Here is a 98,127-nt window from a genome sequence, read left to right as displayed (position 1 = left end):
CCACCCTGGAACGCGGAATCCGCCGAGACGACGACCTCGCCCACACCTACCGCAACTGGCTCCAAACCGCTTGACGAACAATAGGAGCATCAATGGGCCTCGGACGAGGGAGCACCGGGCGCTCCCTCGTCCGAGGCACAGGCAGGCGGCGCATGCCAACCGCCCACGTCCCGGCCCTCGTTGACTACAGCCGACTACTGCCGGCCGCTGCCGATCACCGTGCCTACTGCCCGACGCGGCCCGGCTGGAGCACCTTGGTGAACAGCACCGTGCCGCCCTGGGCCCGCAGACGGACCGTCAGTTCACCGCTGCCGCCGTCGATGTCGACCTCGCCGAAGAGCTGCGGCGCCTCCATCGGTGAGACGTTCGCCCGGTCCGGAGCCTTGACGTACACCCGGTCGGGACCGAACGTGCCGTCCAGGGCGTTGGCCTGGAACTGGCCCGCGGCGAGCGGTCCCGACACGAACTCCCAGAACGGCGCGAAGTCCTTGAACGCGGCCCGCTCCGGCTCGTAGTGCTGCGCCGAGGTGTGGTGCACATCCGCCGTCAGCCACAGCGTGCCGGTGATCCGCCGGTGCTTGATGTACCGCAGCAGTTCGGCGATCTGGAGCTCCCGGCCGAGCGGTGCGCCGGGATCGCCCTGGGCGATGGCCTCGATGTTCGCCGTACCGTCCGGTACGACCAGACCGATCGGCATATCGGCGGCGATCACCTTCCACACCGCGCGCGAACGCGACAGTTCGCGCTTGAGCCATTGGAGCTGCTCGGCGCCCAGGATGCCGGTCGTGTCGTCGGCCTGTCGGCCGGGCGAGTTGGCGTTGCGGTACGTCCTCATGTCGAGAACGAACACATCCAGCAGCGGACCATGGTTGATCACCCTGTGGACACGCCGGTCCGTACCGCGCGCGCCCGTGCCGGAGATGGGGAAGTACTCGTGGAACGCCTGCGTGGAGCGTGCGGCGAGCACATCCACGTTCTTCTCGGTGTAGCGCACGTCGTCCAGGATCTGCCCGGGATACCAGTTGTTGCGTACCTCGTGGTCGTCCCACTGGACGATGGACGGCACCTGTGCGTTGAACCGGCGGACGTTCGCGTCGAGCAGGTTGTAGCGGAAGTTGCCCCGGTACTCGGCGAGTGTCTCCGCCACCTTGGACTTCTCCTCGGTGGTGATGTTGCGGTAGACACGGCCGTCGGGCAGCGTCACGCTCGGCTCGATCACACCGTCCGCGTAGATCGTGTCGCCGCTGCACAGGAAGAAGTCCGGGTTGAGCCGACGCATGTCCTCGTACACCCGGAAGCCGCCGATGTCCGGGTTGATGCCCCAGCCCTGGCCCGCGACATCGCCGGACCAGACGAACCGCACGCCCTGCCGGCGCTTCGCGGGCGCGGTACGGAACGTGCCGTACACCGGCTCGCCGGTACGGCGCGGATCGTGCGGGTCGGCGAGCGTGACGCGGTAGTGCACCTGCTCACCGTCGGGCAGCCCGCTCAGCGGGACCGTCCCGGTGAAGTCGCTGCCTGCTCCGAGCAGAGGTCCGTGCCAGGTCCGGGCGCGGCGGAACGATTCGGTGGCCGAGGTCTCCACGGTCATCCGGGCGGGCCGGTCCGACCGTACCCACACCAGCCCGGTGGAGGTGGTGATGTCGCCGGCCTGTACGCCCCAGGCGGCACTCGGCCGTCCTGACCGGGCCTGGGCCGGGGCGGCGGTGGCGAGCGCGGCGCCGGGAAGGGCCAGCGCGGCCGAGGCGGCGAGCGAACCGCGCAGCACACTGCGGCGGGCGGGAGAGTTCGCGCCGCCGGCGGAGGCGGAAGTGTCGGTGGCCTGGGACGGATCGGGGTTGTTGCTGGGGCTGTTCGACATCGATGAGTCTCCTGGGCAGGTGGATGCCGGGCTGTCGTGCCATGCCTAGTCGCCGGCGGCAGCCACCGCGCGAACCCCGTATGAACAACCGACCGTCCCGCCGAGCCCCGCCCCCGCCCCCGCAGCGTCCCGTACTGCCGCGCGCGTCACCTGGACAGCCGACAAGCACTGGGCTGGGATGGGACGGTGGCGACCGAGACGACGAGCACCGACGAAGCTGACGGAACTGACGGAACTGACGGAACTGACGAACCCGATGAAACCGCTGTATTCGAAAGGCACCGGAGCGTACTGACCGGAGTGGCCTACCGCATGCTCGGCCGGTTCGCCGACGCCGAGGACGTCGTGCAGGAGGCATGGCTGCGCTGGAGCGGGGAAGGGCGTGCGGACGTCCGCGAGCCGCGCGCCTATCTCGTACGGATCACCACCCGGCTCGCCATCGACCGGCTGCGCCAGGCCCAGTCGCGGCGCGAGGCCTATGTGGGGCCCTGGCTGCCGGAGCCGGTCGTCACCGACTACGGTCCGGCCGCGCCCGACACGGCCGAGCGTGCCGTGCTCGCCGATTCGGTCTCGCTCGCCGTACTGGTCGTCCTGGAGTCCCTCTCGCCGCTGGAGCGCGCGGTGTTCGTTCTGCGCGAGGCATTCGGCTTTCCGTTCGCCGAGATCGCCGCCGTACTGGACCGGAGCGAGGCGGCCGTCCGTCAGCTCGCGGGCCGGGCCCGCCGCCATGTCGAGGAGCGCAGGCCCCGTTACGACGTGGATCCCGCCGAACGCCGCGATCTCACCGAGCGGTTCCTCGCGGCGGCCGGCGGTGGTGACATGGAGGCCCTCATCGGTCTGCTGGCGCCGGACGTTCGGCTCGTCGGCGACAGCGGCGGCAAGGCAAAGGCACCGCTGCGGATCATCGAGGGCGCCGACAAGGTGGCGCGGTTCTTCATCGCCGTCGCGGGCGACGCGGCCCGCTACGAACGCCGGATCGTGGAGATCAACGGCGCCGTGGCCCTGTTGGTCCTCAGCGACGGAAAGCCGGATCTCGTCCTTCAACTGGAGATCGCCGACGGCACGGTGCGGTCCGTTCACATCATGCGGAATCCGGACAAGCTCGGTGGAGTGGTTTCCGGGCGGCCCGCCCTGTAAGCCCTGCTCGCCGCTCCACGCGTTACGGAGTCCCGTGTCCATTCCGGCCGCGGGACTCCGTGTCACCTGCGCCTCACCGGTGTACGAACGTACTGTGAACACCCTGAGTCCGGGAGTGACTTCTCTCGGTGACCGAAGCAGGATTGGTCTTGACCAACTGGATGGGCGGTCCTATCGTCGCTAGTTAGTGCAGGAACCTTTAATAAACATTGCACGGAAAACCCGCCGGGGACACGGCGATTGCGGAGGATCAGGGTGGGGACCACGCAGCTTGAAACAGTGCCGGAGCCTAAGTACTGGCACCTCAAGACCGTTCTCGGTGAAGCACTCGACTCCGACTTCGCGGTGGGCGAGATCCTGCCCAACGAGCGTGAACTGGCCGCTCGTTTCGGAGTCGCGCGCGCCACGCTGAGGCAGGCGCTCGAACAGCTCGAACTGGAAGGCCGGCTCCAGCGCCGCCGCGGTGTCGGCACGACCGTCGCGCCGCCGCGGGTCGGTGTGGACGTCTCGACGGCCCAGCACGAATGGCCGGGCGCCGCCCAGGACGCCTGGCAGCCGATCGACTGCGCCATGGCGCCCGTCGGCGCGGGAGTGGCCCGGCTGCTGGAGACGGAGACCGGCGAAGAGGTCCACACGGTCCGCAGGATCCGGGTCACGCACGGTCAGTCCGTCGCGACCGAACTGCTCTACGTACCGTCCTCGTCCGTGCCCGAGCTGTCGGCGATCGACGCGCCGTCCGGCCCGGCCCGCGCCCGCAGCGTGCTGCGCGAGCTTCAGCGGCTCTGCCTCGACGGCCAGGACCGCGCGGTGGAGCTGGGCTCCGCGCGCGCGGACGACGCCAAGGCGCTGGACCGGCTGCCGGGCGCTCCGGTGCTCGTGGTCACGACGCGCTATGTGGTGGACGGCCGTACGGCCGCGGTCTCGGTGGCGACGTACCGCGCGGACACCTGTCGGCTGACCTTCGGCGCGTCGGGCGATCTGGAGATCAGCGACCACCCGCAGGAGCGCAGGGCGTCCTGAAGCCGGGCGCCCTCACCGGTCCCGGCGGGACGTCACCGTACTTTCCACCGCGAAGAGCTGCTCCTCGACATGGTCCAGGGCCAGTCGCAGCGCGCCCGTCGCCACCGCCGCCTCGCCGAGCAGCGAGAGCGTCACCCGCGGCGGGCGCAGACAGTAGCGGGAGAGTTCGCCGCGCAGCGGATCCAGTACGCCATCGAGTCCGGCCGCCCAGCCGCCGATCACCACCAGCTCCGGGTCCAGCGCCAGCACCAGCGCCGCCACATCGTGCACCAGCCGCTGGATGAACCGCTCGACGGCCGCCTGGGCGCGTATGTCGCCCTCTTTGGCATGGGCGAAGACCTTCGCCACCGCCTGCTCGTCGAGCGGATGGAGCGGCTCGTCCGTCGTCGACAGCAGCTTCTCGGGCGTCACATCGCGGCCCAGCAGATGCAGCGCGCCGATCTCGCCCGCGGCTCCGCCGAATCCGCGGTGCAGCCGGCCGCCGATCATGGCGCCCGCGCCGGGACTGAGCCCAGCCAGTACGAAGACGATGTCGTCGGAGTCGGTGGCGGCGCCCTTCCACTGTTCGGCCACCGCCGCCGCGTTGGCGTCGTTCTCCACCAGGACGGGACATCGGAACGAGCGGCGCAGCCGCTCACCGAGCGCCAGCCCGGTCCACTGAGGGAGCGCCGTGCCCAGCCGTACGGTCCCGTCGGCCTCCACGATGCCGGGACTGCCGACGCCCACCGCCCGCAGGGAGCCGCGCGGTACACCGGTGCGCCGCAGGAGGTCCGCGACGACCAGCCGTACCCGGTCAAGCCGTTCATCAGCGTCGGCCTTCTCCGAGACCTCACGCGCGCCGGCGCCGATGATCCTGCCGTCCAGTCCGGAGAGCAGCGCGGCGATCCGGTGCGGTCCGATCTCGATCCCGAGCAGATGGCCCGCCTCGGCGCGGAACCGGAACCGCCGTGCGGGACGGCCCTGTTTACGCGTCTCGCCCTCCTCAGGCGCGCACTCCACGACCAGGCCCGTCTCGATCAGCCCTTCCACCACGCCCTCGACGGTCGGGCGGGACAGATCCGTGATCCGGGTCAGATCGGTGAGGGTGAGAGGGCCGGCGCCGCGCAGGGCGTGCAGCACCACGGCCGAGTTGATCCGCCGCAGGAGAGAAGGGTCTCCGCCGGTCAGCCGCCCCACGGTATGTCCTCCCAGCTCGTGCGTGTTTGGCGGATGCTACTCGGTGGTTGACGGTGCGGCGAGTCGCGAGGACTCCGGGCTTACCGGTGAGTTGCTCGGGCTGATTAGGCTGAGGCGTGTTGGCGACGCAAGAGGCGGAGGAGCCGGGATGGCGCAGGACGAAGTTGTGGTGATCAGTCCCACGGGCTGGGTGGCCGAACAGGCCAAGACATACGAGGAGTCCAACGGCGCCCTCGGCACGGAGGTGCAGGGCGCGCCGTGTCTGCTGCTGGACTACCGCGGCCGGCGAACCGGCCAGTGGCGGCGCACCGTACTGATCTACGGCCGTGACGGCGACGGCTATCTGCTCGTGGCGTCCAAGGGCGGTGCCGACGAGCATCCGCTGTGGTTCCTCAATCTGGAGGCGAACCCGGACGTACGGCTCCGGGTCGGCGCCGAGCGCTTCGCCGCGCGGGCGGAGACCTTGTCACCGGAGGAGAAGGCCCGGGTGTGGCCGGGGCTGGTGGAGTTGTTCCCGCAGTACGACGAGTACCAGAAGAAGACGGACAGGGACATTCCGGTCGTACGGCTGACGCGCGTGGCGGACTGACGTACGTGGCGGACTGAGGCGCTGAGCCATGGCCCGTCTCCGTGGCCCCCGGGTTCTCCCTCTGTGGCGGACCGGGGGCCGCTGACGGTCCGTCAGTCGCCGGTCGTCTCCCACCACGTGACCGGCGCACCGCCCGCCGAAGCGATCCTCACCAGTCCGTGATCGAGCCGTCGCGCCGCCGGGCGACGGGCAGATAGGCGGGCTCGTACGGGAAGCGCGCGGCCAGCGCCTCGTCGACCTCGATCCCGAGACCGGGCTCGTCCCCGGGATGCAGATGGCCGTCCTCGTAACTCCACGCGTGACGGAACACCTCGTGGACGACCGGCTCGTATCCCATGTACTCCTGGATGGCGAAGTTCGGTGTCGACAGACCGACATGGAGCGACGCGCCCAGCGCCACCGGTGAGATGTCCGAAGGGCCGTGCGGGCCGAGCCGTACCTGCCAGAGCTCGGCCAGGGCCGCGATCCGCCGGAGATGGCTGATCCCGCCCGCGTGCGTCACACAGGTCCGTACGAAGTCGATGAGCTGTTCGGTGATCAGCGTCTGGCACTCCCAGACGGTGTTGAACACCTCGCCGATGGCCAGCGGCACGGTGGTGTGCCGCCGTACATGGCGCAGCACCTCCTGGTTCTCGGCCGGAGTCACATCCTCCAGCCAGAAGAGGTTCACCGCCTCCAGCGCCTTGCCGAGCCGGGCCGCCTCGCCGGGAGTGAGCCGGTGGTGCACGTCGTGCAGCAGCTTCAGCTCGGGTCCCACATGCTCACGGACCGCCGCGAGCATCTCGGGCGCGTGCCGGAGATACGCGTCGGTGTCCCAGATCTCCTCCTGCGGCCCCGGGCCGTGCGGCCCCGGGCCGCGCCCGTCCGGCTGCTCATGCCCGGAGGCCGGCTTGTGGCCGGGAGTCTGCTCGTGTGCGGGAGCGTTCTCGCTCACGCCGTACACCGTGCCGAGACCGGGCACACCGCTCTGCGCCCGCACCGCGCGGAAGCCGCGCTCGCGCTGGGCGTCGACCGCGTCGAGGAGCCGTGGTACATCCCAGCCGCTGGCGTGCGTGTAGCAGAGGATCCGGTCGCGGACCGCGCCGCCGAGCAGCTGGTAGACGGGCTGTCCGGTGGCCTTGCCCTTGATGTCCCACAGGGCGAGATCCACCGCGCCGACGGAGGTCATGGTCACCGGACCGCGCCGCCAGTAGGCGCCTCGGTAGAGGTACTGCCAGGTGTCCTCGATCCTCGCCGGATCGCGGCCGATGAGCAGCGGCGCGACATGGTCACGGAGATAGGAGGCGACGGCGAGTTCGCGGCCGTTGAGCGTGGCGTCGCCCCAGCCGACCAGTCCCTCGGCCGTGGTGATCTTGAGCGTGACGAAGTTACGGCCGGGGCTGGTGATGACGACGTCCGCGGCGACGATCGTGTCGGTCCCGCTCACCGTCACAGGATCGAGCCCGGTGCGTACGCCGCCGCCTCCGGGTGCTGCTTGGCGATCTCCTCGATCCGGGACACCACCGTCGCGATCTGGTCCTCCGCCGCGCCCGTGAAGGACAGCTTGTCCGCCATCAGCGCGTCCAGCGCCGCGCGGTCGAGCGGGATCCGCTCGTCCGCCGCCAGCCGGTCGAGCAGTTCGTTGCGCTCCGCGCCCTGCTCGCGCATCGCCAGCGCCGACGCCACCGCGTGCTCCTTGATGACCTCGTGCGCGGCTTCACGGCCGACACCGGCCCGTACGGCGGCCATCAGGACCTTCGTCGTGGCGAGGAACGGCAGATAGCGGTCCAGCTCGCGCGCCACGACCGCCGGGAACGCGCCGAACTCGTCCAGCACCGTCAGAAACGTCTCCAGCAGCCCGTCGAAGGCGAAGAACGCGTCCGGCAGCGCCACCCGTCGGACCACCGAGCAGGAGACATCGCCCTCGTTCCACTGGTCGCCCGCCAGCTCGCCGGTCATCGACGCGTAGCCGCGCAGGATCACCATCAGCCCGTTGACCCGCTCGCAGGAGCGCGTGTTCATCTTGTGCGGCATCGCGGAGGAGCCGACCTGGCCGGGCTTGAAGCCCTCGGTGACCAGCTCGTGCCCGGCCATCAGCCGGATCGTCCTCGCGACCGAGGACGGCGCGGCGGCGAGCTGCACCAGCGCGGTCACCACGTCGTAGTCGAGCGAGCGCGGATACACCTGGCCGACCGAGGTGAAGGCCTGCGCGAAGCCGAGATGGCCCGCGATCCGCCGTTCCAGCTCCGCCAGCTTCGCCGTGTCGCCGCCCAGCAGATCGAGCATGTCCTGCGCCGTACCGACCGGTCCCTTGATCCCGCGCAGCGGATAGCGGCCGAGCAGATCCTCCAGCCGTCCGTACGCCACGAGCAGCTCGTCGGCGGCCGTCGCGAAACGCTTGCCGAGCGTGGTGGCCTGCGCGGCGACATTGTGCGAGCGGCCGGCCATGACCAGCTCGCCGTACTCGCCCGCCAGCTTCCCGAGCCGGGCCAGCACCGCGACCGTACGGTCCCGCATCAGCTCCAGCGACAGCCGGATCTGGAGCTGCTCGACATTCTCGGTCAGATCACGGGAGGTCATGCCCTTGTGCACCTGCTCATGACCGGCGAGGGCGTTGAACTCCTCGATCCGCGCCTTCACATCGTGCCGGGTGACCTTCTCACGCTCGGCGATCGACGCCAGGTCGACCTGGTCGAGCACCCGCTCGTAGTCGGCGAGCGCCGCGTCGGGCACCTCGATCCCGAGGTCCCGCTGCGCCCGGAGCACCGCCAGCCAGAGCTGGCGCTCCAGCCGTACCTTCTGCTCGGGGGACCACAGCACGGCCAGCTCCGCAGAGGCGTAGCGGCCGGCAAGGACATTGGGGATGCGAGGCTTCGCAGACACGGTCACGTGAGCTGATTCTACTGGCGGTCCGCGCAGGCCGACGCCGGGCGGTCCGCGCAGGCCGGCTCCGGACCGGCCGCCGTACCGTGTCCTCGATCGCCTGTGCCCTCAGTCGCCGGACGGGCTCAGCACCGGCACCTCGTACGGGAGCAGCTCCGGGCGCTTGGCCGGTCTGCCGTCGCCGGAGGAACGGCCTGTCACGCGGCGGACGATCCATGGGCCGAGATGCCGCCGTGCGAAGCGCGCGTCCTCGGCCCGCCGTGTCAGCCACCGTACGGGCTCGGCCGGCGGCAGCTCCGCGCGCCAGTCGTCCTCCGCCGGCAGTCCCAGCGTCTGCCAGACCGCCTCGGCGACCCGGCGGTGGCCTTCCGCGGTGAGATGGAGCCGGTCCGTGTCCCACAGCCGCTGATCGCCGAGCGCCCGGGCCCCGTACAGATCCACGACCAGCGCGCCGTGCCGGGCCGCGAGCTCGTCCATACAGCTGAACAGCTCCTCCATGCGCGGCCGGAAGCGCTCCATCACCGGGCCGTCGCGGCCGGGGCTGCGCATCAGTACGAGCTGTCCGCACGACGGCGCCAGCCGTTCCACGGCCTCGGTGAGCAGTCCCCGGACGCGGCCCATGTCGCACGAGGGCCGCAGGGTGTCGTTGAGTCCGCCGACCAGCGTCACCACATCCGCCGACATCGCCGCGGCGGTGTCCACCTGCTCGTCGAGTATCTGGCCGATGAGCTTGCCGCGTACGGCGAGATTCGCGTACCGGAAGCCCGGAGCGCGGGCGGCGAGACGTCCGGCGAGCAGATCCGCCCAGCCGCGGTACGAGCCGTCGGGGAGGAGGTCGGACATGCCCTCGGTGAAGGAGTCACCGACCGCGACAAGACTGGTGTACTTGGCATTCATCTCCATGGCGGAGCCGATCGTACCGTGCGGTACGTACGGCCGTACCCCGGCCCCGAGTGGCCCTGGACCAACCCTGGACCGCCCTGGACGGCTCCCGGGCGTCCCGGCCCTCACGCGTGTCTGCCCACCAGTTGGCGCAGGACGTCCTCCATCGTCACCAGGCCCTCCAGCCGGCCGTCCTCGTCCAGGACGGCGGCGAGATGGGTACGGCTGCGGCGCATCGCGGTCAGTACGTCGTCCATCGGTGTCGCCGCCCGTACCCGCGCGACCGCGCGCATCGCGGAGACCGGGAACGGCTCGTCGATCGGCGCCACGTCTAGGGCGTCCTTCACATGGAGATAGCCGAGGATCCGCCGTGTGGTGTCCACCACCGGGAAGCGCGAGAAACCGGACCGCGCCGAGAGGCTCTCCAGCTCCTCGGGCGTGACTCCGAGCCGTACGGAGACCACCTGCTCCAGCGGCATCACCACATCGCTCACCGGCCGCCGCCCGAGCTCCAGCGCGTCGTGCAGCCGCTCGGTGGCACGGTCGTCGAGCAGTCCGGCATGGCCGGCGTCCGTGACCAGACGGGACAGTTCGTCGTCGGAGAAGGTCGCCGTCACCTCGTCCCTGGTCTCCACGCGCAGCAGCTTGAGCAGACCGTTGGCGAAGGCGTTGACGGTGAAGATCACCGGCCGCAGTGCCCGTGCCAGCGCCACCAGCGGCGGACCGAGCAGCAGCGCGGCCCGCGCGGGGCCCGCGAGGGCGACGTTCTTCGGCACCATCTCGCCGAGCAGCATATGGAGATAGGTCGCCAGGACGAGCGCGATCACGAACGAGACCGGATGCACCAGACCGTGCGGCATCCCGACGGCGTTGAAGAACGGCTCCAGCAGATGCGCGATGGCGGGCTCGGCGACGATACCGAGCACCAGCGTGCAGAGCGTGATACCGAGCTGGGCCGCCGCCAGCAGCGCCGACACATGCTCCAGACCCCAGATGACACGGCGCGCCCGCCGGTTGCCCGCCTCGGCCTCCGGCTCGATCTGGCTGCGCCGTACGGAGACGAGCGCGAACTCGGACGCGACGAAGAACGCGTTGACGACCAGAGTCAGCAGACCGACGAAGAGCTGGATCGCGATGATCATGCGGATGCCCCATCCTCTCCGTACTCCCCGTGCTCGCTGTCCGCCTCGGCCACCTTCACCGGCGCGTGGAGCAGCAGCCGGGCCGCGCGCCGGCCCGTCGCGTCCACGACCTCCAGCAGCCAGCCGTTCAGGGCGAGCCGGTCGCCCTCGGCCGGGATACGGCCCAGCTCGGTGGCGACGAGCCCGGCGAGCGTCTCGTACGGTCCCTCGGGCATCCGCAGACCGACGGTCCGCAACTGGTCGGCGCGCGCCGCGCCGTCCGCCGACCAGAGCGCCCTGCCCTCCGCGTCCTCGCCCACCGGGGCCAGATCGGCGGTCTCCTGCGGATCGTGCTCGTCGCGTACCTCGCCGACGACCTCCTCCACGATGTCCTCCAATGTCACGACCCCCGCCGTCCCGCCGTACTCGTCGATGACGACGGCCATGGTGGCGCCGCCCGACAGCCGGTCCAGCAGCCGGTCGACCGTCAGTGTCTCGGGCACCAGCAGCGGTTCGCGGAGCAGCTCGGCCACCGTGCGCCGGGGCCGGCCCGCCGCCGGAACCGCCAGTACGTCCTTGATGTGCGCGATCCCGACCACCGTGTCGAGACTGTCCCGGTAGACGGGAAAGCGCGACAGACCGCTGGCGCGGGTGGCGTTGGCGACATCCTCCGCCGTGGCGCGTTCGTCCAGGGCCATCACGCGTACCCGCGGAGTCATCACATTCTCCGCGGTCAGCCCGGCCAGGCTCAGGGTCCGTACGAACAGCTCGGCGGTGTCCTGCTCCAGCGCGCCCTCCTTCGCCGAGTGCCGGGCCAGCGCGACGAGTTCCTGCGGGCTGCGCGCGGAGGCCAGCTCCTCGATGGGCTCAAGGCCGAAGCCGCGTACGATCCGGTTCGCCGTGTTGTTGAGATGGCGGATGAACGGGCGGAAGGCCGAGGAGAAGCAGCGCTGCGGAGTGCCCACCACCTTGGCGACGGCCAGCGGTGAGGAGATCGCCCAGTTCTTCGGCACCAGCTCGCCGACGACCATCAGGAAGACCGTCGACAGGGCCGTACCGATGACCAGCGCCACCGAGGAGGCCACCGAGGGCGACAGCCCCACGGCCTCCACCGGACCACGGATCAGCTTCGCGACCGACGACTGGGCGAGCATGCCGACGACGAGATTGGTCACGGTGATACCGAGCTGCGCACCGGAGAGCTGGAACGTGAGACTCCGTACGGCCCTCAGCGCCCCGGCCGCGCCCCGTTCCCCGCGCTCGGCGGCCCGTTCCAGCTCACCGCGTTCGACGGTGGTCAGAGAGAACTCCGCGGCGACGAAGGCCCCGCAGGCGAGCGACAGCACGATCGCCACCACGAGCAGCAGCACTTCGGTCATCGGTTCACCTCCGTCCCATATTCGGTCAGCGACGGAGGGACCGCGCGGCGTCGCCCGCACCCGGCGGACTGAAGGTCACCACCTCGCCGGAGCGGGTACGGGATCTCGCCAAGCTGGTCAAGGACGGCACGGCCGATGTCCGTGCCATCGCCGACGAACTGCGCGCCTGGAGCATCTGAGCGACGAACAGCGACGGACAGCGACCGCCTCTCAGCTGTCCTCGGCGGGAAACCCCGGCCCGGCCCCAGCCTCCGCTGCGAACCGCGCCGCGTCCCATCGGCCGTCCAGTCCGGGCGCCAGCCACCTCGGCGCCCGCGCCCGGAACTCCACCGGATCCAGCGAGCCCGCGCCCTCCGGCACCGCGCCCAGCAGCGGAGCCTCCGCCGCCTCCGGCAGATCCGCCAGATTGCAGCGCTCCGCGAGACCGGGCACGGTCGGCCAGCTTCCGATCACCACGCCCGCGAGCGTCAGCGATCTCGTCCGCAGCGCCTCGGCGGTGAGCGCGGTCATATTGAGCGTGCCGAGCCCGGCCGGGACCACCATCAGCACCGGAGCGCCCAGCAGCCGGGCCGCGTCCGCGAGCGTCCCGCCTCGTTCGTCGTACCGTACGAGCAGTCCGCCCGCGCCCTCGACCAGCACCAGATCATGCTCGGCGGCCAGCTTCTCGGCCGCCTCGGCCATCTCGTCGGGACGTACCGGCGCCGCTCCGGCCCGGCGCGCCGCCGTCGCCGGGGCCAGCGGCTCGGGGAACCGGGCCAGTTCGGCCGCCGTCAGCGGGCCGGCCAGCCGTACGACCTCCGCCGCGTCACCTCGCCCGTCCTGGCCGATCCCGGTCTGTGCGGGCTTGAGGACCGCGACCGTACGTCCGCGCGCCAGCGCCGCCGCCGCGACCGCCGCCGTGACGACGGTCTTGCCGATCTCCGTCCCGGTCCCCGTCACGATCATCACGGGCATGGCTCAGCCCTCCCGCGCCGCCGCGCTCACCGCGCGGCAGATCCGTGCGACATCGTCGTCACCCGTCACATACGGCGGCATCGTGTAGACGAGATCGCGGAACGGCCGCAGCCAGACGCCCTCACGCACCGCCGCCCTGGTCGCCGCCGCCATGTCCACCTCATGGTCGAGCTGGACGACACCGATCGCGCCGAGCACCCGGACATCCCGTACTCCCGGCAGCGACGCGGCCTCGGCGAGCCCGTCGCGCAGCCCTGTCCCGATCCGCTTGACCTCGCCCTCCCAGTCCTGGCCGAGCAGCAGCTCGATCGAGGCGCGGGCGACGGCCGAGGCCAGCGGATTGCCCATGAAGGTCGGTCCATGGGCCAGTACGGGCACCTCCCCGCGCGAGATGCCTTCGGCCACCCGCGCGGTGCACAGCGTCGCCGCCATGGAGAGATAGCCGCCGGTCAGCGCCTTGCCCAGGCACATCACATCGGGCGAGACACCGGCCTGTTCGGCGGCGAAGAGCGTGCCCGTACGCCCGAATCCGGTCGCGATCTCGTCGAAGATCAGCAGCACACCGTGCGTGTCGCACGCTTCCCGGAGCACGCGCAGATATTCGGGGGAGTGGAAGCGCATTCCGCCCGCGCCCTGTACCACCGGCTCGACAATGACCGCCGCCAGCTCCTCCGCGTGCCGGGCGATCAGTGTGCGCAGCGCCTCCGCGTAGGTCTCCTCGTACTCGGTCGGCGGCGCCTGCGCGAAGATCTGCCGCGGCAGAATCCCCGACCACAGCTCGTGCATACCGCCGTCCGGGTCGCACACCGACATCGGCGTCCAGGTGTCGCCGTGGTAGCCGCCGCGCCAGGTCAGCAGCCGCCGCTTCTCCGGACGTCCCAGCGAGCGCCAGTACTGGAGGCACATCTTCGCCGCGACCTCGACCGCCACCGAGCCCGAGTCGGAGAGAAAGACATGGCGCAGCGGCTCGGGTGTGATCTCGACCAGCAGAGAAGCGAGTTGGACGGCGGGCTCATGGGTGAGGCCGCCGAACATCACATGGCTCATCCGGTCGAGCTGACCGCGCGCCGCCGCGTTGAGTTCCGGGTGGTTGTAGCCATGGATCGCCGACCACCAGGACGCCATGCCGTCGACCAACTCGCGCTGTCCCTGCGCAGGTTGGGCCAGCCGCAGCCGTACCCCGGACGCGGACTCCACGACCAGCGGCGCACTGCGGCCCGGTATGGGCCCGTACGGATGCCAGACATGGGCCCGGTCCAGGGCCAGCAGTGCGTCGGGGGACAGCTCAGGCATTGGGCGCCAGATCCGTGCCGGCGCCACGGCGGCGTACGGCGACCAGATCCCGGCGGGCCGCAGGATCGTTTCCCGTTGACGGATCTGACGGATCCTCGCCGGCCGCCACAGCCGTACGGTCCGACAGTGCCGCGTCGGCCCCGGCCTGCACGGACACGGCCTGCTCGGACTCGGCGCCGCCGCATGGCCCGCAGCCGCCCGCCCGGTGCTCGGGCAGCGTCGTGGTGCCCGCGCCCTCCACCTCGAAGCCCGCGTCCGCGATCATCTCCAGATCCGCCTTGCCCTCCTGGCCCTCGCTGGTGAGATAGTCGCCGAGGAAGATCGAGTTGACGAGATGGAGCGCGAGCGGCTGCATCGAGCGCAGATGCACCTCGCGTCCGCCCGCGAGCCGCACCTCCACGTCCGGGCAGACGAACCGGGCCATCGCCAGAATCCGCAGACAGCGCTGCGGAGTCAGATTCCACTCCTTGGCGAGCGGTGTGCCCTCGAACGGGATCAGGAAGTTGACCGGCACCGAGTCCGGGTCGAGCGCACGGAGCGAGAAGACCACATCGACCAGATCCGCGTCGCTCTCGCCCATACCGGCGATCAGACCCGAGCAGGCGGAGAGACCGGCCGCCTGCGCCTGCCGCACCGTGTCCACCCGGTCGGCGTAGGTGTGGGTGGTCGTGATGTCCCCGTACGTTCCCTCGGACGTGTTGAGGTTGTGGTTGTACGCGTCGGCTCCCGCGGCACGCAGCCGCTCCGCCTGTCCGTTCGAGAGCAGCCCGAGACAGGCGCACACCTCGACGTCCTCGTTCTGCTCCTTGATCGCCTCGATCGTCCGTGAGACCCGGTCGACATCACGGTCCGTCGGACCGCGTCCGCTCGCCACCAGACAGACCCGCTTCGCTCCGCCCGCCACACCGGCCGCCGCCGCCTTCGACGCCTCTTCGGGCTTCAGCCAGGTGTACTTGAGGATCTCCGCCGTGGAGCCGAGCCGCTGCGAGCAGTACGAGCAGTCCTCCGGGCAGAGCCCGGACTTCAGATTGACCAGATAGTTGAGCTTCACCCGCCGCCCGAACCACTGGCGGCGCACCTTTCCGGCCGCGGCCACCACTTCGAGCAGATCGTCGTCGGAGGTCGCCAGTACGGCGAGCGCTTCTTCGCGGGTCGGCAGCTCGCGCCGCAGGCCCTTCTCCACCAGCGTGTTCAGCAGGTCCATGGTGCCGATCCTGGCCTAAGCGAGCACCTCGAAGCCAGGGAGGAACCCGACAACACCACCGGAACGAAGTGTGTGCATGGCCACATCCTGACCCGGTCCGGCCACGGTTAAAGTCTGTGCGCACCCTACAAAAGGACCGCACATGGCGCAGGATCCCTCCGACCGGACCGATCCCCTCGACCGGACCGATCCCTTCGACTGGACCGACGACGAGGCGCGCCGCCGTGAGACCGCGGGCCTCGTCCGTACGCTCCGCCCGCGCCCGGCCGACTCCACTCTGCTGGATCTGGCGAGCAACGACTATCTGGGCCTCGCGCGCCATCCCGCGGTGACCGGTGCGGCGGCGGACGCCGCCCGTCGCTGGGGCGCGGGCGCCACCGGCTCCCGGCTGGTCACCGGCAGCACCGCGCTCCACGCCGAACTGGAGCGTGAACTGGCCGAGTTCTGCGGCTTCGAGGCCGCGCTCGTCCTCTCCTCCGGCTACGCGGCCAATCTCGCGGCCCTCACCGCGCTGACGGCCCGTGGCTCGCTGCTCGTCTCCGACGCGGGCAACCACGCCTCGATCGTGGACGGCTGCCGTCTCTCGCGCGCCGAGACCGTGGTCGTACCGCACGCGGAGCCCGACGCCGTACGCAAGACACTCGAAGCGCATCCGGGACGGCGGTCGCTGGTGGTGAGCGACGCGGTGTTCTCGGTGGACGGTGACGCCGCGCCGCTGGCGGAACTGGCCGGTGTCTGCCGCGCCCGGGGAGCGGCGCTGCTCGTCGACGACGCGCACGGTCTGGGCGTGCTCGGCGAGGGCGGTCGGGGCACGGCGCACGCCGCGGGTATCGCGGGCGCGGCCGGAGTGGCCGTCACTCTGACGCTCTCCAAGTCCCTGGGCAGCCAGGGCGGTGCGGTGCTCGGTCCGGCCCGGGTGATCGAACATCTCGTCAACGCGGCGCGGACGTTCATCTTCGACACGGGACTCGCGCCGGCGGCCGTGGGCGGCGCGCTGGAGAGTCTGCGGCTGCTGCGCCGGGAGCCGGGCAGGGCGGACCGCGCGCGCGAGGTCGCCCGTACGCTGCACCGGCGGCTGACCGTGGCGGGCCTGACCGCCGCGCCGCCGGACGCCGCCGTCGTCTCCGTACAGGCGCCGTCACCGGAGGCGGCCGTGCGCTGGGCCGCCGACTGCCGTGCCGAAGGGCTGGCCGTCGGGTGCTTCCGGCCGCCGTCGGTGCCGGACGGCATCTCCCGGATCAGGCTTACCGCGCGCGCCGATCTGACGGACGAGCAGATCGGCGCGGCGGTACGGACGATCACGGCGGTCGCGCCGGCGGACGCGACGGCCGTCTGACCTGACTTGAGCCGGCCGGTCCAGGTCCGGACCGGCCGGTCAGTACGCGATGCTCTCCTCGCGTAGAGCGGCGACGAAGGACGTCCACGCGTCGGCCGAGAACGACAGATGCGGCCGGGCCACGTTCTTGGAGTCCCGTACGGCCAGTGCGTCCGCGCCGAGACACGCGGACTCGACGCAGTTGTTCGCCCCGGTGCTGTAGCTGCTGCGCCGCCAGACGGCGGCCCGGGCCACAGGTGCCACCGGGGAAGTCGTAGTCGGGGTGGGGGGTGTGAGGGGGGTGGAGGATGGATTCTGGACAGGGGGCTGTGCGAGGTAAGCGGCCATGATGCTCCCTACGCGCCGTCACCGATCCCGGCGATGAGATCCAATGATTCTTCGGGCGAGAGGGCATGCGCCTGCATCGTGCGGAACGCGGCGCAGTACGCCTCAAGGTCTTCTTTCCGCTCCAGATAGAGGCTATTCGTCAAATGGTCGAGAACGACCAAATCCAGATCGGTAATGTGCGGGAATGAGAAGACAACGAAAGGGCCGGTGAGCCCGACATAGCCGCCCGCGGTGAACGGAAGTACCTGAAGACAGACCTGCGGAAGCCGGGCCAGTTCGGCCAGCCGCCGTAGCTGACCGCGCATCACTCCCGGACCGCCCACCTCGCGCCGCAGCACGGCCTCGTCGAGTACGGCGTGCAGTTCGAGCGGTGTCGCGGAGTGCAGCACCTCCTGGCGGGCGAGCCGTACCTCCACCAGGGAGTCGACCGTCGTGGCGGGCAGACCGTCGAGCGCCGCGCTGGTCACCGCCCGCGCGTAGTCGGGCGTCTGGAGCAGGCCGGGCATCACCGAAGTCTCCAGCGTACGGGCCGTGGAGGCCTGGGACTCCAGGCTGATGAAGTCCCGGTAGCGGGGCGGGATCACACCGCCGTACGCCTTCCACCATCCCGGACCGCCGTCCGCGATGCCCGCCAAGGCGCCCAGCAGCGTGCGCAGTTGGGGATCGCCGACGCCCAGGGCGTCGAGCAGTGCCTCCAGATCCTTGTCCTTGACGCCGCTGACGCCCGTCTCGATACGGCTCACCTTCGACTGGTGCCAGCCCAGCAGCCGCGCCGTCTCGCCGCTCGTCAGTCCCGCCCGCTGGCGCAGTCCGCGCAATTCCTCCCCGAGCCTGCGCCGGCGTACCGCCGGAATATGCCGCATGAATAGATCCCTTCGCCGAACCGCTCCGATAAGCGTCCCGTACGCGCCAAGGGCGCCGCGGCGGAGAAGTTATCTTTTCGCCGCCCAAATACGGTCTCGCGTAGCAGAGTTCACCACTTCGAGCGACAGATATATGCAGATCTCGGTGGATCGGCCGTGTGAACGGCAGGATGAGTGGCACGCTGAGCACAGTCCGAGGCCGTCCGCGCAGTCATCCGCACTGCGGAGGAGTCAGGTCCGGCGGGAAAGGGACGGCGTCGCCATGGCAGACCATCAGGAAGCATCCATCACGCTGCCGAGCGATCCCGCGTCGGTACCGGCGGCGCGCAGATATGTCGCGGACCTGTTGACGGAGTGGGGTCTGCCGGGCCGGGCGGAGACGGCCGACACCGTGCGGCTGATCGTCTCGGAGCTGGCGACCAACGCCGTGCAGCACACCTTCGGCCAGTCGCCCACGTTCACCGTGGAGATCGTGCTCGACCGGTACGAACAGCTCCGCGTCGGAGTCACCGACAGCCATCCGCGCTGGCCGCAGCGGCTGCCGGCGGCCGTGCAGCAGGACAACGGCCGGGGCATGGTGATCGTCCGCTCGCTGGCGGCGGAGGGCGGCGGAGAGGTGTCCGTCACGCCGACTCCGGAGGGCGGCAAGACGGTCTGGATCGCACTGCCCTGGACGGTCCCGGTCCAGAGCTGACGGGCACGCGGCGCCGGACGCCCGTGCGCGTCCCGCGCCCTGCGTCCTGCCTTCCGGCGGGGACAGCGGGAGACGACGGGAGATGGCGGGAGACTGCGGGGGACGGACCGGCGCGTCCGGTAGCCGGGCGTTTCGGCCGTGTCCCGTCCTGGCCGGGGACGGGACACGGGATGTTACGAGGCGGCCTGGGACGGGCCGCCCGTATTCCTTGTATGCCAGGTTCCTTGTCCGCCGGCCCGGGCGGGCCGGCGGTGGTGCGGAGGTCCGTCCTGGACCGGCCGGGCGCGCACCGGCCGGTCCGGACGTGCCACGCTCAGTTCACCCGGCCGTACATGACGCTCCGGGACCAGATCCGTTCGAGCCTCACCAGGGCACCGGTCTTGGGCGAGTGCCAGATCTTCCCGCGGCCCGCGTAGATACCGACGTGGTAGACGTAGCCACCCGAGTGGAAGAACACCAGGTCGCCCTTGCGCCGGTGGGACGCCGAGATATGGCGGGTCCCGTTGTACTGCTGATGAGCGGTGCGCGGGAGCGTCTTGCCGGCCTTCTTGAACGAGTAGAGCGTCAGGCCCGAGCAGTCGAAGCGGTGGGGTCCGGTGGCTCCCCACTGGTACGGCGAGCCTTCTTTGGAGGCGGCCACCCGGAGCGCCTTGACGGCGCGTGCGGCGGCATGGGCCTCGGGCGTGGCGCCCGGTGCCAGTATCGTCCCCCCGACCGTAGCGAGGGTGAGGACCGATACGGCACCGGCCCGGGACAGCAGAGACGGGACATATGTCTGCGCATTCATGCGCAACCCTTCGTCAGCCGCCTGTGAAGGATGACCTGTCGGGTTCGGACAGGCGAAGATGCCCGGCCGCGTCAGCGGCTTCACCCCAAGAGACGGTTCGCGCATGAACACGCTGCCGTCCCGTACTGCTCGGGTCCTCCACTCCTGCCGATCCACTCCTGTCGACCAGACATCCGGAACGGCGGCAGGACTCGGCGTCCGCCCGGACCGCCCCGCCGTGGATGGCGGGGGCTTGTCGTCCCAGGGATCTTGACGCGTAATCAGATGATTTCCGAGGCGCAACGACGTTATGTGAAGTTCGTCACGTCTGATCCGTACGGGTGGCGAAGCGGTGTGCCGTACCGGGCTCCCGGACCACGATGAGGGCCGTACCTGCACGGCAGTTGAGGGCTGCTTCCCGCGTCCGGCCGCTTCGCGCAACTTGCGTCCCCCGGCGCGTCCAGAAGATCCGTCCCTCGAAAGGCCGAGCCGTTCCCGTACGGACGCGTCCATACGGGAACGGAAACGGGCTCAAGTCGTGTCTTCGGGGGGCATCGTGACGCGCCCGGCGCGTCGCTCGCCGTCGAGCACCCGCAGCGCACGGGCGAGCGTCGCCGCGTGCAGTTCGGTCTCACCGCGCATATGCATGGCCGTCAGGGCGTCCCGCAGCGCGACCGCTTGCGCCGGCAGCGCCTGGGCCGCGCGCAGCGCGCTGTAGGTGTCCGAGCCGCGCGCCGGGTTGATCCGGCCCAGCAGATCGAGGACATGGAGATAGCTGTCGACGAGATCTCCCTCGGCGCGGGTCAGCGCGGGCAGCGGCGGCAGTTCCGGTGGCAGCATCGGCGTGTCACCTCCTGCCTGGCGAGCCGAAGGGGTGTGTCGGGCCGAGGGACGTCTTACGGTTCTGGACCACGTGGTCGATCAGACCGTACGCCTTCGCGTCGGCCGCGGTGAAGATCCTGTCCCGTTCGATGTCCTCGGCGATTCGCGGCTCGCCCTGGCCGGTGTGCCGTACGAGCATCGACGCGAGCATGGCACGCTGCCGCAGCAGCTCTTCCGCATGGATCATCAGATCGGACGGCTGGCCCCGGACGGGCTCCTCGATGGCGGGCTGCTGGAGGACGACACGCGCGCCCGGCAGCGCCATCCGCTTTCCCCGGGTGCCGGCTGCGAGCAGTACGGCGGCGGTCGAGGCGGCCTGCCCGAGACAGGTCGTCTCCACATCGCAGGTGACGAGCTGCATCGTGTCGTAGATCGCGGACATGGCGCTGATCGAGCCGCCGGGCGAGTTGATGTACAGACAGATGTCCCGGTCGGGCGCGGCGTACTCGAGATGGAGGAACTGCGCGATCACATCGTTCGCCGCGGTGTCGTCGACAGCGGTGCCGAGGAAGATGATCCGCTCCTCCAGGAGCTTGGAGTACGGATCGAGGGTGCGGGTCCCGTTGGCCGTCCGCTCGGTGAACTCGGGCAGGACATAGCGGGCCGAAGGGCGATTCATGGCGGACCTCTCCTCATGCACGGCCCTGTAAAAAATGTACAGGACGTACAGACAGTTATGATGGAACCATGGCCTACGAGATTCCGGTGACGCAAGCCCGAGCCGAGCTAGCCGATCTGATCAACCGTGTCGTGTACGGCGGTGAGCGAGTGGTCGTGACCCGGCACGGAAAGCCGCTCGTCGCCCTGGTCTCCGCCGCTGACCTGGAACGACTCGAAAGCGGGCAGGAGGCGGCCGAGGAACGGGTGATCAGCGCGGTCTCCACGATCCGCTCCGTGCCGTCCGCTCCGGGCGAACGGCGGCGGTTCGGCATCGCGGCCGAGCACGGCTCCGAGCACCGTCCCGAACTCCGCTCCGAGACCCGCCCCGAGTCCCGGCCCGACTCCCGTCCCGGGCACCGCTCGGAGCACCACGGCCCCGCGCGCGAGTAGGCGGGTGTGGGCGAGGGCGTACGGAAAGGCCGCGCGTCCCCGTCCGCTGGAGCGGGGGCGCGCGGCCTGTTCTGGGATCTGCCGGACTCCGGCCGGGCTTAGTCGGCCGGGCTCAGCCGGCCAGGAGCTGGCCGGCCGGGGCCGGTTCCGCGGTGCGGTGGCTCTCCGTGGCGGCGGGGCCGGGTCGTCGGACGCGCGCGCCCACCAGCACCGCCGCGAGACCGAGCACCGCCCACAGCGAGAGTGTCAGGACCGAGGCCGCGGACCCGGCGCCGTCGAAGAAGGCGACCGAACGGATCAGTGAACCGCCCGCGCCCGGCGGCAGCCACTGGCCGATCAGCCCGGCGGGCTCCGGCAGCAGTTCGGGCGCGCTCGTCACTCCCGAGAACGGGTTGCCCAGCAGCACCATCAGCAGGCCTCCGAGGCCGAGCCCGGGCTGTCCGATCAGCGCGGCGAAGCCGGCGGCTCCCGCGCCGATGGCCAGGACGGTCAGCCCGATCGCCCCGGCCTCAGTCCACCAGTCACCGGTGAGCGCTCCCAGCCAGCTGTCCGCCACCGCGGTGGCGGCGATTCCGACCAGCGCCGCCGCGCCGGCCAGCGTGACCGCGGCCCGCGCGCCGCGCAGCCCCAGCAAGGTCACCACCGCGCCGCTCGCGACACCGGCCAGCGACATCGGCAGGACGCTCGCTCCCAGCACACTGCCCCGGGGATCCCCGGCGGGCGCCGGGACGACATCGGTCACCGGTACCTCCGCGCCGGCCGGCGCCTGGGCGGTCACCGCCTGGGTCAGCAGCTGGGCGACCAGCGGGCTCGCCGCCGTCGCCGTCAGCAGCCGCGTCCCTTCCGGAGTGACCACCACCGCGCCGTATACGACCCGGTCCTCGACGGCCGTACGGGCGGCGGCCTCGTCGTCGTAACGGTGGACGTCGAAGGCTCCCTCCTGTCGCGCGAATCCCTGCTCCAACTGGCCCACGGCGGCGGCCGGTCCGGCTATGCCGACCGGCAGGTCGCGCGGGGCGATACGGGCGGCGGGCCAGGCGAAGGCCCAGAGCGCCAGCGTCACGGCGACGGGAATCAGGACCATCACCGCGATCATCCGCCTTGTTGTCGCGGTACCGGACTGGGCCGGAGCGGACATACTGCGCCTCGATTCAGAGTTCATGAGGAGTCGAAGGAGCTGAAGGGCTCGAAGTAAAGAGAAGGATCGTTCGTTTTGCTTGTGTGGCCACTGTCCCTACGCGGCGTGACGCTTGTCAAGAAGGAATGTTCGTTTTACGTTGACCGCATGGCCCGCGTATCCCAGGAACACCTCGACGCCCGCCGCCGGCAGATTCTCGACGGCGCCGCGCACTGCTTCGCCCGTAACGGCTTCCACGCCACCTCGATGCAGGACGTCCTGCGCGAGGTCGATCTCTCCGCGGGCGCCGTCTACCGCTACTTCAGCGGCAAGGAGGAGCTGATCGGGGCCATCGTCACCGAGGTGCTCGACGAGATCAGGGATGCCTTCGAGGCGGCGGCGCTGCGGCAGCCGCCGGAGAGCCCCGACATACTGGTCGAGCAGGTGATGCGCCGGGTGCTGGCCACCGGCGTCGGAGTCAGGGCGGGCGGTCCGGTCGGCGTGGCGCGGCTGCTCATCCAGGTGTGGACCGAGACGCTGCGCAACGAGGAGCTGGCGGCGGTGCTGCGCGGCGGATACGAGAAGGTCAGCGGTGCCTGGACCAAGGTGGTGGAGGCCTATCAGAAGGCCGGACTGATGCGCGCGGACATTCCCGCGGGCGATGTCGCCAGAACCATGATCGCCACCTGTCAGGGCTTCGCCGCTCAGCAGGCGCTCTTCGGAGAGGTGCCCATCGAGGTGCTCCAGAACGGCGTACGGGCCCTGATGTCCATGGGCGCGCCGTCCGCCGTCGGATCTGAGATCAGTTAACGCGCCGGAAAAACTTCCGCCCTAACGTGCGGACCCTGGCCCCGTGCGTACCGTTGCGATTCAACAGAGTGTTGATGTTGGCTGGGGTTCCGCTGCGCCCGGCCGTCACCGGGCCGGAGACGATGAGGTGGAAGTGTGCAACTGACTCCGCACGAACAGGAACGCCTGCTCATCCATGTGGCCGCAGATGTGGCGGCCAGGCGCAGGGCCCGCGGGCTGCGGCTCAACCACCCGGAGGCGGTCGCCCTGATCACCTCGCACATCCTCGAAGGCGCCAGGGACGGCCGTACCGTCGCCGAACTGATGGCATCGGGACGGAAGGTGCTCGGCCGGGCCGATGTCATGGAAGGCATCCCGGAGATGATCCATGACGTCCAGGTGGAGGCCACCTTCCCGGACGGCACCAAGCTCGTCACCGTCCATGATCCGATCGTGTGAGACAGGAGCGCCGATGATTCCCGGAGAGATCCTGTACGCCGATGAGCCCGTGGCCCTCAACGAGGGCCGCGAGGTCACCCGGCTCACCGTCCTCAATGTCGCCGACCGCCCTGTTCAGGTCGGCTCCCACTACCACTTCGCCGAGGCCAATCCCGGTCTGGAGTTCGACCGCGCCGCCGCGCGCGGCAAGCGGCTGCATATCGCCGCGGGCACCGCCGTGCGCTTTGAACCTGGAATTCCCGTCGACATCGCACTCGTACCTCTCGCCGGTCTGCGTGTCGTACCGGGACTGCGCGGAGAGACCGGAGGTCCTCTCGATGACTGAGCTGTCCCGCGCCGTGTACGCGGATCTCTTCGGCCCCACCACCGGCGACCGGATCCGGCTCGCCGACACCGAACTGTTTGTCGAGATCGAGGAGGACCGCTCCGGCGGGCCCGGACGCGCCGGGGACGAGGCGGTGTTCGGCGGCGGCAAGGTCATCCGCGAGTCGATGGGCCAGTCCCGTACGACACGGGCCGAGGGCGCGCCCGACACCGTGATCACCGGTGCCCTGATCATCGACCACTGGGGCATCGTCAAGGCCGACATCGGAGTACGGGACGGCCGGATCACCGGGATCGGCAAGGCGGGCAATCCCGACACCATGGACGGTGTCCATCCCGATCTGGTCATCGGTCCCGAGACCGAAGTCATCGCGGGCAACGGGAAGATCGTCACCGCCGGAGCGATCGACGCGCATGTCCACTTCATCTCCCCGACCATTGTCGACCAGGCGCTGGCGACCGGCGTGACCACTCTGGTCGGCGGCGGTACGGGACCGGCCGAGGGCACCAAGGCCACCACCGTCACGCCCGGGGCCTGGCATCTCGCCCGGATGTTCGAGGCGTTGGAGACCTTCCCGGTCAATATCGGTCTGCTCGGCAAGGGCAACACCATGTCGCGCGAGGCGATGCGCGCCCAACTGCGCGGCGGCGCGCTCGGGTTCAAGATCCATGAGGACTGGGGCGCCACACCGGCCGTCATCGACGCCTGTCTGAGCGTCTGCGAGGAGTCCGGCGCCCAACTCGCCATCCACACGGACACCTTGAACGAGGCGGGCTTCGTGGGGGACACCCTCGCGGCCATCGCGGGACGCACGATCCACGCGTACCACACGGAGGGCGCGGGCGGCGGGCACGCGCCGGACATCATCACCGTCGTCAGCGAGCCGTACGTACTGCCCAGCTCCACCAATCCGACCCGGCCGCACACCGTCAACACCATCGAGGAACACCTCGACATGCTGATGGTCTGTCACCATCTCAACCCGGCCGTGCCCGAGGACCTCGCCTTCGCCGAGTCCCGTATCCGGCCCTCCACCATCGCCGCCGAGGACATCCTGCACGACCTCGGCGCCATCTCGATCATCTCCTCCGACGCCCAGGCCATGGGCCGCGTCGGCGAGGTGATCATGCGGACCTGGCAGACCGCGCATGTGATGAAGAAGCGCCGTGGCGCACTGCCCGGCGACGGCCGGGCCGACAACCACCGCGCACGCCGCTATGTCGCCAAATACACCATCAATCCGGCGATCGCCCAGGGCCTCGACCAGGAGATCGGCTCCGTCGAGACCGGCAAGCTCGCCGATCTGGTGCTCTGGGACCCGGCGTTCTTCGGTGTGAAGCCTCAACTTGTCATCAAGGGCGGACAGATCGCGTACGCGCAGATGGGCGATGCCAACGCCTCCATCCCGACTCCCCAGCCGGTGCTGCCGCGCCCGATGTTCGGCGCGCTGGGCCGGGCAGCGGCGGCGGGCTCGTTCAACTTCGTGGCGGAGGCGGCGATCGAGGACGGGCTGCCCGAACGGCTCGCTCTGGCCAAGGAGTTCGTACCGATCGGGAACACCCGGCGGATCACCAAGGCCGATATGCGGGAGAACGACGCACTGCCACGGGTCGAGGTCGACGCGGACACCTTCACGGTGACCATCGACGGCGAGCCGGTGGAGCCCGCGCCCGCCGCCGAACTCCCGCTCGCCCAGCGCTACTTCCTCTTCTGATGAGCGCGCCATCGGCCCCGACGGGCCGTGCCGCACTGCTGGTGCTCGCCGACGGACGGTTCCCGGCCGGCGGCCATGCCCACTCGGGCGGTGCGGAGGCGGCCGTCAGGGCGGGCAGGATCCGTGACGCCCAGGACCTGGCCGTCTTCTGCCGGGGACGGCTGCACACCACCGGACTGACCGCGGCGGCGCTGGCCGCCGCGGCGGCCCGGGGACTGGATCCGCTGGAGCTGGACGAGGCGGCCGATGCCCGTACTCCCTCGCCCGCGCTGCGCGCGACCGCGCGCAGACTCGGCCGCCAGTTGATGCGAGCCGCCCGTGCCACCTGGCCGGGACCGGAGCTGGCCGCGCTCGCCGCCGCCCGGCCGCGCGGCGCGCATCAGCCGGTGGTGCTCGGCCTCACCGCGCGCTCCGCCGGGCTCACGCCCGAGGACGCCGCACAGTGCGCGGTGTACGAGACGGTCAGCGGTCCCGCGACCGCGGCCGTACGGCTGCTCAGCCTCGATCCCTTCGAGGCCACCGCGGTCCTCGCCCGGCTCGCACCCGACCTCGACGCGGTCGCGGACCGGGCCGCCGAGTACGCCGGGCGCGCGGCGCACGAAGGGACCGGCGCGCTGCCGGCCGCCTCGGCGCCACTGCTCGACATCACGGCGGAGGCCCATGCCGCCTGGCCGGTAAGGCTGTTCGCCTCATGACCGCCGATCGGATCCCGTACCGCTCCATCCCGTATCCCGGCACCCCGCACCGTCGGACCCACCTCGGACCCACTGACCGACCCGTCTCCGTACCGTCCCGACAGGAGCCGCACCATGCATCTCGACCACGGCCACCACGGCCCCGCCGCCGTCAGCGCCGATGCCACCCGGCCCGACGGCCGGCGGCGCGCGCTCCGTATCGGGCTGGGCGGACCCGTCGGCTCGGGCAAGACCGCGACCGTCGCCGCGCTCTGCCGCACCCTGCGCGACCGGCTCTCCCTCGCCGTCGTCACCAATGACATCTACACCCGCGAGGACGCCGAATTCCTGCTCCGTGAGGCCGTACTGCCGCCCGAGCGGATCCAGGCCGTGGAGACCGGCGCCTGTCCGCACACCGCGATCCGCGACGACATCTCCGCCAATCTCGAAGCCGTCGAGGATCTGGAGGACGCGGTGGGACCGCTCGATCTGATCCTGGTCGAGTCCGGCGGTGACAATCTCACCGCGACCTTCTCCAAGGGCCTGGTCGACGCACAGATCTTTGTCATCGATGTGGCGGGCGGCGACGACATCCCGCGCAAGGGCGGGCCCGGTGTCACCACCGCCGATCTGCTCGTCATCAATAAGACGGATCTCGCGCCGTATGTCGGCTCCGACCTCGGCAGGATGGCCCGTGACGCCAAGGAGCAGCGCGGTGAACTCCCGGTGGCCTTCACCTCGTTGAAGGGCGAGGGCGGTGTGGAGCCGGTCACGGACTGGGTGCTCGCGCGGCTCGCCGACTGGACCGCATGAGCGTCCGCGCCACCGCCCGTATCGTCGCGACGCGCACCGGACTGCCGGTGCTCGCCGGCGAGGGCCCGCTCGCGCTGCGCCGTACCCGCGCCACCGGTCCCGGCGCCCGTGTCACCGTCGTCGGCGCGATGAGCGCACCGCTCGGCGGCGACCGGCTCGCCATCGAGGCCGAGGTACGGGACGGTGCCCGGCTGACCGTGGACGCCGCCGCGGCGACGGTCGCCCTGCCCGGCCGCACGGCGGGCGCCGCCCACTACGACGTACGGCTGACGGTCGGCGAGCACGCCGAGCTGAACTGGCTGCCGGAGCAGCTCGTCTCCGCGTACGGCAGCGAGCTGCGGATGCGTACGCATGTCGAACTCGCCGCCACCGGGCGTCTGACGCTGCGCGAGGAACAGATTCTCGGCCGCCACGGCGAGGAGCCCGGCACCCTGTTCACCCGGCTCACCGTGCTGCGCGCCGGGCGTCCGCTGCTCGACCAGGAACTCGCCTACGGTCCCGGAGCGCCCGCCGGCTGGGACGGCGGAGCGGTCCTCGGCGGCCATCGGGCCGTCGGCCAACTCCTCCTCGCCGGGCCGGAGTTCGAGGAGAAACCGGCCGTGCCACGGCTGCTGGGCGAGACCGCCGTACTCACTCCGCTCGCCGGACCCGCCGTACTGATCACGGCCGTCGCGCCGGACGCCCTGCGGCTGCGGCGCGTACTGGACGAGGCACTGGACACCTCCGCGTACCGCTGAGCGGGACCGCGTTCACCGGTTATTGGTTCGGTAAAGAAACGCCGATACCTCCTGTTCTCAGCCACCTCACAGACGAAAGGATCCCGGGGAGTCCTATCAACGCGCGTTGCGCAGGCAGCGCGGCACACAGGGGGAGGTTCCACTTGAGACGCACAGCAGTGCTCGGCTCGGCCGGCACTCTGCTCGCGGGCGCGCTCATAGCGAGCGCGATGGCCGCTCCGGCGAACGCCGACGGCCGTCACCACGGCGATCCGGCGGCGTACGGCGCCACGGTCGCCGCTGACCGGGCCGCGAAGAAGGGCATCGACTGGCAGGACTGTCCGGCCGACTGGGCGCTGGAGAAGCCCATCCAGTGCGGTTATGTCACCGTGCCGCTCGACTACAGCAAGCCGAACGGCCGGCAGATCAAGCTCGCCGTCGACCGTATCGGCAACACCGGCACCAAGGACCAGCGCCAGGGCGCGCTGATCTACAACCCCGGTGGTCCCGGTGGCTCCGGCATGGCGTTCCCGCGCCGTGTCATCACCAAGAACGCCATCTGGGCGGACGCGGCGAAGGCGTACGACTTCGTGGGCTTCGACCCGCGCGGAGTCGGCCGCTCGACGCCCATCTCCTGTGTCGATCCGACGGAGTTCGTCAAGGCGCCCAAGCTCGATCCCGTCCCCGACAGCGAGGCCGACAAGCGCGCCCAGCGCAAGCTGGCGGCCGAGTACGCGGACGGCTGCAAGGAGCGCAGCGGCTGGATGCTGCCGCATATGACGACGCCCAACACCGCACGGGACCTGGATGTCATCCGGGCCGCGCTCGGTGAGAAGAAGCTCAACTACCTGGGCGTTTCCTACGGCACCTATCTCGGCGCGGTCTACGGCACGCTGTTTCCGACGCATGTGCGCCGGATGGTCGTGGACAGTGTGGTGAACCCGTCGAAGGAGAAGATCTGGTACCAGGCCAACCTGGACCAGGACGTCGCCTTCGAGACACGGTTCCAGGACTGGATGAAGTGGGTCGCCCAGAACGACGCGACCTTCCACATCGGCGCCACCACCGCAGAGGTCGAGCGGCAGTGGGAGAAGCTGCGGGCCGCCGCCAAGAAGAGCCCGATCGGTGGGGTCGTCGGTCCCGCCGAGCTGATCGGCCTCTTCCAGGGCGCTCCGTACTACGACTCCAGCTGGGTGCCGGTCGCCTCCGTCTGGAGCGACTATCTTGCCGGTGACACCCAGGCGCTCGTGGACGCGGCAGCGCCGGATCTGTCCGACACCGTGGGCAACGCCAAGGCCGAGAACGGCAACGCGGTCTACACCGCCGTCGAGTGCGCCGACGCCAAGTGGCCCACGAGCTGGCGGACCTGGGACCGGGACAACACCCGGCTCCACCGCGACCACCCGTTCCTCACCTGGGCCAACGCCTGGCTGAACCTGCCGTGCGCCACCTGGGGTGCCAAGCAGCAGACGCCGGTGGAGGTCAAGACCGGCAAGGGACTGCCGCCGGTGCTGATCACGCAGTCCACGCGTGACGCCGCCACGCCGTACGAGGGCGCAGTCGAGCTGCACAAGCGGTTCAAGGGCTCGCGTCTGATCACGGAGCGGGACGCCGGTTCGCACGGCATCACCAACCTGGCCAATCCGTGCATCAACGACCGGGTGAAGGCCTATCTGCTGACTGGCGCGCTGGACAGCGCCGATGTGACGTGCGCTCCGCACGCCACGCCGAAGCCGTAAGAGCCGAAGAACTGGGGCGGCCGGTGCAGACCGGACGCCCCTTTTCTTGTTCCTTCTCCTCCGCGCGCTGTTCTTTCCCAGTGCCGGAAGGGCACTAGCTCGCGCCCTGGTCGTACCGCTCCAGCCAGGCGTCCTCCGCCGCGTAGTCGAAGAGGCCGGTCCCATAGCTCGCGGCCATCGTGGGGAACGCGTCCGTCCACTCGCGCCCGCGTAGCTGTCCGGTCAGCCAGTCGACCGTCTCCGGCAGCGACTCGACATAGCCGGTGACCGGGCGGTAGTCCAACTCCCGCTCCGCGGCGGCCATGTCGTAGACCACGGGATGTTCGACGGCCCAGGGATGGTCACCGACGGTGCCCTCCGGCGGCCCGTCCAGCAGCACCGTCTCCGTCTTGCGGTCCAGCACCGTGTCGATCGCCGCGCCGATCTCCGCGACCGTCGGCGCCTGTGGATCACCGGCGTTGAGCACCCGGGAGCCGGGCCTCAGCGCGGCGAGTCTGATCAGCTCGGCCAGATTGGACACATGGACCGGATGGAAGCGGCTCCGGCCGCCGTACGCCAGTACGCGCCGGGTACGGCCGTCCAGCAGCCGCTTGACGAAGTACAGCTCGCGCGGTGAACGGCAGTACGGCCCGTGGATCGCGCCCGCCCGCAGCAAGGTTACCGGCAACTCGTCGCCCACGGCGAGGAGTTCCCGCTCCAGCAGCACCTTTCGCGTGCTGTACGTCGTGTCGCCCGAAGCCACGGTGCGTTGGCTCTCCGGGATCGGCACCGGATAGCGCGGACCGCCGTCCGGCTCGCCCTGGGTGTCGAAACCACGGCCCTGGTCGTCCTCGTACACCGCGCCGCTGGAGATGACGACCGCGGAGCCGATCCGGTCCGCGAGTCCGGTCAACTGGCGGGCGTGGTCCCGTCCGTAGGCCACCAGGTCGACCACCACATCCGCGCCGTCGCCCAGCAGGGCGGCCAGTGCCGCGCCGTCCTGGCGGTCCAGCCGTACCGCCCGTACCTCACCGGGCCAGCGCTCGTCCCTGCCGCCGCCGAGCGAGCCGGCGGTCACCTCCCAGCCGTCCTCGGCGAGGGCCTGTACGGCGGCCCGGCCGATCTGTCCCGCCGCGCCGATCACCACTGCGTTTCCCTTGGTCATACGGCGACGCTAGAGGCGCCCGGCAGCGCCCGCCCAGAGGCTTTCGCCGGTGGCGGATCCGCTGTCAGCGTGGCCGCCGCCGGAACTTTCCCTTCGCCTCGGTCTTCGCCTGCTCGGCCTTCACCTCGGCCGCGTAGCGGTCGACGTACTCCTGTCCGGACAGTCCGAGGATCGCGTACATGATCTCGTCGGTGACCGCGCGCACCGCGGCCCTCTGGTTCTCCAGACCGGCGTAGCGCGAGAACTCCAGCGGCTCACCGAAGCGGATCGCGACCTTTCTGATCCTGGGTACGACCTGGCCGGGCGGCTGGATCTCGAACGTACCGACCATGGCACACGGCACCACCGGCACCTGTGCCCTGATCGCCATCACCGCGACTCCGACCTTGCCCTTGTAGAGCCGTCCGTCGTGCGAGCGGGTGCCCTCCGGATAGATGCCCAGCAGCTCGTCCTTGGCCAGCACTCCCAGTCCCTCCCGGATCGCCGCCTGTCCGGCCTCCTTGCCGGAGCGGTCCACCGGGATCTGCCCGGCGCTGCGGAAGAAGAACGCGGTCAGCCGTCCCTTGAGACCGGGACCGGTGAAGTACTCGGCCTTGGCGAGAAAAGTGATACGCCGTTTGAGGATCGCCGGCATCAGGAAGTGGTCGGAGAACGAGAGATGATTGCCCGCGACGATCGCCGCGCCCTCGGCCGGAATGTGTTCGAGCCCTTCGATCCGAGGCCGGAAGAGCACGCGCAGCAGTGGCCCCAGCAGCACATATTTGAGGACGTAGTAGAACACGGGATGCGCTCCTCACTGGCCCGGCCGGTTCCGGGGCTGCCATTTTCCCAGGTCAGCGGGTGCTCCGGCGGGGCAAGTGTAGGGGCAGCGAGGTCAGGCGGAAAGCAGTCCGGGGCCGGGAAGTCGAAATCCCGGTGATTCGGCAGCCCGGTGAGTCGGCACCGCAGCTCCGTGACCGGCCGGTCGCGGGGCGTGGTCGGTGCCGGGTGCTCAAGGCGCTCAAGATGTGGCCGGTTGGCCCGCAAAATACAGTGGGACGGGAATGGGCCCGTATGGCGGCGGAGAATGCGGAGAATGACCTCCTTGCCACCGACAGTCCATGTCAAGGAGGAATGGGGGTATGGAGGTATGGAGATGATGACTGTCCGTTCCGATCTCATTCTGTCGGAGTCGACCGTACGCGCGCCGATCCGCGCACCGATCGGGAAAGTCGATATCGCCACCTGGCTCTTCGGGCTTCCGGACGCCGAATATCAGCGCTGTGCGCCTCCCGATCACATCGCCGCCGGGGCCACCACGACCGACGACGGGCGTCCCATGTCGATCAATGTCGAAATGATCGGCACCGGACTGGTGATTCAGCACTATGTTGGTGAGATCACCGAGGCCGACCACTGCCGTATGGTCTCCACCTCCGATGTCTTCACGCCCTACGGGCGGACCAAGGTGCAGGTCATCTGGGATCTGAGCGCCCGGCCGGTCGACGACGGCCGCTGCGAATACACCAACTCGGTGGTCTCGCATCCCACAGAGGAATTCCTCGTCTTCCTCAAGGAGCACGATGTCTCCTTCGAACAGGCGGCGCATGAGCGGCAGTTGGCCTCCAGCGACCACAACAACCGGGAAACTCCGCTGTTCGCCGCCAGCATCGAACGCGCGGCGCTCGCGAAATAGCCGAAATAGCCAGGAGACGAACGGGGAGAAGGCCCGGAGAGAAGGCGTCGCCATGAGCGAGAAGCGCGAAGAACCGGCGGTACGCAGCGCGCAGCGCGTGATAGAAGCGGTCCAGTCTCAGGGGGTTCCGTATATCTTCGGGATTCCGGGCGCGAAGATCGACGCGGTCTATGACGTACTGGCCGACATGGGCCCGCAGTTGGTGGTCTGCCGACATGAACAGAACGCCGCGTTCATGGCGGCGGCGCTCGGCCGGCTGACCGGTATCCCCGGTGTCGTCCTCGTGACCTCCGGCCCCGGTACGGCCAATCTCGCCACCGGCCTGCTGACCGCCAATACCGAGCAGGATCCCGTCGTGGCCCTGTGCGGCGCCGTCGGCCGGGAGGACAGGCTGAAGCGGACACATCAGTCGATGGACGCCGCCGCGCTGCTCAGGACGGTGACCAAGTTCACCGGTGAGGTCAACGATCCGGACAATGTGCCGGAGACGGTCGTCAACGCGTTCCGGGCGGCCACCATGGAGCCGCGCGGATCGGCCGCGGTGATCCTGCCGTCCGATGTCCAGGCGGCTCCGACCGCCGCCCGGATCGCCCGGCCCTTGCCCGTACCGCCACTCGGCTCCGCGCCGGTGGAGACGATCTGGCAGGCGGCGGATCTCATCCGCGGAGCCGCGCGGCCGGTCCTGCTGGCCGGGGCCCGCGCGGCGGATCCGGAGAGCTGCGCCGCGCTACGGGCGCTGGTCGTGGAGACCGGGCTCCCGGTGGTCGAGACCTTCCAGGCGGCGGGAGTCATGTCCCGGGATCTGGAACGGTATTACGTCGGCCGGGTCGGTCTCTTCCGCAACCAGCCGGGCGATGCCGTCATGGCCGAGGCGGATGTCCTGGTCACCGTCGGATACGACCCGGTCGAGTACGACCCGGTCCTGTGGAACACCGATGTGAACCGTACGGTCGTCCATATCGACTCGGTCCCGGCGGCGGTCGACAACCACTACCAGCCGACGCTGGAACTGCGCGGCACGGTGGCCGCGACGCTCACCGAGCTGGTGAAGCCACTGGCCGGACTGGTCAGGAGCGAGGCGTTCACCGCCGACATCGCCCGCCGTCAGCGGGAGTTGGCGCAGGTCGACGAGCGCGCCCGCGCCGCCCTGCCCACGGCCGAGGGGCTCAATCCGGCGGCGGTGGTCCTGGATCTGCGTGACGCGCTGGACGACGAGGCCACCATCACCTGCGACATCGGCTCTGTGTACATCTACATGGCCCGCCACTTCCGTGTCTTCGAGCCGCGCCATCTGCTCTTCTCCAACGGGCAGCAGACACTCGGTGTGGCCCTGCCCTGGGCCATGGCAGCCGCCATGGTGCGCCCAGGCACTCAGGTGGTCTCCGTCTCGGGCGACGGCGGATTCCTCTTCTCCGCACAGGAGTTGGAGACCGCCACGCGGCTCGGGCTGACCTTCACGCATGTGCTGATGCGGGACAACACCTATGATATGGTCGCCTTCCAGGAGATGCTCAAGTACGGCAGGACCTCGGGCATCCGGCTCGGCGACTACGACATCGTGAAGTACGCCGAGGCCTTCGGCGCGCACGGCTACCGCGTCACCACCCAGGACGAGTTCACCTCGGCACTGCGCCGGGCGCTCGCCGAGGACGGCCCTTCCCTCATCGATGTGCCGGTGGACTACAGCCACAACACCGATCTGGCCGCCCACCTCCACGACGACGTCTTCGAGTGACTGGGCAAGGCGACCAGCTATGACCACGTCCGACCAGCACGACCAGCACACTCCCACCGACCGGTTCCGGCGCTGGGCGCGCACGATGATCGCGCACCGCCTCGGCGACCCTGCGGACCGCCACCGGGCCGGCCCGGCCCATGAGATCTATCAGTCCTCCACGATGGGCGCCCTGCTCGACGGTGTTTACGAAGGAGACGTCACCATCGCCGAGTTGCTGACCCATGGCGACTTCGGCCTCGGTACGTTCAACCGGCTCGACGGCGAGATGGTCGTCCTCGACGGCATCTGCTACCACCTGTGGTCCGACGGCAGCGCCGCGCCCGCCGAGCCCATGGACCGTACGCCCTTCGCGGTCGTGACCCGGTTCGAGCCGCAGGGCAACATCCGGGTCACCAAGCCCATGGGGCGGGCCGAGGTCATCGCGCTGATCGACAAGGTGATCCCCAGCGCCAACCTCGTCCACGCCGTCCGGATCACCGGCACCTTCGGCTCGGTCCGCACCCGTACGGTCATGAAACAGACTCCGCCCTATCCCTCTCTGGTCCAGGCCACCGAGGGCCAGGCGGAGACCACCTTCACGGATACGGCGGGAACACTCGCCGGATTCCGCTCGCCCGACTACGAGCAGGGCATCTCGGTGGCCGGATACCATCTCCACTTCCTCGATGCCCACCGCGGCAGCGGCGGCCACGCCCTGGACTTCCGGCTGGACGACGGCGACATCGACATCAGCACGGCCTCGGAGTTCCATCTGAGCCTGCCCAGGTCCGGGAAGTTCCTGAACGCCGATCTCAGCACGGATCGCATGGCGGAGCAGATCCGTCGCACGGAAGGCGGCTGACTCCTTTCCCCCGCGGTGTTGTTTTTCCCACGCGGTGCCGTTCCGGCCATACCGTAAGAGATCACCGAGCGCATAGACTCGGGCCAAGGCTTTGATCGGGGCCGGGCCTGGCCGGGCGCCGACGGGACCGGGACTGGTACACGGGTACCGCAGGGCGCGGATCCCGGTACCCGGGAGGAGTGAAGGTGGCACCGCAGGGCTCTCCGGACGACCGTTTCAACACCGGCGAGGCGCATTCGGCGCGCGTCTACGACTACATCCTGGGCGGCAAGGACAACTATCCGGTCGATCAGGAGGCCGGTGACGCGATGTGTGAAGGGTGGCCCGCGCTGCCCGTCCATATGCGCGCCAACAGGGAGTTCATGCACCGCGCGGCCCGCTATCTGGCGCGGGAGGAGGGCATCGGGCAGTTCCTGGACATCGGCACCGGACTGCCGACCTCGCCCAATGTGCACGAGGTGGTACAGGAGGAACGTCCCGACGCCCGGATCGTCTATGTCGACAACGACCCGATCGTGCTGGCCCACGCCCGCGCGCTGCTGACCAGCTCTCCCGAGGGCCGCACCGCGTATGTCGACGCCGATATGCGGGACCCGGAGGCGATCATCGGCTCTCCTCAGTTCCAGGAACTCCTGGATCTGAAGGAGCCCGTCGGCCTGATGATCATCGGCATTCTGCACTTCATACTCGACAGCGACGACGACCACGGCCTGGTCCAGCGGCTGCTCGAACCGCTGCCCGCCGGCAGCTTTCTGGCCATGACCATCGGCACCGCCGATTTCGCTCCGGTCGAGGTCGGCCGGGTCGCCGTCGAGTACGCCAGCCGCGGTATGCCCATGCAGCTGCGCACCCACGCCGAGGCCGAGACCTTCTTCGCGGGCCTCGACATGGTCGAACCGGGACTGACCCAGGTCCATCATTGGCGGCCCGATCCCGACCAGGAACCGATCGACGACCGTGACATAGCCATGTACGGCGCGGTCGCCCGCAAGAGCGGCTGACCACCGAGCCTCCGTCCGTACCGTCACGTCCCCGTCGTACCGGGCCGACCCGCCTTCTGGGCCGGCCCGGTACGACGTACGACGGATGACCGCGGGTCTCAGCTCGTCGCCGCCCACGCGTAACGGTGCTCCGGGCGGCCCGTGTCGCCGTACTTCAAGGTCAGACTGATATGCCCGGTCCGCTCCAGATACTTGAGATAGCGCTGGGCCGTGGAGCGGCTGACACCGGTGCGTTCGGCGACCTCGTGCGCGGAGAGCGGATGCTCGGCCTCGCCCAGCGTGCGCCGGATGAGCGCGACGGTCGCCACGGAGTGGCCCTTGGGGAGTTCCGAGCGAGGAGCGTCCGTGATTTTGAACGCGCTGAAGATACGGTCCACCTGCTCCTGGCCCGCCTCGCCGCGTCCGCCGACACCGTCGAGAGTGCGGCGCATGGCGGCATAGCCGTCGAGTCTCGCCCGCAGCCCGGCGAAGCTGAACGGCTTGACCAGATACTGGAGCGCTCCGTACCGCATCGCGGCCTGCACCGTGGCCACATCACGGGCCGCCGTCACCATGATCACATCGGCGTGATGGCCGAGCTGCCGCATCCGGCGCACCAGCGTCAGGCCCGTCTCGTCCGGCAGATAGTGGTCGAGCAGGACGAGATCGACATGGGTGCGCTCCAGCGTGGCCAGGGCCTGCGCGGCGGTATGGGCGCGGCCGATGACACGGAAGCCGCGCACCTGCGCCACATACGCGGAGTTGATCTCGGCGATATGGAAGTCGTCGTCCACCACGAGCACATCGATCATCGTGACTCTCCCGCGGGAGTGAGCTGGCGGGCGGAGGGAGCGTCCGCGGCGATGGGCGGAGCGTCTCCGGCGAGGTCGTCCGGAGCGAGCGCCTCGGGCAGTACGACGGTGAAGACCGCGCCGCCGCCCGCGCGCGCCGTCACCCGGGCCATACCGCCGTACCGCTCGGAGAGCCGGCGTACGAGGGCGAGTCCGATCCCTCTGCCTCGCCGGAAGGCCGGCCGCGGCGGACCGGACGGCTCCCAGGACAGCTCACCGGACAGCTCGCCGGACAGCGGGGGAGTGGCGGGCTGTTTGGTGGACCAGCCCTCCGCGAAGACGCGCTCGCGCAGTTCCGGTGGCACTCCAGGACCGGTGTCGGAGACTCGTATCACCGCGGTGGTGCGCTCGGCACGCAACTCGACCTCCACGAAGGATTCGGCTCGGGCGGCCTCGGCAGACGCTTCCCCGGTCTGCCCGGCTGTCGGCCCTGCTGCCGGCCCGGCCGCCGGTACCGGCGGCCTCGCCAGATGCCGCTCGGCGGCGGCGTCCAGCGCGTTGTCGATGAGATTGCCGAGTACGGTCACCAGATCGCGCGGATCGACCACACGGTCCGGCAGCAGCGTGGCGGAGGAGATCCGCAGGGAGACACCGCGCTCGGCGGCGATGGCCGCCTTGCCCACGAGCAGCGCCGAGAGCAGCGGATCATGGACGCGCTCGGCGATCTGCTCCGCCGAGGCCCGGTGCGCGTTGGCGACACCGGCGACAAACTCCGCCGCCCGTTCATGACGGCCGAGTTCGAGCAGCCCGAGCACGGTGTGCAGCCGGTTGGCATGCTCGTGGTCCTGTGCGCGCAGCGCGTCGAGCAGCCCTTGCGTACTGTCCAGCTCGCGCCCGAGCAGCTCCAGTTCCGTACGGTCCCGCAGCGTCACCACGGCTCCGCCGTCCCTGGTCGGCATCCGGTTGGCGACCAGGACCCGGCCACCGCTGACGGTCAGCAGATCCGTGCCGTCCACCCGTCCCGCCAGGACATCCGTCGTACGGCCCGGCGCCAGCACCTCGTCCAGCGCGCGGCCGGTGGCGTCCGTGTCGAGCCCGAGCAGCCGTACCGCCTCGTCGTTGGCCAGCCGGATCCGGCCCTGCCGGTCGAAGGCGACGACTCCTTCACGGACTCCGTGGAGCATCGCCTCCCGCTCGTCCAGCAGCGCCGAGATATCGGCGAAGGCGACACCGTGCGTGATACGGCGCAGCCGCCGCGACACCGCGATCGCGGCCAGCGCGCCCGCGCCCAGCGCCGCGCCCGCGCAGAGCAGCAGTCCGGGTATGGCACCGATCAGCCGCTGGCGCACACTGTCGTACGCGATGCCCACCGACACCGCGCCGACGATCTTTCCGTCGCCGTCGAGCAGCGGCACCTTGGCACGGGCCGAGCGGCCCAGTGTGCCGTTGTCGATCTGCCGGATCTCATGACCGGAGAGCGCGACGCTCGGATCGGTCGAGACATGCCTGCCGATCTCGGCGGTGGTGGTGTGGGACCAGCGCACACCATGGGTGTCCAGCACCACGACATAGAGCGCCTGGGTCGCCCGGCGGATCCGCTCCGCCTGGGCCTGCACCGGACCGGCCGGACTCGGCGCGGTGGTGAGCAGCCCGTGGACGATGTCCGGATCGGCGGCGGTGGTCTCCGCGATGGCCAGGGCCCGGCGGGTGGCCGCGTCGTCCAGCTCGGAGCCGAGCGGTGCCAGAAAAAGCCCGGTGACCAGCACCATCACCCCGGTGGTGATGACAAGCTGCACCACCAGGACCTGGGCGGCGACACGCCGTGGCCAGCGCAACCGCATCCCGTCTCCCTCCCTCTCCCGGCGCCCGGCTCTCCCGGATCCTCCGGATCACTTCCGGCCACTCTCGCCCACTCCCCGCGCGGAACAGGCCGGTCCGCTTAACATCGCTGTGCACGCAACGTAAGCCGCCGGAGCGCGGCTGCCCAGCCCTGTGCTGCGCTTTTGTGGTTCTGGCGTGAGCAGAACGAGCAGAACGGGGTTTGCGCGCAGAAAAACGGATTGCGCCCATAAGACTGCCGCCCTGGCCCATGGCGCTCCTAGCCTCCCGGCCCATGAGCAGCAATACGAGCCCCGCCATCGAGCTGCGGGGAACGAGCAAGGCATTCCGGACACCGTCGGGAGCGCTGCACACCGCCGTCAGGGATCTGGATCTGACGGTCGAGCGCGGCGAGTTCGTCGCGGTGGTCGGCCCCACCGGATGCGGTAAATCGACGACGCTGACGCTGGTCAGCGGGTTGGAGGAGCCCACCGAGGGCGAGGTGCTGGTGGCCGGTGAGCCGGTGAACGGCATCGGCGACAAGATCGGCTTCGTCTTCCAGCAGGACGCGGTCTTTCCCTGGCGCACCGTCCTCTCCAATGTGATGGCAGGACCGCGCTTCCGCGGCGTACCGAAGAACGAGGCGAGGGAGCGGGCCCGTGAGTGGCTCGCCCGCGTCGGGCTCTCGTCCTTCGAGGACCGCTATCCGCACCAGCTCTCCGGCGGTCAGCGCAAGCGCGTCGCGCTCGCGGCGACCTTTGTCAACGATCCCGAACTCCTGCTCATGGACGAGCCCTTCTCGGCTCTCGATGTACAGACCAGGGCCCTGATGTCGGACGAACTGCTGGAGCTGTGGGCCGGTACGGGCGCCTCGGTCGTCTTCGTCACCCATGACCTGGAGGAGTCGATCGCCCTCGCCGACAAGGTCGTGGTGATGACGGCCGGTCCCGCGACCGTCAAGGAGGTCTTCACCATCGACCTGCCGCGTCCTCGCAAGGTCGAGGCCGTACGGCTCGAACCGCGCTTCGTGGAGATCTACCGGGAGATCTGGTCCTCGCTCGGCGAAGAGGTACGGATCACCCGCGAGAGGGGTGCGGCCGATGCCGCCTGAGACCGTCGCCGTTCCGCCCGCCGGCACCACCGAGGCCGGCCGAGGCAAAGGCAAAGCAGGCAGGACCGAAGCCACCGCCAACGGCAGTGGCGGCGGAGAGCGCACCCAGGCCAGGGCACGGGCCGCGCGCAATCACCGGATCGTCGTCCAGGGCGCCCGCGTACTGCTTCTGATCGCGCTGATCGGGCTGTGGGAGTGGATGGCCCGCAGCGCCGTCATCGATCCCTTCAACTTCTCGATGCCGTCCAAGATCTGGGACCAGATGCGCCAGTGGGCCCTGCACGGCACTCCGCAGGGCTCCCTGTGGGAGCAGATCTGGTACACGCTCTACGAGGCGCTCCTCGGCTGGATCATCGGTGTCATCGGCGGAGTGGTGCTGGGCATCGCGCTCGGCCGCATCCGCTTCCTCGCCGAGGTGCTGGGCCCGTACATCAAGGTGCTCAACGCGCTGCCCCGGATCGTCCTCGCCCCGATCTTCCTCATCTGGTTCGGCCTCGGCCCGGCCTCGAAGATCGCCTCGGCCGTGGTGCTGGTCTTCTTCCCGGTCTTCTTCAACGCCTTCCAGGGAGCGCGGGAGGTCGACCGCAATCTGGTCTCCAACGCCCGGATCCTCGGCGCGAGCAACCGGCAGGTCACGCTCCAGGTCGTCATTCCGTCGGCCACCTCATGGATCTTCACCAGCCTGCATGTCAGCTTCGGCTTCGCGCTGATCGGCGCGATCGTCGGCGAGTACATCGGCGCGACCAAGGGACTCGGTCTGCTGGTCTCCGCCTCGCAGGGCACGTTCAACGCGGCCGGTGTGTACGCGGCCATGGTGATCCTCGCCGTGGTGGCACTGCTCGCCGAAGGGCTTCTCTCCTTCCTGGAGAAACGGCTCTTCCGCTGGAAGCCCGTCGAGGCCGGCGCCGAGCGCTGATCCCCGTACCGCCTCACCTTCTGTCTCTGTCTCCTCCTCGCCTCACCCTCACAGCACCTCTTCACAAGGACGTGAACCATGCGCAGACATCTCGGGATCCCGGCCGCCGCGCTCGCCGCGACTCTCGCCCTCGGCACGCTGACCGCCTGTGGCGGCGACTCCTCCGGCTCCGGCTCCGGTGACAAGGTCAAGATCATGGTGGGTGGCCTCGACAAGGTCATCTACATGCCCGCGATGCTCACCCAGAAGCTCGGCTACTTCAAGGACGAGGGCGTCGACGTGGAACTCCTCACGGAGCCCGCCGGCGTACAGGCCACCACCTCGCTCGTCTCCGGTGATGTGCAGGGCGTCGTGGGCTTCTACGACCACACGCTCGATCTCCAGGTCAAGGGCAAGATGGTGGAGTCCGTGGTGCAGTTCTCGCACGCCTCGGGCGAGGTCGAGGTCGTCTCCAACAAGGCCGCGGCCGAGATCTCCTCGCCGAAGGACTTCAAGGGCAAGAAGCTCGGTGTGACCGGCCTCGGCTCGTCCACCGACTTCCTCACCAAGTATCTGGCGGTCAACAGCGGCGTAAAGACGGAGGAGTTCACCGCGGTCGCGGTCGGAGCGGGCCAGACCTTCATCTCGGCCCTTCAGCAGGGCTCGATCGACGGAGGCATGACGACCGATCCGACGGTCGCGCAGATCCTGGACAAGAAGCTCGGCAAGGTCCTGATCGACATGCGGACGCCCGAAGGCTCGAAGGCCGCGCTCGGCGGCCCGTACCCGTCCTCCAGCCTGTACATGAACACCGACTGGGTCAACGGCCACAAGGAGACGGTGCAGAAGCTGGCCAACGCCTTTGTGAAGACGCTCCGGTGGATGTCCACGCACTCGCCGGAGGAGATCGCCGCCAAGATGCCCGCCGACTACGCGCAGGGCGGCAAGGAGCTGTACGCGCAGGCCATCAAGAGCACGCTGCCGATGTTCACCACGGACGGTGTCATGCCGGCCGACGGCCCGGAGACCGTCGAGCGCGTACTGAAGGCGTTCAACCCCAACCTCCAGAACGCCACGGTCGATCTGAGCAAGACCTTCACCACGGAGTTCGTCAAGAAGGTCGGCTGAGCGAGCCGGCCGACTGTGCGGGCCGGCCTGCTGAGCGAGCCGGCCGTACGGTCACGATGTGCTGGACCGATGGCGGGGCCGGGCGGCACTGTGGGTGCTGTGTCCCTCGTCCCCGCCATGACCTGGTTCGTACGCCGCGCCGACCCGAGCTGGACCTGCGCACCGGCCCCGGCCGAGGTGCGTGACTTCCACGCCGGGCTGCCCGGCTACGTACCCACTCCGCTGACCGAACTTCCCTCCCTGGCCGCCGAATTGGCGGTCGGGCGGGTGTTCGTCAAGGACGAGTCGGCCCGGCTGGGACTGCCCGCGTTCAAGGCGCTCGGCGCGTCCTGGGCGATCAGCCGAGTGCTCGCGCGCCGGGCGCCCGGCCCGCCGCCGGTGCTGGTCACCGCCACCGACGGCAACCACGGCCGGGCCGTGGCCCGTACGGCGCGGCTGCTCGGACAGCGCGCCCATGTCTTCGTGCCCGGGAGCGTGCACCCGGCGGCCGTGGCCGCCATCGAGGCCGAGGGCGCGCGGATCACCCGGGTCGAGGGAACGTACGACGAAGCCGTACGCCACGCCGCCGACGCGGCGGCCGGGCCGGGCACGGTGCTCGTCCAGGACACCGCCTGGCCCGGCTACGAGGAGATTCCCGGCTGGATCGTCGAGGGCTACTCCACACTCTTCACCGAGATCGACGCGCAACTGTCCGCCGCGAGCGCGGAGCCGCCCGCCCTGGTGGCCGTCCCGGTGGGAGTCGGCTCACTCGCCCAGGCGGCCGTCACCCACTACCGCGGCGGTGGCGCCGGAACACGCCCTGGACCCGCCCTGCTGTCGGTGGAGCCCGACACCGCGGCCTGTGTGCTGGCGAGCCTGCGTCAAGGGCGGCCGGTCAGTGTGGCGACCGGGACCACGAGCATGGCCGGGCTGAACTGCGGCACTCCCTCCACGCTCGCCTGGCCCTTGCTGCGCGACGGTCTGGACGCCGCTGTCGCCGTCACCGACGACGACAGCGCGGACGCGGTCCGTGACCTCGCCGCCCTCGGAGTCTCGTCGGGCCCTTGCGGGGCGGCCTCGCTGGCCGGCGTCCGTGCCGCCCTGACCGGCGACGGCGGCACCGGCCGCAGGAGCGCGCTCGGGATCGGACCGGACGCGACGGTCGTTCTGCTCAGCACCGAGGGCACGGCGGCCAATCCCGTCGGCACGGAAGGCGTGGAAGGCACGGCCAGTACGGCCGGTATGCCGTCGGCACGCCCTCCTGATGGGCCCGGAGTACTGTGAATTTATCGAGGGTATGTCGCCGTCGGCCGCTCCGCCGGGGGCGTCCTCGATGAAGGACGAGGTCGGAGGCACGGCCCTCCAGGAGGCGTGGTCCCATGGTCGCGGCTGAGGAACCGGGCGGGGTACGGACGCGGGCGACGACGTATGTGCGCCGCAGATGAATCCGCACAGAGTCCGGTCGGTGCGATCGGCAGGGTGACCGTCCCGATCCCGGCGGACGGACCCGGCGAGGTCCTGGTGTCCGTACGAGGCGGTTCCGAGGCCTACGCGGCCTGGGCGGACCATCCGATCGGCAGAAACCTCCGGGTGATCGTCGTGGAGTGCATCTCGGCGCGTTCAGTGATCGTGGAGCCTTTTCCCGCCTGAGCTCTCCGCTGACCAAGTAAGTGCGAGGTAGTACGACAGGAGTCCGTCATGCTGTTCTGGCATGTTCCCGCGCCGAACGAGGCGATGCTCATATCCGGCTCCAAACGGCAGGCGCAGGATACTCAGTTCCGTATCGTCACCGGGCACGGCAGCTTTGTGATGCCCGTCAAGCAGAAGGCCCGCATGCTGTCCCTGGCGTTGCGGGAGGCGGAGATCGTGGAGGACTGCGTCACCCAGCAGGGCATCCGGCTCCGGGTCCGCGCGGTCGCGGTGTTCAAGGTCGGTGACGACGCCGTGTCCATCGCCAACGCGGCCCGCCGCTTCCTGGCGGAACAGGACCGGATGGAGGAGCTGGTGGGCCGGATCTTCGCCGGTCACCTCCGCTCCATCGTCGGCGGACTGACCGTCGAGCAGATCATCCGCGAGCGTGACCGGGTCGCCCAGGAAGTGAAGCAGGGCAGCCACAGCGAGATGGAGAAGCTCGGGATCGTCGTGGACGCCCTCCAGATCCAGGAGATCGACGACGCCACCGGCTATATCGACAATCTGGCCGCTCCGCACGCGGCGGCCGTCGCGAGCCAGGCGCGGATCGCACAGGCCAAGTCGGATCAGGAGGCGGCCGAGCGCGAACAGCAGGCCGCCGCGCTCAAGGCCGAGTACGAACGGGACACCGCGATCAAGCGGGCCGGCTTCCTCGCCGAGACGGAGCAGGTCAACGCCCGCGCCGCGCAGGCGGGACCGCTGGCCGAGGCCAGGTCCTCGCAGGAGACCATCGAGGAGCAGACGGCCCTGGCGGAGCGTCAGGCCCAACTGGCCGCACAGCGGCTGGAGGCCGAGGTCAGGCGCCCGGCCGACGCCGAGGCGTACCGGCAGCGCACTCTCGCCGAAGCCGCGCGCGACCGGGCGAAGTTCGAGGCGGACGGCAGCGCGTACACCGAGCGCGCCCTCGCCCAGGCGCAGGCCGACGCGAACACCGCCCGCGCCGCGTCGCTGAAGGACGGCAACCAGGAACTCATCGCCGCCAACCGGCTGGTGGAGAATCTGCCGGCGCTGGCCGACGCGGCCTCCCGGGGCATGTCCGGCGCCAACCTGACCGTGCTGAACGGCACCGACGGTGTCAACGACATGGCGGCGGGTCTGGTCGGTCAGGGCATGGCCATCCTCAACTCGCTCAAGAACGGCGCGGTCGGAGCGGCCAAGGCGTCGAGCGTGGACGGCAAGCCCTCGCTCCGCGTCACCGAGTCCAACTGATCCAGGTACGGCGCCGGGGCCCGGCCTCCGTCCCCACATCCTCGGGTACGGTGCCGGGCCCCGGTACGGTCAGCGTCCGCGTGAGGCGATCATGGCGATCGTGATCAGCCCCAGCACCACCCAGCCGAACCAGAGCCACCCGTTGCTGCCGAGTACCGCGGTGTAGCCCGTCACCAGGACCAGCGCACCGACGGTCACCACACCCATCGTCTTCGTGGATCCGGACATCTGGTCCTCCTCCGGGCCGGGGCCGTGACGCCCATCCTCGCCCCCGACGAGCGTTTCGCGCTACTGGCTCCGGGCCGCTACTGGCTCCGGGCCCGGAGCGAGGCGAGATACGCGTTGTACTCCGCCAGCTCCTTGTCACCGTCGCGGTCGGCGGCCCGGTCGGAGCGCTTCGCCTCGCGCTGTTCCGAGCGGTACCACTGGTAGACCAGCGCGACAAGCACCAGCACCGAAGGGATCTCGCTGAACGCCCAGGCGATCCCGCCCGCCGCGTTCTGGTCGGTCAGGGCGTCGATCCCGAGCGAGCCCGGAGGATTGCGGTACGCGGCGACCATCGGCTCGCTCGCCATCATCAGCGCGATCCCGAAGAAGGCGTGGAACGGCATCCCGGCGAAGAGCTCCAGCATCCGCATCAGATGGCCGGGCCGGTGCGGGCCCGGGTCGATGCCCATGATCGGCCAGAAGAAGATCAGCCCGACCGCGAGGAAGTGCACCATCATCGCGACATGCCCGGCCTTGGAGCCCATCAGGAAGTCGAAGAGCGGCGTGAAGTACAGCCCGTACAGGCTCGCGATGAAGAGCGGGATGGTGAACGCCGGATGTGTGATGATCCGCACATAGCGGCTGTGCAGCACGACGAGCAGCAGCTCACGCGGGCCCTTGCGACCGCGGCCCGCGACCGGCAGCGCGCGCAGCGCCAGCGTCACCGGAGCGCCGAGCAGCAGCAGGATCGGCGAGACCATGCTGATCACCATGTGCTGGACCATGTGCACGCTGAACATGACCATGCCGTAGTCGTTCAGCTTGGTGCACATCACCAGCGCCACGGTCAGCACACCGAGGACGAACGCGACGGTACGCCCGACGGGCCAGGCATCACCGCGCCGGCGCAGCCGCAGCACGCTCCCGCCGTACAGCGCCAGCGCCAGCAGACAGCCGACCAGGAAGAAGAGATCCGGCGAGTACTCCAGCGCCCGTCCCAGCGTGAACGGCGGCAGATCCATGGTCATGCCGTGCCCGCTGTGATCCATCCGTGTGCTCCCGTGGGACGTGACCGCTCACTCCGGCCGGATTCGCGCCGGTTGTCCGCACCAGCCTAGAACCGCCCTCGGCCGCGGCAGCGACCGGGGGCGGTTCTTCCGGCGACAGGCGCCTGGGACGACTGGAGGGCCTGGACGGCCGCAGGGCGGCGGGCCAGGGGACCGGTCAGAGCACGCACTCCGCCTCGGCGTACCGCTCCGCGGGCACCGTCTTGAGCGTCTCCACGGCCTCGCCCAGCGGCACCATGACGATGTCCGTCCCGCGCAGCGCCGTCAGCATCCCGAACTCTCCGCGGTGCGCGGCTTCGACGGCGTGCCAGCCGAAGCGCGTCGCCAGGACCCGGTCGTACGCCGTGGGAGTGCCACCGCGCTGGACATGGCCGAGTATTACCGGCCTGGCCTCCTTGCCGAGCCGCTCCTCCAGCTCGATGGAGAGCTGCCGGGCCACGCCCGCGAACCGCTCGTGGCCGTAGACGTCCTTGCCGCCCTCGTCGAACTCCATGGAGCCCTCGCGCGGCTTCGCGCCCTCCGCGACCACCACGATCGCGAACCGCTTGCCCGCCGAGAAGCGCTTGCCGACCAGCGCGGTCAGCTCACCGATGTCGAAGGGCCGCTCGGGCACGACGATGGCATGGGCACCGGCGGCCATCCCGGAGTGCAGTGCGATCCAGCCGGTGTGCCGGCCCATGACCTCGACGATCAGCACCCGCTGATGGGACTCGGCGGTGGTCTTCAGCCGGTCGAGCGCCTCCGTGGCCACACCGACGGCCGTGTCGAAACCGAAGGTCACATCGGTCGCGGAGATGTCGTTGTCGATCGTCTTCGGTACGCCGACGATCGGCAGCCCGGCCTCCGAGAGCAGATGGGCCGCCTTGAGCGTGCCCTCGCCGCCGATCGGGATGATCGCGTCGAGACCCAGCTCCGCCACATGGCCCCGGGCCCGCTCCACACCGTCCCGCAGATGCGCGGGCTGGACCCGGGACGAGCCCAGGATTGTGCCGCCGCGCGCCAGGATGCCGGCGACCGCGTCCAGGTCGAGCTTGCGGTAGTCGCACTCCAGAAGGCCCTTCCAGCCGTCGTGGAATCCGATCACCTCGTCGCCGTGGTCGACGACGGCGCGGTGCACGACGGACCTGATCACGGCGTTGAGGCCGGGGCAGTCGCCACCTGAGGTGAGCACACCAATTCGCATTGCCCGGGATACCTTTGCAACGTGGGCCGACGGCCGGACCCCATCGTCCGGACAGATCCCAATCACCCTACCGGCGGGCAGCGGCGTGACCGAAACTCACGTCCGACTGCTGGACACGCGTCCGTACGGTCTCCAGGCCCGGCCCCGGAGGAGAACCGGGGCCGGGACCGGAGACGGTCAGGAAGGCTGGACCGCCGCCGCCACGCGCTCGGCGCGCAGCGCGTCGTACCAGCGGTCGTCCGTCGGCGGCAGCGCGTTCACATCGAGGGCCAGCTTCAGCAGCAGATCCGCGATCTGCGGATTGCGGGCCATCACCGGACCGTGCATATACGTACCGAACACGGTGTCGTTGTACGCGCCCTCCGTGCCGTCTCCCGTGCCGTTGCCGCGGCCGAGCCTGGTCCGCGCGAAGGGCCGGGCCGTCGGGCCCAGATGGGTGATGCCCTGGTGGTTCTCGAAGCCCGTGAGCTGCGGCAGATTCAGCCGCGGATCGATGTCGGCCAGCACATCGCCGACACACCGCTCGCCCTCGCCACGGGTGGAGACCACATCGAGCAGTCCGAGCCCGGCCTCGCGCTCGCCCAGGTCGTTGATGAACTCATGGCCCAGGATCTGATAGCCGGCACAGACCGAGAACACGATGGCGCCGTTGGAGACGGCCCGGCTGAGCCCGCCGTCACGGCGCAGCCGCTCCGCCGCCAGCCGCTGCGGTCTGTCCTCGCCGCCGCCGATCAGATAGATGTCGCCGGAGGTCGGCACCGGCTGGTCGCTGCGTACATCCACCCGGGTGACGTTCAGACCGCGCTGGCGTGCCCGGCGCTCCACCACCAGAGCGTTTCCCTGGTCCCCGTAGGTACTCAGCAGATCGGGGTAGATCCACACCAGCCGGAGGCTGTTGTCGCTCATTCTCCCTCGTCCTTCGGAAGTCCGTGAGGTCATGTATCCCGACATGGAGTCAGTTCCCCACCCGTCTGCGCAGATCCTGGAACGATGTGTAGTTGGCGATGGCTTCGATACGGCCGGGCGGCGCCATCCGCACGGCCTCGTCGGGCGTCTCACAGACCCGGAAGTCCAGCCCGGCGACCTCAAGGCGTACGGCGAGGTCCAGCTTGCGGTCGCCGATGACGAAGATCGGATGGCCGGCGAGCCGGGTGTAGTCGACGTCCCACAGCCAGGAGGTGTCCGTACCGTCGGCGCCACGGGCGTTGACGGCGAGGATGACCGGCGTCGGCGGCGGGTCGATCAGCGAGAACGTCTCCAGCCAGCCCGCGGGATTCTTGGCGAGCAGCAGCCGAAGATCACGGCCGAGGAAGGACACCACGTCATACCGGCCGGCCACGGCCTGCACCTGGTACATACGCTCCAGCGCCACCTGCGGCGGCACGCCGAAGGTCGCCGCGACGGCGGCGGACGTGGCCGCGTTCGCCTTGTTGGCGCGGCCCGGGAGCTGGAGATGGATCGGCCAGGCGGAGCCGTGCGGATCGAGGACATGGTCGCCGTGGAGCGCCCAGCTCGGGGACGGCCGACGGAAGCCGCACTCACCGCAGAACCAGTCGTCGCCCGGGCGCTGCATCACACCGCCGCAGGCGGGGCAGGACCAGGCGTCGTCCTTCCACTCCTGTCCCGCGGCCACCCAGACCACATTGGGAGAGGAGGAGGCGGCCCAGACGATCAGCGGATCGTCGGCGTTGGCGATGACGACGGCCTTCGTACCGGCGAGGCCCTCACGCCAGGTCTCGGCGAGCATCCGGGTCTCGGCGGCACGGTCGAGCTGGTCGCGGGAGAGATTGAGCAGCGCGATCGCCTTCGGCGTGGTGTCCCGCGCCACACCGGCGAGATACTTCTCGTCGACCTCGATCACGCCGTACTTGGCGTCGGAACCGCCCGCGAGGGCCGAGGTGATACCGGCCGGCATATTGGCGCCGAGCGCGTTGGAGACCACGGGCCCGGCCGCCCGCAGGGCCTCGGCGATCAGCCTGGTCGTGGTGGTCTTGCCGTTCGTCGCCGACACGAGGATGACGTCGAGGTGCTGCGCGAGCCGACCGAGGAGATCGGGGTCGAGTCTGAGCGCCACCTTCCCGCCGATCACCGATCCGCTGCCGCGGCCGGCGGCGCGCGACACCGCCGCAGCGGCCTTGCCCGCCGTCACGGCCAGCTTGGCCCGTGGCGTCAGCGGGTCCGTGTTGCCTGCCATCGTCCTTGATCCTCCTTGCGTCGGTCCGGGGTCAGCCTATCGAGATCCGGCCAAGGGCCCGAACCGCGGCACCGGGCGGGGAAGGCGGAGGTCACCGTGACCGTACCCTGACCGCCATGCGAAACCGTTCGATCCCGGGCAGCGCCGGTCGGGTACGCGCCTTGAGAATGCTGGGCGATCCGGTGCTGCACGCCTCTTGCGAGCCTGTCACGGACTTCGGTCCCGCGCTGTCGGAGCTGATCGAGGACCTGTTCGCGACGATGTACGCCGCTCGGGGGGTAGGGCTCGCGGCGAACCAGATCGGCGTACCGCTCCAGGTGTTCGTGTACGACTGCCCGGACGACGAGGACGCCCGCCATCTCGGACACCTCGTCAATCCGCGGCTGACCCGGGCGGACGACATCGTTCTGCGAGGTCCCGAGGGCTGTCTCTCGCTGCCGGGCATCGAGGCGGGGACGGAGCGGTACGACCACGCCGTGGCGGAGGGCGTCGACCGGCACGGTGAACCGCTGCGGATCGAGGGCACGGGCTTCTTCGCGCGCTGTCTCCAGCACGAGTGCGACCATCTGGACGGCATGGTCTATCCGGACCGGCTCACCGGCCGGCGCCGCTCCAGAGTGCTGCGCGCCGCACGCCGCGCGCCCTGGTCCACCGCCGCGGCGGTGGACTCGTACGTCTGAGGGAGCGTTCAGAACCCGGGTCCGCCTTCGCGGTCGTCCACCGAGGCCAGCCGGCCCCACAGCAGATCCGCCAGACTCCGTACCAACTGCTCGCGCGAGCAGGGCCGTTCACCGAGCCACCAGTCACCGGCCGCGTGCATCATCCCGACGATGCCATGGCCCCAGACCCGGGAGAGCTGCTCGCTGTCCGGGCCGAGGTCGACGCGCTCCTCGATGACCTTGGCGAGCTCCTCGCCGAGACGGCGCAGCAGCGGAGCCGAGTGGCGGCCCACGTCGAAGCCCTGCTCGGGCAGTTGGGTGTCCTCGGCGGGATGCATCAGAAACCGGTAGACCTGCGGGCGCGCCTCGATCGCGGCGAGATAGGTGTCGAGCGTGGCCTCCACGCGTCGGCGGCGCTCGGCGGGCGCGTCGAGCGCGGTCCGCAGGGCGTCGAGCAGCGCGTCGGTGTGGCGCTTGGCGAGCGCGCGGTACAGCCCGCCCTTGTCGCCGAAGTGACGGTAGAGAATGGGCTTGGTGATGCCCGCCTCGGCGGCGATGGCGTTCATGGAGGCGTGCGGGCCGTCCCTCAGCACGACACGGTCGGCGGCCTCCAGCAACTGGCGTCTGCGCTGTCGCGCCGAACGCTGCTGTTCGGCCTGCTGTGTGGTCTCCATAGCTGATGTCTCCCCGCCCATGCGATTGCCTGACGCACCGGCAACGTAACACCCTGGCCGGGATCAATGCTGATCAGACCATGGCCGGTTGACATTTTCTACCTACCGGTAACAGACTGATGTTACCGTCGGTAACGTGTGTGAGTGACACACGTGTGTGAACGACACAGCGGTGACGCAGTGCTGGAGGGGAACCATGGCCGAGTTCACGTTTGAACTCAATGACGACCAGAAGCAGGTCCGTGACTGGCTGCACGGTTTTGCCGCAGATGTCATCCGTCCCGCCGCCGCGGAGTGGGACGAGCGTGAGGAGACTCCCTGGCCGGTCATCCAGGAGGCCGCCAAGATCGGTGTCTACTCCCTCGACTTCTACGCCCAGCAGTTCTTCGATCCCACGGGCCTCGGTATCCCGATGACCATGGAGGAGCTGTTCTGGGGTGACGCGGGCATCGCCCTGTCGATCGTCGGTACGGGCCTGGCGGCCGTCGGTGTCCTCGCCAACGGTACCGACGAGCAGATCGGCACCTGGATTCCGCAGATGTACGGCGACACGGACGAGGTGAAGGTCGCCGCCTTCTGCTCGTCCGAGCCCGACGCCGGCTCCGACGTCGGCGCCATGCGCACCCGCGCGGTGTACGACGAGGCGAAGGACGAGTGGGTGCTGAACGGCACCAAGACCTGGGCGACCAACGGCGGTATCGCCAATGTCCATGTCGTGGTCGCCGTCGTCGATCCGGAGCTGGGCACGAAGGGCCATGCCTCCTTCATCGTCCCGCCGGCCACGCCCGGTCTCTCCCAGGGCCAGAAGTTCAAGAAGCACGGCATCCGCGCCTCCCACACCGCCGAGGTCGTCCTGGAGGACGTCCGGATCCCCGGGCACTGTCTGCTCGGCGGCAAGGAGAAGCTGGACGAGCGGCTCGCGCGGGCCCGTGAACGGGCGAGGACGGCGGCGGGCGGCGAGCGGGTGAAGAACGCGGCCATGGCCACCTTCGAGGCCTCCCGCCCGGCCGTCGGAGCGATGGCGGTGGGCACGGCCCGCGCGGCGTACGAGGTCGCCCTCGACTACGCGAAGACACGCAGCCAGTTCGGCCGCCCGATCATCGACAACCAGGGCATCGCCTTCCAACTGGCCGACATGCGCACCAGGATCGACGCGTCCCGGCTGCTGGTGTGGCGGGCCTCCTGGATGGCGGCCACCGGCAAGCCGTTCACCTCCGCCGAGGGCTCGATGTCCAAGCTGTACGCGAGTGAGACGGCGAAGCAGGTCACCGCCCAGGCCGTGCAGATACTCGGCGGCAACGGCTTCACCCGTGAGTATCCGGTGGAGCGTATGCACCGGGACGCCGCGATCTACACGATCTTCGAGGGCACGAGCGAGATCCAGCGCCTGGTGATCGCCCGCACTCTGTCGGGCATGCCGATCCGCTGAATCCCGGCGGGACCGGGGCCGGGGCCGGGACCTGGGCCGGGGCTGCCGCGGCAGCCCCGGCAGGTCGTCGGCAGGTCGCGCGTCAGCCGGGAAGCTGGGCCTCGATCGCCGCGACGACCTCGGGGGCCTCCGGCTCCGTACGCGGCCGGATCCGGGCGACCACCTCACCCTTGGGAGAGAGCAGGAACTTCTCGAAGTTCCACTGGACGTCGCCCGCCTCGCCCTCGGCGTCGGCCGCCTTCGTCAGCTCCGCGTACAGCGGATGCCTGGACTCACCGTTCACATCCGTCTTCTCCAGCAGCGGGAAGGTGACACCGTACGTCGCCGAGCAGAAGGTCTGGATCTCCTCCGCGGTGCCGGGCTCCTGTCCCGCGAACTGGTTGCTGGGTACGCCGAGGACGGTGAAGCCCCGCTCGCCGTACTGCTGCTGGAGCCGCTCCAGACCGGCGTACTGCGGAGTGAGGCCGCACTTGGACGCGACATTCACCAGAAGGACGGCCTTGCCCTCGTAGGCGGCCAGGGAAGTGGATTCACCCGTGAGGGTGCGCAGCGGGATGTCGTACAGAGTCATCAAGATCTCCTCGGTCTCCGACGTTCTCACCTCATTGTGGACCTGCCGTGTCGAGCCGGCGGAACAGGCCCTCCTGCACCACCGAGACCAGCAGCCGGCCTTCACGGTCGTAGATCCGCCCGCGCGCCAGCCCACGGCCGCCCGTCGCGATCGGCGACTCCTGGTCGTACAGGAACCACTCGTCCGCGCGGAACGGACGGTGGAACCACATGGCGTGATCGGAAGAGTACAATTCACACATCTTAGGGGGGATACTCATGGAAGACATGCGCGCCGTAGAACCGCGACGCCGCAATGTCCGGCACTCTCGTCGGCCCACGCTATCCAGCGACGTGGCTGGCCACCGCTGGATCGTGTATGTGCGATTGAGCCGCGACACTGACGAGAGCACATCGGTGGAGCGACAGACCGAAGAAGGGCGACGATGGGTTGAGGACGTCGCCAACGGCGTGGTCGTCGATGTTGTCGTAGACACGGATGTGTCCGGAGAGGTGTCTCCGTGGAAGCGCAAGAACCTGTCCACGTGGCTGAGTGCAGTCCCGCCACAGCCGTTTGATGGCATGGTCGCATTGCGCGTCGACCGATGGGCCCGCCGGGTGGTCTGGTTCTCCAGTCTCATGGACTGGTGCAGAGACACCGGTAAGCGCATCAACACAGTGCGGATGAACATCGATCCCAGCACTCGTGAAGGAAGGATGTTCGCTGGTATTGCAGCGATGTTCGCGGAGAATGAACTAGAGGTCATCAAGGAGCGCGCGCAGGAAACTCGAGACACGCTGCGTCAGAGGGGCCGGTGGCCCGGTGGACGAGTGCCCTACGGACGCATCAAAATCCACCTGGGGAAGGATCCCGAAACAGGTAAGTCCCTCGGATGGAAGTTGGACGATCACCGCCACAGGTGCAACATCATCCGACGAGCCGCGGACAACATCTTTGGACTCTACGGTTTGCCGTCCACTCCCTATGCTGAAGTCCGGAGACTTAACGCGGAGGGGGAACCAACTGAATCGGACTGTCGGCTCATTGACGCTGGCAAGGAGCCGAAGGGAACCAAATGGCTACGCGAAACGCTGGTACGCATTCTTCTGAACCCAACGACGGCCGGCGTCGTAACCGACCATGAGGGCCGCATCGTACGCGGAGACGACGGCCTTCCCGTGCTTGTCGCTCGTCCCATCCTCACCCTGGAGGAGCAAGACGAGTTGCGAGCGCTGATTGAGTCGACTCCACAAAGTAAGAAGCAGAGATCCCGAGCGAACGAGCCTCGACGGAAGAATTCAGGCCCCTTGACGTACGTCCTTCACTGCCACGAGTGCGGGGGGCGCAAATACCGGGACGGCTCTACCGAGCCGAAAAGCGACGGCTACCGTCGCGGACTGCGGTACCGGTGCCCGTCGAAGTCGAGGGGCCTTGACTGCCCGGGAGTAAACATCATTGCCGATCCCGTGGAGAAGTGGGTAGGTGAGGAGTTCATCAGACGGCACGGCTTCATGGGCTATGTGCTGGAGGAGTACGTCCCGGGAGTCAGCTACGAAGGTGACATCAAAGCCGCAGAGTCCGCTCTGGACGAGTTGGAGGCGGACCGCAGGGCCGGTGTGTACAAGGGAGCCGCTGTTGAGCGGTTTCGTGCGCAGCATCAAAGTCTGACGGAGCGCCTGGAGCGGCTGCGAGCACTGCCGACACGAGAGGCGACGACGGTGCTTCGGGACACCGGGCGCACGGTGGCCGACGAGTGGAACATCCACAACGCACGCATCCTGCGGGCGTCAGCGGTCGACGATACCGGCAAGTTCGTCATCGAAGACGAAGAGGAGCGGAAAGCGCTGCGGGAGCAAGGTGAGCGAGGGCACAACGAGCTGTATCGCTTGTTCCGCATCCGCGTCGAGGTCAAGCGAGCACCGGTCAAGGGCGCCAGATCGTTCAACCCGGATCGTCTGGTTTTCACGTATCAGCCGTCGGAGGATCCGGAAGCGGAGGCTCTGGAGGCCGTCAGGCACGAGGAGATGACGGATTAGATAACGGCTAGGTAACGCCACCGGGGGCGTCGGGCAACCCATCCGACGCTCTCGTCGTCCGCCGCGTTCTCGTCGACGGCCCCCTCCGCGGTGATAGTTATCCACAGACACCTGTGGATAACTGCATATGGTGACGGAACTTGCTCGGATTCATCACTCAGGGTTTACGGTCGGGTCGAATCGGCGCCAAACTGACGAACTAACCCCTACTTTCATTTTCTTCTAACGCGCGTTAGAGAGAAAGGAAAATAGGGGTTAGTTTGCCAGTTTGTGCACAGGGCCGCGAAGGAGGGCGCCGACCAAGATCACTCCCGCGTCACGTGCCCCACATAACTAAGGTAGAGGGAAATAGACGGACGCCGGCGCGTGGCGCGGCTCCTCGTCCCTCCCACTGACGGACGGCGCGCTCCCCTGCTCCCCGTACTCTCCTCCGGGTTGAGCGGGGTCGTAGCGCGCCGTCCGATTGACTTCCTTCGCACGGTCTTAGGGCGCGGAGATGAGCACATAACCTCATAGGCAGACGCAGGTAGCTCCTGTGTCCAGAGCAGCCCCACGGACCCTAAGCCGTGGGGCTGCTCGCTGTTTCTTAGGGGCTGACATGCTGGAAACCGTATGCGCGGTGTGTGATGGAGAGATCGTCTCCGCTGTGGACTGCGCGATATTGTCGGACGATTCCAGATCGCTGGCGCACCGAGATTGCGTCCACCTCGTGTCCGCAGCATCGCCGCAGTGCTCATTTGGCGAGTGCGGCAGGGAGCTGCACAGCCACGGACTGTGTCGTACGCACGCGATGCAACGGCGCAGAGGTCGCGAGCTGGCGCCCATCAGAGCGTACGGGACGTTTGATAAGGGCGACCCGGAAGCGGTAGGGGCAGCCCGCCGCGTCACACGTGACTGGGAGCTATACAGACTTAGCCCTGAACAGTCAGCGCTCCTGCGGGACACCGCCCAGTGCCACATTTGCCGAACTGAGCAGCCGTCTGGCCGTGGATGGCATATAGACCACTGCCACATCACAGGGGTGGTGCGCGGGCTGCTGTGCGCCCGCTGCAACTTGGGGCTGGGGCACTTTCGGGACGACCCCGACGTACTGAGCGCCGCGATTGAATATCTGCGCCGGGACCATCAGGCGGAGCCATGGAATGGCGATCCGCAGATAGAGGCTGAGTACGCGACGGCCGCTTAGAACTTGCGTCGACGTCCAGGGGCCGCCGGTTCGAGTCCGGTCGGGAGCGCGTAGGGCACACCAGAGATGTCTACCGCTGCGGGGACGTGTGTAGAACCGCAGGGCTGACGCTGTCGGGGGCAGCGTCAGCGGACGTGGGCTGACCCGCGACGTCCAACACCCGGGCCTCACGGTCCGGACGAGCCGTACTAGCCCAATTTGGTAGAGGCGCCTGATTCAGGATCAGGAGGTTGGGGGTTCGAATCCCTCGTGCGGTACTTCGGCAGTTAGATCAATGGCGGACCCGGTGACGGGGACGCACGGCTACGCATCTCGCCGCAGGGTTGACCATGGCACTCGCCTGCGGGATTGACTGCTAGCGGTGAGATCACCGGACGGAGGGTCCGGAGACGGAGGTTCGATTCCTTCGCTGCCGACTGTCTTTGTGAACAAGGGCCTGTGACCGTTGGGGTCAGGTAGCTGCTCCGGTTCGATCCCGGGCAGGCTCACAGGGGGCGTCCCGTGCGTGACTGCGCAGCGCGCGCCCGAAGTAGCAACGTGCGGGTAGCTCAGTGGCCCAAAGCGCCCGACGCAATCGGGAGACGCGGGTTCGAATCCCGCCCCACCGGCACGTTGCGCTGTCCGACGACGGGACCCGGACAGCGTTGCTCCCCGCGCTCCTCCGGGATTCGTGGGACCTTGGAAGGTCGGACATTGGCGTGTCACGCGCTCTCGAAAAGCGTCGCGGGGCAACCCGTTGGGGGTTCGACTCCCTCACCTTCCGCCAAGCGTTGAGCCCTGGGAGGCAAGCGGGCCTGTAAAGCCTGCGTCGGAAACGGCTTGCGTGGTTCGATTCCACGGCAGCGCACAACACCACGAAGTGCAAAACCGGGTGCTTCCCGTGAGCGCCAACCCTTTGGACTGGCAATCCCGACGGCTGGCCGTGGTGTCATCGGAGTATGGCGCAGCTTGGTAGCGCATCCGCTTTGGGAGCGGAGGGCCGCAGGTTCGAATCCTGCTACTCCGACAAACAGAAGTGGTCCAGCCGAGTACGACTGGACCACTTGAGCCCTAATGGGCTGATAAACGTCCTTAGTCAGAGCAAGTCCAAGCAAAGGCACGTACGTTGCGAACCCTGAAGGGCCGATGACGCGAAATCAGCGTAGCACTTCAGCCCCGCCGCGGAGGCGCGTTCCCGTGAGCGGGGCTGAGCCACGTCAGGAGGACGGAAGTTCCACAGTGAATGTTCCGCCCTGGTAGTCCAGCGTCCCGCCCTTGGCGCCGACGTCCAGCACCAGAGAGCCCGTGACGGACTGACCGGGCTTGTACGTGGTGTCCAGCTCCGGGCCGTCGACGGTTTCCAGCGTGGTCGCGTCCTGCGCGGCTGTGTTGGCGTCTTCCCAAGTGATCAGCCCGTAGCCGGCGAAGTCGCCAGGCTTCGACCCGACGTTTTTGATCGTCAGGGTCAGGACGACGAACTGGCCGAGCGTTGGCTCGTTGGTCGTGCCGATGTCGGTCGGATCCACGTACTTCACGTCTTTCACCGTGACCTGCATCTTGGTCACCACCGTGGGGTTCTCGCCGTACTCGTTCGTCTCTACGACGTCGTACGTGCCTGTTTCCCCGACTTTCAGGGCCGGCCCTGAGGACGCGGACGGAGACGGCTCTTCCGGAGCCTCAGTGCTCGCCCCCGTTGCCGGCTTGACGGGTTCCGACGCCGCTGGAGACGGCGTCTCTTCTGACGAAGAGCACCCCGTGAGCAGCATTGATGCTGCAACCCCTGCGGCCACACACACGGCGACACGACGCACTACAACTCGCATGAATCCCCCTGGGAACTAGTGGCCTCCCCTGACCACATGAGTGACTCAGCGTACGGCATTGACCACAGTGGAGGTGGCGGAATGGCGTGGGAAGGAAGCACGCGCAGAGCCCGCCTCCCGAAGGACTGGACCCGCATCCGACGTCGCATCATCCGACGTGACGGAGGCGTCTGTGCAGCCCGTTACAGCGATGGCAGGCGGTGTGAGCTGCCAGGTACTGACGTGGACCACATCGTGCCCGGAGACGACCACACAGCCACGAACCTGCGGCTGTTGTGTCCGTGGCATCACCAGCACAAGAGCAGCTCTGAGGGCGGCACAGCAGCGGCCCTGACACGTGTGAGTGTGCACCGCCCGAAGCCTGTTCATCCTGCGGTGGAGGATTGATGACTGAGCTACTCCAGAGCACGCAGGAGCGACCATGAGTGGCGCCCATGTGGTGCTAGAGGAGGCCGACGACACGGGCGAGGACGGTGTCATGGCGACTCGGGTGATCGTGAACGGCACTGATGTCGGGAAGGTTCGTGGTGTTCCGAAGGTGAAGGTTGGAACGCGTGGCAGCGACACGGTGACTACGGTCACACTGACGCTCGTCCCGAGTCGGCTGGAAATCAGAGGCGAGTTGGCCGACGGTGATCGTCGCGAACCTCGCGCCGGCTTCACGGCCAAGATCAACTGACCATGATCACCCAGGGGGGTGATCCCAAGATCATCCAGTCAGGAGACCGAAGAGGTGCTGGTAGGCGCGGCGCGTACGGGTCTGGGAGAAGTGGCCGAGGCGTCTACAGGCGCCCACTGGAGGCCCGAACGTCGGCGTTCTGGACTGCCGGAGACCCCGAACCGGGAGACGGCCGTACAGCGATCCGGCCCGGCTGCTGATTGAATCATCGCAGGTCAGTGGACTGAAAGCGTTCGCGGCCGGTAGGATGGACCTCATGAAGACGACGAGCCGGACATGCGAGCAGTGTGGAGAGGACCTCCCGCTGATGGCCCGTCAGCACGCCCGGTACTGCGACACGCGGTGCCGTTCGAAGGCGTTCCGGGCGAAGAAGAACGCACTCCCCACTGAACTGACGACCCGCGCCAGGTGGGTCCGTCGGAGCGCTACGAAGGTCCCGCTGACGTCGGCCGGCAAGGCCGCATCATCGACCGACGAGCGCACGTGGAGCACGTACAAGGATGCCGCTGCCTCAACGATCGGCGTCGGTCTGGGCTTCGTCCTCTCCGACGAGGACGACATCGTCTGCCTGGACCTGGATCACTGCTTGAACCCGCTCACCGGGCGTCTCGCCCCGTGGGCAGCGGCCATTCTCCGCGACGCGGGCGCCACCTACGTAGAGGTGTCCCCGTCCGGCGACGGACTGCACATCTGGGGTCGCGCGGACGTCCGACAGGGACGCCGCATCCGGAGGAGCGACGGGTACTCCGTGGAGGTCTATGGGACCGGGCGGTATATGACCGTGACCGGTGACCGACTCCACGGCGCTCCGTCGACACTGAGAGACCTGTCCGCGCTCGTCAGTGAACTGACCTGACGGCCGTCTGACGTCCGGCCCACGCGCCGGACCAGGCAACTCCCCAACTGACTTCCGAGAGCCCCGTAGCTGACGAGCTGCGGGGCTCTCCGGCGTGCCCGGAGGCACCTATGACAACCTTGATAGACCCGGCGCGTTGCCTGCGTCCGACGTGTGCGTTTCACGTCCTACCGCACCTGACGGAGGACGACGCACTGTCGCTCTTCGCATACTGCTCAGCCGCCTGCAAGGAGTGGACGGAAGAGGCCGTATCCGTTGCTCAGGCTCCGTATTCGCCAGCCATTGAGCGCCAGGCAGAGCGGCTTGATGCGCTTGCCAGGCTGCTGGACCTGCGCGACCACTCGTCGGACGTGGCGGTGAGCATCTATGCCCGACCTTGATGTCGTTGGCAGTGCTGCCGTCGACGTAGTACCGATCGTCCCGAATTTTCATCGGAGGATGAGCGCGCTTGTCCTGCCGATTGCCGACCGGATTGGCAGGGATGCAGGCGAGCGGATGGGCGACGCCATCAGTCGTCACCTCGTTGTCACCATCCCAGATGCAGTGAACCGTGGTGGGCAAGCAGCGCAGAGAGCTGCCGCACGCCAAGGAAACGACACCGGCGGGGCTTTCGCGCGATCCATCCGAACGACGCTGACAGCGGCATTCCGCGCCATGCCCCGTCTTGACGTGAGGCTGAGCGACACAGGAGTGGACGCGCAGCTTGCGCGTATCCGCGCGCAGATGGAGCAGCTCGCCAACAAGACCATCGGCGTGGACATCGACGCCGTGGCCGCAGAGGCGCAGATCCGGCGGTTCGAGATTGAACTCGAACGTCTTGGGGCGTCACACCCCAACGTGGACGTCAGGGCCGACACAGCGACGGCACGTGCGGCATTGGCGGACATCCGAGCGATGATCGCCGCCGTCGATGCCTCTGACCCTCGCGTCAAGGTGGACATCGACACGTCGGGCGCGTCCTCAGCCCTTATGTCGCTGGGTGTCCAGGCTGCTGCGGTTGCTGCGATTCCCGTGGGTCCGGCGCTGGCCGCTGGTCTCGGATCTGTCGTGGCTATGGCTTCGGCAGCCGTCGCGGGTATCGGTGCTCTTGGTCTGGCCGCTGTGCCCGCTATCAAGGGAGTCACAGAGGCTGTACAGCTCAAGTCGGCCGCGGAGAAGGAATCGGCCTCCGCGACGCAGGCGGGCGCGAACGCGGGCGCCCAGGCAGCGCAGCGGGCCTTGTCTCAGGCGAGCGCTCAGCAGTCGTTGGCCTCCGCCCACCGGAACGCAGCTTCGTCCATCGCCGCCGCTGAACGCGCCGTGGCCAACGCCGCCGAACGGGCCGCGGAGCAGCGCAGGACTGCTGCGGAGGCTGTGCGGCGCGCTGAGCAGTCCCTCACCGACGCCAAACGGACGGCCCGTGACGCTGAGCGTGATCTCACGCGGGCACGTGCCGATGCTGCTTCCCAACTCCGCGCGCTGAACGGTGAGCTGGAGGACGGGGCACTTGCTCAGCGGGAGGCCGTTCTCCGCGTGAAGGAGGCGGAGGAGGAGCTTCGCAAGGTCATGTCCGGTCCGTCGACGGACCTTGACAAGGAGGCCGCGCAACTGGCCTACGACCGGGCCGTGGCCGGCGCCAAGCGCCAGGCGGAGTCCTACGCCGATCTCCAGAAGTCCGCTGAGCAACAGCGCAGGGCTGGCGTGGAGGGCTCCGATGCTGTTCGCGCCGCGCAGGAACGCGTGGGTCAGGCTAACCGCAACGTAGCCGAGCAGACACGCGTACTGGCTGACGCACAAGCGGGCGTGACCAAGGCTCAGCGTGATGGTGCTCGGTCGGTGGCTGACGCACAAGAGCGCGCCGCGGAAGCACAGGTGTCCGCCGCTGAGTCCATCGCCAATGCGCAACGTGGTGTCGAGTCTGCTCGGCTGTCCGCGACGAAGACGACGGCTGCGGCCATCACCAAGGAGGACGAGCTACGTGAGGCACTCGCGAAGTTGTCTCCGGAGGCACGAGATCTGTACGAGTCCTTCGCAGGGCCCAAGGGACTGAGCGTTGCGTTCAAGGCGTGGTCGAAGGAACTGGAGCCCGAGACCCTGCCGATCTTCACGCGGGCCGTCGACGCTGCGAAGAACTCCCTTCCGGGCTTGACGCCGCTTGTTGAAGCCGCCTCTCGTGGCATTGACACGCTGATGGACTCCGCGTCGAAAGAGGTGAAGTCCCCATTCTGGGATTCATTCCGGGAGGATCTGGGCAAAAGCGTAGAGCCTGCCGTGGTCGGGCTCGGCAAGGCCATCGGGAACACCTTCAAGGGGGCTGCTGGAGTCGTTGACGCCTTTCTCCCGCACATGGAGGGCATTTCCCGGAGAGCGAGTCTCTATACGTCACGGTTCGCACGCTGGGCGACGGGGCTTAAGGGCTCACCGGAGTTCGAACGGTTCTTGGCTTACGTCAAGGAGACTGTTCCGACGGTCAGCAAGTTCCTTGGCAGCGCGTTTGATGCGCTCCTGTCGTTTACGCAGGCGATCTCGCCACTATCGACGGCAATCCTCGCCACTGTGACGCCGCTTTTCGACGCAGTCTCGTGGCTGGCCGTCAACATGCCAGAACTGGTGGTCGCATTGTGGGCGTTGTACGCCGCCCAGAAGGCAATCACTATCGGAATGGCAGCGTTCGCCGGCGCAATGTTCCTGTACGAATCCGTGATGATCGTCGCAACGATCGTAACGGGTGGATTCGCGGTGGCTCTCGGCGCAACGGGGCTTGTTCCGATTATCCGTGCCGTCGTTCTGGTCGTTGGACTGCTCGTTGTGGGAGTCATCGCCGCCTACAACCACATCGGTTGGTTCAAAACATCCGTTGACGCACTCGGAGCGGCTGCATTGTGGCTGTGGAACTCCGTTCTCAAGCCTGTTTTTGCGGCGATCTGGACCGGTATCCAGGCTATCGGAACTGCTGCTGTATGGCTCTGGGAGAACGCGCTAGGACCCGCTTTCCGGTTCATCGGAGAAGCCGCCCAACTCCTGATCACGGGTCTGATCACACTCCTTCTCCTTCCCGCATACCTGGCCATTAAGGCTCTCGGTGCCATCGGCGTATGGCTGTGGGACGTGGCTCTGGGGCCAGCGTTCGGGTGGATCGGCGATAAGGCAACTTGGTTGTGGGAAAAAATCCGCCCTGCCTTCGGCGAGTCGAAGAAGACTTTTCAGGCCTTGGGCGACGTGGCCAAGTGGCTCTGGGAGAAGGCTATCTCTCCCGCCTTCGACTGGATTGCCGACAAGGCGGGATGGCTGTACGAGAAGGCCATTAAGCCGTCGTTCGACAACATCAAAACCGCCATGAAACTGGTTTCCGACTCCTTCGAATTCGGCCGAAAGGCCATTAAGCGAAGCTGGGACCAGGTAGAGGGCATCGCGAAGGAGCCCGTTCGGTTCATTCTCGACGTCGTCTACAACGGGGGGGTAGTCCCTCTCTGGAACGCCGTCGCGGGAATCACGGGTGCCAAGGAACTGAAGCCGTTCAACCTGGAGAAGTTCGCAACCGGCGGCGTTCACGGTGTACGCCCTGGCTACACGCCAGGCCGTGACAACCAGGTAATTGCCGTTGGTGGCGGGGAAGCGATCATGCGTCCTGAGTGGACGCGGGTAATCGGCGAAGAGCAGATCAACTCGTGGAATGCTGCCGCACGTTCCGGTGGCGTTGCGGGCGTTCAACGAGCCGTTGCCAACGGAATTCCCGCGTTTGCGAGCGGTGGCATCGTCGGCTGGCTGAAGAGCGCGGGCAACGACGTCGGTGATTTCCTGTCGGGCGCCGCGGACTTCCTCAACCCCGTGAAGGTGTTCAGTAAGGCAACCGACTTCGCAAAGGAGCAACTGGCCCCGTACCTGACCAATCCATGGGCGAGGGAGGTCGGCAAGATCCCGACGAAGATCCTGTCCGGACTGAAGGACGCGGCCCTGCGCTTCCTCGGCTTCGGTGACGACGGGCCGACGTCAGGGGGTGGGAAGTGGCTGCGTCCCGTGAACGCACCGTTCGGTACGCCATTCGGCAAGGCAGGCTCTATGTGGTCGAGCGGCTATCACACCGGGCTCGATTTCCCCGCGGCCGTCGGCACGGCTATTCACGCGGTAGCGGCCGGACGGGTGACGCAGGCGACGAGCGGCGGGCCCTACGGCAAGCACGTGTCGATCGCACACGGCGGAGGGCTCTCGTCCCTCTACGCCCACATGTCGCAGATCGCGGCCCGCGCCGGCCAGATCGCTGACGCCGGGGAGCTGATCGGACGCGTCGGGGCGACGGGAAACGTCACCGGTCCGCACCTCCACCTTGAAGCGCGCCGGAACGGCGTCGCCGTGAACCCTTTGCCGTACCTGTACGACGACGGCGGATACCTCCCGCCGGGCCTGAACCTGGTGGCCAACGGGACGGGTCGTCCCGAGCCTGTGCTGACGACATCCCAGTGGGATGCGATCCGGGCGGGTGGGGGCCGCGGAGACACGATCGTGAACGTCGAAGTCAGCACGACGTTGGACGGCCGCGAACTGACAGGGCACGTGGACAAGCGCATCGAAGTGCACGACGCGGAAATGGCACGCTCACTCAACGTCGGACGCAGTCTCTGACGTACGCACACGGGCCGCTCTCCACGACGGGGAGCGGCCCCTTCTACTTCCGAGAGGATCCACCATGAGCAAGGCACAGCCCGTTGTCTGCCCGCACTGCACCGTAGAGGTGCGCCAGACCTCGGGAGCGGGGCGGGTGAGGCTGTACTGCACCCCGGACCACGGTCGTCAGTGGAGGCGGAGGATGAAGGCATTGGGGTTTCCGATGTGATGGCTAGGCGCCCTTGACGTCGGCACCCGTGAGCGTGATCGTCGTAGAACATTGCGCAATCCACGTGACGATGGAGGACATGATGGCTCTACGCTCATTCGGGAAGGATCCCGAGACGAACGGCGACCACTGCCCTACGGTGTGGCTCGACGACGAGAAGCAGGAGTTCGTGTTCCAGGGATGGAAGGCGGACGAGGCTCTTCACGCCCAATGTCTCGTAACGGGGCCCATCCCCGACACAGAGGCAGTCGTCCGGCTGCCTGTCCGCATGGCACAGCAGATCAGGGAGGCGCTCGATGTCGCAGACGGTGCCGCCGTTCGCTGAGCTGGTGGCGGGGTGCCGGTCGTCCGCCGTCCACCTGGAAACGCGGGACGTCTACGGCGTCACCGAGGAAGACGACGACTTCGCCGCCTGGCGTGCGGGGCGCCACTACGACATTGCGGACCGATCCTCGTGGTGGAACAGCTTCCATGACGTTGTATCCGATGCCGTAGGTCGCGGAGTGGTCATGCGTCGCGCCCGCGTAGTGTCGGAGCCGGTCAGTGAGTACATCCGGTACGAGTACGCGTGTACACCTCAGAACCTGGCAGCCGGCGAGGACGTCAGGTGGTTGCCACGCAGCTTGGCGTCAGATCTTCTACTCCCGGGCAATGATCTGTGGATCTTCGACGACCGGTTGATTCGCTTCAGTCTGTTCGCAGGTGGCGGCCGGTTTGTCCAGGACGTCATGGAGGACTCTCCCGACGTCGTCAAGCGTCATGCTGAGGCGTTCGAAGCGGTATGGTCCCGCGCTGTTCCCCACGACGACTTCAGGATCTGAGCGCCGTACACCGATGCAACAGCCTCCCTACCCGTCTGCTGCGCTGGACGAGGCGCGCCGCTCAATAGCGGAGCAGCTTCGCGATATCCGACGTGACGCTGGCCTGACGGGTAGGGAGGTCGCAGAGCGTGCCGGGTGGCAGCCCTCTAAGGTGTCCCGCCTTCAGAGCGCTACGACACCGCCGTCCGATGACGACATCCGGGTGTGGTGCACGGCGTGCGGGGCTGAGGACAAAATCCCGGATCTTCTCGCCGCTAACCGCTCCGCGGACTCCATGTACATGGAGTGGCGTCGCGTGCAACGGACCGGCCTCCGGCATCTCCAAGAGTCCCGGATCCCGTTGTACGAGCAGACACGGACGTTTCGTGTCTACAGCTCTACTGTCGTCCCTGGCTTCGTCCAGACCTACGAGTATGCCGCCGCGCTGCTGGGGAACATCGCGCGCGTACACGGGACCCCGGAGGACGTCGACGAGGCCGCAGCCGCCCGTGTCGACCGGTCGCGCATCATTCGTGACGGGAGACATCGGTTCGTGTTCCTCGTGGAGGAGTCTGTCCTCCGGCACGTGGTCGGGGACCCTGCCGTCATGGCGGGTCAACTGGGCTATCTGCTCTCCGTCATGGCATTGCCAACCGTGTCCATGGGCGTCATCCCGTCGGGGCGGAAGCGCGGTATGTGGACGCTGGAGACGTTCACGATGTTCGACGAGGGCAGGGCGTCTATCGAGTTGCTCACAGCCGCAGTCACCGTGACAGCTCCTAGCGAGATCGCGATGTATGCCCGCGCCTTTGAGGAGATGACGGCACTGGCTGTCTTCGGAGCCAGGGCCCGAAGCCTCATCTCAGCGGCGATTGAATCGCTCGGGGAACCCGCATAGAACTTCGTAGAAGTTCGTGGAATCTCGTCCCCCTGCGCGCCTACGGTCTACTCACAGACCCTGCGGCGGAGGAGCCAGGATGGAATGGACGCGCAGACCCACGCAGCAGCCGGCCTCAGTGCACCTTCTGGAGCCCGCCGTTACCAAGCCGCCCAAGCCTCAGCCCGGGTGTGACGTCTGCGCGGCGCTGGTGAGTCAGTGGCGTCAGGCAACGGAGCAAGGAAGCCCCGCGTACGACCCGTCGCACGCCATCGACCTGGCCGTGGAGATCAAGCGTCATCCGCACAGCAAGGTCCAGCGATGACGCGTGCCATCATCCGGTCCGTCAACTGGACCGTACGGCCTGACCCTGAGCGTGGCAGCGAGGACCAGATCGTCTACGACGTCGAATGCCTGACGTGCGGTGAGACGGCTGACGTCGCCACGGGCTCCCGCGTCGGCCCGGAGATCTGGACGCTGACGCACACAGGGCAGAACCCGTCGCACCGGACCTACGCAGCTTCCCAGCACAGCGTCTGGCGCGTCTTCCCGGCGGATGGTGACGTCGCGGATCCGCCGGCCGAGAACGGATGACCCCATGACAGCTCCGTCCACGTCCCCGTCCCTATGCACGTGGACGGAGCACTGAGCCCCCGCGCGCAAGACGTCACGAACGGCGCGCGGGAAGGGGACGGAGGGGGCACGAGGTCGGCATACCTTCGCTCCCTCCGTCTACGGCCCCGGTTGCTTCTGCCCCCAGCGGAGGTGGCCGGGGCTTTTTCTGTGAGATGCTGAGTGTGAAAGCTGCTCCATCGCGTGGTCCAGCGACGCCATGTCGAAGCCGCGCGGCCCCCAGAGCGGCTCGATCGGGATCCGCACCGCGTCCAGCAGCGTCATGTCGCTCGCATACGTCAACGCGCAGGTGTGGACCAGCGGATCGTCGCCCAGCGGTCCCACCGCGCGCATCCACACCGCGCTGCGCGGATCCGCCTCCTTGATCTCCTCCTGGGTCCAGCGCAGCCGCTCCACATATCTGATGTCGAAGGGCTGGCGCCGGGCCATCCGCTCCAGCGGCTGCGGCAGCCGGCCCAGATGCGCCCGTACCTCCTCGCTGACCGTCGGCAGCGTCTCTGGATCGGGGAACTCCAGCCTCGGCGGGAGCTGATGCTCGAAGCCGGCCTCCTCCGGGCGGTGGAAGGAGGCCGTCAGATGGAAGATCGTCCGGCCCTGCTGGACGGCGGTGACCCGGCGCGTGGTGAACGACCGTCCGTCCCTTGTCCGTTCGACCTGATAGACGATCGGCACACCCGGGCGGCCCGGCCGCAGGAAGTACGCGTGCAGCGAGTGGACCGGCCGGTCGCCGTCGGTGGTACGGCCCGCCGCCACCAGGGCCTGACCCGCCACCTGGCCGCCGAAGACCCGTTGCAGGGACTCCTCCGGGCTGCGCCCGCGGAAGATGTCGACCTCGATCCGCTCCAGATCGAGCAGATCGACCAGCCGCTCGGCGGGATTCGTCATGGTGCGCTGTACTCCCGTTCTCGCATGACCGTTCTCACGCCCATTCTCGGTGCTCGGCCCGGTTCAGAGCTGTCCCACGGACGTGACACGCACCACGGCCAGGCCCTCCTCGTCGGAGGCCGCCAGATCGACCTCCGCGCTGATGCCCCAGTCATGGTCGCCGTTGGGATCGGCGAAGGTCTGGCGGACGCGCCACAGACCGTGCGCCGGATCCTCCTCGATGGCGAGCAGCTTGGGCCCGCGGGCATCGGGCCCGGTGCCCAGATCCTCGTACTCGTCCCAGTACGCGTCCATCGCCTCGCCCCAGGCGTCCGCGTCCCATCCCGACCCGCCGTCCAGCTCGCCCAGTTCGCCGATCCTGTCCAGAGCGGCCAGCTCGACACGGCGGAACATCGCGTTGCGTACGAGGACCCGGAAGGCGCGGGCGTTGGCCGTGACCGGTCTGACCTGATCGGCCTTCTCCTGCGCCTGCTCGGCCGTCTCGATCTCCGGATTGGCGAGCTGCTCCCACTCGTCGAGCAGACTGGAGTCGACCTGGCGCACCATCTCACCGAGCCACGCGGTGAGATCCTCCAGATCCTCCGACTTCAGATCGTCCGGAATGGTGTGTTCCAGCGCCTTGTACGCGCCCGCCAGATAGCGCAGCACAATGCCCTCGGTCCTGGCCAGCTCGTAGAACGAGGTGAACTCGGTGAAGGATAGCGCCCGTTCGTACATGTCCCGGATCACCGACTTGGGCGAGACGGGATGGTCGCCCACCCAAGGATGGCTCTTGCGGTAGGTGTTGTACGCGTGGACGAGCAGCTCTTCGAGCGGCTTGGGGTACGAGACGTCCTGGAGCCGCTCCATCCGCTCCTCGTACTCGACACCGTCCGCCTTCATCGCGGCCACCGCCTCGCCGCGGGCCTTGTTCTGCTGGGCCGCGAGGATCTGCCGCGGATCGTCCAGCGTGGACTCGACGACCGACACCATGTCCAGCGCGTACGAGGGCGATTCGGGGTCCAGCAGCTCGAACGAGGCCAGTGCGAAGGTCGACAGCGGCTGGTTGAGCGCGAAGTCCTGCTGGAGATCGACGGTGAGCCGGACGATACGGCCCTCCGCGTCCGGAGTCGCCAGGCGCTCCACGACTCCGCCGTCCAGCAGCGAACGGTAGATGGCAATGGCCCGCCGGATGTGCCGGAGCTGCTGTCTGCGCGGCTCGTGGTTGTCCTCCAGCAGCCGACGCATCGCCTCGAAGGCATTGCCCGGCCGTGCGATCACCGACAGCAGCATGGTGTGCGTGACGCGGAAGCGCGAGGTCAGCGGCTCGGGATCGGAGCCGATGAGCTTCTCGAACGTGGTCTCCGACCAGGCGACAAAGCCCTCGGGAGCCTTCTTGCGCACCACCTTGCGGCGCTTCTTCGGATCGTCGCCCGCCTTGGCGAGCGCCTTCTCGTTCTCCACGACATGCTCCGGCGCCTGGGCCACGACCAGGCCGGCCGTATCGAATCCGGCGCGGCCCGCGCGGCCCGCGATCTGATGGAACTCCCGGGCGCGCAGCGTACGGACACGGCTGCCGTCGTACTTGGTGAGCGCGGTGAACAGCACCGTACGGATCGGGACGTTGACGCCGACACCGAGCGTGTCCGTACCGCAGATGACCTTCAGCAGACCGGCCTGCGCGAGCTTCTCCACCAGCCGTCGGTACTTGGGCAGCATGCCCGCGTGGTGCACACCGATGCCATGGCGCACATAGCGGGAGAGATTGCGGCCGAACTTGGTGGTGAAGCGGAAGCTGCCGATCAGATCGGCGATCCTGTCCTTCTCCTCGCGCGTGCACATATTGATGCTCATCAGCGACTGCGCCCGCTCGACGGCGGCGGCCTGCGTGAAGTGCACGATATAGACCGGCGCCTGTTTGGTCTCCAGCAGCTCGGTCAGCGTCTCGGTGATCGGTGTGAGCCGGTACTCGTACGACAGCGGGACCGGGCGGGTCGCGGACCGTACGACGGAGGTGGGCCGGCCCGTGCGGCGGGTCAGATCCTCCTCGAAGCGTGAGACATCACCGAGAGTCGCCGACATCAGGATGAACTGGGCCTGCGGCAGCTCCAGGATGGGGATCTGCCAGGCCCAGCCGCGGTCCGGCTCGGCGTAGAAATGGAACTCGTCCATCACGACCTGGCCGATGTCCGCGTACTTGCCGTCGCGCAGCGCGATCGAGGCCAGCACCTCGGCGGTACAGCAGATCACCGGCGCGTCGGCGTTGACGGAGGCGTCGCCGGTCAGCATGCCGACGTTCTCCGTGCCGAAGAGTTTGCACAGGTCGAAGAACTTCTCGGAGACCAGCGCCTTGATCGGCGCGGTGTAGAAGGTGACCTTGTCCTGGGCCAGCGCCGTGAAGTGCGCACCCGCCGCGACCAGGCTCTTTCCGGAGCCGGTGGGCGTGGACAGGATGACGTTCGCACCGGAGACCACCTCGATCAGCGCCTCCTCCTGAGCCGGATAGAGCGTGATGCCCTGGCCTTCGGCCCAGGAGGAGAAAGCCTCGAAGAGGGCATCGGGGTCGGCGTCAGGCGGGAGCTGATCGATAAGGGTCACGCACCCATCTTGCCTGTCTTCCCGCCGGATACGGGAACCGGCCGGGGAAGCGAAGATCACGGACGGTACTCTGGCCTGTCAACTGGGGCCCGGCACACGGGGCTTCACCACAACTGCACTGGGGCGGGTACGAGCATGATGGGACCGGCACACTCTCTGTCGGGAGCGGCGGCCTGGCTGGGGGTGGGCGCGGCTGCGGCTGCCGCGGGCCACGGTATGCCCTGGCCGGTCCTCGCGGTCGGCGCGCTGATCTGCGCGGGTGCCGCGCTCGCTCCGGATCTGGACCACAAGGCGGCGACGATCTCCCGGGCGTTCGGCCCGGTGTCACGGACGCTCTGCGAGATCGTGGACAAGCTCTCGTACGCCGTCTACAAGGCCACGAGGAAGCCCGGTGATTCGCGCAGGACCGGTGGCCATCGCACACTGACGCACACCTGGCTCTGGGCGGTGCTGATCGGGGCCGGCGCGTCGGCGGTGGCCTACGCGGGTGGCCGCTGGGCGGTGCTCGCGATCCTGTTCGTGCATCTCGTGCTCGCCGTAGAGGGCCTGCTGTGGCGGGCCGCACGGGTCTCCAGCGATGTGCTCGTCTGGCTGCTCGGCGCCACCAGCGCCTGGATCCTGGCGGATGTCCTGGACAAGCCGGGCAACGGCGCCGACTGGCTGTTCACCGCACCGGGACAGGAATACCTCTGGCTGGGCCTGCCGATCGTGCTGGGCGCGCTGGTGCACGACATCGGGGACGCGCTGACGGTGTCGGGCTGCCCGATCCTGTGGCCCATACCGCTGGGCCGTAAGCGCTGGTACCCGATAGGCCCGCCGAAGGGAATGCGGTTCCGCGCCGGGAGCTGGGTGGAGCTGAAGGTGCTGATGCCGGCGTTCATGGTGCTGGGCGGAGTGGGCGGAGCGGCGGCACTGGGCTTCATATAGGCGGTGGTACGGGGAGGGCCGGGGCGTCCGAACGCCCCGGCCCTCTTTCTGTCTTTCTGTTGCGTCAGCCGTGTACTGCGGTCAGCCGTGTACTGCGCGGTCAGCCGTGCCAGGAGCGCCACAGCGCCGCGTACGCGCCGTTCGCCGCCACCAGGTCGTCATGGCTGCCCAGTTCGCTGATCCGGCCCTCCTCGACCACCGCGATCACATCCGCGTCATGCGCGGTGTGCAGCCGGTGGGCGATCGCCACGACCGTACGGCCGTCCAGGACCTTGGCCAGTGAGCGCTCCAGATGCCGGGCCGCCCTCGGGTCCAGCAGCGATGTCGCCTCGTCGAGCACCAGCGTGTGCGGATCCGCGAGCACCAGTCTGGCCAGCGCGATCTGCTGGGCCTGCGCCGGCGTCAGGGCCGTACCGCCGGAGCCGACCGCGGTGTCCAGACCGTCGTCCAGCGCCCGCGCCCAGCCGTCCGCGTCGACTGCTCCGAGGGCCGCCCACAGCTCGGCGTCCGCCGCGCCCGTACGAGCCAGCAGTAGATTGTCGCGCAGCGAGCCGACGAACACATGGTGCTCCTGGTTGACCAGGGCGACCTGCTCCCGTACCCGCTCGGCCGGCATCCGGGACAGCTCTGCTCCGCCGAGCGTGATGTGCCCTCGCCGCGGCCCGTAGATGCCCGCGAGCAGCCGGCCCAGTGTCGACTTCCCGGCTCCCGAAGGGCCGACCAGGGCGAGCCTGGTGCCGGGACTGACGTCCAGCGTCACCCGGTGCAGTACGTCGACGCCCTCGCGGTAGCCGAAGTGGACCTCGTCGGCGCTGACGTCCCGGCCGTCCGGCACGACCGACGCGTCGCCCGCGTCCGGCTCGATCTCCCGTACTCCGACGAGCCGGGCGATGGACACCTGGGCGACCTGGAGCTCGTCGTACCAGCGCAGGATCAGACCCACCGGATCCACCAGCATCTGGGCGAAGAGCGCGCCCGTCGTGAGCTGCCCGACCGAGATCCAGCCCTGGAGGACGAAGGCGCCGCCCATCACCAGCACGGCCAGGAAGATCGTCGTATGGGTGAGATTGATGACCGGGAAGAGCACCGACCGCAGCCACAGCGTGTACCGCTCCCAGGCCGTCCATTCCTCGATCCGCTGCTCCGACAGCGCCACCCGGCGCTTGCCGAGGCGGTGCGCCTCCACCGTCCGGCCGGCGTCGACGGTCTCGGCGAGCATGGCCGCGACGGCCGCGTATCCGGCGGCCTCCGAGCGGTACGCCGAGGGCGCCCGCCGGAAGTACCAGCGGCAGCCGGCCACCAGCAGCGGCAGCGCCACCAGCACCGCGAGCGCCAGCGGCGGCGCGGTGACGGCCAGCGCGCCGATCAGCAGCCCGGCCCACACCACACCGATCGCGAGCTGCGGCACGGCCTCGCGCATGGCGTTCGCCAGCCGGTCGATGTCGGTGGTGATACGGGAGAGCAGATCGCCGGTGCCCGCGCGCTCCAGCACGCCGGGCGGCAGCCCGACGGCCCTGACGAGAAAGTCCTCGCGCAGATCCGCGAGCATCTCCTCGCCGAGCATCGCGCTGCGCAGCCGTACCAGCCGGGTGAACACGGTCTGGATCACCAGCGCGACGGCGAACACCGCGACCGTGCGCTCCAGATGCAGTTCACGCGCTCCGTCGGCCAGCTCCTCGACGATGCCGCCCAGCAGATAAGGGCCGACCATCGAGGCGATCACCGATACGGCGTTGACGGCGACCAGCAGGATGAACGCCTTGCGGTGCCGGCTCAGCAGCTCGCTCACATAGGACCGTACGGTCGCCGGAGTCCCGACCGGCAGGGTCGTCGCCGACTCCGGGGCCGCCGGGTCGTACGCCGGTGGCGCCACGCCGATCATGCTGATTCCTCGATCTCTTCCCGGGCCCGCAGTGATGCCGGCTCCATGATGTGGTCCCGCTCCGCGTGCTGTTCCCGCGCGGTGTGTTCTTGTTCGTGTTCGGTCTCGCGGGTGACGACCGCCCGGTAAGCGGCGTCGCTCCGTACCAGCTCGCGGTGGACGCCCACCGCCGCGACCTCGCCCTCGGGGATGAAGACCACACGGTCCGCGTGGTCCAGCAGCAGCGGCGAGGAGGCGAACACCACGGTCGTACGGCCGGCCCGCAGCTCCTTGACGCCCTGGGCGATCCGGGCCTCCGTGTGCGAGTCCACGGCGGACGTCGGCTCGTCGAGCACCAGCACCTCCGGATCGGTCACCAGCGAACGGGCCAGTGCCAGCCGCTGGCGCTGGCCGCCGGAGAGCGAACGGCCGCGCTCGGTGATCCTGGACCGCATCGGGTCACCGCTGCCGTCCACCGACGCCTGCGCGAGCGCGTCGAGCACATCCGCGCACTGGGCGGCGGTGAGCGCCTTCTCCGGATCGACCGCGCCGGAGGCCGGGATGTCCAGCAGCTCCGTGAGCGTGCCGGACAGCAGCACCGGATCCTTGTCCTGGACGAGCACGCTCGCGCGCGCCGCGTCCAGCGGGAGATCGTCCAGCGCCACTCCGCCGAGCAGCACGGAAGGGCTCTTCTCCTCCTCGGCCGCATGGCCGCCGAGCCGCTCGGCGAGCCGTCCGGCCGCGTCCGGATCGCCGCAGACCACGACGGTCAGCAGTCCGGCCGGCGCGAGCAGCCCGGTGGCCGGGTCGTACAGATCGCCGGTCGGCCTGGCGTCGTCGAGACCGCCGCGCTCGTCCTCGTACGTCGTCCGCTCCAGCGAGAGCACGCGCGCCGCGCGCTTCGCGGAGGGCCGGGAGAAGGAGTACGCCATGGCGATCTCCTCGAAGTGCCGCAGTGGGAAGAGCAGCAGGGTCACCGCGCTGTAGACGGTCACCAGACCGCCCACCTCGATCCGTCCGTCCAGCGCGAGCCGGGCTCCGTACCAGATGACGGACATCAGCATGACGCCCGGCAGCAGCACCTGGATCGCCGAGATCAGCGACCACATACGGGCGCTGCGGACGGCGGCCTTGCGCACCTCCTGGGACGCGGCGCGGTAGCGGCCGAGGAACAGCTCCTCACCGCCGATGCCGCGCAGTACGCGCAGCCCGGCGACGGTGTCCGAGGCCAGTTCGGTGGCCTTTCCGGCCTTCTCGCGCTGGATGTCGGCGCGCTGGGTGGCGCGGGGGAGCAGCGGCAGTACGGCAAGGGCGAGCACCGGCACGCCGACGGCGACCAGCGTGCCCAGCTCCGGCAGATACAGCACCAGGCCGAGACAGATCATCACGATCGCGATGGCGGCGGCGAAGAAGCGCGAGAGCGCCTCCACGAACCAGCCGATCTTCTCCACATCGCCGGTGGAGACGGCGACGACCTCGCCCGCGGCCACCCGACGGGTCAGCGCGGAGCCCAGCTCCGCGGTCTTGCGGGCCAGCAGCTGCTGGAGACGCGCGGCGGCGGTGATCCAGTTGGTGACGGCGGAGCGGTGCAGCATGGTGTCGCCGATGGCGATGGCGGCGCCGAACAGCGCGATGAGGCCACCGGCGAGCGCGAGCCGGCCGCCGGAGCGGTCGACGACTGCCTGGACGGCGAGCCCGGCGCCCACCGAGAGGCCGCCGATACCGGTGAAGTGCACCAGTCCCCAGGCGAGGGCCTTGAGCTGGCCGCCGAGCTGTTTGCGTCCGAGCCACAGCAGGAACCGAGGGCCTGACCGAGCGTCGGGGATCCCGGGATCGGGATAGGGAAGGTCGCGAATCTGCATGATGCCCCATGACTCGTGGAGTGGCCCAAACCGTGCAAGGTTCGCCTTGGTGAAGGGCCGAGGGCAACGGGTTTTCCGCGTGGAGCGCCAGATCGAGCCAGTTGGAGCCATGCCGGGGGGACATTCCGGAGATAACCCGGAGGGATGCCGTGACGGCGGACGGGTGTGGCTCAGCAGCGGTGGTGACGGCCTCCGTCGACCAGCGTCGACAGCAGTCCGCCGAGCACCTCGCGCTGGTCGGCGGTGAGAGGCGCGAGGATGTCCTCCGCCGCGGCCCGCCGCGCCACGCGCAGCGACCTCAGCGTGGCCCGGCCGCTGTCGGTCAGCTCGATACGGACCACCCTGCGGTTGGTCGGATCGGGCGCGCGTCGGACCCAGCCGCTCGCCTCAAGGCCGTCGACCAGGCTGGTCACGGCCCGGGGCACCACTTCGAGACGCTCGGCCAGATCGGCCATCCGCGGCGGCTGCTCGTAATACGCGACCGTACGCAGCAGCCGCGCCTGCGCGGGAGTGATGCCGATCGGCTCCATCTGCCGCTTCTGGACGCGCTGGAGCCGGCGGGTCAGCCGCAGCAACTGCTCGGCCAGCATGCCGTCGGCGTCAGGGGTGCTCATACGGGAACAATATCAGGACCTCGTTCATTGTGTACATAGGTAACAGTGAGCTAAGCTCTGAAGCCGAGCTCGGAGTCCGAGGCCGAGCTTGAGTCTGAAGCCGAGCTCAAAAACGTATCCGTACCGCGCTTCCACGGAAGCCCTCCCGTCCTTCGAAGGAGCCCATGAAACCCGAGGAATCCACCTGGACACCGCCGCCCCGTCCTGACCGTTCGGACCGGACGGACCGTTCGGGGCAGCCGGAGCAGCCCGCGCAGCTCCGGCGCATCTTCGGTCTCTTCCGTCCCTACCGCGGCCGGCTCGCGATCGTGGGGCTGCTGGTCGGCGCCTCGTCGCTGGTCTCGGTCGCCTCGCCGTTCCTGCTCCGCGAGATCCTGGACACCGCGATCCCGCAGGGCCGCACCGGACTGCTCAGCCTGCTCGCCCTCGGCATGATCGCCACCGCGGTCGTCAACAGCGTTTTCGGCGTGCTCCAGACGCTGATCTCCACGACGGTCGGCCAGCGGGTCATGCACGATCTGCGCACCGGTGTCTACAGCCAGCTCCAGCGCATGCCGCTCGCCTTCTTCACCAGGACGAGGACCGGCGAGGTCCAGTCCCGTATCGCCAACGACATCGGCGGTATGCAGGCGACCGTCACCTCCACCGCGACCTCCCTGGTCTCCAATCTCACGGCCGTCGTCGCCTCGGTCGTCGCGATGCTCGCCCTGGACTGGCGGCTGACCGCCGTCTCGCTGCTCCTGCTGCCGCTGTTCGTCTGGATAAGCCGTATCGTCGGCCGCGAGCGCAAGAAGATCACCACGGACCGCCAGCGTCAGATGGCCACGATGGCGGCCACCGTCACCGAGTCACTCTCGGTGAGCGGCATTCTGCTCGGCCGCACGATGGGGCGTGCCGATTCGCTGACCAAGTCCTTCGCCGACGAGTCCGAGCGGCTGGTCGATCTGGAGGTCCGCTCGAACATGGCCGGGCGCTGGCGCATGTCCACCATCGGCATCGTCATGGCCGCCATGCCCGCCGTCATCTACTGGGCCGCGGGTTTCGCGATGGGCGCCGGAGGCACCGCCGTCTCCATCGGTACGCTCGTCGCCTTCGTCTCGCTCCAGCAGGGCCTGTTCCGGCCGGCCGTGAGCCTGCTCTCCACCGGAGTGCAGATGCAGACCTCGCTCGCCCTGTTCCAGCGCATCTTCGAGTATCTCGACCTGCCGGTCGACATCACCGAGCCCGAGCGGCCGGTCAGGATCGACACGGTCCGTGGTGAGGTGCGGTTCGACGGAGTCGACTTCAGCTACGACGACACGGGCGGCAAGGGCGGCAAGGGCGGGCACGCGACGCTCCGGGAAATCGATCTGACCGTTCCCTCCGGCGGCAGCCTCGCCGTGGTCGGGCCCACGGGCTCGGGCAAGTCGACGCTCAGCTATCTCGTGCCCCGGCTGTACGACGTGACCGGCGGCCGGGTCCTGCTCGACGGTGTCGATGTGCGCGATCTGGACTTCGACACACTCGCCCGCGCTGTCGGTGTGGTCTCCCAGGAGACCTATCTCTTCCATGCCTCCGTCGCCGAGAATCTGCGCTTCGCCAAGCCGACGGCCACGGACGAGGAGATAGAGACGGCAGCCAGGGCCGCCCAGATCCATGACCACATCGTCTCGCTCCCCGACGGCTACGACACCCTGGTGGGCGAGCGCGGATACCGCTTCTCCGGAGGCGAGAAGCAGCGGCTCGCGATCGCCCGTACGATCCTGCGCGACCCGCCGGTGCTGATCCTGGACGAGGCGACCAGCGCGCTGGACACCCGTACCGAACACGCGGTGCAGCAGGCCATCGACGCGCTCTCCCAGGGCCGTACGACCATCACCATCGCGCACCGGCTCTCCACCGTCCGGGACGCCGACCAGATCGTCGTACTCGACAAGGGCCGAGTCGCCGAGCGGGGCAGCCATGACGAGCTGCTCCGGCAGGACGGGCGCTATGCCGCCCTGGTCCGCAGGGACAGCCTGCCGGGACACGCCGACGAGCTGGCTCCGGTCACCACCTGAGCGCGGTCGTCACCCTGCCGCGTTCCCGGCACGGACGCGGCGGCGCCTCGGCTCGGGCGTCGGCTGCGCGTATGCGGATCACTCCCGTATCACCCCCGTACGTATGCCATCCGTGTTGCCGCACCTCAGGTACCGGGATCGGTGATCACTCCGGGTTACCGTGCCCATATGATGAACGAGCCTCCGGGGGCGAGACCCGGTCGCAGACTCCGTCTGACCCGCCGTGGCCGGCTGGTCCTGCTGGTGGCCACCACCCTCGCCGTCGGGGCGGCGGTGCTGGTGCCCGTACTCCTGATGGGCGGGGAGAGCGGCGACAAGAAGACCTCCACCCTGGTCATTACGGAAGGGCGGCGCGCCTCCGAGGTGTACGCGTCCGTCGACAAGGCCCTCGAACTGCCGATGGGCACCACCAAGGACGCGGCGACCGCCGCGCGGCTCAAGCTGCCGGAGGCGGCCAAGGGCAATCCCGAGGGCTATCTCTTCCCGGCCACCTATCCCGTCAATTCCTCGACCACTCCGGCCGGTCTGCTCAGCTATATGGTCAGAACCGCCAACCAGAAGTTCACGGGCGACCAGATCACCGCCGGTTCCGAGCGCAACGGTATGACGATCTATCAGTCGGTCACCATCGCCAGCATTGTGCAGGCCGAGGCGGATACGCCGACCGATATGGCGAAGGTCTCCAGGGTCGTGCACAACCGGCTCGCCCTGGGCATGCCGCTCCAGATGGACTCGACGCTCAACTACGCGCTCAACCGCAACACGCTCGACACCACACACGCCGACACGAAGATCGACAGCCCGTACAACACCTATCAGCGCAAGGGACTGCCGCCGACACCGATCGGGAACCCGGGCGAGGAGGCGATGAACGCGGCGCTCAACCCGTCACGCGGCGAGTGGCTGTACTTCGTCACCGTGGCGGAGGGAGACACCCGCTTCACCAACAACTACTCCGAGCACCAGAAGAACGTGGAGGAGTTCAACCAGAACCGTGCCAACGCGAACGGCAGCGGTAACGGAGACGGGGACGGGGACGGCTGAGACCGGCTCTGTTCAGACCGCCGGCGCCGGCTCACGCTCCAGGAGCCGCTTGATGTCCCGTACCGCCGCCCGGCCGGCACGGTTGGCGCCGATGGTGGAGGCGGAAGGGCCGTATCCGACGAGATGGACGCGTTCGTCCCGTACCGCACGCGTCTCCTCGACCCGGATGCCGCCGCCCGGCTCCCGCAGCCGCAGCGGTGCGAGATGGTCGACGGCGGCGCGGAAGCCGGTCGCCCAGAGGATCACATCGGCCTCCACCGTCCGCCCGTCGTCCCAGGCCACACCGGTCGGGATGATGCGGTCGAACATCGGCAGCCGGTCGAGTACGCCCTCCTCGCGCGCCCGGATGATCGCCTCGTTCAGCGGCAGTCCGGTCACCGAGACCACGCTCTGCGGCGGCAGCCCTTGGCGTACCCGCTCCTCGACGAGCGCGACGGCGGCCCGTCCCTGCTCCTCGCCGAACGGACCTTCGCGGAAGACCGGCGGACGCCGGGTCACCCAGGTGGTGTCCGCCGCCACCTTCGCGATCTCCATCAGATGCTGGGTGCCCGAGGCGCCGCCGCCCACCACGATCACCCGCAGTCCGGTGAACTCCTCGGGGCCCGGATAGTTCGCCGTGTGCAACTGGCGTCCCAGAAAGGTCTCCTGGCCCGGATAGCGCGGCCAGAACGGTCGGTCCCAGGTCCCGGTGGCGTTGATCAGCGCACGGGCCGACCAGTTCCCTTCGGAGGTCTCCACCAGCAGCCGGCCGCCGACGCCCTCGCGTACGGCCGTGACATCGACGGGCCGGTGGACCCGGAGGCCGAAGCGCCGCTCGTACGCGGTGAAGTAGCCGCCGATCACTTCGGAGGAGGGCCGGCCGTCATCGGCCGGCCCGGTGATCAGCTCCATACCCGGGAGCGCGTGCATCCCGTGGACCTTGCCGTACGTCAACGAGGGCCAGCGGAACTGCCAGGCGCCGCCCGGCCGCGGAGCATGGTCGAGGACGACGAAGTCGCGGTCCGGTTCAAGCCCGGACCGCCGCAGATGGTAGGCGCCGGACAGCCCTGCCTGCCCGGCGCCCACGACCACCACATCGATGTCCCGTACCCGTACCCGGTCCCGTACCCCGAAGTCGTTCACGATTCTACGAACAGCCTCGGAACCGGGAATCTTCCCGCTCATCTCACGATGTCGGTCTGCTCAGCTCGGTCCGCTCAGCGGCCTCCGGCGAGCAGCAGCGGCGCGCCGCCGGGCGCGGACGCCGGACGGCCGTTCGCCGCGGGCACGCCCAGCAGCGGCGAGGCCGGCACTTGCGCCAGCAGCCCGCGCGCCGCCAGCTCCGGAGTCACGCCCTCACCGAACCAGTACGCCTCCTCCAGATGCGGATAGCCGGAGAGCACGAAGTGCTCGATCCCCAGCTCGTGGTACTCCTCGATCCGGTCGGCGACATCGGCGTGGCTGCCCACCAGCGCGGTGCCCGCGCCGCCCCGGACCAGACCGACGCCCGCCCAGAGATTGGGCGAGATCTCCAGCCGGTCACGGGAACCGCCGTGCAGGGCGAGCATCCGCTGCTGGCCCACCGACTCGCTCTTGCCCAGCGCCTGCTGGGCCGCAGCGACCGTCTCGGGATCGAGATCGGCCAGCAGCCGGTCCGCCGTCGCCCAGGCCTCCTTCGCGGAGTCCCGCGAGATGGTGTGCAGCCGGATGCCGAAACGGACCGTACGGCCACGCTCCTCGGCCAGCCCCCGGATCCAGTCGATCTTCTCCTTCACCTGGGCAGGCGGCTCGCCCCAGGTCAGATAGACATCCACATGCTCGGCGGCGACAGGTCCCGCCGCGGCGGACGAACCGCCGAAGAAGATCTCGGGCAGCGGGTCGGGCGGCAGCGCGGTGAGCCCGCCCTCCACCTGGTAGTGCTCACCGTCGAAGTCGTACGGACGCCCGCCCCAGACGCCCCGGATCACCGACAGGAACTCCGCCGTCCTGGCGTAGCGGCGGTCGTGGTCGAGATGGTCGCCGAAGCGCCGCTGCTCGGTCGAGTCACCGCCGGTCACCACATTGAGCAGCAGCCTGCCACGGGTGACACGCTGATAGGTGGCCGCCATCTGCGCCGCCAGCACCGGCGAGATCAGTCCGGGCCGGAAGGCCACCAGGAACTTCAGCCGCTCCGTCTGCTGCGCGAGCGCCACCGTCGTCAGCCAGGCGTCCTCGCACCAGGTGCCCGTCGGTGTGAGCACCGCTTCGAATCCCAGCTGTTCGGCCGCCTTGGCGATCTGCGCGAGATACTCGATGTCGGGCGCCCTGACTCCGCTCACCGGAGTGATCCTGGAGCGCTTGATACCGCCGTCGGTGTAGGCGTGGCGGTCCACGAGCGTACGTCCGTCGCCGCCGGTCGGCAGGAACCAGTGCAGATGGATGCTCATCGGGAAGAGGCCTTTCCGTAGCTGCGCGCCGGCGAGGTCGACGGCGGCAGGTCCTTGTTGAAGCGGTCGTCCACGTAGTCGGCGATGTCGAACCGGCGCGGGATGAGTTTCAGATCGGCGAAGGTGTCGGCGATGGCCTGCTCGGAGTCGACGGCGGCCTGGTCGAGGGCGACGGGCACCCGGGTGCCGTGCGTCAGCTTCGCCGCGGCCAGGGCCACTTCGTACGGCAGGCCTGTGTCCTTCGCCCAGACCTTCGCCCACTCCTCGGGATGGTCGAAGACCCAGTCCTGGGCCCGGCGCAGCCGCTCGACATAGTCACCGATGGCCTCGGCCTTCGCCTTGTCCGCGAGGGCGGAGGGCGCGGCCACCTGGAAGTTCAGACCGTTGACGACGCCCTCGCCGTCGGTCAGCACCCGTCCCTGTCCGGCCTGTAGCACCTGTGAGGTATATGGGTCCCACACGGCCCATGCGTCCACCTTGCCGCTGGTGAACGCGGCGAGCGCGTCGGCCGGCTGCAACAGTGTGACCTTGATGTCGTCCAGTGTGAGACCGGCCTCCTTGAGCGAGGCGATGAGCTGGTAGTGCGCCGAACTGCCCTGGGCGACGGCGACGGACTTCCCTCGGAGATCGGTGGTTTTGCTGAGCGGCGAGTCCTTGCGTACGAGAATGGCCTCGCCCCGGGAGGAGCCGTGGGTCGCGGCCACGATCGTGATCTTCGAACCGGCTCCGGCGGCGAAGACGGGCGGAGTATTGCCGACGGAACCGACGTCCACGGCCTTGGCGTTGACGGCTTCGAGCATGGGTGGACCGGAGGTGAAGGTCGACCACTTGATCTTGTAGGGGAGATCGTCGAGTTCACCGGCCGCGCGCAGGACGGCCTCGGCACCGCCCTTCTGGTCACCGACGTTGAGCGTCAGGGAACCTTTGCCGTCGACGGAGCCGCCCGCGCCGCCGCCGGGGTCGTCGGCGGACGAGGTGCCGGAGCAGGCGGCGAGCAGGAGGGTGAGGGGGAGGAGGAGAGGGAGGAGGACGGCGGGCAGGAAGCGTTTCATGGGGGGAGTGGCTTTCTGAAGAGGGGGACGGAGGAGAGGCCGGGGAGAGGGCTGAGGTGAGGGCCGGGGCGCGGTGAGGGCTGGGGCGCGGTGAGGGCTGGGGGCGCGCGAGAAGGCTGAACGAAGCGGCGCTGTGAGGTACCACGCGGTACTTGCCAGTACCGCGCGGGTCTTGTCGGCACCACACGGACACTTGCCAGCACTACGCGGCGGCGCCGGGAGCGGCAGGTTCGTCGACGCCGAGTTCGGTGAGCAGCCGCGAGCGGAGTGCCGCGAAGCCGGGATCGCCCACGGAGCGCGGACGGTCCAGCGCGACATCCGTCTCGTACGCGATGACACCGTCGCGCATCACCAGCGCCCGGTCCGCGAGGAGCAGCGCCTCCTCCACATCATGTGTGACCAGCAGGACCGCGCAGCCGCGCCGCTGCCACAACTCGGCGACCAGCCGCTGGGCGTTGAGCCGCGTCAGCGCGTCCAGCGCGCCGAACGGCTCGTCGAGCAGTAGCAGATCGGGTTCCCGTACGAGCGCCCTGGCCAGCGAGGCACGCTGGGCCTCGCCGCCCGACAGCGTCTTGGGCCAGGCGCTGGAGCGATGGCTGAGTCCCACTTCCTCCAACGCGCTCTCGGCGACGGCCCGCCCGGGCTTTCCGTCGAGACCGAGCAGTACGTTGCGCCAGACCCGTTTCCAAGGCATCAGCCGTGGCGCCTGGAACGCGACGGCGCGCCGTTTCGGTACGAGCACCGTGCCCTCGATATCGCGGTCGAGCCCGGCGAGCACTCGTAGCAGCGTCGACTTGCCGCAGCCGCTGCGGCCCAGCAGCACGGTGAACTCCCCGGGCCGCAGCGTCAGATCGAGCTTGTCGATCACCGGACGTCCATCGAAGGCCCGGGTCAGTCCCTCGACCCGTACCGCGGTGCCGTCGGAGGCGACGGCACGGGGACTCGGACGCGGACTCGAGCTTGGACGTGGACGCGAACCCGAACCCGAACTCGGACTCACTGGCCCTGGAAGGTCGGTCGCCATTGCAGCAGCAGCCTTTCGAGAGTGCGGACGACGGCATCGGCGAGCAGTCCGAGGAAGGCGTAGACGACCAGGCAGACGACGATGACATCGGTACGGAAGAACTCCCGGGCCTGGTTCATCAGAAAGCCGATACCGGCGTCGGCGTTGATGGACTCGCCGAAGACCAGCGCGAGCCAGGCGGTGGCGAGCGAGTACCGCAGACCGGTCATCGCGCCGGGCAGCGCGCCCGGCAGTACGACATGCCGGACCAGTCCCCACCGGCGGAGCCCCAACGACTGTCCCGCCTCGATGAGTTGCTGGTCGACTCCGCGAATCCCGGCGTACACGTTGAGATAGAGATGGAAGGCGACACCGAGCGCGATGAGCGCGATCTTGGGTGCCTCGCCGATACCGAGCCAGATGATGAAGAGCGGGATCAGCCCGACCCAGGGCACGGTGCGGAGCATCTGTACGGTCGCGTCGACCAGATCCTCACCCAGCCGGGAGAGCCCGGAGACCAGGGCGAGGGAGATACCGATGACTCCGCCGAGCAGCAGCCCGACGGCGACGCGCCGGAGTGAGACGCCCATGGCGGTGGGCAGGGTGCCGTCCGCGATCAGATCGCCCGCGGCCCTGGCGATGGTGCCGGGCGAGGCGAGGATGTCCTCGTGGAGCACGCCCGTCGCGCTGAGCACCTGCCAGACGAGCAGAAGCAGCAGCGGCCCGACGGTACGGCGCAGCCACCGCGGTACGGAGCGCCGCCGGGAGCCTGGTGTGGAGGCGGGAGTGATCGGCTCCAGATCGGGCGGCCGGTTCTTGGACAGGACGGAAATATCCGGCGGGGCGTGGCCGAGAGTCATAACAGCTCCACGGGGACGAAAGCGCGCGGAAGAGGGAGGACGCGGAGGGGGGAGGACGCGGCTCGATGTCCGTGTGCGGTGGTACGACGACGGCACACGGTCAGGGGGTTACGGCACTCATCCGGGAAGGAAGCCGGGACACGGCCGGCAAGGAGAACGGCGCGGACGCCTGAAAAGGATCAGCAGCCGCGACAACACGCGGCGGACGCCACCCGCAGCAGGTCGATATGACCGCGCGTGGTGAGCAGAACTGATCGCAACATGGCGCCGAACGTAGCGAGAGTTTCCGGATCCGGTCAATGGTGTCTCGGCACGCGGACGAGCGATCCCGCAGGCCGGGCGGCAGGATGGGAGCATGTCCGACGCGTTCACCACCAGAATCCTGAACGTCACCACCGGCACCCATGAGGCCGTGACCGATCTGACTCATGCATGCGAGGAGTTCCTCCAGCAGACCGCGGCGGGCCGCGACGGCCTGCTCAATGTCTTCGTACCGCACGCCACCGCCGGGGTGGCCCTCATCGAGACCGGCGCCGGCAGCGACGACGACCTGCTCACCGCGCTCCGGTCCCTGCTCCCCGCCGACAACCGCTGGCACCACCGCCACGGCACCCCGGGCCACGGCCGGGACCACGTACTCCCGGCCCTGATCCCCCCACACGCCACGCTCCCGGTCATCGCCGGCCGACTGGCCCTGGGCACCTGGCAATCGGTCTGCCTGGTCGACACCAATAAAGACAATGTCAACCGTCAGGTTCGACTGAGCTTCCTGAGCTGAGCAAGATCGTCCTGGGTGTGGCCGTGATACTCCGTAACCGGACAGCCGCTGGGAAGCCGCCCTGGAACATGCCGTCCGCGAAGAGGGGATCCGGCGCGACGTCGCCCCTGACGTCCGCACCGGCACCCCACGACCCCGCCGCTTCGAACCCCTCACCGCCGACGTAGCCCGCCAGCTCCTCACCGCCGCGCAGGGTCACCGGCTGCACGCCCTGTACGAACTCGCTCTCCATTCCGGACTCCGCGAGGGCGAACTTCTCGCCCTGCACTGAGTAGACCTCGACGCTGGTACTGCTGCCATCCGCCGCACCCTTCAGCGCGTCACCGGGCTCACTGCGCTGCCCACGAAGACCCGGGCTTTCGAGCGCCGCATCGCCCTCCCCGCCCGCTGCGTCCAGTTGCTGAAGCTCCACCACGAACAGCAGCAGGGTGAGTGCAAGGCAGCAGGCACCACATGGCAGCACGGCGGGCATATGTTCACCACTACGCAGGGCGGACCGATCGACCCGACCAACCTCACCCGCGCCTTCACAACGCTCCTTCGCAAGGCCGGCCTCCGCCGCATCCGCTTCCACGACGTCCGCCACTCGACGGCCACCCTCCTCCTGGAACAGGGCGTCGAACTCGTCGTGATCAAGGAACTCCTCGGCCACGCCCTTGACCATCCTTGACACACGCACGGCAACGGCGGCGGACACCACTTGGTGTCCGCCGCCGTTGCCGTCATCTACTGCCGTCAAGCCGCAGAACGGCCCCTGTGGGCGACTCAGCCAGGGCGCGGGTGATCCGCGTCGGGTTCTTTGCCTCTTGGACTGGAGGAGATATAATCCGCCTCCCGCAGTGAATCCTTTATTACCGTCGGCGCCAAGGCGACAATTTCCACCGCGCGCGCATGATCTCTCGAGTGCGCGGGGCGGCGCAGCGCCCACCGCAAGACAGCTGCGACGTCAGGCAACCGCCAAAACTCCGCTAGTCCACCCGCACCTTCTTCATCGTCTCGCGCCAGTCGCCACGCGGTCAGCGCGATCGCCACATCAACGACAGAATTTGCCAGTTCAATGTCACGGGGACGGGAACTCAGACGGAGCCTGCCACCGCCGGCTTGCCCAAGGACCACACAAGTCAGCCGCTCACCTTTAGGCGGCCAGTAGACTCGCGGGGTGAAATCCTCGTCCGATATGGCGGACTCATCCACGTAGCCAGGAATGTTGCCCTCAATCGTATGAACCGTCAGGCCGTAGTGCTGGTGACTCGCGATTCGACATTCAATGAGCGAATAGTCTCGCACACTCGAAATATCCATCATTGCCCTCCAGGATTCCATGGAGCGCGCGGAAATGAATTGAACTTGTCGAACAAGTGCCTCGGGACGGCATATTCAACCGCCCCTTCGTTGAGAAAATCTTCCATCGGCTCGATGTCGTTCTCCCTCAACCATCGGGACGGAACAGTCACCCGGAATCCCTGACCGTGCGTGTCACGATGCTGAGATGCATAGTCTTCGACTCGCTGCCTGTTTCCAAAGTATGCAGACCCATCGAGCCCCTCGTCCAAATCAAGCGGATGATTCTCGGGAAGGACTCCGTTGTCGAGTTCGCTCGTGCCTCGATCTCTGGGCGATACACGATAGAGATCGACGGTATCGCAGTTGTGAACCAGGACCGGTGTGGCACCTGCCACCACATAGTACGTGTGGATGTCTGCGACGGTCAGGTTGTGGACCGTGGATTGCTGGGTCCAGCGGGTGATGGCGGTGATCTGGACGTATGTGCCGGCGCTGGTGCGGAGCCATTGGCCGGGGTGGGGTGGCCGTCGGTGGCTGTGACCGAGGCCGTTCGGTCGCCCTGCTTGCCGTCGGTGTCCAGCGTGACCTGGACCAGGTTCTTGGTGCCCTTGCCCTTGATCTCGGCGGTGACGGTCTCGGTCGTGGTTTTGCCCGATTCGGGGTCGGTCGCCACGACCTTGTCCCCGATGTCGACATCCTTGATGGCTTTGGTGGTGCCGTCGGCCATCAGGACTTTCGTTTCGGGGGTGAAGCTGTTGCAGCCGTCGTCGACCGCACCCGCCAGCCTCTCGGCCTTTTTGTCGAACTTCAGCCAGGACGAGAAGTTCTTGATGAGCTTGTCGACCAGGCCCGCTATGCGTTTGCCGAGTGCTACGGCTTTCTTCCACTTCCACGGCATGCCGTACTTCGCGGCGAGTTTCCCGAGGATGCCGCCGACGAAGCTGCTGGCGACATTGAGGAAGGTTGCCCCGCAGGCGCCGAGGCTGCCGGTGGTGAAGCAGTCCAGCGCGTCGGTGAGGCCCAGTTCGTCGGCGATGATGCCGGCGAGTTCCTTGGCCGCGGCCTGTGCCCGGATCTTCGCGGCGTCGGCCTTGGCCCGTGCCTGGTCGTACTTCTTCTTGGCCGGGGGCCGGTAGTCCCAGTCCCGGCCCTGGGTCGGGGCGACGGTGACGAAACGGAGCGGGTCCCCGGCGACCTGGCCCGTGCCGCCGATGGGGTAGCCGATGCCGCACAGGTCCGCGGGGCAGAGACCGGTCGGATCGGCGTACGTGACCGGGTTGTTGTTGCCGTACGCATAGCCGTTCATCTGCTGTGGGTCGGTCACGTCGATGACCGGGTCGGCCGAGATGAACCGGCCGTTCTCGGGCTCGTACTCGCGCGCGCCGAGGTGGGTGAACCCTGTCGACGTGTCAGCCGGCTTGCCGAGGAACCCCTTGTCGTCCACCCAGGGATCGGACGTACCCCGCTCGTTGCCGAACGGATCCATCCTGCGGCGCACCGTCGCGCCGGTCACGGCGTCGACGGCGACCGACATTGTTCCGTGCCGGTCACCGGCGAGGAACTTCACGCCCCCGGCGGTGCGCATCGCGACCGTCTGGCCCGCGAAGGAGTAGTAGCGGGTGGCCTCGACCTTCTTCGTGGCGGTGTCGAGACTCAGCTCCATACCTGGCAGATAGAGGGTTGTCCTTCCGGCCTCTTTGCGCAGCAGTCGTTCGCCGGCGGCGTCGTAGGCGAAGGAAGCCGTGACACCGCCGGTGGTCGAGGTGTTCAGACGCCCCTCGGCATTCCAGGTCATGTCCTGGGTCGTACCGTTCCGGACGCTCTGCAGCGCGTTTCCGGAAGGGTCGTAGGTGTAGGTGTCCTGCGCATGGACTGCCGGACTGCCGCCGCCCGCCGCGACGTCCCGCACCACTCTGCTCAGGGTGTGCGGACCGCCGTCATCGGCTTCACCCGGTGTGCCGTTCAGGTTGGCGTCACCGTAGGTGTAGGTGCGGACGGTCTCGGGACTGCCGGCGACGGCGTGCAGGGTCTGCTGCTTGCGGTTGCCGGCGGCGTCGTAGGCGAAGGAGTGCCAGTACGGGGCGGGTCCCCCGATGGCGGCCGGCGTCGGGTCGGCGGCGCAGGCGGTGTTCGTCCTGCCCGTGCCGACCGCTCCGTCGGAGGAGTTGGACGTCGCCCAGGCCGTGTCCAGTCTGCGCTGCCAGTCATAGGCGAAGCACTGGACATCCGCCTGGCCACCGGTCGGTACATCCGCGATGGTGGTGACGTTGCCGGACTCGTCATAGGTGTAGCGGGCTTCGGACGTGACCTCGGCGACACTCTCGACTTCGACCCGCGACTGGGTGAGCCGCTCCGTACCGCGCTCGTACTCGTACGACAGCGTCGTCTCTCTGGAGCCGGGCGCCCCCGTGGACAGTTCGAGCTGCTGGAGTTGCGATGTCGGTGAGTAGGCCGCCTTGCTGACGTAGCTGCCCAGAGTCCCGCCGAGCGTGGTCCTGAGAGCCGTCGGTCGCTGCAGTTCGTCGTAGGTGTAGACGAGTGTCTCGGCCGGCAGTCCTCCCGCCGCCGGCATGCTCATGGACTGGACGGTTCCGTCCTGGTTGTACTCGGTGCCGAAGTCGTAGGACCCCTTGAGCGCTGCGTCCTCGGTTCCCACGACGTTGACCCGGGTGAGGGTCGGCTGGTACATCTCGTCAAGCTGAACGTTGAGGGTCGACGACTGTACGACCCCGTTGGCATACCGGTAGGTCCCGTACGGCTCGCCCTTGGCGATGGTGTCGTACGTGGAGACCGTCAGTCTCGTCCCCGTGTCCGGTTCGCCCTCCCAAGTGGAGACGGGGCGGCCGATCGCGTCGTACTTGGTCGATATCTTCTTGCGCCGCGCATCGGTGACGGAGGTCGGCCGGTCCAGCTCGTCATAGCCGTAGTCGGTTCTGCCGGTGTCGGGGTCCTCGCTCCATATTTTGCGTCCACGCTGGTCGTAGCCGGTGGTCCAGACGTTGCCCGCCGCGTCCTCGACGGTCTTGAGCTGGTCCGCCGGTGTGTAGGTGTAGTGCGTGTTCTCGTAGTCGGCGGGGGTGCCGGCCGGCAGGGGCTTGTCGCCCTTGTAGCGGCGGACGTCCGTGGTCAGGCCCCGGCCGTTGGTGATGGTGGTGGTCGGAGGAGTACCGACGGGCGGGTCGATGTGAACCCGGTCGCCCCCGTAGGTATACGTCGTGCGCCATTTCTCCTCACCGGCACTGCGGAAGATCTCCGCGGTCGTACGGCCCGCCCCGTAGTACTCGGTGAGGGTCTGACCGTTCACCCCCTTGTCGACCGCGCCGAAGACCTGGTCCTTCGGGGCCTCGGTGGTGAAGTAGTCGGCGTTGGCCTTGACGATATTGCCCAGTCTGTCGTAGAAGGTGTCAGCGATGATGCGGCCACCGTCGGGGCCTTCGGTCTGCTGCTGGCGAGGGCGGAGCATTCCGTCGTACAGGGCGTATTCGACGCCGTACCGTTCGGTCCCGTCCTTCTGCCTCTCGAGCTTCTCCGTCTTGACGGCTACCGGCCCGCCCGTCTTCCGCACCACATACGTGTATTTGACAGAAGGCGGGAAGTCGTCGGCCTTGGGCCGGTCGGGCAGCCATACAGAGGTGAGACGGCCCAGGGCGTCATAACCGAGGTCGGTACGTTTGTCGTTCATGTCGACCTGTGCGGCCGGGGAGCCCCATGAGCGGTCGTACTCGGTGGATGTCTTCCAGCCGAGCGGGTTGGTCTCGGTCTTCTTGGTGGTGAGGCCGTCCGTCTCGGCATAGGCGATCGTTGTGGACTTGCCGGCCGCGTCGGTCACCTTCAAGGGCCTGCCGAAGGCGTCGAAGTCGGCCACCGCCGACGAGGTGAGGGTTTCGTAGGTGGCCTGGGTGCCGTCGTGGGACGCGAGGCGCTGGACCTTGGTGGTGTCGCCCTTCACGGGGGCCGCGCCCACTCCGAGACCGTCGTAGTACGTCAGATCGTCGGAGATGACCTGGGTCCTGCGGTCGGGTGCCGTGCCACAGGCGACGGCCACCTGCTCCACCCGGGAGACGAAGGAGAGCATGTGCTTCGCCGTGTTGTCCGCGTACTGGGTCCGGACACAACGGTTGTCCGAGGGATCACCGGTGGCGTCGAAGTCGTCGACCTCGGTCGCCCGACCGGTCGCCGCGTCGTAGCGCGTGGTGGACTTGGTCTCCTGCCAGCCGCCGCTTTCCAGCGCGGTGTACGACGTGGTCGTCTCGGGGCGCACGAAGTACGCGCGGTCGGTGCCCCAACTGTTGACCCGCGTCGCCGTCGTGCGGGACCAGGTGGTGTTGATGCTCTTGGAGACGATCTTGTCAGCGGTGAATGCGCCGTTGTAGGTCGCCGTCTCCAGCTCCTGGCCGGAGAGCTCGTTGCTGTCGGCGTGCTCGGTGCCCGTGGAGTCGGTCACCTGGCCGCCGAGCCCGCGCAGGAAGGTGTGCTCGGTGCGGGTGTTGGCGGGGCTGACCGTATCGCCGGAGTTGGTGACGCGCACCTTGCCGTAGCCGCGCCAGTCGCTGCGCGTACGGTACTTGTCGTCCGTGATGCCGTCGGGCTCGGTCATCTTCCAGCCGGCGTCGCCCAGATACTCGTACTCGCTGACCATGTCCGGTGCGCCACCGGTCAGGTCAGTCTGTACCACGCGCTCGACCAGGTATTTGTGGAACCAGTCGGTCACCGGCTCCGGCTCGCCTGGCGGATTCCACTTGACGGGATAGCAGGCCTTGGCTGAAGCGTCGGCAGGCGGCAGAGCACCAGGGCGGCATTCGGTGTCGCGGTAGATGATGTCCAACTGGCCGCCGGTGTCGTTGTCGACGCCGGAGAGCCGGAAGCGGTTCATCGGTTGGATGTTGTCGCCGGCGGTGTCGATACGGTTGGGCAGTTGCTCGCCGAGCAGTTCGACGGACGGCATGTCGACGGGGCTGGTGCCCGCATGGCCGGTGTGCTTGATCTCGTTGAGCCAGAGCGACTTCGAGCTGTCGCCGTTGTCCGTGAAGAAGTGCTTGAGAGTCCAGGAGTCGACGTCCGAGTAGCCGGTACCGCTGCGGATCTGCGTCGTGACCTCGCTGAGCTTTTTCCTGGTCCAGAACGTCGGTGAGTTCTGTCCCACGCACTTGGTGTCCGCTTTGCAATCACGGTCCCAGGGGACGTCTGGCCACCGGTTCGCCGTGGCGTCCGTCAGATCGCCGGGCTCGCAGTCCGCCGCCGCGTCGAGGCACCGCTCATCGGTCGTGAAGACCATACGTGCGGGGGCGGGGGAGTCGTACAGCTTTCCGTCGCGCTGGCCGTAGTCGATCCGCTTCAGATAGCCGCCGCGGGTGTACGGCTTGCCGTTCTCCCCGGTCTTGAGGCCCTGCGTGTAGTGATTGGTCTCCTTGCCGTAGTAGTACGACATGGCGTTGCCGTGCGGGTCGACCACATAGTCCAGGTTCCAGCGCCACGCCTGGAGGCAGTGCGCGTCAAGGTCGTCGACGTCCACGGCAACGCGATGGTGGTGAACTGGAAGCAGGGCACCAACTACTACTCGGTCAATGAGAAGCGCAAGTCGCCGGAGCGCTACGACCGTGCCGCCTACCCCGTCTCCATCGAGTACGGGATGCGTACCTCTGATCTGACGAAGCCTTCGGCCACGGTCGAGTTCGGTGTCAAGCAGCGCTGCCTGAAGGAAGGCACCGCCTGCGACGCGGCGAACTTCGACAAGACCGACGACCCCGGCGCCTACCGCCCGTGGTGGGACACTCCTGGCAACCTCAACTGCAAGTCCACGTCCAAGCTGTGCCCCGCCTTTCCGTCCTTCTGGACCCGGTTGCGCCTTGACACGGTGACGACGAAGGCTGCCCGTCCCGGCTACACCGGCTTGGGCAAGGTCGACACATACACGCTTTACCAGTCCTTCCCCGCCGACTGGTACGACACCTCTCCGGGGCTGTGGCTGAACTCCCTGACCCGTACCGGGTTCGCACCCGGCGACACCACCGGAACCGTGCAGTCAAAGGACGGCGTCAGTTTTGCTCAGTACACGGTTGGCTCGTCCTCGCCGCTGAAGGCACGGCTGATGGACCGTCAGCTTCCCAACTTGGTGCCCACCGGACCAGGTGACAGGAATCCCGGCTTCACCCGCCCGCGTATCGGTACGGTCGCCACCGAGAACGGCGGCGACATCGAAGTCGAGTACACCGGTGGTTGCTCCGCCGAACCCGCCACCGACAAGGGCAAGGGAAACGGCACCTGCTATCCGGTGCGCTGGTCGCCGGACGGTGAGGAGAAGGTCCCGGCCAAGGCGTGGTTCAACAAGTACGTCGCCGCCTCGGTCACCGAGACCGACAAGGTCACCACGCACGGCAAGCCCATCGTGACCGCGTACACGTACACTTCCCCGGCCTGGGACAAGGCCGACGACGAGTTCGCCCGGCCGTCCCTGCGTACCTACAGCGTGTGGCGCGGCTACCGCCAGGTGGCGACCACCAAGGGCAGCAAGTCCACCTCCCAGCAGGGCGACCCCGAGTCGCAGTCGTACTCGGTCTCCCGCTATTTCCAGGGCACGGGCGGCGCGGTCAAGGACTCCAAGGACGCGGTGGAGCTGGTCGCCGACGACGCTCCACAGTTCGCCGGGATGGCCGCCGAGACCCTTAGCTATGAACACTCCGAGGGCAAGCTCCTCCAGCGCGCTCTCGTCTTCCCCAAGTCCAAGGAGACCGCCTCCCGCACCCGTGAGGCCGAGGACGGCACCGATCTCGACCCGTTGGTCGCCCATCGCACCTGGGTGGCGCGCACCGACGCCATCAAGACCCTCGATACCGGCTGGCAGGCGATACGGACCGAGACCACTGTCGACGACACTTACGGGCTGCCCACACAGGTCCAGATGTCGGTCGTCAAACCCGAGGGCACCGGTGAGGCCCTGAGCAACCAGGTCTGCATGCGGACCAGTTACGTCCACAACACCGCCGACTGGATCATCGGCAAGGCGAAGGACACCCGCTCCACCGCGACTCCCTGTTCCGGCTTCACCACCGCGGACCCCGCGACCCAACTGCTCAGCTCGGTCCAGACCTCGTACGACTACCAGGCCTGGGGAGCCGCTCCGACGAAGGGCCTGCCGACCTCGGTGGCGGAGATCAACGGTGAGGGCACGTCCCACTCCGTGGTCACCACGACGACGTACGACTCACTGGGCCGGGTCCGGAAGGTCACCGCGCCTCTCACCGGCACCAGTGAGACGGTGTACACCCCTGACACCGGTGGTCCGGTGACGTCCGTCGAGACGATCAACGCCCTGGGGCACTCGTCCACCACGGCTTACGACCCGGGCCGTGCGCTGCCACTGACCGTCTCCGACCCCAACGGCCGGGTCACCCGCAGCGAGTACGACGCGCTCGGCCGTCTCGTCAAGGGCTGGTCCGCATCGCGTTCCTCCGGTGGCAAGGCCCCGGACGTCGAGATCTCCTATCAGACGGCCGTCGCGACGGCCAAGGAGACCAAGCCGGCCGCCGTCACCGTCAAAACCCTCAAGGACGACGGCGGTTACAGCAGCCAGGTCACGATCTACGACGGCCTGGCGCGTGAGGTGCAGACCCAGACGGAGGCCCATGGAGCGGGCCGGATCATCACCGACACCAAGTACGACGACCACGGTCTGGTGTGGGAGAAGACCGGTGGCTATCTCGCCAAGGGGGACCCGGCCGCCAAGCCGTTCGCCCGTATCTCCGAGACGTTGGTGCCGAGCAAGATCAAGACACGCTACGACGGGCTGGAACGCGTCGTGCGCACGTCCGAGTATCACGGCGGCGAGTATCAGTACGCCTCGTACACCACCTACGGCGACACCTACGTCTACAACGATCCCGCCGGCGCGACCGCTCCCTCCACACTCACAGAGACCGACGCCATGGGCCGCGTCAGCTCGATCAAGCACTACACCACCAGCGTCGGCGCAAGCTCGGGTCGGACGACGAGCTACCAGTACGACGCGCGCGGCAACCGCACCAAGGTCACCGATCCGGCAGGCAACGCCTGGAGCTACACCTACGACGTCCGTGGCCGGCTGACGAAGTCCATCGACCCGGACACCGGCACATCCCACTTCGACTACGACGACGCCGACCGCCGGATCAGGTCCGAGGACGCGCTCGGCAAGTCGGTCCACACCAAGTACGACGAGCTGGACCGCGTCACAGCCATCCGCGAGGGCTCGGCCACGGCCAGTCCGGTCAAGGAGTTCACCTACGACACCCTGCCCGGCGCGGTCGGCCTGCCGGTCTCCTCGATCCGCCATGACTCCGGCGGCGACTACATCAACCGGATCACCGGTTACGACACCGACTACCAGGTCACCGGGCGCGAGACGGTCGTCCCCGCCAACGGAATGACCGCCGGCCTGTCGGGCACGTACGCCTACTCGTACGCGTATACGCCCACCGGAAACCCGCTGTCGGTCACTCTCCCGGCCAAGGGCGGTCTGGCGGCCGAGAAGGTCGTCACCCGCTACGACTCCGACGGTCTGGCGGAGTCCACCTCGGGCCTCGACTGGTACACCTCCGACGTCACCTTCTCGCCCTACGGCGAACCCCTGCGCATCGTCAGCGGACCGCAGCCCTCACGGGTGTGGACGACCAACTTCGTCGACCAGCACACCGGGCGCCTCCAGCGTACGGTCGCGGACGGGGAGAGTGTCAGCGGCGCCCGGATATCCGACAGTTACTACTCCTACGACGCCTCGGGCACCATTACCTCCAACGCCCGCAAGCTCACCGACGCCACCGGTTCCACCTGGGACAACCAGTGCTACACCTACGACGCACTCGGTGAACTGGTCCACGCCTGGACCTCCAACATCACCCCCAACGGCTCCGGAACCGGCTGCCGCTCCTCGGGCGGCACCAACTGGGGCTACCAGGAGGACGGCTCGGTCTCCGGCGGGCCGGTCACCGACGCCCCGGACACGGCCGACGACACCACCAGCCCGGACGCGGGACTGACGGCCTCCCTGGCCGCCGCGGCTCCCGCCACCGGCACGGTGTCCACCGGGACCACCGCCTACCGCCAGTCGTTCACCTTCGACTGGCTCGGCAACCGCGCCACCCTCACCGAGCACGACACCGCCGACGCCGCCAAGAACGTCACCTACAGGTACGGCTACGGCCGCACCGCGCCGCCCGCCGGCCAGCCACACACCCTGTCCTGGATCAGCTCGACCCCCTCGGGCAAAGGCAGCAGCTACACCAACAACGCGGTCGGCAACACAGAAGTCCGCGACCTCGCCGCCACCACCCAGCAGTTGGACTGGACGGCCGAGAACAAGCTCTCCACGATCACCGACGACGGTGTCAAGACGAGCTACGTCTACGACGCCGACGGCAACCGAATCCTGGAGAACTCGCCCACCGGCTCCACCCTGTATCTCGGCGAGACCGAGCTGACCACCGACAGCACCGGCAAGATCACTCACGCCTCCCGCGCATACGCCCACCCGGGCGCTCCCACGGTCGTCCGTACCACCACCAACGGCGCGACCACCGGACACAAACTCAACGTCCTGATTACCGACCACCTCGGCACCGCCAACACCACCGTCGAACTGAGCACCACCCAGACGGTCACCCGACGGTCCTTCAAACCGTACGGAGAGGCCCGCGGCCCCAAGCCCTCCACCTGGCCCAACAAACGCAGCTACCTCGGCGTCGGCATCGACGATGCCGCCACGGGCCTGACCCATATCGGCGCCCGTGAGTACGACCAGGCCGCAGGCCGCTTCCTCACCGCGGACCCGGTCATCGACATCGCCGACCCGCTCCAGATGAACGGGTACGCGTACAGCAACAACAGCCCCGTCAGCAACAGCGACCCGACCGGCCTGTGCCCGAAGGACATCTGCGACGGCTACGGCCAGTTCAACAGCAGCCCGCCCTCGTCCGCGCCCGCGCCGGCCTCCTCGGGCAGCTCGACCACGGTCACCTACACCACCACCAAGACCGTCACGGTGACCAAGCCCGCCCCCTGCGACTGGATGTGCAGGGTCAAGGGCTTCGCACGGGAACACGTCACCGTCATCACCATCGTCACCGAGGTCGTCGTCGGTGTCGGGTGCGGAATCGGGGCAGCCGCCGCAGGCGCGGCCACCGCGGGAGTCGGCGCCGTAGCCGTCGGAACAGCATGCGGGGCCGTCTCCAGCGCGGCGGCCGGCATTGTCGGCAACGCCATCGACCCCAAAGCCGACCACAGCCTCGGCGGCTACATGTCCGCCGCAGGCAAGGGAGCCGCAGTCGGAGCTGTCAGCGGGCTCGTCGGCGCGGGCGTGGGCAAACTCGCCAGCAAGGCCGTCGGCAAGCTCGCCAAAACCGCCGGCGGCCAGGCGATTACCAAGGGCCTCAAAGCCGCAGGTTCGAAACTCCTCGGCAAGGGCGGTCCGGCGTGCTTCCTTGCCGGCACGCCGGTTCTCCTCGCCGACGGCACCTCGAAGAACATCGAGGACATCGAGGTCGGCGACAAGGTCCTCGCCACCAACCCGGCGACCGGCGAGACAAGTGCCCAGCCCGTCACCGAACTCCTCCCCTCCGAGGGCGAGAAGAAGCTCAACGAGCTCACGATCACGACGGCCAACGGCAACAAGAAGATCACAGCCACGGCCGAGCACCCCTTCTGGGTCCCCAAGCAAAACGCCTGGGTCAACGCCGCCGGCCTCAAGCCCGGCACGACCCTCAGCACCCCCGACGGCACCACCGCCAAGATCGCCGCCAACCGCGCCTACACGGACCACGTCCGCACCTACAACTTCAGCGTCGCCAAACTCCACACGTACTATGTGCTGGCAGGCAATACGCCGGTCCTGGTCCATAACACATGCACGAATCCGGTAGGGCTCCTTGGGGTTTCAGGTCGGGCAAGCTATTCTCGCCTGCAGGCTGCAGTGGGTCGTGCAGCTAGTCGGAGTGCTGCGGACGTTCGGGCTTCGCTCAGTCCGGAACAGATTGCTGCTGGCCAGCAGAAGCCTTTTCTGCAGCGAATGTTCTACGGTACGTCAATCGAAAATGCTGTTGCAGAAGATCCGGCGATCCTTGCCGATGGCAATATCGCCCATCTTGGGTCATCGCTGCCAGGCCAAGCAGTTCCTGACTTTAATATAACGGCCAATGGGCGTACTTTTGGTGTCGATATCACTGGGCCAAGCGCAACGGCCTGGGCGGAGCATATGGCTCGCTCATACATAACTAGCCCGTATCAGATAATGACGTATGAAAGCCCGTCGGCCGAGCTTCTGGCGGAGATCTTCGGGTAAGCTGGCTTAATCTGCAAGGAGGCGACCGGTGGTGGCGGTACACATTGAAGGCCAGACAGTCCGAGGTGCCAAGGTCATCGGGTCGGACAGGAGGTACGAAGGTGTTCGACTGGTCAAGTGCACCCTGAGCGCTTGCAGTTTGGCGCAGTTTGATGATCCCGAGTTCAGCCTTGTTGTCAGGGACTCATCCATGCAAGGGTGTCGAGTCGACCGTTGTTCGGTCCAAGGGGTCTTCTTTGATGGTGTGACGATTGATGGGCTTGCGGCAAAGCAGCTGCATCGTCTCTACGGATGTGTCTTCCGTCGGGTGGTTCTTCGAGGAAAAATCGGACCGATTATGGCGATGGGGCCGCACACTGGCCTTGCGGGGCGCGAGCATTATATCGCAGGGATGATTGAAAAGTATCGGGACATAGAATGGGCCCTCGATATCTCGGAGGCTGTATTTTCTGATGCTGACTTCTATTACGTGCCGGGTCATTTGATTCGCCGTGACCCTGAGACGCAAGTTCTCCTGAGTCGCGAAAAGGTCAAGAATGTGCCACGTGAAGATTTCCCTCTCTATGCTGGAATTTGGGCAAGTAGGTTTGATGAGACTCCATTTGACACCCTGGTTGGTGTTGCCCCGAAGGCCTCCAGTAATTTCTCGAATTATATGAGCGATATTGAATGGCTGCGTAGTCGAAACTTGGTTGAATAGCTTACATGTGGAGGAATCGTGATAATTCTTCCGCGGCACCTGCTGCGTCTGGCGGATAGTGCTGCTTAAAGTGCCGGATTGTCACCGCCGTCGGAATCGGCGGTGTCGTCCCGTCGAGCGACGGAGGATGTTGCCAAGGCGTCAATTCTCTGATGCCGTTGCACTTGTCTGTGCCGACTTTCATTAGAAGGTCTCTGGAGTGCGCAACCGGAGCTTCGAACAAGGACGTTGCCGCCCGGCTGGGCGTCGAGGCACACACGGTGAGCAGGTGGCGGGCCCGCTTCGTGCGGGACCGGCTGGAGGGCCTGACCGACCGTCCTCGTCCGGGCGGTCCCCGGAAGATCACCGGCGCGCAGGTGGAAGAAGTGGTCGTCAGGACATGGGAGACCACGCCGAATGACGCCACGCACTGGTTGACGCGGTCGATGGCCAAGGAGGCGAGCCTCTCCTAGGGCGGGTATTGAGTCGTGATCAACCTGCGGTTCGCGTGAGGTCCTTGATCCAGATCGTGGAGGCGCGGAGGTGCAGGCCTGCGAGGTAGCT

The 98,127-nt window shown here is 68.3% G+C and carries 86 protein-coding genes, 5 tRNA genes, 2 pseudogenes and 1 riboswitch; of the genes and pseudogenes, 51 read left to right on the top strand and 42 right to left on the bottom strand.

The window, feature by feature from the left end; genetic code table 11:
- Window positions 1-223 precede the first annotated feature (223 nt).
- Entirely contained in the window at window positions 224-1,861 is a 1,638-nt protein-coding gene (locus ACFV6H_RS35605; RefSeq protein ID WP_385550725.1) for an alkaline phosphatase D family protein, read from the bottom strand.
- Between the two features lie 186 nt (window positions 1,862-2,047).
- On the opposite strand from ACFV6H_RS35605, the gene sigJ reads away from it, so the two are divergent.
- Together sigJ and ACFV6H_RS35595 are read left to right on the top strand one after the other, a co-directional pair.
- Window positions 2,048-2,998 carry an RNA polymerase sigma factor SigJ gene (sigJ, locus tag ACFV6H_RS35600; RefSeq protein ID WP_385550723.1) on the top strand — a complete coding sequence of 317 codons (951 nt, stop codon included), beginning with the start codon at window positions 2,048-2,050 and terminating at the stop codon, window positions 2,996-2,998.
- 255 nt (window positions 2,999-3,253) lie between these two features.
- Entirely contained in the window at window positions 3,254-4,018 is a 765-nt protein-coding gene (locus ACFV6H_RS35595; protein WP_384782841.1) for a GntR family transcriptional regulator, read from the top strand.
- A gap of 12 nt (window positions 4,019-4,030) precedes the next feature.
- Here ACFV6H_RS35595 and ACFV6H_RS35590 read toward each other — a convergent pair whose 3' ends face one another.
- Window positions 4,031-5,194 (bottom strand): ROK family transcriptional regulator, encoded by a 1,164-nt coding sequence (locus tag ACFV6H_RS35590; protein WP_385550721.1) that lies wholly within the window; start codon window positions 5,192-5,194, stop codon window positions 4,031-4,033.
- A 148-nt stretch (window positions 5,195-5,342) separates the two neighbouring features.
- On the opposite strand from ACFV6H_RS35590, the gene ACFV6H_RS35585 reads away from it, so the two are divergent.
- Window positions 5,343-5,783, top strand: a complete 441-nt coding sequence (locus ACFV6H_RS35585; protein WP_385550719.1) for a nitroreductase family deazaflavin-dependent oxidoreductase — start codon at window positions 5,343-5,345, stop codon at window positions 5,781-5,783.
- A gap of 148 nt (window positions 5,784-5,931) precedes the next feature.
- On the opposite strand, the gene manD is transcribed toward ACFV6H_RS35585, so the two are convergent.
- The 5 genes from manD to ACFV6H_RS35560 form a co-directional block, all read right to left on the bottom strand.
- Complete coding sequence (gene manD / locus ACFV6H_RS35580; protein WP_385550717.1) at window positions 5,932-7,209, bottom strand: D-mannonate dehydratase ManD; 1,278 nt, start codon at window positions 7,207-7,209, stop codon at window positions 5,932-5,934.
- Window positions 7,210-7,211: 2 nt separating this feature from the next.
- Window positions 7,212-8,645 (bottom strand): adenylosuccinate lyase, encoded by a 1,434-nt coding sequence (gene purB, locus ACFV6H_RS35575; RefSeq protein WP_385550734.1) that lies wholly within the window; start codon window positions 8,643-8,645, stop codon window positions 7,212-7,214.
- A 108-nt stretch (window positions 8,646-8,753) separates the two neighbouring features.
- The gene (locus ACFV6H_RS35570; RefSeq protein WP_385550715.1) at window positions 8,754-9,548 is read right to left on the bottom strand and encodes an SGNH/GDSL hydrolase family protein; all 795 of its coding nucleotides are present in this window, start codon (window positions 9,546-9,548) and stop codon (window positions 8,754-8,756) included.
- A gap of 104 nt (window positions 9,549-9,652) precedes the next feature.
- Window positions 9,653-10,666, bottom strand: a complete 1,014-nt coding sequence (locus ACFV6H_RS35565) for a hemolysin family protein (protein ID WP_384782882.1) — start codon at window positions 10,664-10,666, stop codon at window positions 9,653-9,655.
- Window positions 10,666-12,027, bottom strand: a complete 1,362-nt coding sequence (locus ACFV6H_RS35560) for a hemolysin family protein (RefSeq protein WP_385550713.1) — start codon at window positions 12,025-12,027, stop codon at window positions 10,666-10,668. Before ACFV6H_RS35560 ends, ACFV6H_RS35565 begins: the two co-directional genes overlap by 1 nt.
- Before the next feature lie 65 nt (window positions 12,028-12,092).
- Between ACFV6H_RS35560 and ACFV6H_RS35555 the strand changes: the two are divergent.
- A pseudogene (locus tag ACFV6H_RS35555) lies at window positions 12,093-12,206 on the top strand (fic family toxin-antitoxin system, toxin component); the annotation flags it as partial.
- 31 nt (window positions 12,207-12,237) lie between these two features.
- Here ACFV6H_RS35555 and bioD read toward each other — a convergent pair.
- Genes bioD through bioB form a run of 3 tightly spaced genes read right to left on the bottom strand, consistent with a single transcriptional unit; the run spans window position 12,238 to window position 15,478 of the window.
- Complete coding sequence (bioD, locus tag ACFV6H_RS35550; protein ID WP_385550711.1) at window positions 12,238-12,981, bottom strand: dethiobiotin synthase; 744 nt, start codon at window positions 12,979-12,981, stop codon at window positions 12,238-12,240.
- Between the two features lie 3 nt (window positions 12,982-12,984).
- Window positions 12,985-14,274, bottom strand: coding sequence for an adenosylmethionine--8-amino-7-oxononanoate transaminase (locus ACFV6H_RS35545; protein ID WP_385550709.1), 1,290 nt, complete (start codon window positions 14,272-14,274; stop codon window positions 12,985-12,987).
- On the bottom strand, window positions 14,267-15,478 hold the full coding sequence (bioB, locus tag ACFV6H_RS35540; protein ID WP_385550707.1) for a biotin synthase BioB: 1,212 nt from the start codon (window positions 15,476-15,478) through the stop codon (window positions 14,267-14,269). Before bioB ends, ACFV6H_RS35545 begins: the two co-directional genes overlap by 8 nt.
- Before the next feature lie 142 nt (window positions 15,479-15,620).
- Between bioB and ACFV6H_RS35535 the strand changes: the two genes are divergently transcribed.
- Window positions 15,621-16,814 carry an 8-amino-7-oxononanoate synthase gene (locus ACFV6H_RS35535; RefSeq protein ID WP_385550705.1) on the top strand — a complete coding sequence of 398 codons (1,194 nt, stop codon included), beginning with the start codon at window positions 15,621-15,623 and terminating at the stop codon, window positions 16,812-16,814.
- Window positions 16,815-16,853: 39 nt separating this feature from the next.
- Here the strand turns inward: ACFV6H_RS35535 and ACFV6H_RS35530 are convergent, their stop codons facing one another.
- Both ACFV6H_RS35530 and ACFV6H_RS35525 read right to left on the bottom strand, forming a co-directional pair.
- Entirely contained in the window at window positions 16,854-17,057 is a 204-nt protein-coding gene (locus tag ACFV6H_RS35530) for a DUF397 domain-containing protein (RefSeq protein ID WP_385550703.1), read from the bottom strand.
- Window positions 17,058-17,149: 92 nt separating this feature from the next.
- Window positions 17,150-18,004, bottom strand: coding sequence for a helix-turn-helix domain-containing protein (locus ACFV6H_RS35525; protein WP_384987376.1), 855 nt, complete (start codon window positions 18,002-18,004; stop codon window positions 17,150-17,152).
- A 262-nt stretch (window positions 18,005-18,266) separates the two neighbouring features.
- Between ACFV6H_RS35525 and ACFV6H_RS35520 the strand changes: the two genes are divergently transcribed.
- Complete coding sequence (locus tag ACFV6H_RS35520; RefSeq protein ID WP_093604898.1) at window positions 18,267-18,698, top strand: ATP-binding protein; 432 nt, start codon at window positions 18,267-18,269, stop codon at window positions 18,696-18,698.
- A 313-nt stretch (window positions 18,699-19,011) separates the two neighbouring features.
- On the opposite strand, the gene ACFV6H_RS35515 is transcribed toward ACFV6H_RS35520, so the two are convergent.
- From ACFV6H_RS35515 to ACFV6H_RS35505, 3 genes are all read right to left on the bottom strand, one after another.
- Window positions 19,012-19,485, bottom strand: coding sequence for a C40 family peptidase (locus ACFV6H_RS35515; protein ID WP_093604896.1), 474 nt, complete (start codon window positions 19,483-19,485; stop codon window positions 19,012-19,014).
- A 3-nt stretch (window positions 19,486-19,488) separates the two neighbouring features.
- Window positions 19,489-19,692: riboswitch (cyclic di-AMP (ydaO/yuaA leader) on the bottom strand.
- Between the two features lie 303 nt (window positions 19,693-19,995).
- Complete coding sequence (locus tag ACFV6H_RS35510) at window positions 19,996-20,304, bottom strand: hypothetical protein (RefSeq protein ID WP_384782812.1); 309 nt, start codon at window positions 20,302-20,304, stop codon at window positions 19,996-19,998.
- A gap of 7 nt (window positions 20,305-20,311) precedes the next feature.
- A complete protein-coding gene (locus ACFV6H_RS35505; protein WP_385550700.1) occupies window positions 20,312-20,965 on the bottom strand; it encodes an ATP-dependent Clp protease proteolytic subunit in 654 nt (217 codons plus the stop codon).
- 68 nt (window positions 20,966-21,033) lie between these two features.
- Between ACFV6H_RS35505 and ACFV6H_RS35500 the strand changes: the two genes are divergently transcribed.
- Window positions 21,034-21,396 (top strand): type II toxin-antitoxin system Phd/YefM family antitoxin, encoded by a 363-nt coding sequence (locus ACFV6H_RS35500; RefSeq protein ID WP_385550698.1) that lies wholly within the window; start codon window positions 21,034-21,036, stop codon window positions 21,394-21,396.
- A gap of 112 nt (window positions 21,397-21,508) precedes the next feature.
- On the opposite strand, the gene ACFV6H_RS35495 is transcribed toward ACFV6H_RS35500, so the two are convergent.
- Window positions 21,509-22,480, bottom strand: coding sequence for an ABC transporter permease (locus tag ACFV6H_RS35495; RefSeq protein WP_385550696.1), 972 nt, complete (start codon window positions 22,478-22,480; stop codon window positions 21,509-21,511).
- A 201-nt stretch (window positions 22,481-22,681) separates the two neighbouring features.
- Here ACFV6H_RS35495 and ACFV6H_RS35490 point away from each other — a divergent pair, with 201 nt between their 5' ends.
- The 8 genes from ACFV6H_RS35490 to ACFV6H_RS35455 all read left to right on the top strand — a co-directional run bounded on the left by ACFV6H_RS35490 (window position 22,682) and on the right by ACFV6H_RS35455 (window position 29,742).
- Window positions 22,682-23,323: a TetR/AcrR family transcriptional regulator gene (locus tag ACFV6H_RS35490; RefSeq protein ID WP_385550694.1), complete on the top strand. Its 642-nt coding sequence runs from the start codon at window positions 22,682-22,684 to the stop codon at window positions 23,321-23,323.
- A 135-nt stretch (window positions 23,324-23,458) separates the two neighbouring features.
- Window positions 23,459-23,761 (top strand): urease subunit gamma, encoded by a 303-nt coding sequence (locus tag ACFV6H_RS35485; RefSeq protein ID WP_066955873.1) that lies wholly within the window; start codon window positions 23,459-23,461, stop codon window positions 23,759-23,761.
- Window positions 23,762-23,774: 13 nt separating this feature from the next.
- Window positions 23,775-24,086 carry an urease subunit beta gene (locus tag ACFV6H_RS35480; protein ID WP_093599025.1) on the top strand — a complete coding sequence of 104 codons (312 nt, stop codon included), beginning with the start codon at window positions 23,775-23,777 and terminating at the stop codon, window positions 24,084-24,086.
- Window positions 24,079-25,800 carry an urease subunit alpha gene (locus ACFV6H_RS35475; protein WP_384987363.1) on the top strand — a complete coding sequence of 574 codons (1,722 nt, stop codon included), beginning with the start codon at window positions 24,079-24,081 and terminating at the stop codon, window positions 25,798-25,800. Before ACFV6H_RS35480 ends, ACFV6H_RS35475 begins: the two co-directional genes overlap by 8 nt.
- Window positions 25,800-26,495, top strand: a complete 696-nt coding sequence (locus ACFV6H_RS35470; RefSeq protein WP_385550691.1) for an urease accessory protein UreF — start codon at window positions 25,800-25,802, stop codon at window positions 26,493-26,495. Before ACFV6H_RS35475 ends, ACFV6H_RS35470 begins: the two co-directional genes overlap by 1 nt.
- A 114-nt stretch (window positions 26,496-26,609) precedes the next feature.
- On the top strand, window positions 26,610-27,287 hold the full coding sequence (gene ureG, locus ACFV6H_RS35465; RefSeq protein ID WP_385550689.1) for an urease accessory protein UreG: 678 nt from the start codon (window positions 26,610-26,612) through the stop codon (window positions 27,285-27,287).
- On the top strand, window positions 27,284-28,024 hold the full coding sequence (locus tag ACFV6H_RS35460) for an urease accessory protein UreD (protein WP_385550687.1): 741 nt from the start codon (window positions 27,284-27,286) through the stop codon (window positions 28,022-28,024). Before ureG ends, ACFV6H_RS35460 begins: the two co-directional genes overlap by 4 nt.
- A gap of 209 nt (window positions 28,025-28,233) precedes the next feature.
- Window positions 28,234-29,742: an alpha/beta hydrolase gene (locus tag ACFV6H_RS35455; RefSeq protein ID WP_385550732.1), complete on the top strand. Its 1,509-nt coding sequence runs from the start codon at window positions 28,234-28,236 to the stop codon at window positions 29,740-29,742.
- Between the two features lie 94 nt (window positions 29,743-29,836).
- Here the strand turns inward: ACFV6H_RS35455 and ACFV6H_RS35450 are convergent, their stop codons facing one another.
- Complete coding sequence (locus ACFV6H_RS35450) at window positions 29,837-30,886, bottom strand: NAD-dependent epimerase/dehydratase family protein (RefSeq protein WP_385550685.1); 1,050 nt, start codon at window positions 30,884-30,886, stop codon at window positions 29,837-29,839.
- Between the two features lie 64 nt (window positions 30,887-30,950).
- Window positions 30,951-31,667 (bottom strand): lysophospholipid acyltransferase family protein, encoded by a 717-nt coding sequence (locus ACFV6H_RS35445; RefSeq protein WP_384987355.1) that lies wholly within the window; start codon window positions 31,665-31,667, stop codon window positions 30,951-30,953.
- 354 nt (window positions 31,668-32,021) lie between these two features.
- Between ACFV6H_RS35445 and ACFV6H_RS35440 the strand changes: the two genes are divergently transcribed.
- The 4 genes from ACFV6H_RS35440 (at window position 32,022) to ACFV6H_RS35425 (ending at window position 36,141) form a co-directional block, all read left to right on the top strand.
- Window positions 32,022-32,561, top strand: coding sequence for a hypothetical protein (locus ACFV6H_RS35440; RefSeq protein WP_384987353.1), 540 nt, complete (start codon window positions 32,022-32,024; stop codon window positions 32,559-32,561).
- A gap of 52 nt (window positions 32,562-32,613) precedes the next feature.
- On the top strand, window positions 32,614-34,296 hold the full coding sequence (gene alsS, locus ACFV6H_RS35435) for an acetolactate synthase AlsS (RefSeq protein ID WP_385550683.1): 1,683 nt from the start codon (window positions 32,614-32,616) through the stop codon (window positions 34,294-34,296).
- Between the two features lie 19 nt (window positions 34,297-34,315).
- The gene (gene budA, locus ACFV6H_RS35430) at window positions 34,316-35,140 is read left to right on the top strand and encodes an acetolactate decarboxylase (protein WP_385550681.1); all 825 of its coding nucleotides are present in this window, start codon (window positions 34,316-34,318) and stop codon (window positions 35,138-35,140) included.
- 185 nt (window positions 35,141-35,325) lie between these two features.
- Complete coding sequence (locus ACFV6H_RS35425) at window positions 35,326-36,141, top strand: SAM-dependent methyltransferase (RefSeq protein WP_093590604.1); 816 nt, start codon at window positions 35,326-35,328, stop codon at window positions 36,139-36,141.
- Between the two features lie 98 nt (window positions 36,142-36,239).
- Here ACFV6H_RS35425 and ACFV6H_RS35420 read toward each other — a convergent pair whose 3' ends face one another.
- Together ACFV6H_RS35420 and ACFV6H_RS35415 are read right to left on the bottom strand one after the other, a co-directional pair.
- On the bottom strand, window positions 36,240-36,932 hold the full coding sequence (locus tag ACFV6H_RS35420) for a response regulator (protein ID WP_093590592.1): 693 nt from the start codon (window positions 36,930-36,932) through the stop codon (window positions 36,240-36,242).
- The gene (locus ACFV6H_RS35415) at window positions 36,929-38,752 is read right to left on the bottom strand and encodes an ATP-binding protein (protein WP_385550678.1); all 1,824 of its coding nucleotides are present in this window, start codon (window positions 38,750-38,752) and stop codon (window positions 36,929-36,931) included. The genes ACFV6H_RS35420 and ACFV6H_RS35415 overlap by 4 nt, the downstream gene beginning before the upstream one ends.
- A gap of 272 nt (window positions 38,753-39,024) precedes the next feature.
- Between ACFV6H_RS35415 and ACFV6H_RS35410 the strand changes: the two genes are divergently transcribed.
- The 6 genes from ACFV6H_RS35410 (at window position 39,025) to ACFV6H_RS35385 (ending at window position 44,743) form a co-directional block, all read left to right on the top strand.
- Window positions 39,025-39,840, top strand: a complete 816-nt coding sequence (locus tag ACFV6H_RS35410) for an ABC transporter ATP-binding protein (RefSeq protein ID WP_093603479.1) — start codon at window positions 39,025-39,027, stop codon at window positions 39,838-39,840.
- The gene (locus ACFV6H_RS35405; protein ID WP_384987341.1) at window positions 39,830-40,756 is read left to right on the top strand and encodes an ABC transporter permease; all 927 of its coding nucleotides are present in this window, start codon (window positions 39,830-39,832) and stop codon (window positions 40,754-40,756) included. Before ACFV6H_RS35410 ends, ACFV6H_RS35405 begins: the two co-directional genes overlap by 11 nt.
- A 78-nt stretch (window positions 40,757-40,834) precedes the next feature.
- Complete coding sequence (locus ACFV6H_RS35400) at window positions 40,835-41,863, top strand: ABC transporter substrate-binding protein (protein ID WP_384987339.1); 1,029 nt, start codon at window positions 40,835-40,837, stop codon at window positions 41,861-41,863.
- A 117-nt stretch (window positions 41,864-41,980) separates the two neighbouring features.
- Window positions 41,981-43,126: a pyridoxal-phosphate dependent enzyme gene (locus ACFV6H_RS35395; protein WP_385550730.1), complete on the top strand. Its 1,146-nt coding sequence runs from the start codon at window positions 41,981-41,983 to the stop codon at window positions 43,124-43,126.
- Window positions 43,127-43,321: 195 nt separating this feature from the next.
- Window positions 43,322-43,492: a hypothetical protein gene (locus ACFV6H_RS35390; RefSeq protein WP_161230518.1), complete on the top strand. Its 171-nt coding sequence runs from the start codon at window positions 43,322-43,324 to the stop codon at window positions 43,490-43,492.
- 48 nt (window positions 43,493-43,540) lie between these two features.
- Entirely contained in the window at window positions 43,541-44,743 is a 1,203-nt protein-coding gene (locus ACFV6H_RS35385; protein ID WP_385550675.1) for an SPFH domain-containing protein, read from the top strand.
- A gap of 69 nt (window positions 44,744-44,812) precedes the next feature.
- On the opposite strand, the gene ACFV6H_RS35380 is transcribed toward ACFV6H_RS35385, so the two are convergent.
- The 5 genes from ACFV6H_RS35380 to ACFV6H_RS35360 form a co-directional block, all read right to left on the bottom strand.
- Window positions 44,813-44,971, bottom strand: a complete 159-nt coding sequence (locus tag ACFV6H_RS35380) for a hypothetical protein (RefSeq protein ID WP_169922709.1) — start codon at window positions 44,969-44,971, stop codon at window positions 44,813-44,815.
- A 77-nt stretch (window positions 44,972-45,048) separates the two neighbouring features.
- Window positions 45,049-45,999, bottom strand: coding sequence for a cytochrome c oxidase assembly protein (locus ACFV6H_RS35375; protein WP_384987335.1), 951 nt, complete (start codon window positions 45,997-45,999; stop codon window positions 45,049-45,051).
- Window positions 46,000-46,174: 175 nt separating this feature from the next.
- The gene (locus tag ACFV6H_RS35370; protein WP_066952798.1) at window positions 46,175-47,200 is read right to left on the bottom strand and encodes a 6-phosphofructokinase; all 1,026 of its coding nucleotides are present in this window, start codon (window positions 47,198-47,200) and stop codon (window positions 46,175-46,177) included.
- A 177-nt stretch (window positions 47,201-47,377) separates the two neighbouring features.
- Window positions 47,378-48,106, bottom strand: coding sequence for a type 1 glutamine amidotransferase (locus ACFV6H_RS35365; RefSeq protein ID WP_093603489.1), 729 nt, complete (start codon window positions 48,104-48,106; stop codon window positions 47,378-47,380).
- 49 nt (window positions 48,107-48,155) lie between these two features.
- A complete protein-coding gene (locus tag ACFV6H_RS35360; RefSeq protein ID WP_093603491.1) occupies window positions 48,156-49,394 on the bottom strand; it encodes a MurT ligase domain-containing protein in 1,239 nt (412 codons plus the stop codon).
- Between the two features lie 116 nt (window positions 49,395-49,510).
- Between ACFV6H_RS35360 and def the strand changes: the two genes are divergently transcribed.
- Window positions 49,511-50,074: a peptide deformylase gene (gene def / locus ACFV6H_RS35355; RefSeq protein WP_385550671.1), complete on the top strand. Its 564-nt coding sequence runs from the start codon at window positions 49,511-49,513 to the stop codon at window positions 50,072-50,074.
- Window positions 50,075-50,082: 8 nt separating this feature from the next.
- Here def and ACFV6H_RS35350 read toward each other — a convergent pair whose 3' ends face one another.
- Entirely contained in the window at window positions 50,083-50,727 is a 645-nt protein-coding gene (locus ACFV6H_RS35350; protein WP_066952791.1) for a TetR family transcriptional regulator, read from the bottom strand.
- Window positions 50,728-50,923: 196 nt separating this feature from the next.
- Between ACFV6H_RS35350 and ACFV6H_RS35345 the strand changes: the two genes are divergently transcribed.
- The gene (locus ACFV6H_RS35345) at window positions 50,924-52,156 is read left to right on the top strand and encodes an acyl-CoA dehydrogenase family protein (RefSeq protein ID WP_384987331.1); all 1,233 of its coding nucleotides are present in this window, start codon (window positions 50,924-50,926) and stop codon (window positions 52,154-52,156) included.
- 82 nt (window positions 52,157-52,238) lie between these two features.
- Here the strand turns inward: ACFV6H_RS35345 and ACFV6H_RS35340 are convergent, their stop codons facing one another.
- Both ACFV6H_RS35340 and ACFV6H_RS35335 read right to left on the bottom strand, forming a co-directional pair.
- Window positions 52,239-52,727, bottom strand: a complete 489-nt coding sequence (locus tag ACFV6H_RS35340; protein ID WP_384782767.1) for a glutathione peroxidase — start codon at window positions 52,725-52,727, stop codon at window positions 52,239-52,241.
- Between the two features lie 31 nt (window positions 52,728-52,758).
- The gene (locus ACFV6H_RS35335) at window positions 52,759-53,289 is read right to left on the bottom strand and encodes an acyl-CoA thioesterase (RefSeq protein WP_385550728.1); all 531 of its coding nucleotides are present in this window, start codon (window positions 53,287-53,289) and stop codon (window positions 52,759-52,761) included.
- A 100-nt stretch (window positions 53,290-53,389) separates the two neighbouring features.
- Between ACFV6H_RS35335 and ACFV6H_RS35330 the strand changes: the two genes are divergently transcribed.
- The 7 genes from ACFV6H_RS35330 to ACFV6H_RS35300 all read left to right on the top strand — a co-directional run bounded on the left by ACFV6H_RS35330 (window position 53,390) and on the right by ACFV6H_RS35300 (window position 56,934).
- Window positions 53,390-54,742 (top strand): hypothetical protein, encoded by a 1,353-nt coding sequence (locus ACFV6H_RS35330; RefSeq protein ID WP_385550668.1) that lies wholly within the window; start codon window positions 53,390-53,392, stop codon window positions 54,740-54,742.
- Between the two features lie 598 nt (window positions 54,743-55,340).
- The gene (locus ACFV6H_RS35325; protein ID WP_385550666.1) at window positions 55,341-55,928 is read left to right on the top strand and encodes an endonuclease VII domain-containing protein; all 588 of its coding nucleotides are present in this window, start codon (window positions 55,341-55,343) and stop codon (window positions 55,926-55,928) included.
- 182 nt (window positions 55,929-56,110) lie between these two features.
- A tRNA-Leu gene (locus ACFV6H_RS35320) sits at window positions 56,111-56,185 on the top strand.
- Between the two features lie 86 nt (window positions 56,186-56,271).
- A tRNA-Leu gene (locus ACFV6H_RS35315) sits at window positions 56,272-56,344 on the top strand.
- 124 nt (window positions 56,345-56,468) lie between these two features.
- Window positions 56,469-56,536 (top strand) — tRNA-Cys (locus ACFV6H_RS35310).
- Window positions 56,537-56,608: 72 nt separating this feature from the next.
- Window positions 56,609-56,694: transfer RNA gene (locus ACFV6H_RS35305), tRNA-Ser, on the top strand.
- Window positions 56,695-56,860: 166 nt separating this feature from the next.
- Window positions 56,861-56,934, top strand: a tRNA-Pro gene (locus tag ACFV6H_RS35300).
- Between the two features lie 190 nt (window positions 56,935-57,124).
- Here the strand turns inward: ACFV6H_RS35300 and ACFV6H_RS35295 are convergent.
- A complete protein-coding gene (locus tag ACFV6H_RS35295) occupies window positions 57,125-57,472 on the bottom strand; it encodes a DUF4352 domain-containing protein (protein ID WP_385550664.1) in 348 nt (115 codons plus the stop codon).
- A 679-nt stretch (window positions 57,473-58,151) separates the two neighbouring features.
- Between ACFV6H_RS35295 and ACFV6H_RS35290 the strand changes: the two genes are divergently transcribed.
- From ACFV6H_RS35290 to ACFV6H_RS35250, 9 genes are all read left to right on the top strand, one after another.
- Window positions 58,152-58,409: a hypothetical protein gene (locus ACFV6H_RS35290; RefSeq protein WP_385550662.1), complete on the top strand. Its 258-nt coding sequence runs from the start codon at window positions 58,152-58,154 to the stop codon at window positions 58,407-58,409.
- Between the two features lie 256 nt (window positions 58,410-58,665).
- Window positions 58,666-59,265: a DNA primase gene (locus tag ACFV6H_RS35285; protein ID WP_385550660.1), complete on the top strand. Its 600-nt coding sequence runs from the start codon at window positions 58,666-58,668 to the stop codon at window positions 59,263-59,265.
- 110 nt (window positions 59,266-59,375) lie between these two features.
- Window positions 59,376-59,645, top strand: a complete 270-nt coding sequence (locus ACFV6H_RS35280; RefSeq protein ID WP_385550658.1) for a hypothetical protein — start codon at window positions 59,376-59,378, stop codon at window positions 59,643-59,645.
- A gap of 58 nt (window positions 59,646-59,703) precedes the next feature.
- Entirely contained in the window at window positions 59,704-63,864 is a 4,161-nt protein-coding gene (locus ACFV6H_RS35275; RefSeq protein ID WP_385550656.1) for a peptidoglycan DD-metalloendopeptidase family protein, read from the top strand.
- Window positions 63,865-64,103: 239 nt separating this feature from the next.
- Window positions 64,104-64,400: a hypothetical protein gene (locus tag ACFV6H_RS35270; protein ID WP_385550654.1), complete on the top strand. Its 297-nt coding sequence runs from the start codon at window positions 64,104-64,106 to the stop codon at window positions 64,398-64,400.
- Window positions 64,372-64,896 carry a DUF6879 family protein gene (locus ACFV6H_RS35265; protein WP_385550652.1) on the top strand — a complete coding sequence of 175 codons (525 nt, stop codon included), beginning with the start codon at window positions 64,372-64,374 and terminating at the stop codon, window positions 64,894-64,896. Before ACFV6H_RS35270 ends, ACFV6H_RS35265 begins: the two co-directional genes overlap by 29 nt.
- Window positions 64,897-64,909: 13 nt before the next feature.
- Window positions 64,910-65,773 carry a helix-turn-helix domain-containing protein gene (locus ACFV6H_RS35260; RefSeq protein ID WP_385550650.1) on the top strand — a complete coding sequence of 288 codons (864 nt, stop codon included), beginning with the start codon at window positions 64,910-64,912 and terminating at the stop codon, window positions 65,771-65,773.
- Window positions 65,774-65,852: 79 nt separating this feature from the next.
- Window positions 65,853-66,077, top strand: a complete 225-nt coding sequence (locus tag ACFV6H_RS35255) for a hypothetical protein (protein WP_385550644.1) — start codon at window positions 65,853-65,855, stop codon at window positions 66,075-66,077.
- Complete coding sequence (locus ACFV6H_RS35250; protein ID WP_385550642.1) at window positions 66,074-66,346, top strand: hypothetical protein; 273 nt, start codon at window positions 66,074-66,076, stop codon at window positions 66,344-66,346. The genes ACFV6H_RS35255 and ACFV6H_RS35250 overlap by 4 nt, the downstream gene beginning before the upstream one ends.
- A 138-nt stretch (window positions 66,347-66,484) precedes the next feature.
- Here ACFV6H_RS35250 and ACFV6H_RS35245 read toward each other — a convergent pair whose 3' ends face one another.
- Both ACFV6H_RS35245 and ACFV6H_RS35240 read right to left on the bottom strand, forming a co-directional pair.
- Complete coding sequence (locus ACFV6H_RS35245; protein WP_385550640.1) at window positions 66,485-67,270, bottom strand: acyl-CoA thioesterase; 786 nt, start codon at window positions 67,268-67,270, stop codon at window positions 66,485-66,487.
- 63 nt (window positions 67,271-67,333) lie between these two features.
- Entirely contained in the window at window positions 67,334-69,907 is a 2,574-nt protein-coding gene (locus ACFV6H_RS35240; RefSeq protein WP_385550638.1) for a DEAD/DEAH box helicase, read from the bottom strand.
- A gap of 75 nt (window positions 69,908-69,982) precedes the next feature.
- Between ACFV6H_RS35240 and ACFV6H_RS35235 the strand changes: the two genes are divergently transcribed.
- On the top strand, window positions 69,983-70,774 hold the full coding sequence (locus ACFV6H_RS35235) for a metal-dependent hydrolase (RefSeq protein WP_384782760.1): 792 nt from the start codon (window positions 69,983-69,985) through the stop codon (window positions 70,772-70,774).
- Between the two features lie 100 nt (window positions 70,775-70,874).
- On the opposite strand, the gene ACFV6H_RS35230 is transcribed toward ACFV6H_RS35235, so the two are convergent.
- The 3 genes from ACFV6H_RS35230 to ACFV6H_RS35220 all read right to left on the bottom strand — a co-directional run bounded on the left by ACFV6H_RS35230 (window position 70,875) and on the right by ACFV6H_RS35220 (window position 75,111).
- Window positions 70,875-72,656: an ABC transporter ATP-binding protein gene (locus ACFV6H_RS35230; RefSeq protein WP_385550636.1), complete on the bottom strand. Its 1,782-nt coding sequence runs from the start codon at window positions 72,654-72,656 to the stop codon at window positions 70,875-70,877.
- Window positions 72,653-74,497 (bottom strand): ABC transporter transmembrane domain-containing protein, encoded by a 1,845-nt coding sequence (locus tag ACFV6H_RS35225; RefSeq protein ID WP_385550634.1) that lies wholly within the window; start codon window positions 74,495-74,497, stop codon window positions 72,653-72,655. Before ACFV6H_RS35225 ends, ACFV6H_RS35230 begins: the two co-directional genes overlap by 4 nt.
- A 170-nt stretch (window positions 74,498-74,667) precedes the next feature.
- Window positions 74,668-75,111 (bottom strand): MarR family winged helix-turn-helix transcriptional regulator, encoded by a 444-nt coding sequence (locus ACFV6H_RS35220; RefSeq protein WP_385550632.1) that lies wholly within the window; start codon window positions 75,109-75,111, stop codon window positions 74,668-74,670.
- A 164-nt stretch (window positions 75,112-75,275) separates the two neighbouring features.
- On the opposite strand from ACFV6H_RS35220, the gene ACFV6H_RS35215 reads away from it, so the two are divergent.
- Both ACFV6H_RS35215 and mltG read left to right on the top strand, forming a co-directional pair.
- Window positions 75,276-77,150: an ABC transporter ATP-binding protein gene (locus ACFV6H_RS35215; RefSeq protein ID WP_385550630.1), complete on the top strand. Its 1,875-nt coding sequence runs from the start codon at window positions 75,276-75,278 to the stop codon at window positions 77,148-77,150.
- 168 nt (window positions 77,151-77,318) lie between these two features.
- Window positions 77,319-78,194: an endolytic transglycosylase MltG gene (mltG, locus tag ACFV6H_RS35210; protein ID WP_385550628.1), complete on the top strand. Its 876-nt coding sequence runs from the start codon at window positions 77,319-77,321 to the stop codon at window positions 78,192-78,194.
- 12 nt (window positions 78,195-78,206) lie between these two features.
- Here mltG and ACFV6H_RS35205 read toward each other — a convergent pair whose 3' ends face one another.
- The 6 genes from ACFV6H_RS35205 to ACFV6H_RS35180 all read right to left on the bottom strand — a co-directional run bounded on the left by ACFV6H_RS35205 (window position 78,207) and on the right by ACFV6H_RS35180 (window position 83,777).
- Entirely contained in the window at window positions 78,207-79,316 is a 1,110-nt protein-coding gene (locus ACFV6H_RS35205; protein WP_385550626.1) for an NAD(P)-binding domain-containing protein, read from the bottom strand.
- 74 nt (window positions 79,317-79,390) lie between these two features.
- Window positions 79,391-80,599, bottom strand: coding sequence for an LLM class flavin-dependent oxidoreductase (locus ACFV6H_RS35200; protein WP_384782746.1), 1,209 nt, complete (start codon window positions 80,597-80,599; stop codon window positions 79,391-79,393).
- Complete coding sequence (locus ACFV6H_RS35195; protein WP_385550624.1) at window positions 80,596-81,651, bottom strand: ABC transporter substrate-binding protein; 1,056 nt, start codon at window positions 81,649-81,651, stop codon at window positions 80,596-80,598. The genes ACFV6H_RS35200 and ACFV6H_RS35195 overlap by 4 nt, the downstream gene beginning before the upstream one ends.
- Window positions 81,652-81,853: 202 nt before the next feature.
- Complete coding sequence (locus tag ACFV6H_RS35190; protein WP_385550622.1) at window positions 81,854-82,675, bottom strand: ABC transporter ATP-binding protein; 822 nt, start codon at window positions 82,673-82,675, stop codon at window positions 81,854-81,856.
- A complete protein-coding gene (locus tag ACFV6H_RS35185) occupies window positions 82,648-83,514 on the bottom strand; it encodes an ABC transporter permease (RefSeq protein ID WP_385550620.1) in 867 nt (288 codons plus the stop codon). The genes ACFV6H_RS35190 and ACFV6H_RS35185 overlap by 28 nt, the downstream gene beginning before the upstream one ends.
- Window positions 83,515-83,693: 179 nt before the next feature.
- A complete protein-coding gene (locus tag ACFV6H_RS35180; RefSeq protein WP_315986669.1) occupies window positions 83,694-83,777 on the bottom strand; it encodes a putative leader peptide in 84 nt (27 codons plus the stop codon).
- A gap of 92 nt (window positions 83,778-83,869) precedes the next feature.
- Between ACFV6H_RS35180 and ACFV6H_RS35175 the strand changes: the two genes are divergently transcribed.
- The gene (locus ACFV6H_RS35175) at window positions 83,870-84,292 is read left to right on the top strand and encodes a YjbQ family protein (RefSeq protein ID WP_385550618.1); all 423 of its coding nucleotides are present in this window, start codon (window positions 83,870-83,872) and stop codon (window positions 84,290-84,292) included.
- A 52-nt stretch (window positions 84,293-84,344) separates the two neighbouring features.
- Window positions 84,345-84,947, top strand: a pseudogene (xerC, locus tag ACFV6H_RS35170) (tyrosine recombinase XerC); the annotation flags it as partial.
- A 110-nt stretch (window positions 84,948-85,057) separates the two neighbouring features.
- On the opposite strand, the gene ACFV6H_RS35165 reads toward xerC, so the two are convergent.
- Together ACFV6H_RS35165 and ACFV6H_RS35160 are read right to left on the bottom strand one after the other, a co-directional pair.
- The gene (locus ACFV6H_RS35165; protein WP_385550616.1) at window positions 85,058-85,594 is read right to left on the bottom strand and encodes a hypothetical protein; all 537 of its coding nucleotides are present in this window, start codon (window positions 85,592-85,594) and stop codon (window positions 85,058-85,060) included.
- A gap of 406 nt (window positions 85,595-86,000) precedes the next feature.
- On the bottom strand, window positions 86,001-91,088 hold the full coding sequence (locus tag ACFV6H_RS35160) for an RHS repeat-associated core domain-containing protein (RefSeq protein WP_385550614.1): 5,088 nt from the start codon (window positions 91,086-91,088) through the stop codon (window positions 86,001-86,003).
- On the opposite strand from ACFV6H_RS35160, the gene ACFV6H_RS35155 reads away from it, so the two are divergent.
- The 3 genes from ACFV6H_RS35155 (at window position 91,062) to ACFV6H_RS35145 (ending at window position 98,036) form a co-directional block, all read left to right on the top strand.
- Window positions 91,062-96,884: a polymorphic toxin-type HINT domain-containing protein gene (locus tag ACFV6H_RS35155; RefSeq protein ID WP_385550612.1), complete on the top strand. Its 5,823-nt coding sequence runs from the start codon at window positions 91,062-91,064 to the stop codon at window positions 96,882-96,884. The genes ACFV6H_RS35160 and ACFV6H_RS35155 overlap by 27 nt on opposite strands.
- Before the next feature lie 31 nt (window positions 96,885-96,915).
- A complete protein-coding gene (locus tag ACFV6H_RS35150; protein WP_385550610.1) occupies window positions 96,916-97,584 on the top strand; it encodes a hypothetical protein in 669 nt (222 codons plus the stop codon).
- 152 nt (window positions 97,585-97,736) lie between these two features.
- Window positions 97,737-98,036, top strand: coding sequence for a helix-turn-helix domain-containing protein (locus ACFV6H_RS35145; protein ID WP_384987298.1), 300 nt, complete (start codon window positions 97,737-97,739; stop codon window positions 98,034-98,036).
- Window positions 98,037-98,127 lie beyond the last annotated feature (91 nt).

This window comes from Streptomyces sp. NPDC059743 (assembly GCF_042732975.1).
GTDB lineage: Bacteria > Actinomycetota > Actinomycetes > Streptomycetales > Streptomycetaceae > Streptomyces.
Note: the sequence above shows the minus strand (reverse complement) of the source record. Positions and strands in the feature narration are given on the sequence as shown.

Bases quoted from the DNA above. Each gene is read 5' to 3' on its own strand.
- ACFV6H_RS35605 (WP_385550725.1), bottom strand. From the start codon at position 1,861: ATGTCGAACAGCCCCAGCAACAACCCCGATCCGTCCCAGGCCACCGAC.
- ACFV6H_RS35585 (WP_385550719.1), top strand. From the start codon at position 5,343: ATGGCGCAGGACGAAGTTGTGGTGATCAGTCCCACGGGCTGGGTGGCC.
- ACFV6H_RS35570 (WP_385550715.1), bottom strand. From the start codon at position 9,548: ATGGAGATGAATGCCAAGTACACCAGTCTTGTCGCGGTCGGTGACTCC.
- ACFV6H_RS35560 (WP_385550713.1), bottom strand. From the start codon at position 12,027: ATGACCGAAGTGCTGCTGCTCGTGGTGGCGATCGTGCTGTCGCTCGCC.
- bioD (WP_385550711.1), bottom strand. From the start codon at position 12,981: ATGCCCGTGATGATCGTGACGGGGACCGGGACGGAGATCGGCAAGACC.
- ACFV6H_RS35545 (WP_385550709.1), bottom strand. From the start codon at position 14,274: ATGCCTGAGCTGTCCCCCGACGCACTGCTGGCCCTGGACCGGGCCCAT.
- bioB (WP_385550707.1), bottom strand. From the start codon at position 15,478: ATGGACCTGCTGAACACGCTGGTGGAGAAGGGCCTGCGGCGCGAGCTG.
- ACFV6H_RS35535 (WP_385550705.1), top strand. From the start codon at position 15,621: ATGGCGCAGGATCCCTCCGACCGGACCGATCCCCTCGACCGGACCGAT.
- ACFV6H_RS35525 (WP_384987376.1), bottom strand. From the start codon at position 18,004: ATGCGGCATATTCCGGCGGTACGCCGGCGCAGGCTCGGGGAGGAATTG.
- ACFV6H_RS35520 (WP_093604898.1), top strand. From the start codon at position 18,267: ATGGCAGACCATCAGGAAGCATCCATCACGCTGCCGAGCGATCCCGCG.
- ACFV6H_RS35515 (WP_093604896.1), bottom strand. From the start codon at position 19,485: ATGAATGCGCAGACATATGTCCCGTCTCTGCTGTCCCGGGCCGGTGCC.
- ACFV6H_RS35510 (WP_384782812.1), bottom strand. From the start codon at position 20,304: ATGCTGCCACCGGAACTGCCGCCGCTGCCCGCGCTGACCCGCGCCGAG.
- ACFV6H_RS35505 (WP_385550700.1), bottom strand. From the start codon at position 20,965: ATGAATCGCCCTTCGGCCCGCTATGTCCTGCCCGAGTTCACCGAGCGG.
- ACFV6H_RS35500 (WP_385550698.1), top strand. From the start codon at position 21,034: ATGGCCTACGAGATTCCGGTGACGCAAGCCCGAGCCGAGCTAGCCGAT.
- ACFV6H_RS35495 (WP_385550696.1), bottom strand. From the start codon at position 22,480: ATGGTCCTGATTCCCGTCGCCGTGACGCTGGCGCTCTGGGCCTTCGCC.
- ACFV6H_RS35490 (WP_385550694.1), top strand. From the start codon at position 22,682: ATGGCCCGCGTATCCCAGGAACACCTCGACGCCCGCCGCCGGCAGATT.
- ACFV6H_RS35480 (WP_093599025.1), top strand. From the start codon at position 23,775: ATGATTCCCGGAGAGATCCTGTACGCCGATGAGCCCGTGGCCCTCAAC.
- ACFV6H_RS35475 (WP_384987363.1), top strand. From the start codon at position 24,079: ATGACTGAGCTGTCCCGCGCCGTGTACGCGGATCTCTTCGGCCCCACC.
- ACFV6H_RS35470 (WP_385550691.1), top strand. From the start codon at position 25,800: ATGAGCGCGCCATCGGCCCCGACGGGCCGTGCCGCACTGCTGGTGCTC.
- ureG (WP_385550689.1), top strand. From the start codon at position 26,610: ATGCATCTCGACCACGGCCACCACGGCCCCGCCGCCGTCAGCGCCGAT.
- ACFV6H_RS35460 (WP_385550687.1), top strand. From the start codon at position 27,284: ATGAGCGTCCGCGCCACCGCCCGTATCGTCGCGACGCGCACCGGACTG.
- ACFV6H_RS35455 (WP_385550732.1), top strand. From the start codon at position 28,234: ATGGCCGCTCCGGCGAACGCCGACGGCCGTCACCACGGCGATCCGGCG.
- ACFV6H_RS35450 (WP_385550685.1), bottom strand. From the start codon at position 30,886: ATGACCAAGGGAAACGCAGTGGTGATCGGCGCGGCGGGACAGATCGGC.
- ACFV6H_RS35440 (WP_384987353.1), top strand. From the start codon at position 32,022: ATGATGACTGTCCGTTCCGATCTCATTCTGTCGGAGTCGACCGTACGC.
- alsS (WP_385550683.1), top strand. From the start codon at position 32,614: ATGAGCGAGAAGCGCGAAGAACCGGCGGTACGCAGCGCGCAGCGCGTG.
- budA (WP_385550681.1), top strand. From the start codon at position 34,316: ATGACCACGTCCGACCAGCACGACCAGCACACTCCCACCGACCGGTTC.
- ACFV6H_RS35420 (WP_093590592.1), bottom strand. From the start codon at position 36,932: ATGATCGATGTGCTCGTGGTGGACGACGACTTCCATATCGCCGAGATC.
- ACFV6H_RS35415 (WP_385550678.1), bottom strand. From the start codon at position 38,752: ATGCGGTTGCGCTGGCCACGGCGTGTCGCCGCCCAGGTCCTGGTGGTG.
- ACFV6H_RS35410 (WP_093603479.1), top strand. From the start codon at position 39,025: ATGAGCAGCAATACGAGCCCCGCCATCGAGCTGCGGGGAACGAGCAAG.
- ACFV6H_RS35405 (WP_384987341.1), top strand. From the start codon at position 39,830: ATGCCGCCTGAGACCGTCGCCGTTCCGCCCGCCGGCACCACCGAGGCC.
- ACFV6H_RS35400 (WP_384987339.1), top strand. From the start codon at position 40,835: ATGCGCAGACATCTCGGGATCCCGGCCGCCGCGCTCGCCGCGACTCTC.
- ACFV6H_RS35395 (WP_385550730.1), top strand. From the start codon at position 41,981: ATGACCTGGTTCGTACGCCGCGCCGACCCGAGCTGGACCTGCGCACCG.
- ACFV6H_RS35385 (WP_385550675.1), top strand. From the start codon at position 43,541: ATGCTGTTCTGGCATGTTCCCGCGCCGAACGAGGCGATGCTCATATCC.
- ACFV6H_RS35380 (WP_169922709.1), bottom strand. From the start codon at position 44,971: ATGTCCGGATCCACGAAGACGATGGGTGTGGTGACCGTCGGTGCGCTG.
- ACFV6H_RS35375 (WP_384987335.1), bottom strand. From the start codon at position 45,999: ATGGATCACAGCGGGCACGGCATGACCATGGATCTGCCGCCGTTCACG.
- ACFV6H_RS35370 (WP_066952798.1), bottom strand. From the start codon at position 47,200: ATGCGAATTGGTGTGCTCACCTCAGGTGGCGACTGCCCCGGCCTCAAC.
- ACFV6H_RS35365 (WP_093603489.1), bottom strand. From the start codon at position 48,106: ATGAGCGACAACAGCCTCCGGCTGGTGTGGATCTACCCCGATCTGCTG.
- ACFV6H_RS35360 (WP_093603491.1), bottom strand. From the start codon at position 49,394: ATGGCAGGCAACACGGACCCGCTGACGCCACGGGCCAAGCTGGCCGTG.
- def (WP_385550671.1), top strand. From the start codon at position 49,511: ATGCGAAACCGTTCGATCCCGGGCAGCGCCGGTCGGGTACGCGCCTTG.
- ACFV6H_RS35350 (WP_066952791.1), bottom strand. From the start codon at position 50,727: ATGGAGACCACACAGCAGGCCGAACAGCAGCGTTCGGCGCGACAGCGC.
- ACFV6H_RS35345 (WP_384987331.1), top strand. From the start codon at position 50,924: ATGGCCGAGTTCACGTTTGAACTCAATGACGACCAGAAGCAGGTCCGT.
- ACFV6H_RS35340 (WP_384782767.1), bottom strand. From the start codon at position 52,727: ATGACTCTGTACGACATCCCGCTGCGCACCCTCACGGGTGAATCCACT.
- ACFV6H_RS35335 (WP_385550728.1), bottom strand. From the start codon at position 53,289: ATGCCATCAAACGGCTGTGGCGGGACTGCACTCAGCCACGTGGACAGG.
- ACFV6H_RS35330 (WP_385550668.1), top strand. From the start codon at position 53,390: ATGAACATCGATCCCAGCACTCGTGAAGGAAGGATGTTCGCTGGTATT.
- ACFV6H_RS35325 (WP_385550666.1), top strand. From the start codon at position 55,341: ATGCTGGAAACCGTATGCGCGGTGTGTGATGGAGAGATCGTCTCCGCT.
- ACFV6H_RS35290 (WP_385550662.1), top strand. From the start codon at position 58,152: ATGAGTGGCGCCCATGTGGTGCTAGAGGAGGCCGACGACACGGGCGAG.
- ACFV6H_RS35285 (WP_385550660.1), top strand. From the start codon at position 58,666: ATGAAGACGACGAGCCGGACATGCGAGCAGTGTGGAGAGGACCTCCCG.
- ACFV6H_RS35280 (WP_385550658.1), top strand. From the start codon at position 59,376: ATGACAACCTTGATAGACCCGGCGCGTTGCCTGCGTCCGACGTGTGCG.
- ACFV6H_RS35275 (WP_385550656.1), top strand. From the start codon at position 59,704: ATGAGCGCGCTTGTCCTGCCGATTGCCGACCGGATTGGCAGGGATGCA.
- ACFV6H_RS35265 (WP_385550652.1), top strand. From the start codon at position 64,372: ATGTCGCAGACGGTGCCGCCGTTCGCTGAGCTGGTGGCGGGGTGCCGG.
- ACFV6H_RS35260 (WP_385550650.1), top strand. From the start codon at position 64,910: ATGCAACAGCCTCCCTACCCGTCTGCTGCGCTGGACGAGGCGCGCCGC.
- ACFV6H_RS35255 (WP_385550644.1), top strand. From the start codon at position 65,853: ATGGAATGGACGCGCAGACCCACGCAGCAGCCGGCCTCAGTGCACCTT.
- ACFV6H_RS35250 (WP_385550642.1), top strand. From the start codon at position 66,074: ATGACGCGTGCCATCATCCGGTCCGTCAACTGGACCGTACGGCCTGAC.
- ACFV6H_RS35245 (WP_385550640.1), bottom strand. From the start codon at position 67,270: ATGACGAATCCCGCCGAGCGGCTGGTCGATCTGCTCGATCTGGAGCGG.
- ACFV6H_RS35235 (WP_384782760.1), top strand. From the start codon at position 69,983: ATGATGGGACCGGCACACTCTCTGTCGGGAGCGGCGGCCTGGCTGGGG.
- ACFV6H_RS35230 (WP_385550636.1), bottom strand. From the start codon at position 72,656: ATGATCGGCGTGGCGCCACCGGCGTACGACCCGGCGGCCCCGGAGTCG.
- ACFV6H_RS35225 (WP_385550634.1), bottom strand. From the start codon at position 74,497: ATGCAGATTCGCGACCTTCCCTATCCCGATCCCGGGATCCCCGACGCT.
- ACFV6H_RS35220 (WP_385550632.1), bottom strand. From the start codon at position 75,111: ATGAGCACCCCTGACGCCGACGGCATGCTGGCCGAGCAGTTGCTGCGG.
- ACFV6H_RS35215 (WP_385550630.1), top strand. From the start codon at position 75,276: ATGAAACCCGAGGAATCCACCTGGACACCGCCGCCCCGTCCTGACCGT.
- mltG (WP_385550628.1), top strand. From the start codon at position 77,319: ATGATGAACGAGCCTCCGGGGGCGAGACCCGGTCGCAGACTCCGTCTG.
- ACFV6H_RS35200 (WP_384782746.1), bottom strand. From the start codon at position 80,599: ATGAGCATCCATCTGCACTGGTTCCTGCCGACCGGCGGCGACGGACGT.
- ACFV6H_RS35195 (WP_385550624.1), bottom strand. From the start codon at position 81,651: ATGAAACGCTTCCTGCCCGCCGTCCTCCTCCCTCTCCTCCTCCCCCTC.
- ACFV6H_RS35190 (WP_385550622.1), bottom strand. From the start codon at position 82,675: ATGGCGACCGACCTTCCAGGGCCAGTGAGTCCGAGTTCGGGTTCGGGT.
- ACFV6H_RS35185 (WP_385550620.1), bottom strand. From the start codon at position 83,514: ATGACTCTCGGCCACGCCCCGCCGGATATTTCCGTCCTGTCCAAGAAC.
- ACFV6H_RS35180 (WP_315986669.1), bottom strand. From the start codon at position 83,777: ATGTTGCGATCAGTTCTGCTCACCACGCGCGGTCATATCGACCTGCTG.
- ACFV6H_RS35175 (WP_385550618.1), top strand. From the start codon at position 83,870: ATGTCCGACGCGTTCACCACCAGAATCCTGAACGTCACCACCGGCACC.
- ACFV6H_RS35165 (WP_385550616.1), bottom strand. From the start codon at position 85,594: ATGGATATTTCGAGTGTGCGAGACTATTCGCTCATTGAATGTCGAATC.
- ACFV6H_RS35145 (WP_384987298.1), top strand. From the start codon at position 97,737: ATGCCGTTGCACTTGTCTGTGCCGACTTTCATTAGAAGGTCTCTGGAG.